Source organism: Sandarakinorhabdus sp. (genome assembly GCF_051860625.1).
GTDB lineage: Bacteria > Pseudomonadota > Alphaproteobacteria > Sphingomonadales > Sphingomonadaceae > Sandarakinorhabdus.
On record NZ_JBHYDQ010000003.1, the window covers coordinates 1 to 111,426 of the forward strand.

110 protein-coding genes and 1 tRNA gene (1 of these 111 only partly in view) are annotated in these 111,426 nt (G+C 65.3%); 52 read left to right on the forward strand and 59 right to left on the reverse strand.

The features are described from left to right. Positions 1–74 precede the first annotated feature (74 nt). From ACTIEZ_RS04025 to ACTIEZ_RS04120, 20 genes are all read right to left on the reverse strand, one after another. Complete coding sequence (locus ACTIEZ_RS04025) at positions 75–656, reverse strand: DUF1989 domain-containing protein (RefSeq protein ID WP_439545372.1); 582 nt, start codon at positions 654–656, stop codon at positions 75–77. Further along, positions 646–1,353 (reverse strand): guanitoxin biosynthesis heme-dependent pre-guanitoxin N-hydroxylase GntA, encoded by a 708-nt coding sequence (gene gntA / locus ACTIEZ_RS04030; RefSeq protein WP_439545373.1) that lies wholly within the window; start codon positions 1,351–1,353, stop codon positions 646–648. Before gntA ends, ACTIEZ_RS04025 begins: the two co-directional genes overlap by 11 nt. A 142-nt stretch (positions 1,354–1,495) precedes the next feature. Next, a complete protein-coding gene (gene ftsZ, locus ACTIEZ_RS04035) occupies positions 1,496–3,043 on the reverse strand; it encodes a cell division protein FtsZ (RefSeq protein WP_439545374.1) in 1,548 nt (515 codons plus the stop codon). 59 nt (positions 3,044–3,102) lie between these two features. Then, on the reverse strand, positions 3,103–4,392 hold the full coding sequence (gene ftsA, locus ACTIEZ_RS04040; protein ID WP_439545375.1) for a cell division protein FtsA: 1,290 nt from the start codon (positions 4,390–4,392) through the stop codon (positions 3,103–3,105). A 9-nt stretch (positions 4,393–4,401) separates the two neighbouring features. Further along, positions 4,402–5,280: a cell division protein FtsQ/DivIB gene (locus ACTIEZ_RS04045; protein ID WP_439545376.1), complete on the reverse strand. Its 879-nt coding sequence runs from the start codon at positions 5,278–5,280 to the stop codon at positions 4,402–4,404. Beyond that, on the reverse strand, positions 5,277–6,203 hold the full coding sequence (locus tag ACTIEZ_RS04050) for a D-alanine--D-alanine ligase (protein ID WP_439545377.1): 927 nt from the start codon (positions 6,201–6,203) through the stop codon (positions 5,277–5,279). Before ACTIEZ_RS04050 ends, ACTIEZ_RS04045 begins: the two co-directional genes overlap by 4 nt. Then, positions 6,200–7,153 (reverse strand): UDP-N-acetylmuramate dehydrogenase, encoded by a 954-nt coding sequence (gene murB / locus ACTIEZ_RS04055; RefSeq protein ID WP_439545378.1) that lies wholly within the window; start codon positions 7,151–7,153, stop codon positions 6,200–6,202. The genes ACTIEZ_RS04050 and murB overlap by 4 nt, the downstream gene beginning before the upstream one ends. Further along, positions 7,150–8,607, reverse strand: a complete 1,458-nt coding sequence (gene murC / locus ACTIEZ_RS04060; protein WP_439545379.1) for a UDP-N-acetylmuramate--L-alanine ligase — start codon at positions 8,605–8,607, stop codon at positions 7,150–7,152. The genes murB and murC overlap by 4 nt, the downstream gene beginning before the upstream one ends. Beyond that, entirely contained in the window at positions 8,604–9,743 is a 1,140-nt protein-coding gene (gene murG / locus ACTIEZ_RS04065; protein WP_439545380.1) for an undecaprenyldiphospho-muramoylpentapeptide beta-N-acetylglucosaminyltransferase, read from the reverse strand. Before murG ends, murC begins: the two co-directional genes overlap by 4 nt. Continuing rightward, a complete protein-coding gene (locus ACTIEZ_RS04070; protein WP_439545381.1) occupies positions 9,740–10,960 on the reverse strand; it encodes an FtsW/RodA/SpoVE family cell cycle protein in 1,221 nt (406 codons plus the stop codon). The genes murG and ACTIEZ_RS04070 overlap by 4 nt, the downstream gene beginning before the upstream one ends. Positions 10,961–10,971: 11 nt before the next feature. After that, on the reverse strand, positions 10,972–12,249 hold the full coding sequence (gene murD / locus ACTIEZ_RS04075; protein ID WP_439545382.1) for a UDP-N-acetylmuramoyl-L-alanine--D-glutamate ligase: 1,278 nt from the start codon (positions 12,247–12,249) through the stop codon (positions 10,972–10,974). Next, a complete protein-coding gene (gene mraY / locus ACTIEZ_RS04080; RefSeq protein WP_439545383.1) occupies positions 12,246–13,319 on the reverse strand; it encodes a phospho-N-acetylmuramoyl-pentapeptide-transferase in 1,074 nt (357 codons plus the stop codon). Before mraY ends, murD begins: the two co-directional genes overlap by 4 nt. Then, positions 13,316–14,698, reverse strand: coding sequence for a UDP-N-acetylmuramoyl-tripeptide--D-alanyl-D-alanine ligase (locus ACTIEZ_RS04085; RefSeq protein ID WP_439545384.1), 1,383 nt, complete (start codon positions 14,696–14,698; stop codon positions 13,316–13,318). The genes mraY and ACTIEZ_RS04085 overlap by 4 nt, the downstream gene beginning before the upstream one ends. Next, the gene (locus tag ACTIEZ_RS04090) at positions 14,695–16,128 is read right to left on the reverse strand and encodes a UDP-N-acetylmuramoyl-L-alanyl-D-glutamate--2,6-diaminopimelate ligase (protein WP_439545588.1); all 1,434 of its coding nucleotides are present in this window, start codon (positions 16,126–16,128) and stop codon (positions 14,695–14,697) included. Before ACTIEZ_RS04090 ends, ACTIEZ_RS04085 begins: the two co-directional genes overlap by 4 nt. 11 nt (positions 16,129–16,139) lie before the next feature. After that, entirely contained in the window at positions 16,140–17,894 is a 1,755-nt protein-coding gene (locus tag ACTIEZ_RS04095) for a peptidoglycan D,D-transpeptidase FtsI family protein (RefSeq protein WP_439545385.1), read from the reverse strand. Continuing rightward, positions 17,894–18,427: a hypothetical protein gene (locus ACTIEZ_RS04100; RefSeq protein WP_439545386.1), complete on the reverse strand. Its 534-nt coding sequence runs from the start codon at positions 18,425–18,427 to the stop codon at positions 17,894–17,896. Before ACTIEZ_RS04100 ends, ACTIEZ_RS04095 begins: the two co-directional genes overlap by 1 nt. Beyond that, positions 18,424–19,383: a 16S rRNA (cytosine(1402)-N(4))-methyltransferase RsmH gene (gene rsmH / locus ACTIEZ_RS04105; RefSeq protein ID WP_439545387.1), complete on the reverse strand. Its 960-nt coding sequence runs from the start codon at positions 19,381–19,383 to the stop codon at positions 18,424–18,426. Before rsmH ends, ACTIEZ_RS04100 begins: the two co-directional genes overlap by 4 nt. Beyond that, positions 19,380–19,871, reverse strand: a complete 492-nt coding sequence (locus ACTIEZ_RS04110) for a division/cell wall cluster transcriptional repressor MraZ (protein WP_439545388.1) — start codon at positions 19,869–19,871, stop codon at positions 19,380–19,382. The genes rsmH and ACTIEZ_RS04110 overlap by 4 nt, the downstream gene beginning before the upstream one ends. Positions 19,872–20,244: 373 nt before the next feature. Next, a complete protein-coding gene (locus tag ACTIEZ_RS04115) occupies positions 20,245–20,526 on the reverse strand; it encodes a hypothetical protein (RefSeq protein ID WP_439545389.1) in 282 nt (93 codons plus the stop codon). Positions 20,527–20,550: 24 nt separating this feature from the next. After that, the gene (locus tag ACTIEZ_RS04120) at positions 20,551–21,525 is read right to left on the reverse strand and encodes a cysteine synthase A (protein ID WP_439545390.1); all 975 of its coding nucleotides are present in this window, start codon (positions 21,523–21,525) and stop codon (positions 20,551–20,553) included. A gap of 62 nt (positions 21,526–21,587) precedes the next feature. Here ACTIEZ_RS04120 and ACTIEZ_RS04125 point away from each other — a divergent pair, with 62 nt between their 5' ends. Beyond that, positions 21,588–23,081, forward strand: coding sequence for an ABC transporter substrate-binding protein (locus ACTIEZ_RS04125; protein ID WP_439545391.1), 1,494 nt, complete (start codon positions 21,588–21,590; stop codon positions 23,079–23,081). Between the two features lie 33 nt (positions 23,082–23,114). On the opposite strand, the gene ACTIEZ_RS04130 is transcribed toward ACTIEZ_RS04125, so the two are convergent. Beyond that, positions 23,115–23,456 carry a hypothetical protein gene (locus ACTIEZ_RS04130; RefSeq protein ID WP_439545392.1) on the reverse strand — a complete coding sequence of 114 codons (342 nt, stop codon included), beginning with the start codon at positions 23,454–23,456 and terminating at the stop codon, positions 23,115–23,117. Between the two features lie 123 nt (positions 23,457–23,579). On the opposite strand from ACTIEZ_RS04130, the gene ACTIEZ_RS04135 reads away from it, so the two are divergent. Then, complete coding sequence (locus ACTIEZ_RS04135) at positions 23,580–24,368, forward strand: glycine zipper domain-containing protein (RefSeq protein WP_439545393.1); 789 nt, start codon at positions 23,580–23,582, stop codon at positions 24,366–24,368. Between the two features lie 3 nt (positions 24,369–24,371). Here the strand turns inward: ACTIEZ_RS04135 and recQ are convergent, their stop codons facing one another. Beyond that, the gene (gene recQ / locus ACTIEZ_RS04140) at positions 24,372–26,165 is read right to left on the reverse strand and encodes a DNA helicase RecQ (RefSeq protein WP_439545394.1); all 1,794 of its coding nucleotides are present in this window, start codon (positions 26,163–26,165) and stop codon (positions 24,372–24,374) included. Positions 26,166–26,211: 46 nt separating this feature from the next. Here recQ and ACTIEZ_RS04145 point away from each other — a divergent pair, with 46 nt between their 5' ends. Continuing rightward, complete coding sequence (locus tag ACTIEZ_RS04145; RefSeq protein ID WP_439545395.1) at positions 26,212–27,210, forward strand: esterase-like activity of phytase family protein; 999 nt, start codon at positions 26,212–26,214, stop codon at positions 27,208–27,210. A gap of 73 nt (positions 27,211–27,283) precedes the next feature. Here ACTIEZ_RS04145 and rpmB read toward each other — a convergent pair whose 3' ends face one another. Then, a complete protein-coding gene (gene rpmB, locus ACTIEZ_RS04150; RefSeq protein WP_439545396.1) occupies positions 27,284–27,580 on the reverse strand; it encodes a 50S ribosomal protein L28 in 297 nt (98 codons plus the stop codon). Positions 27,581–27,735: 155 nt separating this feature from the next. Here rpmB and ACTIEZ_RS04155 point away from each other — a divergent pair, with 155 nt between their 5' ends. Beyond that, positions 27,736–28,014 (forward strand): YciI family protein, encoded by a 279-nt coding sequence (locus ACTIEZ_RS04155; protein WP_439545397.1) that lies wholly within the window; start codon positions 27,736–27,738, stop codon positions 28,012–28,014. 232 nt (positions 28,015–28,246) lie between these two features. Here the strand turns inward: ACTIEZ_RS04155 and ptsP are convergent, their stop codons facing one another. The 3 genes from ptsP to ACTIEZ_RS04170 are packed head-to-tail and all read right to left on the reverse strand — an operon-like array spanning position 28,247 to position 32,789. Next, positions 28,247–30,508 (reverse strand): phosphoenolpyruvate--protein phosphotransferase, encoded by a 2,262-nt coding sequence (gene ptsP / locus ACTIEZ_RS04160; RefSeq protein WP_439545398.1) that lies wholly within the window; start codon positions 30,506–30,508, stop codon positions 28,247–28,249. Next, positions 30,508–31,536, reverse strand: coding sequence for an NAD(P)H-dependent flavin oxidoreductase (locus ACTIEZ_RS04165; RefSeq protein ID WP_439545399.1), 1,029 nt, complete (start codon positions 31,534–31,536; stop codon positions 30,508–30,510). The genes ptsP and ACTIEZ_RS04165 overlap by 1 nt, the downstream gene beginning before the upstream one ends. Beyond that, the gene (locus ACTIEZ_RS04170) at positions 31,533–32,789 is read right to left on the reverse strand and encodes an aspartate kinase (RefSeq protein ID WP_439545400.1); all 1,257 of its coding nucleotides are present in this window, start codon (positions 32,787–32,789) and stop codon (positions 31,533–31,535) included. The genes ACTIEZ_RS04165 and ACTIEZ_RS04170 overlap by 4 nt, the downstream gene beginning before the upstream one ends. A 101-nt stretch (positions 32,790–32,890) precedes the next feature. On the opposite strand from ACTIEZ_RS04170, the gene ubiG reads away from it, so the two are divergent. Further along, the gene (ubiG, locus tag ACTIEZ_RS04175) at positions 32,891–33,640 is read left to right on the forward strand and encodes a bifunctional 2-polyprenyl-6-hydroxyphenol methylase/3-demethylubiquinol 3-O-methyltransferase UbiG (RefSeq protein ID WP_439545401.1); all 750 of its coding nucleotides are present in this window, start codon (positions 32,891–32,893) and stop codon (positions 33,638–33,640) included. A gap of 287 nt (positions 33,641–33,927) precedes the next feature. Here the strand turns inward: ubiG and ACTIEZ_RS04180 are convergent, their stop codons facing one another. The 3 genes from ACTIEZ_RS04180 to ACTIEZ_RS04190 form a co-directional block, all read right to left on the reverse strand. After that, positions 33,928–34,419 carry a response regulator gene (locus tag ACTIEZ_RS04180; protein WP_439545402.1) on the reverse strand — a complete coding sequence of 164 codons (492 nt, stop codon included), beginning with the start codon at positions 34,417–34,419 and terminating at the stop codon, positions 33,928–33,930. 10 nt (positions 34,420–34,429) lie between these two features. Continuing rightward, positions 34,430–35,185, reverse strand: coding sequence for a PEPxxWA-CTERM sorting domain-containing protein (locus tag ACTIEZ_RS04185; protein WP_439545403.1), 756 nt, complete (start codon positions 35,183–35,185; stop codon positions 34,430–34,432). 263 nt (positions 35,186–35,448) lie between these two features. Beyond that, entirely contained in the window at positions 35,449–35,886 is a 438-nt protein-coding gene (locus tag ACTIEZ_RS04190; RefSeq protein WP_439545404.1) for a hypothetical protein, read from the reverse strand. 470 nt (positions 35,887–36,356) lie between these two features. Between ACTIEZ_RS04190 and ACTIEZ_RS04195 the strand changes: the two genes are divergently transcribed. Continuing rightward, positions 36,357–36,530, forward strand: a complete 174-nt coding sequence (locus ACTIEZ_RS04195; protein ID WP_439545405.1) for a hypothetical protein — start codon at positions 36,357–36,359, stop codon at positions 36,528–36,530. Positions 36,531–36,752: 222 nt separating this feature from the next. On the opposite strand, the gene ACTIEZ_RS04200 is transcribed toward ACTIEZ_RS04195, so the two are convergent. Then, positions 36,753–37,694 (reverse strand): LysR family transcriptional regulator, encoded by a 942-nt coding sequence (locus tag ACTIEZ_RS04200; RefSeq protein ID WP_439545406.1) that lies wholly within the window; start codon positions 37,692–37,694, stop codon positions 36,753–36,755. Positions 37,695–37,784: 90 nt separating this feature from the next. Here ACTIEZ_RS04200 and ACTIEZ_RS04205 point away from each other — a divergent pair, with 90 nt between their 5' ends. After that, positions 37,785–38,090: a hypothetical protein gene (locus tag ACTIEZ_RS04205; protein WP_439545407.1), complete on the forward strand. Its 306-nt coding sequence runs from the start codon at positions 37,785–37,787 to the stop codon at positions 38,088–38,090. Between the two features lie 160 nt (positions 38,091–38,250). On the opposite strand, the gene pnp is transcribed toward ACTIEZ_RS04205, so the two are convergent. From pnp to ACTIEZ_RS04255, 10 genes are all read right to left on the reverse strand, one after another. After that, a complete protein-coding gene (gene pnp, locus ACTIEZ_RS04210; protein WP_439545408.1) occupies positions 38,251–40,602 on the reverse strand; it encodes a polyribonucleotide nucleotidyltransferase in 2,352 nt (783 codons plus the stop codon). Between the two features lie 148 nt (positions 40,603–40,750). Continuing rightward, positions 40,751–41,020, reverse strand: a complete 270-nt coding sequence (rpsO, locus tag ACTIEZ_RS04215; protein WP_439545409.1) for a 30S ribosomal protein S15 — start codon at positions 41,018–41,020, stop codon at positions 40,751–40,753. A gap of 12 nt (positions 41,021–41,032) precedes the next feature. After that, the gene (truB, locus tag ACTIEZ_RS04220; RefSeq protein WP_439545410.1) at positions 41,033–41,923 is read right to left on the reverse strand and encodes a tRNA pseudouridine(55) synthase TruB; all 891 of its coding nucleotides are present in this window, start codon (positions 41,921–41,923) and stop codon (positions 41,033–41,035) included. Then, positions 41,923–42,345, reverse strand: a complete 423-nt coding sequence (locus ACTIEZ_RS04225; RefSeq protein WP_439545411.1) for a type II toxin-antitoxin system VapC family toxin — start codon at positions 42,343–42,345, stop codon at positions 41,923–41,925. Before ACTIEZ_RS04225 ends, truB begins: the two co-directional genes overlap by 1 nt. Further along, entirely contained in the window at positions 42,342–42,638 is a 297-nt protein-coding gene (locus ACTIEZ_RS04230; protein ID WP_439545412.1) for a hypothetical protein, read from the reverse strand. Before ACTIEZ_RS04230 ends, ACTIEZ_RS04225 begins: the two co-directional genes overlap by 4 nt. A 69-nt stretch (positions 42,639–42,707) precedes the next feature. Then, entirely contained in the window at positions 42,708–43,169 is a 462-nt protein-coding gene (rbfA, locus tag ACTIEZ_RS04235; RefSeq protein ID WP_439545589.1) for a 30S ribosome-binding factor RbfA, read from the reverse strand. Positions 43,170–43,278: 109 nt separating this feature from the next. Further along, positions 43,279–46,113, reverse strand: coding sequence for a translation initiation factor IF-2 (gene infB, locus ACTIEZ_RS04240; RefSeq protein WP_439545413.1), 2,835 nt, complete (start codon positions 46,111–46,113; stop codon positions 43,279–43,281). A 9-nt stretch (positions 46,114–46,122) separates the two neighbouring features. Beyond that, positions 46,123–46,884: a DUF448 domain-containing protein gene (locus ACTIEZ_RS04245; RefSeq protein WP_439545414.1), complete on the reverse strand. Its 762-nt coding sequence runs from the start codon at positions 46,882–46,884 to the stop codon at positions 46,123–46,125. Further along, entirely contained in the window at positions 46,850–48,442 is a 1,593-nt protein-coding gene (gene nusA / locus ACTIEZ_RS04250; protein ID WP_439545415.1) for a transcription termination factor NusA, read from the reverse strand. Before nusA ends, ACTIEZ_RS04245 begins: the two co-directional genes overlap by 35 nt. A gap of 2 nt (positions 48,443–48,444) precedes the next feature. Continuing rightward, positions 48,445–49,029, reverse strand: a complete 585-nt coding sequence (locus ACTIEZ_RS04255; protein ID WP_439545590.1) for a ribosome maturation factor — start codon at positions 49,027–49,029, stop codon at positions 48,445–48,447. Between the two features lie 248 nt (positions 49,030–49,277). Between ACTIEZ_RS04255 and ACTIEZ_RS04260 the strand changes: the two genes are divergently transcribed. Next, the gene (locus tag ACTIEZ_RS04260) at positions 49,278–50,186 is read left to right on the forward strand and encodes a PEPxxWA-CTERM sorting domain-containing protein (protein ID WP_439545416.1); all 909 of its coding nucleotides are present in this window, start codon (positions 49,278–49,280) and stop codon (positions 50,184–50,186) included. Positions 50,187–50,275: 89 nt separating this feature from the next. Continuing rightward, the gene (locus ACTIEZ_RS04265; RefSeq protein WP_439545417.1) at positions 50,276–50,866 is read left to right on the forward strand and encodes a urate hydroxylase PuuD; all 591 of its coding nucleotides are present in this window, start codon (positions 50,276–50,278) and stop codon (positions 50,864–50,866) included. A gap of 92 nt (positions 50,867–50,958) precedes the next feature. Here ACTIEZ_RS04265 and ACTIEZ_RS04270 read toward each other — a convergent pair whose 3' ends face one another. Beyond that, positions 50,959–51,351, reverse strand: a complete 393-nt coding sequence (locus tag ACTIEZ_RS04270; RefSeq protein WP_439545418.1) for a hypothetical protein — start codon at positions 51,349–51,351, stop codon at positions 50,959–50,961. Between the two features lie 151 nt (positions 51,352–51,502). Here ACTIEZ_RS04270 and rplU point away from each other — a divergent pair, with 151 nt between their 5' ends. The 14 genes from rplU to ACTIEZ_RS04340 all read left to right on the forward strand — a co-directional run bounded on the left by rplU (position 51,503) and on the right by ACTIEZ_RS04340 (position 60,651). Beyond that, entirely contained in the window at positions 51,503–51,790 is a 288-nt protein-coding gene (rplU, locus tag ACTIEZ_RS04275; RefSeq protein WP_439545419.1) for a 50S ribosomal protein L21, read from the forward strand. Positions 51,791–51,802: 12 nt separating this feature from the next. Next, positions 51,803–52,078 (forward strand): 50S ribosomal protein L27, encoded by a 276-nt coding sequence (gene rpmA, locus ACTIEZ_RS04280; RefSeq protein WP_353200525.1) that lies wholly within the window; start codon positions 51,803–51,805, stop codon positions 52,076–52,078. A gap of 76 nt (positions 52,079–52,154) precedes the next feature. Then, positions 52,155–53,192: a GTPase ObgE gene (gene obgE / locus ACTIEZ_RS04285; RefSeq protein ID WP_439545420.1), complete on the forward strand. Its 1,038-nt coding sequence runs from the start codon at positions 52,155–52,157 to the stop codon at positions 53,190–53,192. Positions 53,193–53,212: 20 nt separating this feature from the next. After that, complete coding sequence (proB, locus tag ACTIEZ_RS04290; RefSeq protein WP_439545421.1) at positions 53,213–54,322, forward strand: glutamate 5-kinase; 1,110 nt, start codon at positions 53,213–53,215, stop codon at positions 54,320–54,322. Next, positions 54,319–55,560 carry a glutamate-5-semialdehyde dehydrogenase gene (locus tag ACTIEZ_RS04295; RefSeq protein WP_439545422.1) on the forward strand — a complete coding sequence of 414 codons (1,242 nt, stop codon included), beginning with the start codon at positions 54,319–54,321 and terminating at the stop codon, positions 55,558–55,560. Before proB ends, ACTIEZ_RS04295 begins: the two co-directional genes overlap by 4 nt. A 17-nt stretch (positions 55,561–55,577) precedes the next feature. After that, a complete protein-coding gene (locus ACTIEZ_RS04300) occupies positions 55,578–55,814 on the forward strand; it encodes a hypothetical protein (protein WP_439545423.1) in 237 nt (78 codons plus the stop codon). Continuing rightward, complete coding sequence (locus ACTIEZ_RS04305) at positions 55,811–56,083, forward strand: type II toxin-antitoxin system RelE/ParE family toxin (protein WP_439545424.1); 273 nt, start codon at positions 55,811–55,813, stop codon at positions 56,081–56,083. The genes ACTIEZ_RS04300 and ACTIEZ_RS04305 overlap by 4 nt, the downstream gene beginning before the upstream one ends. Continuing rightward, complete coding sequence (locus ACTIEZ_RS04310; protein WP_439545425.1) at positions 56,083–56,676, forward strand: nicotinate-nucleotide adenylyltransferase; 594 nt, start codon at positions 56,083–56,085, stop codon at positions 56,674–56,676. Before ACTIEZ_RS04305 ends, ACTIEZ_RS04310 begins: the two co-directional genes overlap by 1 nt. Before the next feature lie 32 nt (positions 56,677–56,708). Then, positions 56,709–57,068, forward strand: coding sequence for a ribosome silencing factor (gene rsfS / locus ACTIEZ_RS04315; RefSeq protein WP_439545591.1), 360 nt, complete (start codon positions 56,709–56,711; stop codon positions 57,066–57,068). After that, the gene (locus ACTIEZ_RS04320; protein WP_439545426.1) at positions 57,069–57,482 is read left to right on the forward strand and encodes a 23S rRNA (pseudouridine(1915)-N(3))-methyltransferase RlmH; all 414 of its coding nucleotides are present in this window, start codon (positions 57,069–57,071) and stop codon (positions 57,480–57,482) included. A gap of 102 nt (positions 57,483–57,584) precedes the next feature. Further along, positions 57,585–58,949, forward strand: coding sequence for a S41 family peptidase (locus tag ACTIEZ_RS04325; RefSeq protein WP_439545427.1), 1,365 nt, complete (start codon positions 57,585–57,587; stop codon positions 58,947–58,949). Between the two features lie 100 nt (positions 58,950–59,049). Then, positions 59,050–59,631: a YqaA family protein gene (locus tag ACTIEZ_RS04330; protein WP_439545428.1), complete on the forward strand. Its 582-nt coding sequence runs from the start codon at positions 59,050–59,052 to the stop codon at positions 59,629–59,631. Then, positions 59,621–60,121, forward strand: a complete 501-nt coding sequence (locus ACTIEZ_RS04335) for a disulfide bond formation protein B (RefSeq protein ID WP_439545429.1) — start codon at positions 59,621–59,623, stop codon at positions 60,119–60,121. Before ACTIEZ_RS04330 ends, ACTIEZ_RS04335 begins: the two co-directional genes overlap by 11 nt. Further along, the gene (locus ACTIEZ_RS04340; protein WP_439545430.1) at positions 60,094–60,651 is read left to right on the forward strand and encodes a demethoxyubiquinone hydroxylase family protein; all 558 of its coding nucleotides are present in this window, start codon (positions 60,094–60,096) and stop codon (positions 60,649–60,651) included. The genes ACTIEZ_RS04335 and ACTIEZ_RS04340 overlap by 28 nt, the downstream gene beginning before the upstream one ends. On the opposite strand, the gene hspQ is transcribed toward ACTIEZ_RS04340, so the two are convergent. After that, entirely contained in the window at positions 60,648–61,010 is a 363-nt protein-coding gene (gene hspQ, locus ACTIEZ_RS04345; RefSeq protein ID WP_439545431.1) for a heat shock protein HspQ, read from the reverse strand. The two genes, ACTIEZ_RS04340 and hspQ, sit on opposite strands and share 4 nt — an antisense overlap. Positions 61,011–61,211: 201 nt before the next feature. On the opposite strand from hspQ, the gene ACTIEZ_RS04350 reads away from it, so the two are divergent. Then, positions 61,212–61,301 (forward strand) — tRNA-Ser (locus ACTIEZ_RS04350). 190 nt (positions 61,302–61,491) lie between these two features. Here the strand turns inward: ACTIEZ_RS04350 and ACTIEZ_RS04355 are convergent. After that, complete coding sequence (locus ACTIEZ_RS04355; RefSeq protein ID WP_439545432.1) at positions 61,492–62,406, reverse strand: LysR family transcriptional regulator; 915 nt, start codon at positions 62,404–62,406, stop codon at positions 61,492–61,494. 112 nt (positions 62,407–62,518) lie between these two features. Here ACTIEZ_RS04355 and ACTIEZ_RS04360 point away from each other — a divergent pair, with 112 nt between their 5' ends. From ACTIEZ_RS04360 to ACTIEZ_RS04405, 10 genes are all read left to right on the forward strand, one after another. Next, positions 62,519–64,099, forward strand: a complete 1,581-nt coding sequence (locus tag ACTIEZ_RS04360; RefSeq protein WP_439545433.1) for a proton-conducting transporter transmembrane domain-containing protein — start codon at positions 62,519–62,521, stop codon at positions 64,097–64,099. Continuing rightward, positions 64,096–66,474 carry a YbcC family protein gene (locus ACTIEZ_RS04365; protein ID WP_439545434.1) on the forward strand — a complete coding sequence of 793 codons (2,379 nt, stop codon included), beginning with the start codon at positions 64,096–64,098 and terminating at the stop codon, positions 66,472–66,474. The genes ACTIEZ_RS04360 and ACTIEZ_RS04365 overlap by 4 nt, the downstream gene beginning before the upstream one ends. A 22-nt stretch (positions 66,475–66,496) precedes the next feature. Further along, positions 66,497–66,727: a hypothetical protein gene (locus tag ACTIEZ_RS04370; RefSeq protein WP_439545435.1), complete on the forward strand. Its 231-nt coding sequence runs from the start codon at positions 66,497–66,499 to the stop codon at positions 66,725–66,727. A 249-nt stretch (positions 66,728–66,976) separates the two neighbouring features. Next, positions 66,977–67,987, forward strand: coding sequence for a S66 peptidase family protein (locus ACTIEZ_RS04375; RefSeq protein ID WP_439545436.1), 1,011 nt, complete (start codon positions 66,977–66,979; stop codon positions 67,985–67,987). 321 nt (positions 67,988–68,308) lie between these two features. Next, a complete protein-coding gene (locus tag ACTIEZ_RS04380; RefSeq protein WP_439545437.1) occupies positions 68,309–69,709 on the forward strand; it encodes a TerD family protein in 1,401 nt (466 codons plus the stop codon). A 152-nt stretch (positions 69,710–69,861) separates the two neighbouring features. Next, entirely contained in the window at positions 69,862–71,238 is a 1,377-nt protein-coding gene (locus ACTIEZ_RS04385; protein WP_439545438.1) for a hypothetical protein, read from the forward strand. Positions 71,239–71,249: 11 nt separating this feature from the next. Then, a complete protein-coding gene (locus tag ACTIEZ_RS04390; RefSeq protein ID WP_439545439.1) occupies positions 71,250–71,768 on the forward strand; it encodes a hypothetical protein in 519 nt (172 codons plus the stop codon). A 16-nt stretch (positions 71,769–71,784) separates the two neighbouring features. After that, complete coding sequence (locus ACTIEZ_RS04395) at positions 71,785–73,410, forward strand: hypothetical protein (protein ID WP_439545440.1); 1,626 nt, start codon at positions 71,785–71,787, stop codon at positions 73,408–73,410. 10 nt (positions 73,411–73,420) lie between these two features. Beyond that, positions 73,421–76,969, forward strand: coding sequence for a hypothetical protein (locus ACTIEZ_RS04400; protein ID WP_439545441.1), 3,549 nt, complete (start codon positions 73,421–73,423; stop codon positions 76,967–76,969). 5 nt (positions 76,970–76,974) lie between these two features. Continuing rightward, positions 76,975–77,829, forward strand: coding sequence for a hypothetical protein (locus tag ACTIEZ_RS04405; protein ID WP_439545442.1), 855 nt, complete (start codon positions 76,975–76,977; stop codon positions 77,827–77,829). Positions 77,830–78,072: 243 nt separating this feature from the next. Here the strand turns inward: ACTIEZ_RS04405 and ACTIEZ_RS04410 are convergent, their stop codons facing one another. Next, positions 78,073–78,672 carry an HNH endonuclease gene (locus ACTIEZ_RS04410; protein WP_439545443.1) on the reverse strand — a complete coding sequence of 200 codons (600 nt, stop codon included), beginning with the start codon at positions 78,670–78,672 and terminating at the stop codon, positions 78,073–78,075. 135 nt (positions 78,673–78,807) lie between these two features. On the opposite strand from ACTIEZ_RS04410, the gene gluQRS reads away from it, so the two are divergent. From gluQRS to ACTIEZ_RS04460, 10 genes are all read left to right on the forward strand, one after another. Next, complete coding sequence (gene gluQRS / locus ACTIEZ_RS04415; RefSeq protein WP_439545444.1) at positions 78,808–79,680, forward strand: tRNA glutamyl-Q(34) synthetase GluQRS; 873 nt, start codon at positions 78,808–78,810, stop codon at positions 79,678–79,680. Between the two features lie 103 nt (positions 79,681–79,783). Then, positions 79,784–79,984, forward strand: a complete 201-nt coding sequence (locus ACTIEZ_RS04420) for a twin transmembrane helix small protein (protein ID WP_439545445.1) — start codon at positions 79,784–79,786, stop codon at positions 79,982–79,984. An 11-nt stretch (positions 79,985–79,995) separates the two neighbouring features. Beyond that, complete coding sequence (locus tag ACTIEZ_RS04425) at positions 79,996–80,541, forward strand: cob(I)yrinic acid a,c-diamide adenosyltransferase (protein WP_439545446.1); 546 nt, start codon at positions 79,996–79,998, stop codon at positions 80,539–80,541. Positions 80,542–80,562: 21 nt separating this feature from the next. Next, positions 80,563–81,783 carry an ergothioneine biosynthesis protein EgtB gene (gene egtB, locus ACTIEZ_RS04430; RefSeq protein WP_439545447.1) on the forward strand — a complete coding sequence of 407 codons (1,221 nt, stop codon included), beginning with the start codon at positions 80,563–80,565 and terminating at the stop codon, positions 81,781–81,783. A gap of 1 nt (position 81,784) precedes the next feature. Then, the gene (egtD, locus tag ACTIEZ_RS04435) at positions 81,785–82,759 is read left to right on the forward strand and encodes an L-histidine N(alpha)-methyltransferase (RefSeq protein WP_439545448.1); all 975 of its coding nucleotides are present in this window, start codon (positions 81,785–81,787) and stop codon (positions 82,757–82,759) included. A 100-nt stretch (positions 82,760–82,859) separates the two neighbouring features. Beyond that, positions 82,860–83,609 (forward strand): electron transfer flavoprotein subunit beta/FixA family protein, encoded by a 750-nt coding sequence (locus tag ACTIEZ_RS04440; protein ID WP_439545592.1) that lies wholly within the window; start codon positions 82,860–82,862, stop codon positions 83,607–83,609. Next, positions 83,606–84,538 (forward strand): electron transfer flavoprotein subunit alpha/FixB family protein, encoded by a 933-nt coding sequence (locus ACTIEZ_RS04445; protein ID WP_439545449.1) that lies wholly within the window; start codon positions 83,606–83,608, stop codon positions 84,536–84,538. Before ACTIEZ_RS04440 ends, ACTIEZ_RS04445 begins: the two co-directional genes overlap by 4 nt. A 119-nt stretch (positions 84,539–84,657) precedes the next feature. Beyond that, positions 84,658–84,924, forward strand: coding sequence for a type II toxin-antitoxin system Phd/YefM family antitoxin (locus ACTIEZ_RS04450; RefSeq protein ID WP_439545450.1), 267 nt, complete (start codon positions 84,658–84,660; stop codon positions 84,922–84,924). A 3-nt stretch (positions 84,925–84,927) separates the two neighbouring features. Beyond that, complete coding sequence (locus ACTIEZ_RS04455) at positions 84,928–85,353, forward strand: hypothetical protein (protein ID WP_439545451.1); 426 nt, start codon at positions 84,928–84,930, stop codon at positions 85,351–85,353. Continuing rightward, positions 85,350–85,544, forward strand: a complete 195-nt coding sequence (locus ACTIEZ_RS04460) for a helix-turn-helix domain-containing protein (protein ID WP_439545452.1) — start codon at positions 85,350–85,352, stop codon at positions 85,542–85,544. Before ACTIEZ_RS04455 ends, ACTIEZ_RS04460 begins: the two co-directional genes overlap by 4 nt. 114 nt (positions 85,545–85,658) lie before the next feature. Here the strand turns inward: ACTIEZ_RS04460 and ACTIEZ_RS04465 are convergent, their stop codons facing one another. The 6 genes from ACTIEZ_RS04465 to ahcY form a co-directional block, all read right to left on the reverse strand. After that, the gene (locus ACTIEZ_RS04465; RefSeq protein ID WP_439545453.1) at positions 85,659–86,627 is read right to left on the reverse strand and encodes a Stealth CR1 domain-containing protein; all 969 of its coding nucleotides are present in this window, start codon (positions 86,625–86,627) and stop codon (positions 85,659–85,661) included. Positions 86,628–87,062: 435 nt separating this feature from the next. Then, positions 87,063–87,821 (reverse strand): nucleotidyltransferase family protein, encoded by a 759-nt coding sequence (locus tag ACTIEZ_RS04470; RefSeq protein ID WP_439545454.1) that lies wholly within the window; start codon positions 87,819–87,821, stop codon positions 87,063–87,065. Further along, on the reverse strand, positions 87,818–88,792 hold the full coding sequence (locus ACTIEZ_RS04475; RefSeq protein WP_439545593.1) for an aminoglycoside phosphotransferase family protein: 975 nt from the start codon (positions 88,790–88,792) through the stop codon (positions 87,818–87,820). Before ACTIEZ_RS04475 ends, ACTIEZ_RS04470 begins: the two co-directional genes overlap by 4 nt. After that, the gene (tsaE, locus tag ACTIEZ_RS04480; RefSeq protein ID WP_439545455.1) at positions 88,789–89,241 is read right to left on the reverse strand and encodes a tRNA (adenosine(37)-N6)-threonylcarbamoyltransferase complex ATPase subunit type 1 TsaE; all 453 of its coding nucleotides are present in this window, start codon (positions 89,239–89,241) and stop codon (positions 88,789–88,791) included. The genes ACTIEZ_RS04475 and tsaE overlap by 4 nt, the downstream gene beginning before the upstream one ends. Next, a complete protein-coding gene (locus ACTIEZ_RS04485; RefSeq protein ID WP_439545456.1) occupies positions 89,241–91,274 on the reverse strand; it encodes a TonB-dependent receptor in 2,034 nt (677 codons plus the stop codon). Before ACTIEZ_RS04485 ends, tsaE begins: the two co-directional genes overlap by 1 nt. A gap of 99 nt (positions 91,275–91,373) precedes the next feature. Further along, complete coding sequence (gene ahcY / locus ACTIEZ_RS04490) at positions 91,374–92,762, reverse strand: adenosylhomocysteinase (RefSeq protein ID WP_439545457.1); 1,389 nt, start codon at positions 92,760–92,762, stop codon at positions 91,374–91,376. 176 nt (positions 92,763–92,938) lie between these two features. On the opposite strand from ahcY, the gene ACTIEZ_RS04495 reads away from it, so the two are divergent. Then, positions 92,939–95,035, forward strand: coding sequence for a prolyl oligopeptidase family serine peptidase (locus ACTIEZ_RS04495; RefSeq protein ID WP_439545458.1), 2,097 nt, complete (start codon positions 92,939–92,941; stop codon positions 95,033–95,035). Here ACTIEZ_RS04495 and ACTIEZ_RS04500 read toward each other — a convergent pair. Genes ACTIEZ_RS04500 through ACTIEZ_RS04515 form a run of 4 tightly spaced genes read right to left on the reverse strand, consistent with a single transcriptional unit; the run spans position 95,032 to position 99,336 of the window. Continuing rightward, complete coding sequence (locus tag ACTIEZ_RS04500) at positions 95,032–95,397, reverse strand: YbaN family protein (protein WP_439545459.1); 366 nt, start codon at positions 95,395–95,397, stop codon at positions 95,032–95,034. The genes ACTIEZ_RS04495 and ACTIEZ_RS04500 overlap by 4 nt on opposite strands. Before the next feature lie 41 nt (positions 95,398–95,438). Beyond that, the gene (locus ACTIEZ_RS04505; RefSeq protein WP_439545460.1) at positions 95,439–97,547 is read right to left on the reverse strand and encodes a glycosyltransferase; all 2,109 of its coding nucleotides are present in this window, start codon (positions 97,545–97,547) and stop codon (positions 95,439–95,441) included. 12 nt (positions 97,548–97,559) lie between these two features. Beyond that, on the reverse strand, positions 97,560–98,747 hold the full coding sequence (locus ACTIEZ_RS04510) for an HlyD family efflux transporter periplasmic adaptor subunit (protein WP_439545461.1): 1,188 nt from the start codon (positions 98,745–98,747) through the stop codon (positions 97,560–97,562). Between the two features lie 46 nt (positions 98,748–98,793). Beyond that, on the reverse strand, positions 98,794–99,336 hold the full coding sequence (locus ACTIEZ_RS04515; RefSeq protein ID WP_439545462.1) for a carboxymuconolactone decarboxylase family protein: 543 nt from the start codon (positions 99,334–99,336) through the stop codon (positions 98,794–98,796). Between the two features lie 75 nt (positions 99,337–99,411). Here ACTIEZ_RS04515 and ACTIEZ_RS04520 point away from each other — a divergent pair, with 75 nt between their 5' ends. Continuing rightward, positions 99,412–99,747, forward strand: coding sequence for a winged helix-turn-helix transcriptional regulator (locus tag ACTIEZ_RS04520; protein ID WP_439545463.1), 336 nt, complete (start codon positions 99,412–99,414; stop codon positions 99,745–99,747). Here ACTIEZ_RS04520 and ACTIEZ_RS04525 read toward each other — a convergent pair. Continuing rightward, complete coding sequence (locus ACTIEZ_RS04525) at positions 99,722–100,489, reverse strand: inositol monophosphatase family protein (protein WP_439545464.1); 768 nt, start codon at positions 100,487–100,489, stop codon at positions 99,722–99,724. The two genes, ACTIEZ_RS04520 and ACTIEZ_RS04525, sit on opposite strands and share 26 nt — an antisense overlap. A gap of 2 nt (positions 100,490–100,491) precedes the next feature. Continuing rightward, a complete protein-coding gene (locus tag ACTIEZ_RS04530; RefSeq protein ID WP_439545465.1) occupies positions 100,492–101,631 on the reverse strand; it encodes a CaiB/BaiF CoA transferase family protein in 1,140 nt (379 codons plus the stop codon). An 87-nt stretch (positions 101,632–101,718) separates the two neighbouring features. Between ACTIEZ_RS04530 and ACTIEZ_RS04535 the strand changes: the two genes are divergently transcribed. The 3 genes from ACTIEZ_RS04535 to ACTIEZ_RS04545 are packed head-to-tail and all read left to right on the forward strand — an operon-like array spanning position 101,719 to position 105,412. Further along, a complete protein-coding gene (locus tag ACTIEZ_RS04535) occupies positions 101,719–103,926 on the forward strand; it encodes a transferrin receptor-like dimerization domain-containing protein (RefSeq protein WP_439545466.1) in 2,208 nt (735 codons plus the stop codon). Beyond that, positions 103,923–104,837 carry an alpha/beta hydrolase family protein gene (locus ACTIEZ_RS04540; protein ID WP_439545467.1) on the forward strand — a complete coding sequence of 305 codons (915 nt, stop codon included), beginning with the start codon at positions 103,923–103,925 and terminating at the stop codon, positions 104,835–104,837. The genes ACTIEZ_RS04535 and ACTIEZ_RS04540 overlap by 4 nt, the downstream gene beginning before the upstream one ends. Further along, positions 104,834–105,412 carry a glutathione S-transferase N-terminal domain-containing protein gene (locus ACTIEZ_RS04545; protein ID WP_439545468.1) on the forward strand — a complete coding sequence of 193 codons (579 nt, stop codon included), beginning with the start codon at positions 104,834–104,836 and terminating at the stop codon, positions 105,410–105,412. The genes ACTIEZ_RS04540 and ACTIEZ_RS04545 overlap by 4 nt, the downstream gene beginning before the upstream one ends. Here ACTIEZ_RS04545 and ACTIEZ_RS04550 read toward each other — a convergent pair. Continuing rightward, complete coding sequence (locus tag ACTIEZ_RS04550; protein WP_439545469.1) at positions 105,409–105,816, reverse strand: GFA family protein; 408 nt, start codon at positions 105,814–105,816, stop codon at positions 105,409–105,411. The two genes, ACTIEZ_RS04545 and ACTIEZ_RS04550, sit on opposite strands and share 4 nt — an antisense overlap. Next, positions 105,813–107,276, reverse strand: coding sequence for a coniferyl aldehyde dehydrogenase (locus ACTIEZ_RS04555; RefSeq protein WP_439545470.1), 1,464 nt, complete (start codon positions 107,274–107,276; stop codon positions 105,813–105,815). Before ACTIEZ_RS04555 ends, ACTIEZ_RS04550 begins: the two co-directional genes overlap by 4 nt. A 287-nt stretch (positions 107,277–107,563) precedes the next feature. On the opposite strand from ACTIEZ_RS04555, the gene ACTIEZ_RS04560 reads away from it, so the two are divergent. The 3 genes from ACTIEZ_RS04560 (at position 107,564) to ACTIEZ_RS04570 (ending at position 111,077) form a co-directional block, all read left to right on the forward strand. Further along, complete coding sequence (locus ACTIEZ_RS04560) at positions 107,564–109,291, forward strand: class I adenylate-forming enzyme family protein (RefSeq protein ID WP_439545471.1); 1,728 nt, start codon at positions 107,564–107,566, stop codon at positions 109,289–109,291. A 212-nt stretch (positions 109,292–109,503) separates the two neighbouring features. Then, a complete protein-coding gene (gene fsa, locus ACTIEZ_RS04565) occupies positions 109,504–110,157 on the forward strand; it encodes a fructose-6-phosphate aldolase (RefSeq protein WP_439545472.1) in 654 nt (217 codons plus the stop codon). Positions 110,158–110,183: 26 nt separating this feature from the next. Next, positions 110,184–111,077, forward strand: a complete 894-nt coding sequence (locus tag ACTIEZ_RS04570) for a tyrosine recombinase XerC (RefSeq protein ID WP_439545594.1) — start codon at positions 110,184–110,186, stop codon at positions 111,075–111,077. A 6-nt stretch (positions 111,078–111,083) separates the two neighbouring features. On the opposite strand, the gene ACTIEZ_RS04575 is transcribed toward ACTIEZ_RS04570, so the two are convergent. Continuing rightward, positions 111,084–111,426 carry the 3' portion of a TadE/TadG family type IV pilus assembly protein gene (locus ACTIEZ_RS04575; protein ID WP_439545473.1) on the reverse strand. Its footprint extends 65 nt past the window's final position, so 343 of the gene's 408 nt are visible here — the last part of the coding sequence; its start codon lies beyond the right edge, outside the window; the stop codon is at positions 111,084–111,086.

Below are 111,426 nucleotides of genomic sequence, written 5' to 3' on the forward strand. Positions count from 1 at the left end.
AGCTCGCCAGAAACTACCTCTCAGCCACGCACCTCGCCGCAAGCCTCACGTTCTGGTGCAATTGAGTCCGGAGCCTAATCCACCCGATAGTGAATCGGCTTGAAACGGCCATTGTTCGACTGCAACGCCGAACAGGCCGTCAATCCGATGATCAGGTCCATCTCGGCCTCCAGCACGATCCTGTCGCCGGCCTTGCTCAAGGGCGGCCGCACCGCCAGCGTGCCGCTAGTTCCATCCACCGTCACATGCATGAACAGGTTGAACGCCACCGGAATGCGATCCGGCGCGATGCCATAAGGTGCCAGCGCCGCCGCCAGATTGCCGAAGCAACCGCGGTGCGGATCGGTATCGCCATAGATGATGCGGAATGTGTCCTGCGAACAGGGCGTCAGCAGGAAATCATGGCGCCCGACCACATCCTCGACAATGCGCAGCATGATATTCGATCGGTTGGAATAGATCGGGTCCGGTACGGTCAGGAAAATCCGGCTGAGATAATCCAGCGTGCGCCCCGACGAGATCACTTCATCAGTATCGGCGCGCGCAAAGGCGAGCAGATCGGACACCTGCTCGCCGCACGGATCGATCACCGTCAGCCGCTGGCCGCGATCCAGGGTGAAGGCCGCGCCAGACCGCGGCGGGATTTCATGCAGCATCCTTGGTCTCCCCGGCTGATCGTTCGGCGCCGGCGCCGCGGCCGGCATAGGGGCAGGCCCAGTCGGCCCCGACCGCGCGACCGCTATATTGCCGGGCCTCCGATCCATCACCATGGCGCTGCAACATCGGATTTTCCGTGCCGGCCAGGGTGAGGTCGCGGTCGAGGATCGAGGCGCGCAACTTCTCGTACCGGTTCAGGTCACGCAATTGTTCGAACTGGTCATGCAGGTTGAACACCAATGTCGGCCGCACGAACCGCCGCGCCGGGCGGCTGGCGCCGGGATGCAGCCCCACCACGAAAAATGCCTCACCGCCAAAGCTCAGCGAGAAATGCGGGTCTTCCGGATCATCGCTGACCCGCGCATCGTGCGGATTTTCCAGCAGCAGCGCATCCTTGTCGGCCAGCGACTGGATACGCTCCCACATGCGCGCCTCGAATTCGGCCTCGCCGATCACTTCGGGCTGCTCGAAGATCACCACCAGCGTCTGGAACAATTCGCGGTCGGCACGATAATCCGCGGCCAATCGCGTCAGTTCGGGCAGCACCCGCAGATCATCCCAGGCCGATCCGAGATTGCCACAGACGATGGTGCGCATATTGTCCCGCGCCAGCGCCGCCTTGGCCCCGACACAGGGAAAATCGGGCGCACGCACGAAATCGCGAAATTGTTCGGCAAGCATGTGGAGCGTGGACATTGGGGCTGACATGGGGGGCTCCTGACGTGGAGCTTCAACGCGTTTCCGCGCGAACTGTTCCCCGTGGCCGGCTGTCGCGCACCCCAAACGAAAAAGGCCCGGCCCCCTTGCGGAAACCGGGCCTTCCCTCAATCAGAAACCCTCAACGATTGCCCTGGCGCTTCATGAAGCCCGGCACATCATCGTCCGTCCTGGCGGCCGGTTCCGGCGGCGGCGCCAGTGTGGCCGGCGGTTCCGGGGCGCGGCGGGTACGGGACACGCCCATCATCCGCTCGAACAGCGTCAACGGCCGCTCTTCGACAACGGGTTCGGGCACCGGCACCGGCGCCGGCGCCGGTGCGCGGGCCGGGCCAGCCGGGCCAGCGATCGGCACCTGCGGCGTGAAGCGGAAGCTGGCCGGCATGGCGGCTTCAGCGCGTTCGGCATCGGCGAGATCGATCGCGTCGTCCGCCTCCATGTCGCTCACAGCTTCGGCGTGCTGCCTGGCCAGTTCCAGCGCCTGTTGCGTTTCCGCATCGGCTTCGGCCTGCGCCACGACATGATCCGGCGGTGTCAGCGCCAGGCCCGATGCCGGTTCGGCAACCGGTTCGGACCCCGGCTTGCCGATCGGCTCCGGCGCAGCGGCCGTGCCGCCCAGCGGTGCCGGCGTGGAGAAGATACTGGGCTGCGACAGGAAGGCGCTGCCCGTCTGCTTCTTGGCCGGCGCCGTCACCGGCATCGGCTTGGCGGCGGCATCGATGCCGGTTGCCACCACCGAAACCCGCATCACGCCTTCCAGATCAGCATTGAACGCGCTGCCCACCATGATGTTGGCATCGCCATCCACCATGTCGCGAATGTAACTGGCGGCTTCGTCCACCTCCATCAGCTTCAGATCGTCGCCGCCGGTGATGTTGATGATCACGCCCTTGGCGCCGCGCATCGACACTTCATCGAGCAGCGGATTGGCAATGGCCTTCTGCGCGGCTTCGATGGCGCGGCCTTCGCCCGACGCTTCGCCGGTGCCCATCATCGCCTTGCCCATCTCCGACATAACGGTGCGGATATCGGCGAAATCCAGGTTGATCAGGCCGGGCATCATCATCAGATCGGTGATGCCGCGCACGCCCTGGTGCAGCACCTGGTCGGCCATCACGAAGGCTTCCTTGAAACCGGTGTTGGCGTTGGCGATCAGGAACAGATTCTGGTTCGGGATGATGATCAGCGTGTCGACATGTTTCTGCAGTTCGGCAATGCCGTCGTCAGCCGCCCTCATGCGGCGGCTGCCTTCAAAACTGAACGGCTTGGTCACCACGCCGACCGTCAATATGCCCTTTTCGCGCGCCGCCCGCGCCACCACCGGCGCGGCGCCGGTGCCGGTGCCGCCGCCCATGCCGGCGGCGATAAAGCACATGTGCGCGCCGTCCAGCGCGCTTTCGAGCTGATCGAGCGTTTCCTCGGCGGCCGCGCGGCCGATTTCCGGCCGCGCACCGGCGCCCAGGCCTTGCGTGATCTTCATGCCGAGCTGAATCCGGGTCGCCGCCGGGCTCAACGCCAGTTGTTGCGCATCAGTATTGGCGACGATGAACTCGACCCCGGTCAGTTCGGCAGCAATCATGTTGGCCACCGCATTGCAGCCGGCACCGCCCACACCGATCACGGCGATGCGGGGCTTCAGCTCGGCCAGTTCCACTCGGGCAAATTCCAGCATCTCGTGTCTCCTCTGGACGTAAATATACTAGATGATGTGTTAACAAGGGGGAAGTGTCATCACAGACTTCCCCACAATTTTTCGATGACGCCGGACAGGCCGCGGCGCGGTGCGGCCGGATCGCTGCTGACCGGCTGGTGCCAGACATCGGCATGCTCGCTGGCCGCAAACAACACCAGCCCGGCCAGCGTCGCAAATGCCGGACCTTCCTGCGCCTGCGGCAGGCCGATCAGCCCGCGCGGCCGACCGATGCGGACATTGCAGCCCAGATAGCTGCCGGCATAATCGGCAATGGAGCGCAGATCGGCTCCGCCGCCGGTCAACACGATCCGCCGCGCCTGCGGCCCGACAAAACCCAATGTCGCCAGCGCCTGGGCAATCTCGCCAAACAACAGATCGAGCCGGGTGCTGATTACCGCCACCAGGGCGGCGCGCGACACCTTGTTGGGCTCGGTGCCGCCATCTTCCACGGCGGGCGGGATGGTCACCGCCTCGGCCAAGTCACGGCTGGTGGCAACCGCCGCACCGTCAAAGGTCTTCAGCCGCTCCGCGCCGCTGCGGCGGGTGGCAAAGGCCGCCGCGATATCGTCGGTGATATCCACACTGCCCATCGGGATGGTCGCCACGCCCACCGCAATGCCGAACTTGTGCACGGCGATGCTGGTGATCCCGGCGCCGATCTCGATCAGCGCCACACCGATATCCCGCTCCTCGGCATCGAGCACGGCCAGGCTGGCCGCAATCGGGCTGGCAACCAGCGCCGACACCCCCAGATGCGCCTGCCCGACCGCGCGGCCATAGTTCAGGATCGCTGGCGTGTCGGCGGTCACAACATGGATATCCATGCCCAGCCGATCGGCATGCAGCCCCAGCGGGCTTTCGACGCCGATCAGGCCGTCCATGGTATAAAGCGCGGGCAGCGCATGCACCACGGTGCGGCCACGCGGATCGATGGCGGCGCGCCCGGCCTGGCGCAGCGTCACCATGTCGGTCGGCGTGATGTTGGCCCCTGCAATGTCGATCTCGGCGCTGGCCATCGTGCTGGCCATGCTGCCGGCTGCAAAGCCGCCGATTACGCTGTTGATCTGTACGCCGGCCGCGCGTTCGGCCTGGTCCATGGCGCCGCGGATCGCCATTTCCGCCTTGTCGAAATCGGTCACCGTACCGCGCTTCAGCCCGCTGCACGGTTTCTGGCCGCTGCCGATCACCCGCGGTTCGCCATCGCCGCCAACCATCGCGATCAGCGCCGAGACTTTCGACGTGCCGACATCAAGCACGGCGACGGCACGTTCCGGCTGGCTGCGGCTCAAGGGCGGCAGGGGGATGCGCGAGGGGATTTTGGGGGCCATATCGCTCCTTCAGATCTTGCTGGCTTGTGCAGCGGCGCGGCGCGCCTTTTCCGCGTCGGCCAGCGTCTTGGCCACAGCCGGCCCGGCGACCGTCATGCGGCCGGGCAGCCGCAGATCGAATCGCGTGAAGCCGCCGCCGATCAGTCGCTGCGGCCCCTGGCCATCCAGCTTGGCAAAGGCCGTCAGCGCGCCGCGCGCCACCGCCGGGCGATCGGGCAGCGCCAGCACTTCGCCGCTCTTGAAATGCAGATCCCAGCGCCGGCCGCCCACCAGGGTGGCGGCCATCACATCGCGCCCCAGCGGTGTCGCGGCCAGCAACTCCAACGCCTCATGAACCCGCGCATTGGCGTTCGGCCCGATCAGGATCGGCAGGTCGTTCCAGCGCTCCAGCCGCTCAGCAGTCAGCACCCGGCCCGACAGATCAATGGCCGCCAGATGCCGGTTCTTCTGCCACAGCGCCACTGGCCGCCGCTCGGTCACTTCGATCACCAGCGTGTCGGGCAGCCGCCGCTGCACGCTGGCATCGGCCACCCAGGGCAGCGCCCGCAACCGCGCCCGCACCGCATCCAGATCGGTGGCCAGCATCGCATTGGTCGGGCCGTTCAGCGCCGCGGCATAGATCGCCAGCCGATCCTGCTCGCGCGCGCCGGTCAGCTCGACATGGCGCACCTCCCAGCCATTGGCGGCCGTCCAGGTGACGAAACCCGCCCACAATTTCTGCGGCACCCGCACCGCGATCATCACCGCAATCGCGATGGCAAACACCACTGCCAGCGCGATCAGCACCTGCCGCTTGCCGAACACCGGCGCCATTGTCGCTGGCCGCACGGGCCGCGCCCGCGCCGATTTCGGCACCCGCGCACCGCGTTTCAGGGTGGCCGCCGTCATGCCCGGTCTCCCTCCGTTAACGCCAGATCGATCAGCGTCTGCACCAGTTGTTCGTAACTCATGCCGATGTGCCGCGCCTGTTCCGGCACCAGGCTGAGCGGCGTCATCCCCGGCTGCGTGTTGATTTCCAGCAGATACAGCCCATCCAGGCCCTGTTCCGGGTCCCAACGAAAATCGCTGCGGCTGGTTCCCTGGCAGCCCAGCAGCCGGTGCGCGCTGAGCGCATGCGCCAGGCACGCCGCCTCGATCGCCGCCGGCAATTCGGCTGGGCAGATGTGCACGGTCAGGCCATCGGTATATTTGGCATCATAATCATAGAAACCAGAAACAGGTTTCAACTCCGTCACCGCCAGCGCGCGGGTCCCGATCACCGCCACGGTCAATTCCTTGCCGGCAATGAACGGCTCGGCCAGCAGGGTGGGAAATTCTGCCCACGGCCCAGGCGTGTCGCGGCGAATGGGATTGCCGTGGTTGCTGCTGTCAGTGACGATGGCGACGCCCACCGACGATCCCTCGTTGACCGGTTTCAGCACATAGGGCCGCGGCAACGGATCGGCTTCGAACAGGCTCTCGCTGCTGACGATCACCCCCTTCGGCATCGGAATCCCGGCCGGCACCAGCACCAGCTTGGTCAATTCCTTGTCGATCGCGATGGCCGACGTGGTGACCCCCGAATGCGTATAGGGCAGCCCCAGCAGATCGAGCATCCCCTGCACCGTGCCATCCTCACCGGGCGTGCCATGCAGTGCGTTGAACACCACATCCGGCTTGGCCTGGCTCAGCACCGTCGCCACATCGCGGCCCATATCGATCTCGACCACATTATGGCCCAAATTGCGGCACGCCTCGGCAATGCCCCGCCCGGAGGTGAGCGACACTTCCCGCTCGGCCGACCAGCCGCCCATGAGCACGGCGACTTTCATGCGCCCCCCTCCCGTTGAGCTTCGCTCGCCTTCGGCTCAGGGGAGGGGCCGGGGGTGGGGAAAGACGAAGCCACCCGCCCAACCCGCTGAATCTCCCACGCCAACGCCACGCCGCTGTCCCGCAACACATGCGCCCGCACCAGTTCGCCCAGCGCCTCGATATCCGCAGCACTCGCGCGGTGGCTGTTGATCAGGAAATTGCAATGCTTGTCCGAAACCTCCGCGCCGCCCACCCGCAAGCCGCGGCACCCGGCCCGGTCCACCAATTCCCACGCCTTCTCGCCCGGCGGGTTCTTGAAGGTCGAGCCGCCCGTGCGCGTGCGCAGCGGCTGGCTGGCTTCGCGCGCGGCGGCAATCCGGTCCATCTCGGCCTGGATGGCCGCACGCTCACCGGGCGTCCCACGCAGCCGCGCCGCAATCACGATCTCGCCATCACCCAGATTGGAATGGCGATAGCTGTATTCCAGCGCCGCCCGGTCCCGCGTCTCCACCACGCCGGCCCGCGTCACCACCGTCGCGTCCACCAGCACATCGGCCACTTCACGCCCATACGCGCCGCCGTTCATCCGCACGAAGCCGCCGACTGTGCCCGGAATCCCGCGCAGGAACTCCAGGCCCGCCAGCCCGGCATCGCGCGCCGCACTGCTCACCGCGATGCCACTGGCGCCGCCGCCACACAGCAACGTGTCACCATCCGCCTCTACCCGCGCCAACGCCTTGCCCAGCCGCACCACCACGCCGGCCACGCCGCCATCGCGCACGATCAGATTGCTGCCCAGCCCCAGCGCCATCACCGGCGTGTCACCGGGCAGGGCGCGCAGGAAATCGCACAGATCGTCCACGTCCGCCGGCTCGAACAGCAGGTCCGCCGGCCCGCCGGCCTTGAACCACAGCAACGGGGCGAGCGGTGCATCGGCGGTTAGCCGGCCACGGGGCAGCACGCCGATCACCCGCCCCGCACCTTTGCCACCGCATCCGCCAACCCGGCCGCCCACTTGGTGATGTCGCCTGCGCCCAGGCAAATCACCTGATCACCCGGCTGCACCACCCCGGCCAGCACCACCGCCAATTCCTCGGCCCCGGCAACCACCGCCGCTGATGGATGCCCCGCCGCCACCAGCCCTGCCGCCAGCGCCGCTGCATCCACGCCGTCAATCGGCGCTTCCCCGGCCGCATAGACCGGCGCCACGAACACCATGTCGGCATCGTTGAACGCCGCGCAGAAATCCGCCATCAGGTCGCGCAGCCGCGTGAACCGATGCGGCTGCACCACCGCAATAACCCGGCTCCCGGCACTTTCGCGCGCTGCCGCCAGCACGGCGCGGATCTCCACCGGGTGGTGGCCATAATCATCGATGATCGCAGCGCCCGCCACTGCACCCACCTTGGTGAAGCGCCGCTTCACGCCGCCAAAGCGCGCAAGGCCCGCCCGCAAGCCATCATCATCCACGCCCAGTTCCAGCGCCACCGCAATCGCCGCCAGCGCATTCTGCACATTGTGGCGCCCCGGCATCGGCAGCAGCAGATCATCGATCCGGCGCTGGCCATCGCGGGTGCGCACCAGCACCGCAAAGCGATTGCCGCCCGGCACCGGCGTCACCTCCAGCCCGCGCACATCGGCGGTCGCGGCAAAGCCATAGGTGATGATCCGCCGGTCCGACACGCGCGGGATCAGCGCCTGCACCTCCGGATGATCGATGCACAGGATGGCCGCGCCATAGAAAGGCACGGCATGCACGAACGTTTCGAAGCCCTTGCGCACCGCCTCGAAATCACCCCAGTGATCAAGATGCTCCGGATCGATATTGGTCACGATCCCGAACGTGCCGGTCAGCCGCAGGAAGCTCCCGTCGCTTTCATCGGCCTCCACCACCATCCAGTCCGATGTGCCCAGCCGCGCATTGGATCCGATGGTGTTGATGATGCCGCCATTGATCACCGTCGGGTCCAGCCCGCCGGCATCCAGCAGCGTCGCCACCATCGACGTCGTCGTCGTCTTGCCATGTGTGCCGGCCACTGCGACGCAGCTTTTCATGCGCATCAGTTCGGCGAGCATCTCGGCACGGCGCACCACAGGGATACGCCGGGCGCGCGCCGCCACCACTTCGACATTGTCGGCCCGAATCGCGGTGGAAATCACCAGCACGGCGGCATTTTCGACATTCTCGGCGCTCTGGCCGATGAACACCTTGATGCCCTTCGTGCGCAGCCCCTCCACCACATAGGATTCGGCCGCATCGCTGCCCTGCACCGCAAAGCCCAGATTGGCCATCACCTCGGCAATGCCGGACATGCCGATGCCGCCGATGCCGACAAAATGGATCACGCCGATATCGGTGCGGAAACCGGGGCGCAGCCGGCTGGCGATGAGTTCTGGAACAAGCGGCGGCAGGGTCGGGGTCATGCGATCAATCCAGTGGCGATGACGAGGTTGGCCAGGCGTTTGGCGGCCTCCGGATGCCCGGCGGCGCGCGCGGCGGCGGCGGCGAGCCCGAGCCCCTGCCGGTCGGTGAGCCACAGCGTCAAGGCCTGCGCCAGCCGTTCTGCGGTGAATTCGCTTTGCCGGATCATCTGCGCCGCGCCGGCCGCGACCAGCGCGGCGGCATTGTCGGCCTGGTGATCGTCGGTGGCGATCGGCAGCGGCACCAAAATTGACGGCCGGCCCATCACCGCCAGCTCTGCCACCGTCGAGGCACCGCTGCGCGCAATCACGATATGGCTGCTGGCCATTTCGGCGGGCAGATCAGGGAAATAGGCCGCAATGACGGGCGCGATGCCGGCGGCGCGATAGGCGGCCAGCATTGCATCGCGATCAGACTCGCGGCCCTGGTGCGTCACATCGATTATCGCGCGCAGCTCCGCCGGCAGCAGGGCGATGGCAGCCGGTACGATGCTGTTCAGGATCGCCGCGCCCTGGCTGCCGCCCGTCACCAGCAATTTCAGCCGTGTCGTCTCTGCATCGAACGGCACCTCGCGTGCCGCCAAAACCCCCGGACGCACCGGATTGCCGACAAAATGCGCGCGGCGCTGCCAACTGCCCTCCATGCGGCGGATGCGCGGGAAGCTGGTGGCAATCGCCCGCACCCGCGGCGCCAGATAGCGGTTGGTGCGGCCCAGCACGGCATTTTGTTCATGGATCAGGCACGGCAGATACAGCGACAATCCCGCCAGCAGGCCGGGCAGGGCCGGATAGCCACCAAAGCCCACCACCGCGCGCGGCCGCATCGCCTTGAACAGCCGCCGCGCCGTATTGCGGCCCTTCCAGATACTCAGCGCGACCGATGGCAGCGATTTCCAGCCGCTCCGGCCTGTGGACGCCGCATCGACCTTGGTGATCTCGACGCCGGGAAACAGGCCCGGAAACCGCAAGCCGCGCTCGTCGGTCACCAGATGCACCTTGTGGCCGCGCGCCTGCAATTCCAGCGCCAGGCAATGCGCCGGCACCATATGCCCGCCAGTGCCGCCAGCGCACAGCACATAGGTGCCGCCGGGGCCCGGCGGCTGCTGCCGAGGTCGGCTGTCATAACGCTGTTCCGTCATGCCATGCGCAGCCCGCCGGCCACTGCCCACGGCCGGCCTTTCAGGAACGGATTGTTGCGCGTCAGCGCCAGCAGCAGCCCGGCGCCGATGCAGGTGGCAAGATACGACGATCCGCCATGGCTGATGAACGGCAGCGTCATGCCCTTCGATGGCAGCAGCGCCAGATTGACCATCATGTTGATCGCCGCCTGAAAGCCGAACTGGGTGGCAAGGCCGGCAGTGGCCAGGAACACGAACGGGTCATCCTCGTCCATCGCCACCAGCAGCGCCCGCACCACCAGGCCCATGAACAGCCCGGCCAGCATGAAACAGGCGATCAGGCCGAATTCCTCGCCGATCACGCTGAAGATATAATCGGTCTGCGCTTCGGGCAGGCGGAACTTCATGCGGCCTTCGCCCGGCCCGGTGCCCAGCCAGCCGCCGGCGCGGAAACAATCCAGCGCCTTGTCGATCTGGAACGTGTCGCCCACCCCGAAAATCCATTTGTCGATGCGGCTGGCGAAGTGATCGAGCGAGAAATAGGCCGCCACCAGACCGGCGGCGCCCAGCACCACCGCCGTGCCGACCAGCTGCAGCGACAGCCCGGCCAGCATCGCCTGCACCAGCCATACCGCCGCAATCAGCGCCGATTGGCCGACATCCGGCTGCGCGATCAGGCAGACCAGCGCCACACCCATTATGCCGGCACTGATCTGCAAGGTGGGCAGGCTGCGGTCCGACACCCGCAGCGACAGCAGCCAGGCGGTCGCAACGATGAAGCAGGGCTTGAAGAATTCCGATGGCTGGAACCGGAAGAACGGCAGTTCGATCCAGCGCGTCGCCCCATTCGATCCGCCACCGATGAACGGCACCAGCATCAGGCAGATCAGCATCACACCGGTGCCCAGCACCGCCAGCCGTTTCAGCAGACGCACATCCAGCATCGATGTCGCCACCATCAGCGGCAGGCCCAGCGCCACCCAGCCCAACTGACGATACAGGAAATGCAGATCATCCAGCCGATAATTGCCGCCCGACAATTTGCGCGCCGCAGCCGGCGATGCGGCCGCCACAGCGACGATGCCGATGGCAATCAGGGCAAAGATCAGGATCAGCAGCGTCTTGTCGATCGTCCAGAACCAGCGGCCAAAGCTGGAACGGTCGCCCCGCGAGAGGGCTGATGCGCTGCGCGGGCGGGCAGTCGCCGAAGTTGTCCGAGTCTGGGGGCGGGTGGCCATGGCTCTGCGCCTCACAACGGGTTGACCAACGCCCGGAACGCATCGCCCCGGTGCTCGAAATCGCGATATTGATCGAAACTGGCCGCCGCCGGGCTGAACAGCACGACATCGCCGGCTTGCGCAGTTTCCAGCACGGCAGCCACGGCAGCTTCCAACGTGCCGACCGTGGTGGCCGGCACGCGGCCGGCCAGTTCGGCAGCAAACAAGGGCGCCGCCTCGCCGATCAGCCAGGCATGGGCGACATTGCCCAGATTGGGCAGGATCGCCGACAGATCGGCCTTGCCGGTGCTGTCCAGCTTGGGGCGCCCGCCGGCAATCCAGTGGATGCGTGGGTACGCCCGCAGTGCCGGCGCCGAGCTGTCCGGATTGGTCGCCTTGCTGTCGTTCACCCACAGCAGGCCGCGCCGTTCGCCGACCGGCTCCATGCGATGCGCCAGCGCGTGGTAGCTGGCGAGGCCAGCAGCAATCACCGCATCGGCGATACCCAGTGCGCGTGCGGCGGCCACCGCAGCCCGGGCATTCAGCATGTTGTGCGGGCCTTGCAGGCCGGGCCAGTCACAAGGCTCGCCGGGCAGCGCCACATCCTCGATGATGATCGGCAGGGCTGCGGCGCTCATCTGCCACTGCGCCTGCGCGTCGCGGCCGACGATTGCGGTGCCACGGCCCTCCTGCATCGCAAACAACCGCGCCTTGGCCCCGGCATAGGCCGCCATCGTGCCATGGCGTTCCAGATGATCGGGCGTCAGATTGGTGCAGATCGCCACATCGCACGCCAGGCTGTGGGTGATCTCCAACTGGTAGGAGGAAAGTTCCAGCACCCACACCCCGCCCGCCGGCAACGGGTCCTGCGCCAGAATCGGCAAGCCGATATTGCCGGCCATCGCCGCCGGCAATCCGGCCGTGATGCACAGATGATGGATCAGCGCCGTCGTCGTCGATTTGCCGTTGGTGCCGGTGATGCCCACCAGCTTGCACGGCGGCATGGCGGGCAGGGCGCGGGCAAACAACTCGATATCGCCGATCACCGGCACGCCATGATGGTGCGCGGCGGCAAAGATCGGCGCGCTGTGCGGCACACCCGGCGACACGACAATGCCGGCGTAACCCGACAGATCGATGCTGTTCAGATCGGCGATGTCGGCCGCCACATCGGCGCGGGCGGCTTCCTTATCATCCCAGGCCGTCACCTGTGCGCCCGATGCGCTGAGCGCCGCCACGGTGGCCCGCCCGGAACGGGCCAGGCCCAGCACGCCCCAGCGTTTGCCGGCAAAGGCAGGCGAAACGATCACCGCAGCTTCAACGTCGAAAGGCCGATCAGCGCCAGCAGGATGGCGATGATCCAGAACCGGATGACGACGGTCGATTCCTGCCAGCCCTTTTTCTCATAATGATGGTGCAGCGGCGCCATGCGGAACACGCGGCGGCCCGTCGTCTTGAAACTGACCACCTGGATGATCACCGACAGCGTTTCCAGCACAAACAGCCCGCCGATCACCAGCAACACGATTTCATGATTGGTCACCACCGCCACCGTGCCGAGCGCGCCGCCCAGCGCCAGGCTGCCGGTATCGCCCATGAACACCATCGCCGGCGGCGCGTTGAACCACAGGAACCCCAGGCACGCCCCGATCAGCGCCGCACAGAATACCGCCAGCTCGCCCGATCCCGGCACATGATGGATGCCAAGATAATCCGAAAACCGAAAATTCCCAACCAGATAGGCGATGATGGCAAAGGCCGCCGCCGCAATCACCACCGGCATCGTCGCCAGCCCGTCCAGCCCGTCGGTCAGGTTCACGGCATTGCCGAACCCGGTGATGATGAACGCGGCAAAGGCGATGTAGAACAGGCCGAGATACAGCCCGAAATCCTTCAGGAACGGCAGATACAGCGTGAAACCGGTGCGGCTGGCGATGAACGACACCGCCAGCCCGGCAATCAGAAATTCCAGCCCCAGCCGCACCTTGCCCGATACGCCCTTGTGGCTCTGCTTGGTCACCTTGTCATAATCGTCCATGAAACCAATGGCGCCAAAGCCCAGCGTCACCAGCAGCGCCGACCAGACGAAGCCATTTTCCATGTCCATCCACAACAGGCTGGAGATGGTCAGCGCGATCAGGATCAGCAGCCCGCCCATGGTCGGCGTGCCGCGCTTGGTCAGCAGGTGCCATTCCGGCCCATCCTCGCGGATCGGCTGGCCCTTGCCCTGCTTGGCCCGCAGCATGGTGATGAAGCGCGGCCCCAGCAGCAGCGCGATCGCCAGCGACGTCACCAGCGCCGCAATGGTGCGAAACGTGATGTACCGGAACAGGTTGAAGATGCCATCATAGCCGGCGAGATCGGCGATCAGCTTGATCATGCGGGCACCTCCTCGGCCAGCGCGGTGATCACCCGGCCCAGCCCGACACTGTTCGATCCCTTGACCAACAGCACATCATCAGCCGCCAGCACGCCCTGCAGCTCGGCCAGCGCCGCATCGGCATTGGCGACATGGCGCACATCGATCTGGCGACCCAGCGCCTTGGCCAGCGGCTGCATTTCCGGCCCGACCAGCACCGCCACCGCCACGCCGGCCGCAATCAGATGCGGGGCAATGCCGGCATGAAATTCCGCCGACAATTCGCCAAGTTCCTTCATCGCACCCAGCAACGCCAGCCGGCGTCCGTTGCGTGCCGGCGCAATCGCACCCAGCACCGCCAGGCTGGCCGCCATGCTGGCCGGATTGGCGTTGTACGCCTCGTCGATGATCACCGCCTGGCCAGCACCGGCGGCAACCCGCAGCCGCCGCCCCCGCCCCGGCAAATCGCTGAATTCCGCCAGCGCCAGCCCGGCCAGCGCGAGATCGCCGCCGGCTGCCTGCACCGCCGCCAGCACCGCCAGCGCATTGTTGACCCAATGTTTTCCAGCCAGCCCAACGCGGAACGTCAACCGCTCATCGCCGATGCGCGCCGTCACGCAACTGCAATCGGGGTGCAGCTTCACCTGCTCCGCCCACACATCCGCGCCTTCGTTCAGGCCAAAGCGAATGATGCGGGCACCGGCGTCCCGCGCGGCTGCCAGAAGGATCTCGGCATGGATATTGTCGTGCGGGATGATCGCGGTGCCGCCGGCCGGCAAGCCGCTGAAAATCTCGGCCTTGGCCCGGGCGATATCGGCCTCGCTGTCGAAAAATTCCCGGTGCGCGCTGGCCACCCAGGTCACCATGGCGATGTGCGGCTGCACCAGCCCGGTCAGCGCGGTCAGCTCGCCGGCATGGTTCATGCCCATCTCGAACACGCCAAAGCGGCTCGCTGCCGGCATGCGCGCCAGCGACAGCGGCACGCCGGTATGGTTGTTGTAGCTTTTTACACTGGCATGCACCGCATCGGGCGCAAACCGGCCCAGCGCGCTTTTCAGCGCCTCCTTCACGCCGGTCTTGCCGACACTGCCGGTCACCCCGATGCGCATCGCGCTGCTGCGGGTGCGCGCTGCCACACCCAAGGCATTCAACGCCGCCATCGTGTCCGCCACCAACACATGCGGCACAGCAACCGGCTCGCTCACCACCAATCCCGCAGCGCCGCGCGCCAGCGCACCGTCGATGAAGCGATGGCCATCCGTCGCCTCGCCCCGCAACGCGATGAACAGATCGCCGGCCACCACTTCGCGGCTGTCGAACGTCACCCCGTCCACGGCAAAATCGCCATGCGCGGCCCCGCCAACTGCCGCCGCGATCTCCTGGCTGGTCCACAGGCTCATGCGGCGCACTCCCGCGCCACGGTCACATCGTCGAACGGCAGCACCCGGTCGCCCACGATCTGGCCCTGTTCATGCCCCTTGCCGGCAATCAGCACGACATCGCCGGCCGCCGCCTCGGCAATCGCCACCGCAATCGCTTCGCGCCGCCCCGGCACCTCGCGCGCGTCCGGCGCCCCCGCCAGCACTGCCGCCCGGATCGCCGCCGGGTCCTCGCTGCGCGGATTGTCGTCGGTGATGATCACCAGATCGGCTTGGTCCACAGCGGCCCCACCCATCAACGGCCGCTTGCCAATATCGCGATCGCCGCCGGCACCAACCACGATGATCAATCTGCCCGACACATGCGGGCGCAGCGCCGCGCACGCCGCCACGATGGCATCGGGCGTATGGGCATAATCGACATACACCGCGGCGCCTGCCCGCGTGATCACCGCGCGTTCCAGCCGGCCGCGCACGCCTGAAACCCGCGCCAGATGCGCCAACGTCCTGGCTTCGTCGCCGCCACAGGCAATCACCAGCCCGGCCGCGACCAGCGCATTGGCCGCCTGATAGGCGCCGATCAACGGCAAGGCGATGCGATGCGTGCCACCGGCCGCTTCCACCACCAGGTCCTGGCCCAGGGTCGTCGGCGTGCGCTGCACCAAGCGCAGCGCCGATCCGGCTTCGCCCACCGTGAACAGCCGCAAGCCGCGCGCCTGCGCCACGGCCATCATCTGCGCCGACCACTCGCCATCGTCGGCCCAGATCACCGCCGTGCCGTCACCATCCACCACGTCGCTGAACAGGCGCGCCTTGGCCGCGAAATAGGCGTCCATGGTGCCGTGATAATCCAGATGATCGCGGCTCAGGTTGGTGAACGCCGCCGCCGCCACCGGCAGCCCCTCGATGCGATGCTGATCCAGCCCATGGCTCGATGCCTCGAACGCGGCGTGGCTGATGCCCTCGCGCGCCAGCCCGGCCATGGTTGCCAAGAACGTCACCACATCCGGCGTCGTCAGCCCGCCGGTGCTGTCGCGCGGCGCGATGCGATCCTGGCCGGTGGTGACGCCCAATGTGCCGATGCTGGCGGCGCGCTGGCCGGCCAGATGCCACAATTGCCGCGTCAATTCCGCCGTGCTGGTCTTGCCGTTGGTGCCGGTGATCGCCACCGTCGTCGCTGGAAAGGGCGCGAAAAACTTCGCCGCCAGCCGGGCGAACGCCGCGCGCGGATTGGCGTCGGCCACATGCAGCGCGCCCACCACCGCCGCCTGCGGGCGCGCCACCACGGCAACGGCGCCCGCGGCAACTGCTGCGGCCACGTAATCCTCGCCATTCACCCGTGCGCCGGCAAAGGCGCCGAACACCGTGCCCGGCGCCACCTTGCGATGGTCCAGCGCAAAGCCGGTGACCGCCGCTGCGCCGCCACCGGGCACCAGATCGCCAAGGCGGATATCGGCCACCCTTACTCCTTCACCTCGGCCTTGGCCGGCAGCATCCCCGAAAGATCGAGATCGCGGCTGGCATCGGGCGCCACGCCCAGCGCCGGCGCGATGCGTTCGATGATGCGCTTCACCGCGGGTGCCGCCACCATGCCGGCCGTGCGAAACCCGAAGGTGGATTTGCTGCCGCGCGGATCATCGATCATCATCACCACGACATAGCGCGGCGCATCCATCGGGAAGGCCGCTGCGAAATTCACCACATTCTGCCCGCGCACATAGCGGCCATTCTCGATCTTCTCGGCGGTGCCGGTCTTGCCGCCCACGCGATAACCCGGCGCGTCGGCCTTGCGGCCGGTGCCATTGGTCACCACCAGCCGCAGCAGCCGGCGGATTTCGGCGCTGGTGCTTTCGGAAAACACGCGGCGGCCGGGCGGTACCGTGCCGGGGTCGCGGCGCAGCAGGGTGGGCGCGCGATAGATGCCGCCGTTCACCAGCGTGGCATAGCCAGCGGCGAGGTGCAGCGGTGTCACCGTCAGACCGTGGCCATAGCTGATGGTCATCAGCGCGCTCTGCCCCCAGTTGGACCAGGGCGGAAACTGCGGCCGGGCCTTTTCCTTCACCTCGATGTCCACCGGTTTCAGAAAGCCCAGCCTGTCCAGATATTCGCGCTGATGATCGCGGCCCATCTCAACCGCGATGCGGGCCGTGCCGATGTTGCTGGAATAGATGAAGATTTCCGGCACGGTCAGCCAACGGTTCTTGGCGTGATCGTCGCGGATGCGGAAACCGGCCACTTGCAGCGGCTGGGTGGCGTCATAGCGCGTCTGCAGATTGGTCAGCGTGCCGCTCTCCAGCGCCGACGCGATGGTGAAGGCCTTGAAGGTCGAACCCAGTTCATACCCCCCCAGCGTCACCCGGTTGAAACGTGATCCGTCGTCATTGTCGGTGGTATATCTTGTGCCATCGGCGCGCTGGCCGGGCACGTTCGGATTGAAATCCGGCAGCGACACCATCGCCAGCACTTCACCGCTGGTCACATCCAGCACCACGCCGGCCGCGCCCTTGGCATTCTGATCCGTCACCAGCGCCGCCAGTTCATTCTGCATGGCCTGCTGCACGCGCACATCCAGCGACAACATCAGCGGCGCCGCCCGCGTGGCCGGATCAGCCAGCCGCGCATCAAAGGCGCGCTCCACGCCGATCAGGCCGCGACCGGCGTCGTTGGTATAGCCCAGCACCTGCGCGGCCAGATTGTAATTGGGATAAAGCCGCTGCGCCTCGCGGTCCACTTCGATGGCCGGATCACCCAGATCGTTGATGCGTTGCGCCTGGCTGGGCAGCACGCGGTGCGCCAGATAGCGCAGCGGGCGCCGGCTGGTCAGCACGTCCAGGATATCGTCGCGGCTCTTTTCGGACAGGATCTCGGCAAGCTTGGTCGCCAGCACCTCGGGATCGGACGTCAGCCGCGCCGGCATCACGGTGATGGCATAGGCTTCGAAGGTGCGCGCCAGCTCGATGCCGTTGCGATCGACAATGTCACCGCGCGGCGGTGCCGCGCTGATCGGCGTCGCTGCGCCACTGGGCTGGCCCTGCAACACGGCCAGATCGACGAGGCGCCCCAGCACGAGCAGTGCCAGCACCGGGAACAACATGATCAGGAAGGCCAGCCGCTGCCGCGCCTGCGCGCGCGCCGTAACCCGTTCGCCGGCCACAGTCGCCGGGGCGGCCGGCGCAGGCGCAGCAAGTTTGGGATCAAGGCCGGGGATGCTGGCCATCAGAACGCATCCGCTTGCGGTTCCGGCGGCGCCGGGGCGATGAACGGGATCAGTTCGGGCGTGTCCGGCAGCGCGATGACCGGCGGGGCCGGCGCCCTTGGCGCGGGGAAACTGGCGTTGACCACGCGGGCGCCTGCGGTGGACGGCGCCCGCGGCGCGGCTGGTGCGGGCACGGCGCCGGGCACGGCATCAGGCGGCGTGACCGCATATTGCACCGACGGGCCGGCGGCTGGCGCTGCGTCCGGCCGGGCGGCAAAGCTGGCCAGTTGCAGCGGCGATTGCAGGATCTGCGCGCCCTGCGGGGCCGACAACTGGAACACGGCATCGTTCCAGCGTTGCAGTTCCGGCATGCCGGCGCGGGTGCGCAATTCGGCCTGCAGCTCGCGGATGCGCACCTGGTTTTCAACCAGCGCGATGTTCAGCTTGGTGACGGCGCGGCGTTCGGCGGCGGCCTTGGTGGTGACGATCTGGGCGCCGGCAACCACGGCGGTGGTCACCGCAATCCAGGCGATGGCGGAAAGATATTGCCTCATGCCGCTGCTCCTGCCGAAATGACCGTACCCCACGCCGGGGCGTCGCTGCGCACCGCGCTGCGCAGGGTGGCGCTGCGCGCCCGCGGGTTGCGGGCGATTTCCGCCGCCGACGCGCGCACCGCCTTGGCCGGCCGCGCAAAGCTGGGCACGGCCTGCGCCTGGGCCATCGGCTGATGCCGTGATCCGGCCGACGCGCCGCCCGACCGGTCGCGCAGGAAATTCTTCACCCGCCGGTCTTCGGCGCTGTGGAACGACACCACCGCCAGCCGCCCGCCGGGCTTCAGCAGGCGTTCGGCCGCCACCAGCCCGGCATCCAATTGGCCGAGTTCGTCGTTCACATGGATGCGCAGCGCCTGGAAACTGCGGGTGGCAGGGTCCTTGCCCGGTTCGCCCCGGCCAATGACGCGGCGGATCAGCCCGGCCAGTTCACTGGTGCGGGCAAACGGGCGATCGGCCACGATGGCCCGCGCGATGCGGCGCGATGCGCGCTCGTCACCAAGCTGGAACAGCACATCGGCGATATCGGCTTCGTCGGCGGTGTTGATGAAATCGGCCGCACTCATGCCGGCCTGGCTCATCCGCATATCCAATGGCCCGTCGGCCTGAAAGGAAAAGCCGCGCTCCGCCTGGTCGATCTGCATCGACGACACGCCGATATCAAACGCGATGGCATCCACCGCGCTGACGCCATGATCGGCAAGGCCCGCCATCAGTTCGGCGAACGGCCGCTGAATCAGGGTCACATCATCGGCGCCGGCCAGATCGGCGTTCAGCGCGATGGCATCGGGATCGCGATCGAAGCCATAGGCATGGGCCAGGCCCGCGGCGCGCGCGGCCCGCAGATAGCCGCCGGCGCCCAGCGTGGCGTCCACATAGACGTCGCCGGGCTGCAGGCTGAGGGCCTCTAGCACTTCGGCCAGCAGCACCGGAACATGCGGGGCGGGCGGCGCGTTCATGCGGCAGGCCGCTCCAGCGGCAGGCCGCGGGCTTCCAGTTCGCCTTCCACCATGAAACGCTGGCCATCGACCAGCAGCGGATGCGCCATGAACGTCCACGGGTCCCACAGTTCGAAATATTCATAGCCGCCGACGAACAGCACATGGCTGGCGATGCCGCCGGCCCGCCGCAGCCCGGCCGGCAGCACGACACGCCCGGCATCATCGATGCCCAGCGTCTGCGTGGACCCGAACAGGAAGGCGCGCTCGGCATGGGCTTCCGGGCTGATCGAGGCGCCGTGGCGGGCATCGAAATCGCTCTTCAGCTTGGCGGAATGCGTCTCGTCATAGGCGACCAGGCAGCGGCGTCCGGCATGGCCCGGCCCCAGCACGAGCTGACGGGTGGCGGTGCGCGCGGTGATGACATCACGAAAGACAGCCGGGATCGACAGGCGGTTCTTCACGTCCACCGCGTTCACAAAATAGCCCGTGTAGGACGTGTTGCTCACCCAAATCCCCTGTCGGGGAAAGGCTGCCTGCCGCCGCTGCCGCCGCCACTGTGGCGTTCATTCGGCAAATATTGGCCACAAGCCACCCAATCCCACTGTGGATAAGCGGTCTATCATGGGATTGCATGGGTCTCAATGGAATCTGATGGGCTGAAATGGTCTCAGCTGGGGATATCAATGGTCAAATCTGGTCTATTGCGCGGTTGTTCCTGTTGTGTTCCACTCCAGATCGGCCTGTGGATAAGTATGTGAACCAATTCGTCTTGGCGATTGGGCGGATTCAGCCCGTTGCAGCCCGCCATGACCTGATCACTAACCTTCGATTCGACCCGATTCGACGCCAGGACGGCGACCGGCCGAATCGCCGGATGGATCATGGTTCGGGCGGGCGCGTGGCCGGGCCAGGTGCCACGCCCAGCACGGCCAGTGGCTCGCCGGCGCCGGGCTGGTCGGCCCGCGTCGGCGGGCCCAGCCGGGCGGCGGCCAGCATCACGATCAGGAAGATTGCCGCCAGCCCGGTCAGGCCCCAGCGCAGCCGTTCGCCGCTGCGTTCCGGCCGCCGCAGCCGTGCCAGGGCGCTGGCGGCGCGACCGGCCGCGCCGCCATTGCTCGCGGTGCGGCCGGGCTCACTCAGGTCTGGAAGCTGCATTTCCATCGATACATACTGTACGCGGTCGCCTCAGACCGCCGCAAGCCCCTTGGCAGCCAGCCATTCATTATTGTAAATGGTTGATAAATAACGCAGGCCGCTGTCGCACAAGATGGTCGCGATGATATGTCCCGGCCCCAGATGCCGCGCCAGCCGCACTGCGCCGGCAACATTGATGCCTGATGAAAGGCCCAGGCAGATGCCTTCCTCGTCGTTCAGCCGCCGCACCCAGGCCAGGCCCTCATGGTCGGGAACGCGAAACTGGGCATCGACCTGCAGCCCATCCAGATTGCCGGTGATGCGTGACTGGCCGATGCCTTCCGACACGCTGGACCCTTCGGCCTTCAGCTCGCCATGCGCGAACCAGTTGTACAGCGCCGCCCCTTCGGGATCGGTCAGCGCGATGCAGATGTCGGGATTTTCGGCGCGCAGCCCCAACGCAACACCGGCCAGCGTGCCGCCGGTGCCCACCGCGCAGGTAAAGCCGTCGATGCGCCCTTGCGTCTGTTGCCAGATCTCGGTCGCCGTCGTGCGGATATGCACCAGGCGGTTGGCGACATTGTCGAACTGGTTGGCCCAGATCGCGCCCGGCGTTTCCTCGGCGATGCGCCGGGATGTGTGCACATAATGGCCGGGGTTGGCATAGGGGGCGGCCGGCACCAGCACCAGCTCGGCACCCAGCGCCCGCAGCGTGTCCATCTTCTCGCGGCTCTGGGTTTCCGGCATCACGATGATGGTGCGGTATCCGCGCGCCCGGCCCACCAATGTCAGGCCGATGCCGGTGTTGCCGGCGGTGCCTTCCACGATGATGCCGCCCGGCAGCAACGCCCCGCGCGCCACGGCATCATCGATGATGCCCAACGCGGCGCGATCTTTCACGCTGCCACCGGGATTGAGAAATTCGGCCTTGCCCAGGATGGTGCAGCCGGTGTCGCGGCTGGGTCCAGCCAGGGTAAGCAACGGCGTGTTGCCGATCAGGCGGGTGATGTCGGCGGCGATCGTCATGCGTCGCCTTTACCCCCCGGCTGCGCTTGCAGCAAGGAAGCTGTGTTGCGGTGCAGCCAAGCATGGTTACATTGTGGGTGATGCGTTACTCCGCGTTCCTTGTCTTTTCGCTGCTGCTGGCGGCGTGCAGCGCCCAACCGCCCGGTGGTGAGCTGAAGGTCGCCGTGATCGGCGATGGCCCCCTGGCGGACGAACTGGCAGCCGAAGCAACGGCTGCAACACTGCTGCAACGCGGCGCCAACGGCGAACTTGCCACCGGTCTCGCCACAAGCTGGCGGTTCCTGGACGAAGGCGATGCGCTGATCCTGCGCCTGGCGCCGCTGCGCTGGCCAGCCGCCGATGACAAGCCGGGCGCCGAGCTGGTCGCCAATGATGTCGTCGCCAGCCTGCAGCGGCCGCGCAGCGCCGATGCGCGGGCCGTGCTGGCCGATGCCGGGCTTGCGGGGCGCAACACGGCCCGCGCGCCGATTGCCCGTGTCGTGGAATTGCTGCCGCGCCCGCCGACACCATTCCTGCTCGATTGGTTGGCCGAACCCGCACTCGCCTTGCACGATCGCCGCGGCAACCCCTATCCCGGCGCCTATGCCGAAACCCGTGCGGACGGCGCCATCAGCCTGGAACGGCGCGGCAGCGCGGTGCGCAGCGATGCGCAGGCCGCCAGCATCATCATCGACCGGCCTGATGCTGCCGACGCCGTGCGCCGCTTTGCCAGCGGTGATGTGCATGTCGTGCTGGGCGAAGGGCTGGCCGGGCTGGCCACGGTGCGCGCCGGCGCATCGGGCCGGGCCTTGCTGCTGGAGCCGGTGCATGGCGTGATCGGGCTGGCCTTTGCCAGCACCGCCGTGACCCGCAGCAAGGGCGCGACGGGCACGCTGGCCGATCCGCGCCTGCGCCAGGCGCTGCTGCTCGCCGCCGATGGCCAGGCCTTGGCCAATCGCTTTGCGTTGTCGGCACTGCAACCGCAGAACCGGCTGTGGGATGGCCTGCCGGCGCCAACCGATGATCGTGGCCTGTTGCCCGCCGAGCGCTTGCTGCGCGCCGGCGCCTTGTTGGCCGAAGCCGGCTTTGGCCCCGGCCAGCCGCTGGCGTTGACCCTGCTGGTGCCGCCCGGCGCCGAGCCGGCCTTGCTTGCCAGCGAACTGGCCGATCGCTGGGCGCCGCTGGGCATCACGCTGAAAATGGTGCGCAGCGGCCAGGCCGACAGCAAGGCGGTGCCCCCCCATGATCTGGTGCTGCGCGAAATCGTGGCACGGGTGCCCGATGCGGTGGCGCATCTGGCGCGCTGGCGCTGTGGCCGTATGCAACCCTGCAGTGCCGAAGCCGATCGCCTGCTCGATGAAGCCGGCCGCGCCGGCAATGATCTGGCCACCCGCGCCGCGGCGTTGACCGCTGCCGAAGCCGCGCTGATGGCCGATCCCGCCTTCATCCCGCTGCTGCGCCCGGTGCGCTGGGCGCTGGTGGCCAGCGGGGTCAGCGGTTTCCAGGCCAATCCGCTCGGTCGCCACCCGCTGGGCCGCATGTTGCCGCCCGGCGCAAAGCAGCCTCAGCCTATCTGACAATCATGTGCAGCGCTGGCTGCGTTCAACGCCTCAGCAGCGCTTGGCGGACGCGCGACCGATCTCGCGGCCGGCCAACGCCCCGGCACCAGCGACCAGCGCCGTTTCGCCAAGATTGCCGCCCAGCAACGCAGTGCCAACGCCGGCGATGGCTGCACCGGCGATGGCGCCGCGTGCCTTGGCTTTCTTCTTGGCGCGCCGGCACTGGTCGAGCGTCTGATAGGTCTTGCCATCATATTCATACAGAACCGGGCTGTTGTTGTTGTTGTTCGATTGCGCGAACGCCGGGGTGGCCGCTGGTGCGGCCAGGCCGAACATCGTGGCAATCATCAACGGGCGGAGCATCATCTGGCTGGCCTTTGCGCGCATCGTCATTTGTCCGTCTCCTGCATGGTAACTATTGCCATCATCACGGGTTTGCCTGCTGCCGACAAGCGCAGCAGCGATGGAACTTGTGGATTAAGCCGGTGTTCAACTTGGCCAGCGCAACTTTAACCCATGATGAAGCTCACGCTCCTGCCAGCGTTGCTGGTTTCCGCCCTCATCGGTGCTGCGCCGGCACTGGCCCGCCCCGATCTCATCCCGGCAACCCGCAACGGTGTGCCGGTGCAACTGCGCGCCGAATATGTGCCAGCCAGCCAGTTCGCCGCGCAGCCACCGCAGAACCAGGCCGCGCCGCAGGCGTATGTGCCCGCTGGCAATGGCCAGACCATCGGCGCCGACAACGCGATGATGCCGGCAGATTATGCATACGTTGATGACCCGCCGCCGCATGACAGCGGCTATCAACCGGCGAATTATCCGCAAACCGGCTACCCGCCGCAGGGTTACCCGCAGGCTGGCTATGGGCAGGGCTATCCGCCGCCGGTCACCGTCGTCCACAGCCGCCAGGTCGTGCCGGTCGCCTACCCCGTGCCGGTGGCTTATGCCGTCCCGGTCGGCTGGGGTGGCAATTTCCATCGCGGTCGCGGCTGGAATCGGGGCTGGAACCGCGGCTGGAATCGCGGTTGGAATGGGGGCTGGAATCCGGGTTTCGGCGGCTGGAATGGCGGCTGGGGTGGCGGCTTCAATCGCGGCGGCTTTGGTCGCGGCTATGGTGGCGGCCATTACCGCGGCGGCGGCTGGGGCTGCCGCTCGACGGGCACCGGGGCCCTGGTCGGCAGCGTGGCCGGCGCGGCGCTTGGCTATGGCGTTGCCAATCCATGGAATCGCGGCACTGGCGTCGTCGTCGGTGGCTTGGTGGGCGCGTTGGCGGGCACCGCGGTGGAACGCTCGGGCCGCTGCTGACGCCTATCCGCGCGCGATCACGCGCAGGAAATCCGGTCCCCAACGTTCCAGCTTGCTGGCGCCCACGCCCGGCACCCGCGCCAGATCGCCCAACGTGCGCGGGCGCTGCCGGGCCATCTCGCGCAGCGTCGCGTCGTGGAACACGACATAGGGCGGCACTTCGGCCGCCGCCGCCAATTCGCGCCGGCGCTGGCGCAGCGCATCGAACAGCGCCTGATCGCCCGCCGCCACGTCGTTGCCGCCATCACGGCGGGTGCTGCTGCTGCTGGATCGGCCTTCGCGACGCTGTGGCGGCGCCTGCTTCAACTGGATGGCCACTTCGCCCTTCAGGATCGGCCGCGACGCCGGGCCCAGCGCCAGCCCACCATGCTCGGGATCACGCGTCAGCGCATCCATCGCCTCCAGTTGGCGGGTCAGGCTGCGCCATTGATCGACATGCATATCCTTCCCGATGCCGAACACGCTGGCCTGTTCGTGCCGGAATTTCAGCACCTTCTCCGTCGTCTTGCCGAGCAGCACCTCGGTCAGGTGGCCGATGCCGAAGCGCTGCCCGGTGCGATAGACCGCCGAAAGCAACTTGCGCGCGGCCTCGGTGGCATCCAGCAATTGCGGCGGGTTCAAGCAATTGTCGCAATTCCCGCAGGCTTGCGGCGGCACATCGCCGAAATAGCGCAGCAATTCCCGCCGCCGGCAGCCGCTGGTTTCCAGAAAGGCGATCAGCGCGTTCATCCGCCGTGTCTCGTCGGCCTTGCGCGCCTCGTCGCCATCGCTGCCTGCGATGAAGCCGCGCAACCGCGCCACATCCTCGCCGCCCCAGATCAGTTGTGCCACCGCCGGATCGCCATCGCGCCCGGCGCGGCCGGTTTCCTGATAATAGGCTTCGATCGATTTGGGCATGCCGGCATGCAGCACGAAGCGCACGTCCGGCTTGTCGATGCCCATGCCGAACGCGATCGTCGCCACCATCACCATCGATTCGGACTTCACGAAATCGGCCTGGTGGCGGCTGCGCGTGCCCGGCTCCAGCCCGGCATGATAGGGCCGGGCGTTGATGCCGGCCTCGGTCAGCCATTCGCAGATCTTCTCGGTGGCGGCGCGGGTGGGGGCATAGATGATGCCGGCCTGGTCGCGGTGCCGGCCCAGAAAGTCCAGTATCTGCCGCTTGAGATTGTCGCGCCCGGCCACATCGTACCGGATATTGGGCCGATCAAAGCCCGACAGCACCACCCGGTCATCGCCGATGCCCAGTTGCCGCGCGATATCCACCCGCGTCTCGCGGTCGGCCGTTGCGGTCAACGCGATGCGCGGCACGCCGGGCAGGGCATCGCAAAACGGCCGCAGCCGGCGATATTCGGGCCGGAAATCATGCCCCCATTGCGACACGCAATGCGCTTCATCGATGGCGATCAACGCGATTTCGGTCCGCTGCGCGAGCACGCCAAAGCCTTCGCTGAGCGCGCGTTCGGGTGAGACATAGAGCAGATCAAGCTCGCCATCGCGCATCGCCCGCCACACCGTCTCGCCATCGGCCGCCTGGCTGTTCAGCGTGGCGGCACGCACGCCGACGGCTTTCAGGGCGCGCACCTGATCTTCCATCAGGGCGATCAACGGCGATATCACCAGCGCGGTGCCGGGCCGGATCAGCGCGGGGACCTGATAGCATAAAGATTTGCCGGCGCCGGTCGGCATGATCGCCACCACGTCGCGCCCGGCGATGACATCGTCGATGATGGAGAGTTGCGGCCCGCGAAATTCGGAATGGCCGAATACGCGATGCAGCACGTCATGAGGGGTCATGCAGGCTGGATAGCCGGGGCATTGCTGCGTTGCTATGGGCTTGTGGATGCGCCGGCAACAAACTGCGATTTTGGAATGGCTGCTGCTGGCGGCACTGCTGCTGGCCGGCGCCTGGGTGCTGTGGATCCAGCTGCGGCCACCGCGCGGGCTGGGCCCGCAGATTGCCGCCCATGCGGTTGCGATCACCGCCACGCCGCTGCCCGGCACCGGCACCCGCATATCCGGCGCGCGGCTGGCCGGTGCACTGGCGCTTGCCAGCGATGATCCCGGCTTCGGCGGCCTGTCCGGGCTGGCGGCGCTGCCCGATGGTCGGCTGCTGGCGGTCAGCGATGCCGGGCAATGGCTGCTGATGCGCCCGGTGGTGCAAGGCGGTGCGCTGGTCGGCGTGACCGATGCCGAAATGGGCGGGCTGCCGGCCCCGCCGGGCGGCGAGAAGTACGACATGGACTCCGAAGCCGTGCAGGTTTCGCCGGACGGCCGCACGTGGGTCAGCTTTGAACAGCAGCACCGGATCCTCATCTATGATGGCGTGCCACCGCGCCGGCCGGTGGCGGCCCGCTGGCACACGCCGGCGATGCGCTGGGCGCCCAACGGCGGCGGCGAAGCGCTGGCGCTGCTGCCCGATGGCGCCCTGCTGTGGCTGCCGGAACATGCGCAAGCTGGGGTGCATCGCGGCGTGTTCACCGATGCTGCCGGGCAAACCAGCAGCATCACGGTGGCCGGGCTGCCGGGCTTTGCCATTACCGATGCCGTCGCGCTGGATGGCGCGCGCGTGCTGCTGCTGCACCGCCGCTTCACCGGCGTGGAGACGGCGGCCGCACTCAGCCTGATCGATGTGGCGGCTTTGCCGTCCGGCAGCGCAACCGCCCGGCCGCTGCTGCGCTGGGATCGCAATTCGGCCTGGCCGATCGACAATATGGAAGGCGCCGCGTTGGTTCGAGAAGCCGGCCGGCCGGTGCTCTATGTCGTGTCGGACGACAATTTTTCCCGAGCGCAGCGGACATTGCTGCTGCGGCTGGAACTGCCGGCGGGGATGAAAAACTGACAAAAAAGCGGCCGGAGGATGCCCCCGGCCGCCCTATTCATCCGGAAACCAGCGCTTACGCAGCAGCAAGCGCTTACGCGGCGACAGCCGCAGTAGCCTGCTTCTTGATTTCCTTCTTCAGCTTGGCAGCCCGCGGCGACAGCAGATCGTCGCTGGTCTTCAGCAGCCAATTGTCCAGCCCGCCGACATGCTCAACGGAACGCAGGCCGTTCATCGACACGCGCAGGCGCACGCTGCGGCCCAGCGCATCGGAGATCAGCGTCACATTCTGCAGATTGGGCAGAAAAGTGCGCTTGGTCTTGTTATTGGCGTGGGACACGTTGTTGCCGACCTGGCGGCCCTTGGCGGTCAATTCGCAAACGCGCGACATGGTGGATAGTCCTTGAGAAAAACGAATCTGCCGGGAGCAGCCCCGCCGGAATCGGCACGACCACAACAGGGGGCGGCGCATAACCCAGCCATGCCGTGCCGTCAACCACGGCAGAAGGGCTGGACGGGCTGCGCGGCCCGGTGCAGAACAGGCTTATGCCCTATTTTGCCATCCATTGTATCGACAAAGCGGACTCGGCAGAGCTGCGCGCCGCCACTCGCCCGGCGCACCTGGCGCACATCGATCAGTTCAAGGATCAGGTGCTGGTGGCCGGGCCGCTGCTGCGCCCCGATGGCCGCACGATGGGGTCGTTGCTGATCATGGAATTCGATGATCGCGATACGGCCATCGCCTTTGCCAATGCCGATCCCTATCACCAGGCCGGCCTGTTCGAGAGCCGGTCGGTAACGAACTGGCACAAAGTTCTGCCGTAAGGCGGGCGTGCAGATAGCGCAGCTATTTGCCGACTCCGCCACGGCCGGCCGGCGACCAAAAAGGGCGGCTCTCCAGCCGCACTTTTCGTGAGTCGTCCGACGGCGTGGCTCTGCCACGCTCTTCCTGTCTTCCTTCCGACAACTCACACGGACTCGGCGGCTGTGCCGCCGGCCGTGCGAAACGAGGGCCAATCCCACCCCCAACCCCTCTCGCAAGCGGGAGGCGAGCAGTCTAAAACGACAACCCCTGCCGCTTCGCCGCGCTCAGCAATTCCGCGCGGATATTCACCCCCGGCGTCGCCAGCCATGCCAGCATCGATTCGGCCAGCGGCTCCAGCGTCGCGGCGCGCACCATGGCCTTGATCGGCCCGATCCCGGCCGGCGTGATCGACAATTGCTCCACACCGATCGCCATCAGCGCCAGCGCCTCCAGCGGCCGCCCGCCCATTTCGCCGCATACCGTCACCGGCACATCATGTTCGGCCGCCGCACACACCACCCGGCGGATCACCCGCAGGATGGCCGGGGACAACCAGTCATAGCGATCCGCCAGCCGCGGATTGGCGCGGTCGGCAGCAAACAGGAATTGCGTCAGGTCGTTGGTGCCGATCGACACGAAATCCACCATTGGCAACAACACATCCAGTTGCTCGATCAGCGCCGGCACCTCGATCATCGCGCCATATTCAACCCCGGTCGGCACTGGCCGTCCTGATGCCGCCAGCCGTTCACGCTGCGCCTCCACCAGCGCGCGGGCTTCGGCGAATTCCCAGGGTTCCGACACCATCGGGAACATCACGCTCAGCGTGCGGCCGGCGGCGGCCTCCAGCAGCGCGCGCGCCTGCACCTTCATCAGCCCGGTGCGGCCCAGCGCCAGCCGCAGCGCGCGCCAGCCCATCGCCGGATTCTCATCTTCCACGTCGCCGGCCAGATAGGGCACGGCCTTGTCGCCGCCGATATCGACGGTGCGGAACACCACCGGCTTGTCCCCGGCGGCGTCGAGCACGCCCTGGTACAGCGCCTGCTGGCGTTCGCGGCGCGGCAACGTGGCCGATACCAGGAACTGGAATTCGGTGCGGAACAGCCCGATGCCATCGGCGCCGGCCAGCGGGATCGACGCCGCATCATCCAGCAGCCCGGCATTCATGTAGAGCGCGATGTGGCGGCCATCCCGGGAAATCGCCGGCAGATCGCGCACCTTGGCCCATTGTTCGGCCTGCCGCGCCTTCAGCACCCGCATCGCCTGATAGGATTTGATCGTCGCCGCCGTCGGCCGCACCAGCAGCGCACCATTGCCGGCATCGACGATCAACTCATCGCCATCATTCACCTGGGAAAACAACTGCTCGACCCGGCCGAGCACCGGCACGCCCATGGCCCGCGCCACGATGATCACGTGTGCGGTCAGGCTGCCTTCTTCCAGCACCACGCCCTTCAGGTGGCGCTTATCATATTCCAGCAGTTCCGCCGGCCCCAGATTGCGGGCGATCAATATCGCATCGGCCTGCAAGCCCAGTTGCGCCGCCGTGCCCAACTGGCCGGAAAGAATGCGCAGCAGCCGGTTGGACAGATCATCGAGATCGGTCAGCCGTTCACGCAAATAGGGATCATCGATGCTGCGCATGCGCAGCCGGTTGCGCGATTGCACCCGCTCCACCGCGGCCTCTGCGGTCAGACCGGTCTCGATCGCCTCGTTGATCCGCCGCGACCAGCCTTCGTCATAGGCGAACATCTTGTAGGTCTCGAGGATCTCATGATGATCGGTGCCGGCCAGAAATTCCGATTGGCCCATCATCGAATCGATCTGCTCGCGCATCCGCCGAAACGCATCGACCAGCCGCGTGCGCTCCAGATCGACATCATCGGACACCGTGTGTTCCACCACCACGCGCGGCTGGTGAAACACCGCCAGCCCACGTCCCAGGCCATCGACCAGCTTCAGCCCGTTCATCCGCATCGGGCCCGAATTTGCCGCACGCATCCGCATCGCCTGCGCATCATCCACCAGCGCGGCACCGTGGATGAGTTCGGACAGCACCATGGCCACCGTCTGCAGGCCCTCGATCTCGATCTCTTCATAGGCGCGCGGTTCGCGGTGCTGCACCGCCAGCACGCCGATGGCCGCCTCGCGCCGCACGATCGGCACGCCGCAGAAACTGTGGAAATCATCTTCGCCGGTTTCCGGGCGATAGACGAAATCCGGGTGCGCCTTGGCTTCGGCCAGGCTCAAGGGTTCGCGCCGGGCCGCGATATTGCCGACCAGCCCCTGGCCCATCGACAATTTCGTCACATGCACGGCGGTCTGCGCCAGCCCGAAGGTGGCATAAAGCTCCAGCACGCCGTCACGCAGCAGATAGATCGACGCCACCTCGCTGCCCAGTTCGTCGGCAACGATCTTCACCACCTGATTCAGCTTGGCCTGCGCCGCCGCCTTGCCGGCCATCACATCGTGAAGGCGACGCAGGATGATGCGGGCGGCGCTGGCGGGCGGCATCAGGCGGCAGCCTCACGTACAAAGCGGCGGCTGAGCGCAGCCTCGGCCTCAACGGTCAATTCAGCGATGATCTCGGCCACCGGCTGCACTTTCGTCACCATGCCCACCGATTGCCCGGCCATCAGGCTGCCGCCTTCCACGTCGCCTTCCACCACCGCGCGGCGCAGCGCCCCGGCCCAATAATGCTCGATCGCCAACTGCCCGGCGGCCAGGTCCATCTCGCCGCGATCCACGGCTTCGGCAACTTCGCGCTGGCGGGTGTTGAACGCCTCGCTGCCGGCATTTTTCAGGGCGCGCACCGGGATCACCGGCAGGCGCGGATCGATCTGCACGCTCGACAGCGCATCGCGGGCACTGGCCCGCACGAACGCCGCCTTGAACTTGTCGTGCGCCACGCTTTCGGTCGACGCTGCAAAGCGCGTGCCCAGTTGCACGCCCGACGCGCCCATATCCAGATAGGCCGCCATGGCATTGCCGCGCCCGATGCCGCCGGCGACAAACACCGGCACATCGGTGATCACCGGCAGGATTTCCTGCGCCAGCACGGTCAGGCTGACCGGCCCGATATGGCCGCCGGCTTCCGACCCCTCGATCACGATGGCATCCACGCCCGACCGCACCAATTTCTTCGCCAGCGCCGCCGTCGGTGCAAAGCACATCAATTTGGCGCCAAAACCCTTGATCGCCGCAATCGCCGCGCCAGACGGCAATCCGCCGGCCAGCACGACATGCGATACGCCCTGCCGCGCACAGACCTGGATCAATTCATCCAGCATCGGATGCAGCGTGATCAGGTTCACCCCGAACGGCAGTTGAGTCAGCGCGCGCGTCGCGGCAATCTCCGCCTCCAGCAGCGCCGGCGGCATCGACCCACAGGCGATCACGCCAAAACCGCCGGCATTGGAAATCGCCGACACCAGATGGCGCTCGGAAACCCAGGTCATCGCGCCGGCCATGATGGCATGGCGCGTGCCCAGAAATGCCCGGCCGCGCGCCGATGCGGCATCAAGATGCGGGGTGCTGCTCATGCGTCTGCTCCTGCGCCTGTCACATCGTCCGCCGCCGGCCCATCCAGGCCATAGGCGGTGTGCAGCACCCGCACCGCCAACTCCACATAATCCTGCGGGATCAGCACGCTCACCTTGATTTCCGATGTGGTGATGGCCTGGATGTTGATGCCGCGGCTGGCCAGCGCGCGGAACATGGTGGCGGCCACCCCGGCGTGGCTTTTCATGCCGACACCCACCACCGAAATCTTGGCGACATCATCATCCGACAGCAGCGCTTCGAACCCGATGGTATCGCGCGCCTTTTCCAGCACATCCAGCGACGCCGGCAATTGCGCACGCGGCACCGTGAAGGTCACGTCGGTGATGCCTTCGCCCTTGGCGATATTCTGCACGATCATGTCGACATTGATGTTGGCATCCGCCAGCGGGCCAAAGATGCCGGCGACCACACCCGGCACATCGGGCACGCGCACCAGCGTCACCTTGGCCTCATTGCGATCGGCGACCACGCCCACGACAATCATGCGTTCCATCTGTTCATCCTCATCCACCACCAGCGTGCCGGGTGCGTCGGAAAAGCTCGACAACACCTGCACAACGATCTTTTCCTTCATGGCCAGTTCCACCGACCGGGTCTGCAGCACCTTGGCGCCCACGCTGGCCAGCTCCAGCATCTCTTCATAGGTGATGCGATGCAGCTTGCGGGCGCGCGGCACAATGCGCGGATCGGTGGTGTAGACGCCATCGACATCGGTATAGATGTCACAGCGGTCGGCCTTCAGCGCGGCCGCCAGCGCCACCGCCGACGTGTCCGATCCGCCGCGGCCCAGGGTCGTCACCCGATCTTCGTCGGTGATGCCCTGGAATCCCGGCATCACCGCCACCGCGCCCTGCGCCATGCTGTGCAGGATCGCCTCGGTGCCGATCTCCTCGATGCGGGCCGCGCTGTGTGCTGCGGTGGTGCGCACCGGCAATTGCCAGCCCAGCCAACTGCGCGCCGGCACGCCGGCCGATTGCAGCGTGATCGCCAGCAGGCCGGCGGTGATCTGTTCGCCAGCGGCCACCACCACATCATATTCGGCCGGATCAGCCAGCGGGCTGGCCTCCCGGCAGAATCCCACCAGCCGGTCGGTCTCACCCGCCATTGCAGAGACCACCACGGCCACTTCGTTGCCGGCATCAACCTCGCGTTTCACCCGGGCGGCGACATTGCGAATCCGCTCTGTCCCCGCCATCGACGTCCCGCCAAATTTCATCACGATCCGGGCCATGGCCGGCAGCTTCCTTCATGTCCTGCGCCAATATTCGCCTTGCCTGATAGGAATGAAGGGGGGCATTGGCAAGGAAGCCCCCGCTTTCCCGAGGCAAAGAAATGTCCACAGCGCACGCCGCTGGCGCCGCCAGCATCAACCCGGACGAAGCTGCCTTTTTCGGCGCACTCGCTGGCGATTGGTGGAATCCGCGCGGCGCGTCGGCCATGCTGCACCGCATAACGCCGGTGCGCGTGGCGCATATCCGCGCAGCCGCGGTGGCGCATTTCGGCCTGGATGCCAAAAGCCGCCGGCCGCTGGCGGGCCTGGCCGCGCTCGATGTCGGCTGCGGCGCCGGCCTGATGGCTGAACCGCTGGCGCGCATGGGCGCGGCGGTGACCGGCATCGACGCCGCGCCGGAGAATATCGACGCGGCCAGGGCCCATGCCGACGCTGGCGGGCTGGCCATCGCCTATCACTGCATCGCGGTGGAGGATCTGGCCGACAGCGGCGAACAATTTGATCTGATCACCTGCCTTGAAGTCGTCGAGCATGTCGCCGGGTGCGATGCCTTCTTCGCCGCCATCGCCCGCCTGCTGAAACCCGGCGGGCTGGCGATGTTTTCCACGCCCAACCGCACAGCCGCAAGCTGGGCCGTGGTGATCGCCGGCGCCGAATATGTCATCCGCGCCATCCCGAAGGGCGCCCACGACTGGCAGCGATTCTTCACGCCGGATGAGCTTTCAGAAGCCCTGCGCCACGCCGGCCTGACCCCAGCCGAACCCGCCGGCCTGTCCTGGCGGCCGGGCAAGGGCTTCCGCGTCGGCAGCGATGTGTCGGTGAATTATTTCATGGCGGCGGCGAAGGGCTGAGCCGCGGGCTTGCAGCATTGCCTTCAAACGATCGATGAATGCGGTGCACAGGGCGCAATCCCTGGACGAAACGGCCAGACCGCCCGTCTGGCGGAACGCAAAGGTCAAACGCAAAGGTCAAACGCAAAGGTCACTGGCCCATGCGATACGGGCCAGTGACCGCCCATCCAGCGCACAGGCGCCACGGGGGGCAGCGACCCATGCGTGACATGGGTGGTGTCGGCAGGTGAGTGGTCCACCCCCCGACACGACCGCAGACCAGTGGGTGCCTGCGGTATCTCGTTAATTCACGCGCGCAGGGCGCCTGACAGATGGCGGTAAAGCGTATTGAACCCGCTATCCTTGCCGAACACTTTTACAATGCCGTTGGCTTCACACAGGTGGTTCACCCGGACACTGCGCTGCGTCATATTTGGGCTTGTCGCGATTATCCGTGCCTTCTCGTCCTGCTTTCGGATGCGCCTGACCAACTCCATGCTCGTCATGGCCGGCACTTCAAGATCGATCAGCGTCAGGTCGAACGTCACCTGCTGAGCCAGAAGCCATGCATCATGGCAATTGGACAAACTGGATACGATGTGCCCCTCTTCGACCAGTTTCGCCGACAGCGTCGTACGATACAAATAGTCTGCATCGACCAGCAGGATGCGCAGCGGCCGCCGCATGTTGCGGGCCAAATTTTCCGCAGCAATCACGCCGGCCTCAATCCTGGTTACACCCATCAGCAAAGCTCCGCTTTGAAAGGTGCGCGCCCGGTCTGACCCCAACCGGGCGCGCATTCACCACCAATCAGGACGCCACGGTAGTCGTGCGCCTGTGCCGGCGGGAAACTGCCCCGACGATGCCGAACCCGATGATGAACATCGCCCAGCTCTGCGGTTCGGGAACGACAGCCGTCAGGCCCGGAAGGCTATCACTGGAAAGAATGCCACCGGCGCGTGCCGAAAAACTGTTGATCGGCTGGTTGGCCGTGAAGCCCAAGGCGCTGGTAAGGTTGAGAAGGCTCATATTGAGATCAAATTCTGAGCCAGCTGCAAAATTCAGGAAGTCTGATGTTACAGTCGTGAAGTTCGCCCCACCACCAGGATTGGCGATTAGACTTGCTGTGTTGCCGCTGCCGGAAATACCGCCCCCGGTGAAATAATCGAATGACAGCAAGTTGGCACCTGCCGCATAAAATGTCTGCCCAACGGTGAGATCACTGAGGGTGCGGAACTTGATCTCACCCGCTTGCAGCGGCTGGACGATGGTACCAAAAAACTCCTGCGCCGGATCATTGATCGACATATCGACCAGCATCTCCGCTGCAAACGTGCCCAGAATGCTTGCAAACGTGCTGTTGCCAAATGTGAATTGGGTGGACACCCACAGCGGTGTCGTGCCGGAAGTGGCATTCGTGCTCACCATGCGACCAGTCGATGTGCTGGTTCTTGTGTAGTGGACATTGGTTCCCGGGTCTGGCGAAAAACTGGCGAGAGTAACGGCGGAAGCTGAACTTGCAGAAGCCAGCAGCAACGCTGACGTCAATAGACGAATGATGTTCATGGGGATGTCCTTTGCCCTGCTGAGACCTGAAAATTAAACCCTGCGCTTCATTAAGAAGCTTATGTTGATTACAGGGCTGCGCCTGATTCGTACGTGGCCTGCTGCTCAATTTGAGCAAGTTCTGTATCGCAACATGAAATCCTGGATTTCGGCGCCGGGAAGTGCACCGATGGCGATCCGGCAGGCCGTTGGCGGGCTTGCGTAAACAGGCCAACCATCCGGCCATGAGAGCGTCACGCAGCACGTACTTCGCCCGCTTGCGCTTACGCGGCGAAGCGCGGCAATTGCCGCAACAGCGCCAGAATGATCGGGCTGTTGAAATCGATGACCGCACCTGCGGACACACAGGAGATGGCCCCCATTGCCGCCAACTTCTCCAGCCGGCGGCGCATGGTTTGACGCGGCGTGCCCGTTGCCCGTGCCAACGAGCTTTGCGAGACCGGCACAAGGCTGACCAAGGGCAGGTCCTCGTCTTTCCGGCCGGCGGTGCGGTGCCAACGCTGCAGATTGGCAGCGCATATGGTGGCCAGTGTTACCAATTCGTCAGCGTTAAGCGATGTTTCGCGCTGCAATTCCTGCATCAGGACGGCCGTGTCGTTCGCCAACTGGTAAACCGTGGGCAGTTTTTCCCCGAGTATAAAAACCGCTGCATGAGTTGCAGGCACCGCGCCCGGTAACATTTCTCCGTTTGGCTGAACCAAACGCTCTCCCGGACTGGGTGAAGGAGCCGCCCGCTGCATTATCGTTGACTCTTGCGACCCAACCCAATGAGCAGGAAAAATAATCCTAAGCAGAAAATGATAAAAGACTTTACCGAAGCATCGACCATGCCGATATCGGCGTAATCAATGTATGAATAATCACATGATTCGAGAATAGGTAATAACCTCGTAATATTGCCCATTGAAAGAAACCCCCATGTGCTGACGAACTATCTGCAATACATCATATCGTTAATCATACGTCTCGCGGAATTCATTAGGCAAGAATACGGATGCTCATATTGAGCAGTTTGCAAAAATGTCGCATCTTTTAACCTTGCAATTAATGTGTTGATGGCGACATAAGTTAATGCTCGTTGCACGAGCATTGGCGCGCTTTCTGACCAAGCCGGGCAAAAGGCGCGCCGCCCCGCAGGGGTCGCCCGTCAGGGCGATGACGGTGATCGAGCTTGGTCGCAGAGCGCTCTGGCGCACCCGCCGGCGGCCGTTGGGATCCGCGCAACACGTCGGCAATGTTGCACCGCATCACGCCAACCAGACTCGCGCATATCCGCGAAGCCGCAGTGGCGCATTTCGGCCTGAACGCCAAAAGCCGTCGGCCGCTGGCGGCAGTGAACGGCTGATCGGTCGGCGCGCCTGTCCTACAGCGCTGGCCTGTGGCATGATTCAGGCTGTTCGACGCCAGGGGTGAGACGCGCTTTTTGCCGGGAAACTATTGGCAAAGCCTGTGCCAACAAACCTGCAAAAGGATAACTTTGATCACCTTGTAAAGTACAATTGCCGGGCCAAGTGAAGCGACTGGAAACAGAAAGGTGAATAATAACAGTTGCTTGGTCGAAAACCCCTCAATCCGTCAATTGCGGCAGCCGGCCGTTGGCCAAAGCGGATTTCACATGATCGATGAAGGCGCGCAGCTTGGGCAGCACTTGCGCATGGCCCGGATAATGCAGGAACAGGCCGGGGGAGGTCGGCGCCAGATGATCGAGCACGGTTTCCAGCCGGCCCGCGGCAATATCGGCCGCCACCAACGGCTCGCTGGTCTGCGCCAGGCCCATGTCACGCTGCACCAGCGCCAGCACGGTGGTGTAGTCATTCACGATCACCCGGCCCTTCACTGGCGCATCGATGCTGCGGTTGCCATCGGTCAGCCGCCACGGAAACAGGGTGGTGCCGCCGTTCAGCCGCTGGCGGATGCAATCATGGGCCCTCAGATCGGCTACGGTCTGCGGGCGACCATGGGCATCGAGATAGGCCGGCGTCCCCACGATGACATAGCGGAACGACGTGGACAGGCGCACGCTGATCATGTCGGCCTCCAGCAGCTCGCCGATGCGGATACCCGCATCGTGCCCGCTGGTGGCGAGATCGACCGTTGCATCCTCGGCCACCACCTCGACATCGACATCGGGATAAAGCGCACAGAAATCGGCAATGATCGGCTCGATCAGCAACGGCACCACGGCACGCGGCATGTTCAACCGCAACAGGCCCGATGGGCGCTCACCCAGGGTGCGGGCATCGTTCCAGGCCGCGATCAGGCTGGCCCAGGCCGGCGCGGCCTGCGCATGAAAACGCATCCCGGCCTCGGTCAGACCAACCGCACGGGTGGTGCGGATGAACAGCGGCACCCCGATCCGCTCCTCGAGCTGGCGGATGGTCTGGCTGATGGCGGACGGTGACACGCCCAGATCATCGGCCGCAGCGCGGAACGATCGCCGTTCGGCCACCCGCAGGAAGGCATCGAGGCCATCGAGCAGATTGCGCGGGATTATATAGCCAGGCTTCATGGGCCGCCCCGGATTGTGTGGATTATCTTGTGTCTGAGTGTGACTTAAAACCTGTTCATCGGCAACCCGATAGCAAAAGGAACCCAGACAATGAACATCTCCAGCTTCACCCTCGACCGCATCACCCTCGTTGGCCTGGCCATGGCTGGCCTGCTGCCCTTCCTGGCGCTCAGCCCAACGCCGGCGCGTGCCGCCGCCGTGGATTGCGCCGCCGAAGCCACCGCGCTGCGCAGCCAGGCGCATACCGCCGATCCCAAGGCCGCCGCCAAGGCGCTGAAACTGGTGCGGGTGGCCGAAAAGATCTGCGCCGAAGGCAATCGCTTCGAAGCCGGCAAGAAGTTCGCCCAGGCGCGCGGGCAGATCGATACCGGCGTGCAACTGGCGGATCGCCGCTGAGCCCTGCCGGGTGTCGCAGGCGGGCAGGGGCTGCCCCTCACCCCGCTCGCCTGCGGCGAGTCGCCCGCTCCCGCCCAAAGTCCTGCGGCGGGAGCGGGCAAAAGAAGGGCCGCGCTTCCGGGTGGAAGCGCGGCCCCATTTTCGGTTCAGGACAGGCGGATCAGTCGTTGCCGCCGGTCAGGAAGTTGGGCAGGCCGCTCGGCTCGCCTTCGTTGCTTTCGGCGTCGCGCGGCCGGCGTTCGGCGCGTTCGCCGCCACCATCACGGCGGGGCCCACGATCACGGTCGCCATCCCGGCGCGGGCCGCGGTCACGGTCACCGTCGCGGCGCGGGCCGCCCCGATCGCCATCCCGGCGCGGACCACGATCACCACGCGGACCGCGATCATCGCCACCTTCGCGGGGCGGGCGGGTGTCCGGCAATTCCTCGCCGGTTTCCTGATCGACCAGACGCATCGACAGCTTGACCTTGCCGCGATCGTCGATGCCGAGCACCTTCACCTTCACCTGCTGGCCTTCGGTCAGCACGTCCTTCACATTGGCGACACGCTCGTTCTTGATTTCCGAGATGTGGACCAGGCCATCCTTGGCGCCCATGAAATTCACGAACGCACCGAAATCGGCCATGTTCACCACCTTGCCGGTGTAGATTTTGCCCACTTCGGCTTCCTGGGTGATGCCTTCGATCCACTTGCGGGCGGCGGCAATCTGTTCCGGATCGCTGCTGCTGATCTTCACCGTGCCATCGTCTTCGATATCGACCTTGGCGCCGGTGGTGGCGACGATCTCGCGGATCACCTTGCCGCCGGTGCCGATGATGTCGCGGATCTTGTCCTTGGGCACCTGCATCGATTCGATGCGCGGCGCATGGGCGGACAGGCCTTCACGGGTGGAGTCGAGCGCCTTGGCCATTTCGCCCAGGATGTGGGCACGGCCATCACGCGCCTGATCGAGCGCGACGCGCATGATCTCTTCGGTGATCCCGGCGACCTTGATGTCCATCTGCAACGAGGTGACACCTTCGGACGTGCCGGCGACCTTGAAGTCCATGTCACCCAGATGATCTTCATCACCCAGGATATCGGAGAGGACGGCAAAGTCCTTGCCTTCCAGGATCAGACCCATGGCGATGCCGGCGCACGGACGCTTCAGCGGCACACCGGCGTCCATCAAGGCCAGCGAACCACCGCAGACGGTGGCCATCGACGACGAGCCATTCGACTCGGTGATGTCGGCCAGCACGCGGATCGTGTAGGGGAACTCTTCCTTGGCCGGCAGCAGCGGATGCAGCGCCCGCCACGCCAGCTTGCCGTGGCCGACTTCGCGGCGGCCCGGCGCGCCGAAGCGGCCGACTTCACCCACCGAATAGGGGGGGAAGTTGTAGTGCAGCATGAAGCGTTCATATTTCAGGCCATCAAGGCCGTCGATCATCTGCTCCGCATCGGCCGTGCCCAGCGTCGTGGTGACGATGGCTTGGGTTTCGCCGCGGGTGAACAACGCCGAGCCATGGGTGCGCGGCAGCAGGCCCACCATGGCCTCGATCGGGCGCACCGTCTTGGTGTCGCGACCGTCGATGCGGCGGCCTTCCTTCAGGATGGCACCGCGCACGATATTGGCTTCCAGCTTCTTGAACAGCTTGCCGGCCTTCATCTGCTCCTGCGGCGTGCCATCGGCAAACACGGTCTTGGCCTTGGCCTTGGCTTCGGCCAGCGCGGCCTGCCGATCAGACTTGGCGGTGATGCGATAGGCGGCATCGATATCGGCGCCGATCGCCTTCTGCAGCTTGGTCAGCATCGCCTTGTCGTCGGTAACGGCCAGATCCCAGGGATCCTTGGCGGCCTTCTCGGCAAGGCGGATGATGGCATCGATCACCGGCTGGAAGGACCGGTGCGCAAACATCACGCCCTTCAGCATCTCGTCTTCCGAAAGCTCCTTGGCTTCGGATTCGACCATCATCACCGCATCAGCAGTGCCGGCGACGACGAGATCGAGGCTGCCTTCCTTCACCTGCGCCTTGGTGGGGTTCAGGATATATTCGCCATCGATGTAACCGACACGGGCACCCGCGATGGGGCCCATGAACGGCACGCCGGACAGGGTGAGCGCAGCCGACGCCGCGATCAGAGCCAGCATATCGCCTTCGGCTTCGCCATCATAGCTCAGCACATGGGCGATCACGTTGATCTCGTTGTAGAAACCTTCCGGGAACAGTGGGCGCAGCGGGCGATCGATCAGGCGGCTGGTGAGCGTTTCATGCTCGGTAGCGCCGCGCTCGCGCTTGAAAAAGCCGCCGGGGATGCGGCCGGCTGCCGAATATTTTTCCTGATAGTGCACGGTGAGCGGGAAGAAATCCTGCCCCTCCTTCACCGATTTGGCGGCGGTGACGGCGCACAGCACCACGGTTTCGCCCAGGGTGGCGACAATGGCAGCATCCGCCTGACGGGCAATGCGACCGGTTTCCAGGGTCAGCTTGCGGCCGCCCCAGTTGAGTTCTTCTTTGTGAATGGTGAACATGATCTTCTTCTTTTCCTGGCGACGGGCCCGATTGCCGGTCGCCAACAGCGTGTGTGCCGCCCTTGTGGCAGCGCCGGCCCCGACACGCGAATTCGTGAAGAGCCGGATAAACGAACGGCCCCGAAATGGGGCCGTTCCGGTTGTGGGCTTACTTGCGCAGGCCCAGCTTGGTGATCAGCGCGGTGTAACGCGCTGCATCTTTCTTCTTGAGATAATCCAGCAGCGAACGGCGCGTGTTGACCAGAACCAGCAGGCCGCGCCGGCTGTGATTGTCCTTGCCGTGCGTCTTGAAATGCTCGGTCAGGTTGACAATGCGTTCCGTCAATATGGCCACCTGAACTTCCGGCGAACCGGTGTCGCCCGGGCTGCGGGCATTGCCACTGATGATTTCGGCTTTCTTTTCGGCGGATACCGACATCGTGTTACTCCTTCAATCGAGGTTGAACCCGCGCAGCACCCGCACCTCACCCTGATGGGCCTCGACCAGTGCAACGGGAACAGAACCGTTGCAGGCGAGATGGGTGCCGTTGCTGGCTGGGTGCCCGACAAGCCTGCGCCCCTGATGGAGTGCCGCCGCTTCGTCTGGCGTGATATGCAGAGCCGGGATGTCGTCCAGCCCTGCCATCAATGGCAAGAGTGCCTGTTCTGGGGAGGGCCCCTGCACCAATGCGGCCAGATTGTCCAGCGATATCGCCTGTGCCAGCGTGAACGGGCCGGACTTGGTGCGCCGCAACATGGTGACATGGCCAACGGTGCCGAGCGCATAGGCGATGTCGCGCGCCAGGCTGCGGATATAGGTGCCCTTCGACACATGGGTGCTGAAGGTGGCGCTGTCCGGCGTGGTGGCGGTGAGGGTGAGTTCGTGGATCGTGAGCTGGCGGGGGGCAAGCGTGACCTCGGCGCCGGCCCGGGCGAGTGCATAGGCGCGCTTGCCATCGATCTTCAACGCCGAGTAGGCCGGCGGCACCTGGTTGATCGGCCCGGTGAAGCGCGGCAGCACGGCCTGGATCGCGGCTGCGTCGGGCCGCACGTCGCTGGTGGCAATGATGTCGCCTTCGGCATCCAATGTGCTGGTCTCGCTGCCGAATTGCACCGTGAAATCATAGGCCTTGGCGGCATCGAGCATGCGGCCGGCCAATTTGGTGGCCTCCCCCAGCGCGATCGGCAACACGCCGGTGGCCAGCGGATCGAGCGTGCCGCCATGGCCGATGCGCGGGATGGGCATGCCAGTGGTGCGAAAAATCCGCTTCACCGCCGCCACACCCTGCGCACTGGTCAGGCCGAGTGGCTTGTCGAGGATGATCCAGCCGTTGAGCGACATCAGCAGGCCAGCGCCCGCACATGGCCGGCGTCGGCATAGGCAAGGATGTTGCGGTCGCTGGTCAGCAGCAGGAGATCTTCGACGCGGGCCTGGGCGACCAGCAGACGGTCGGCTGGATCACGATGGAAGGGTTCCGGCAGGCTTGCAGCAGCCAGGGCTGATTCCCACGACAGATCGAGGGCTTCGGCGCGGAAATTCTCCAGGAAGCGCTGCAGCCAGCCGCGCGTGTCACCGCGAAACAACTGGCGCGTGTTGCCGGTCCGCGTTGCCAGCGTCCCGATTTCCCAGGCCGAAACCGACGACACCAGCAAACGACCGGCCGGGCTGCGCACCGCTTCGCGACAGGCAGCCGAAACCGGCATGCCCTCGCTCAGCCGCAAGATGACATTGGTATCGAGCAACAGATCAACAGATCGATTCACTCGAAGCTCGAGGCCGACGTTTCGACAAGCGCAGCCATCTCCTTGCCAAGTTCGGTGAAGTCGGCATCCAGGGTGGCGAAATCGGTTTCGGAAAGGCCGGTGCTGCCCTTCATGCAGCCGAACGGATCGAACGAGGGGCCGGGCGCATGATTACCTTCGAAGTGCAGCGTGACATAGGCCTTGCCGCGGCGGGTAACATTGATCCGATCCAGGCGGCGCGCTGCGCCAGCGGCCATCAGGTCCAGGCATTGCGCCTTGAACTGGCTTGCAGACAGGGTGAGTTCGCGGGGCATGGGGTTGGTCCTGCCGATGAAATGGCCATTTCGATATGACCATTTCAGTGCAAAATTGCAATCGAAGGCTTAATCCTCGTCCTCGATGCTGTCCGCCAGGCTCTTCCACGGCTTCGCCGGCGCCTTGGTGACTGGCGGCAGGTCGCGGGCGATGTCCGGGCGTTGCAGGATCGCATCGATGCGGGCGCCGGCGTCAAAACTCTCATCGCGGCGGAACGTCAGGTCCGGCGTGTATTTCGTCGCCAGCCGCTTGGCCACTTCGCCGCGCAGCCAGCCGCGATGCTGGCCAAGCGCCTTCACCACCGCTTCATCGTCGCCGTTCGACGCCTTCACGAATACCAGCGCCTGGCGCAGATCGGGCGTCACCCGCACTTCCGACACCGAAATGATCGTGCGGGTGATCACATCGTCGCGCAGGTCGCCGCGCGCGATGATTTCGGCGAGCGCGTGGCGCACCTGCTCGCCGATGCGCTGCAGGCGGATCGGGCGACCTTGGGAATCGGCGTTGGTGGGCAATATGGGCTTGGGCATCGGCACGAATTCCTCCCCTCCCGCTGGCGGGAGGGGCCGGGGGTGGGCAAAATCGGGGCGGGCATTCGTTCCCACCCCCAACCCCTCCCGCAGGCGGGAGGGGAGCAGATCAGAGCGTGCGTTCCTTCATCTCGACTTCGTAGGTCTCGATGATGTCACCGGCCTTCACATCCGACGAATCGGCCAGCGTGATGCCGCATTCCAGGCCAACCTTCACTTCGGGCACATCTTCCTTGAAGCGGCGCAGCGAGGCGATCGAGCCGGTGTAGATGATGACATCGTCGCGCATGACACGCGCACGCAGCGCCTTCTTGATATAACCTTCGGTAACGCGCAAACCGGCCGCCTTGCCGACCTTGCCGGCCTGGAAAACCTCCAGCACCTGGGCACGGCCCACCACGGTTTCAAAGGCTTCGGGACCAAGCTGCCCGGCCATCGCCGCCTTCACTTCGTCGATCAGATCATAGATGACGTCATAATATTTCAACGCCACCTGATCGCGCTGGGCAATTTCGCGTGCCTTGGCATTGGCCCGCACATTGAACCCGATCACCGGCGCGCCGCTGGCCTTGGCCAGGGTGACGTCGCTTTCGGTTATGCCGCCGGTGCTGGCAATCAGCACCTTGGCGCGGATCTGGTCGCTGCCGATCTTGTTCACGGCACCGGCAATGGCTTCGGCCGAACCTTGCGTGTCGGCCTTGATGACCAGCGGATATTCCTGAACCTTCTTGGCGCGCAGCACCGAGAACATGTCTTCCAGACGCGCCGGGCCATTGGCACCGGTGCGCTTGGCGGTGGCGAGGCCAGCCCGATATTCCGCGACTTCGCGGGCACGGGCTTCGTCTTCGACCACGGTGACCAGATCGCCCGCCAGCGGCACGCCGTTCAGGCCGAGCACTTCGACGGCCGAGGATGGGCCGGCCTCCTTCACCTGCACGCCCTTGTCATCGGTCAGGGCGCGCACGCGGCCCCATTCCTGGCCCATCACGAAGATGTCACCGCGCTTGAGCGTCCCGCGGCCGACCAGCACGGTGGCAAGCGGGCCCTTGCCCTTGTCGAGCCGTGCTTCGATCACCGTGCCTTCGGCGCTGCGGGCCGGATTGGCGCGCAATTCCAGCACTTCGGCCTGCAGCAGGATTTTCTCCAGCAGGTCATCAAGGCCGATTTTCTGGGTGGCGGAAATCTCGGCGCTCATCACGTCGCCGCCCATTTCTTCCACCTGCACATCCTGTTGCAGCAGGGCGGTGCGGATGCGGCCGGCATCGGCACCGGTCTTGTCCATCTTGTTGATGGCCACGATCATCGGCACGCCGGCGGCCTTGGTGTGCTGAATGGCCTCGATGGTCTGCGGCATGATCCCGTCATCCCAGGCCACCACCAGCACGACGATATCCGTCACCCCGGCACCGCGGGCGCGCATCTGGGTGAAGGCTTCGTGGCCCGGCGTATCCAGGAAGGTGATCTTCTGCTTGTCCTTGGTGACGATCTGATAAGCGCCGATCTGCTGCGTGATGCCGCCGGCTTCGCCCTTGACCACATTCGATCCGCGCAGCGCATCGAGCAAGCTGGTCTTGCCGTGATCGACATGGCCCATGATGGTGACCACCGGCGGACGTGGGCTCATATCCTCTTCGATGTCGGCAGCGCCGACCATACCCTTTTCGACATCGCTTTCCGACACGCGGATGATGTTGTGGCCGAACTCGTTCAGCACCAGTTCGGCGGTGTCCTGATCGATTTCCTCCAGCGCCGCTGCCGGCACGCCCAGGCGGGCGAGCAGACGCACGACATTGTTGGTGCGCTCGGCCATGCGGTTGGCGAGTTCCTGCACGGTAATCATGTCCGGCACGGTCACGTCGCGCACCTGCTTGGCCTGGCTGCCCAGCCGGCCGCGTTCCTTTTCGCGGGCACGGCGCAGCGCTGCCAGGCTGCGCACACGCGTGCTGCCTTCATCATCCAGCGCGCGCGTAACGGTCAGCTTGCCGGACTTGCGGCGATCGTCGGCCCCTTTGACGAGGCGCTGCGGCTTGGGCGCTTCCGGCTTGCGGCCGGGGATGATGCGCACGCGCATGCTGTCGTCGTCGTCTTCCATCGCGCTGGGCGGGATGACCATGCCGTCGGCATCCATTTCCGGCTGCGGATCGGGACGCGTCGCAAGCTCTTCGGCGGCCAGGCGCTTTTCATCAATGCGGCGGCGCTCTTCCTCTTCGCGCGCGGCACGCTCCTGCTCTTCGCGGATGCGCACCTCTTCCATCAGGCGCAGCCGGTCTTCCTCGGCCTGGCGCGCATACATGGCCGCCATTTCGGCCGGCGTCATGCGGCCCTTTTGCGGCGCGGTGGGCTGCGGCGGCTGGCGGTTGCCGGCACGTTGGCCCGCACCACCTTGCGGCGGACGGCCCTGCTGGCCGGTCCGCTGCTGCGGGGCTGCGGGACGCGGTGCGGTCGCGGCTGGCTTTGGTTCTGCAGCAACCGGCGCCGTAGGTTGCGGCGCAACCGTTTGCGGGGCGTCCGCCTGCTTCGGTTCGGGTGCCTTGGCTTCCGGCGCAGCGGGGGCCGGCTTTGGCGGCGCCGGCACACGCTCCACCGGCCGGAACGTGACCGGCGGCGGCATCTGGGGGCGGGGCGCAGCCGGCTCGGCAGCGCGCGCCGTCACCGGCGGTTCTGCGGCAGGAGGCGCCACAGGCTCTGGCGCACGCGCCACGGGCGGGGGTGCTGGTGCTGGGGTTGGCGCTGGGGTTGGCGCGGGCGCCGGTGCCGGTGCCGGCTCCGGTGCTGCGGCTGGCGCATCGCCGGGGCGATGCAGCACACGCGTGCGTTTCACTTCCACGACGACCTGTTTGGTGCGTCCATGGCTGAATTGCTGCTTGACCTTGCCGACCTCGACCGACTTGTTCAGGCCGAGGGGGGCACGCATGCCAAGCTTGGGTTTGTTGTCGTCACTCATTGTCCGCGCCTAATGCCTCTCAAGGGTGCCTGCCGCAACCTCTGTTGCGCCGCCCGTCTGTTCAAACTTCGTCTCTGTTTCACTGTGCGCCGGGGCGAAGCCGCCCCAGCGGTCGATATCGGCCAGCACGCGCGCTGCCGCGGCCTTTTCGGTGATGGCGGCATGCACCACATTGTCCCGGCCCAATGCCGCCGACAGCGCGTCGCGCGACATCGGCAAGCGGCGCTGGGCGATGTCTTCGCCCAGCGTTTCGCCCACCGCGCGGGCCATGCCGTCCAGCCGGTCGGCGCCATCCGGACGGGCATCGCCGGCGTGCAGCACCAGCCACACCTTCCCGGCGCGCAGCGCTTCGCGCACCCGCTCTTCCCCGACAATAAGGTTGCCGGCGCGCTTTTCCAACCCGAGCCGGGCCAGCAGGCGTTGCCGCAAGCTGGCTTCGATGCGGTCGCCGATGTCATCGGGCAGCGTGAAGCTGTTGGCCTTGAAAGCGCGCGCCAACGCGCCCCGCAACCGGCCGCGCGCCGCCACATCATCAAACAGGCCACGATCCGCGCTGATCCAGGCGCCGCGACCCGGCAGCCGTTCCGACCAATCGGCAGCCACCTGACCATCCGGCCCCAGCGCCAGCCGGATAAGGCTGGCGCGCGGCGCAGTTTCCCCGGTCAGGATACAGCGGCGTTCGCTATCCTTGTTCGGGGTCTTTTCCAGGGCAGCCGGCGGTTCCGGCGTCAGGCGATCATTGGCTTCCATCCGCTGATGCGTCCTCCCCATCAGCAGATTCGGCACCGACGGACTCCTCGTCAGCAAACCAGTGCGCACGCGCCGCCATGATGATGCGGTTGCCATCATCCTCGGTCAGGCCGAAATCCTTCAGCACGCCGCCGCGGCCGACCAGTTCGTCGGTGGCGAGATCGCCCAGATCATCGAGGGTGCGGATATTTTTCTTGCCCAGCACCACCAACATGGCCTCGGTCAACCCGTCGATGGCAGCGAGATCGTCCTCCACGCCAAGACCGCGACGCTCTTCGCGGGCAACAGCTTCGCGGCGCTCCAGGGCTTCGATGGCGCGGTTCTGCAGTTCGGTGCCCAGATCCTCGTCAAAGCCTTCGATGCCGGCGATTTCGGCGAGCTCGACATAGGCGACCTCTTCCAGTTCAGAAAAGCCTTCGGCCACCAGCAGTTGCGCCAGGGTTTCATCGACATCCAGTTCGGTCTGGAACAGTTCGGACTTCTCGACGAATTCCTTCTGCCGGCGCTCGCTTTCGTCGGCTTCGGTCATGATGTCGATCTGCTTGCCGGTCAGCGCGCTGGCCAGCCGCACATTCTGGCCGCGGCGGCCGATGGCAAGGGAAAGCTGATCGTCGGGCACCACCACGTCGATGCGGTTGTCTTCCTCGTCCAGCACCACCTTGGCAACTTCGGCCGGCTGCAGCGCGTTCACCACGAAGGTTGCGGTGTCGGGCGACCAGGGGATGATGTCGATCTTTTCGCCCTGCAATTCCTGCACCACCGCCTGCACGCGGCTGCCCTTCATGCCGACGCAGGCGCCGACCGGATCGATGCTGCTGTCGCGGCTGATCACGCCGATCTTGGCGCGGCTGCCCGGATCGCGGGCCACGGCCTTGATCTCGATGATACCGTCGTAAATCTCCGGCACTTCCTGGGCGAACAATTTCTTCATGAAGTCGCCGTGCGCGCGGGACAGGAAAATCTGTGGGCCGCGCGGTTCACGGCGCACGCTGGCGATCAGGCTGCGCACCCGATCACCAGGCTTCAGCACTTCGCGCGGGATCTGCTGGTCGCGGCGGATCACGCCCTCGGCCTTGCCAAGATCAACAACCACGTGGCCGAATTCGGCGCGCTTGACGACACCGGTGATGATCTCGCCCTGGCGGTCCTTGAACTCTTCGAACTGGCGCTCCCGCTCGGCATCGCGCACCTTCTGCACGATCACCTGTTTGGCGCCTTGCGCGGCGATGCGACCGAACTCCACCGGCGGCAGCGGATCGACGACATAGCTGCCCAATTCGGCGCTGGCGTCTTTCTTGGTCGCGTCCTTCAGGCTGATCTGCTTGAAGAAATCTTCCGGTTCCTCAACCACTTCCAGCACACGCCACAGCCGGGTTTCACCCGATTTGGGATCGATCTTGGCGCGAATGTCGTTCTCGGCGCCATAACGTGCACGGGCGGCGCGCTGGATGGCGTCTTCCATCGCCTCGATCACGATGCCGCGATCGATGCTCTTCTCGCGCGCCACCGCATCGGCAATAGCGAGCAATTCGGCGCGGTTGGCCGTCAGGGATGTGGCGTGTGCAGTGGCGATAGCCATCTTCAGTCCTCCGAAAGATCGTGGTCGGGGGTTTCATTGTCATTGTCCGCAGCAGCGCCGCTTTCAATGATTTCGTCGGCGCCGGTGGTGTCCAGCGGGCGGGTGGCGGCAATCAGCCGTTCGGTCAGCACCAGCTTGGCGGCGCGGATATTGGCCATCGGCAGGCGCAGCACCTGGCCGGACTTGCCGGTGAGCAGCACATCGTCGCCATCCAGCGCGGTGATGTCGCCATGGGCGCGGGCGCGGCCGTCCACCATCGGCTCCAGCTTCATGCGGGCTTCGTGGCCCACCCAGTTCTGCCAATCGATGGCGCGGGTCAGCGGCCGGTCGATGCCGGGGGAGGAGACTTCCAGCGCATATTCGCTCGCGATCGGGTCGGCTTCTTCCAGTGGCAGATCGAGCGCGCGCGACAAGGCGGCACACTGATCGAGCGTCAACTGCCCGGTGGCCGGGTCTTCGGCCATCACCTGCAGCGTCATTGCGCCATTTTGCCCCGAAAGCTGGATGCGCACCAGGGCAAGGCCCATCGCCGCCACGACAGGCGCGATGATATCATCCAGGCGGGCATCGAGATCGGTCTGGGTCAAAGGCTTGCGTCTCCGGTCGGTGGTGTTGGGGCTGCACGGCAAGCGGTCTGGCGCCACGCAGCGGAGCCGCGCAGCCTGCAAACCATCAGCCATGCAGGAATGAAAGGGCCTATACGCCGTTCGTGAGGAGCCGGCAAGCGTGCTGAACAATGTGGCGCCGTTAACCCTTTTCCCTCTTAACGGCCGCGTGTTTATCCTGTATCCACCGTTACCGTTAACAGGAAATTAACCATTTGCGGGGTGTCTCGATGTTGCGTGCCAGCATGTTTGTCACAGTGGCGATTCTGGCTCTGGCAGGGCCGGCCACCGCCACGACCGTGTTCATCAATGATCCGGATGTGCGTATCACCGCTATCGACACGCTGGTGCTTGGTGCGAAATATCGCATGTCGAACACCAATTTCGATCTGTCGCTAGATGCAGGCGGCGGTACGCAGAATGTGCCGGGTGGGCCGAATTTCATCAGCACAAACCTTGGCAACAACGCCTCGCTCAACAATGTGACCTTTGCCTTCAGCCTGCGCCATATCGCTGGCCAAGGCATCGTCTTCAGCATGACCAACCCCAGCAATGTGGTGCGCAGCCTGGCGTGGGGCAGCTTCACCCCGGCGCTGCCAACGGCGCCAACCGTGGCTGCGGCGCAATTGCTGGCGTCGGCAGCGACCGGTGAAACCCCGGGCGATCTGCTCTCTCCCGGTCAATTGCCGATGAACACGCTGCACCTCGAAGTGACCAGCCTGCAGCGGTCAGGCCAGAATTACACCCCTGTCATCAGCCTGTCCGATGTGGCCTTTGCAGCCACCGGCGTGACTCAGCAGGGCAGCTTGATCACCTCGCAGATCGTCACACCTGAAACCAATCTGACCAATCCCAATTTCAACGAAGTCGGCCCTGGCTGGGCGTCGCAATGGCTGGTCACCAACGGCAATTTCTGGGCGTTCGATTGGGCGGTGACCGGCAATGTCAACATGGCCTACACAGGCTCGCCGGGCAGCGTTGATGAATTCGTGAAATTCGGCATTTCGGGCAAGCAGGCGGCCTTCACCGGCATCAACATCACCGGCGGTGTGCCGGAACCGTCCAGTTGGGCCATGTTGATTGCCGGATTCGGCCTGGTGGGTGCGGTAATGCGTCGCCGTCGCCCAGCGCTGGCCTGATCACGCGCTGCTACGTCGTTGCTGCCCTTAACAAGACTTATTCCGTCGCCTATACAGCGATGAAACGAGGCTTTCACGGGGCGAAACTCATGGCAAATATTCTGGGCAATCTCACGCAGGCGCTGTTTCTGGGCCTGGGGCTGCTGGTGGCGGTGATCGCGGCGTTCCACGGCGGTTATATCGGCGGCGATCTATATGCGTGGGGCAATGGCTTCCTGCGATTCGTGCACACCTGGGCCGGCGTGCTGTGGATTGGCCTGCTCTATTATTTCAATTTCGTGCAGATCCCGACGATGCCGTCGGTGCCGGCCGATCTGAAGCCCGGCGTGACCAAATATATCGCCCCCAAGGCGCTGCTGTTCTTCCGCCACGCCGCATTGTTGACCGTGGTGATCGGTCTGGCGATTGCTGGCCACAACGGCTATATCGTGCAGGCGTTCACCTTCGGCGAAGGCTTCCGGGTCATCGGCCTCGGCATGTACCTGGGCCTGATCATGGCAGCATTCGTTTGGTTCGTGATCTGGCCAAACCAGAAGATTGCGCTGGGCCTGGTCGATGGCACGGCCGATGAAAAGGCCAAGGCTGGCAAGACGGCAATGCTGTTTTCGCGCACCAATTTCGTTCTGTCGTTCCCGATGCTGTATTGCATGATCACGCAGGGCAACGGCCTGACACTCTGAAACGGCCAACGGCTAACGTCACATGAAGGGCCGGTCCGCGTGTTGCGGGCTGGCCCTTTCCTATGGCGCCTCGATGTTCCGCCGGCTCATGGTCAGACGTTGCGCGGCCGCGCCGCGGACCCGTCCGCCGGCGCACAGTCCGGAAGTTCGGCATAGCTTGCCCGTCGGCCATTGCGGCTGATCCACACCCGCAGCGACGCATATTCCGGGCAGGATTTGTAGCGCCAGCGAAATTCCCAGCCATCGGCCCATTGCTGGCCTTCACGCGCCGCAAACGCGCTGCTCGGCACGCCGGACCGCACATGATATTGTTTCGCCAACCGATCGGCGAGCGCTTCGGCCGCCGGCGCATCGATATCCGGATCATAAAGCCCCAGCGCCAGTGATCCGCCGGCCAGGGCAGCGATGATGATCAGAACGATGCGGCGGCGGGTCACCCATATCTTGTGCACCAAGCGGCCCGGTGACAAAAGGGGGAGCGTCATTGCGCGGCGATGGCGCGCAAAGCTGACGGCCCCAAGTGGCAATCGCGTTGACAAGCCCTGGGTCATCCATTACCGACCCGCCTTCGCATGAGCCGGGGTCTACCGATTCTGGCTGCGCGTTTGTTTGAACCATATTTCTAAGGTTGAAGTCATGTTCGCAGTGGTGCGCACCGGCGGCAAGCAATACCGGGTCGCCGACGGTGACAAGATCATCGTCGAGAAAATCGATGGGGATGCCGGCGCTGCCGTGAATCTCGAAACCCTGATGGTCGGCGAAGGTGCCGATCTCACGATGGGTGGGGCCGTCACGGCCGAAATCGTCGCCCAGACCAAGGGCGATAAGGTGATCATCTTCAAAAAGAAGCGTCGCCACAATTATCGCCGCAAGAACGGTCATCGCCAGCAGCTGACCGTGCTGAAAATCACGTCGGTCGCGTAAGGACACAAACCCATGGCTCACAAGAAAGCAGGCGGCTCGTCCAGGAACGGCCGTGATTCGGAAAGCAAGCGCCTGGGCGTCAAGCGCTTCGGCGGCCAGGCGGTCAACGCCGGCACCATCATCATCCGTCAGCGCGGCACCCCCACCCATGCCGGCCGCAATGTCGGCGTTGGCAAGGATCACACGCTGTATGCGCTGAGCACCGGCACCGTGGAATTCCACACCGGCAAGCTTGGCCGCAAATATGTGTCGGTCAATCCGGTGGCGGAACCGCTCGCGGCTGAATAAGCCCGGCTCTTTCCCGCTTATTTGACAAAGGGGAGCTGGGCGACCGGCTCCCCTTTTGTTTTGGAACAACCCCGCGATGCAGTTTCTCGATCAGGCCAAGATCTTCCTGTCGTCCGGTGCTGGCGGCGACGGATCGGTGTCCTTCCGCCGCGAGAAGTTCGTCGAATATGGCGGCCCCGATGGCGGCGATGGCGGCAAGGGCGGCGATGTCATCTTTGAATGTGTCGACGGCCTCAACACGCTGATCGATTTCCGTTATTCGCAGCATTTCAAAGCCAAGCGCGGCGAACATGGCATGGGTCGCAACCGCACTGGCGCCGGCGGCAATGATCTGCTGATCAAGGTGCCGGTGGGCACGCAGATCCTGGCCGACGATGAAGAACGCACGCTGATCGTCGACATGACCACCGTGGGCCAGCGCGCCATCCTGCTGAAGGGCGGCGACGGCGGCAAGGGCAATGATCATTACAAGACCAGCACCAACCGCGCGCCGCGCCAGTTCCAGCCGGGCTTTCCCGGCAAGGAATTGTGGGTGTGGCTGCGGCTGAAGCTGCTGGCCGATGTCGGCCTGGTCGGCCAGCCGAATGTGGGCAAATCCAGCCTGATCAACGCGATTTCCAACACCAAGGCCAAGGTCGGCAATTATGCCTTCACGACGCTGAAACCACAGCTCGGCGTGGTCGCCCACAAGGGCCAGGAACTGGTGATGGCCGATATTCCGGGCCTGATTGCCGGCGCTGCCGATGGCGTCGGCATCGGTGACCGCTTTCTGGGCCATATCGAACGCTGCCGCGTGCTGCTGCATCTGGTTGACGCCAGCCTGCCCGGCCCGGTCGCCCAATGGGAAACCGTGCGCGAGGAACTCGCCGCCTATGGCAATGGCCTCGATCGCAAGCCGGAGATACTGGCGCTTTCCAAGACCGATCTGGTGACGCCCCAGGCGCTGGCCGCCAAGAAGCGCGCGCTGGAACAGGCGAGCGGCGCGCCGGTATTCTGCATCAGCGCAGCGACAAAAAAGGGGGTGGAGCCTGTGCTCGATCGCCTGATGGAAATCGCTGGCCGGTCGCAGGCGACGCGCACGACCGGCGGAGATCGGCCGTGGTCGCCGCTGTAACACCCACGCCTGCCGCCGCCTTGGATCCCGCTGTCTGTCCGCGGCTGGTGGTGAAAATCGGCTCGGCGCTGCTGGTTGATCACGCTGGTACCGTGCGCACAGACTGGCTGGCCGGCGTGGTCACCGACATCGCTGAACGCCGCAGCCAGGGCCAGCAGATCGTCATCGTATCGTCCGGCGCCATTGCGCTTGGTGCACGCCGGCTGGGGTTGGAGCGCGGCGGCCGCGCCAGCCTGGAGGATGCCCAGGCCGCCGCTGCGGTGGGGCAGGTGGCCCTTGCCGGCGTATGGGAAGCGCTGCTGGCTGCCCAGGGCCTGATCGCCGCGCAGGTGCTGCTGACGCTGGGTGATCTGGAAGACCGGCGGCGTTATTTGAACGTTGCGGCCACCATCGCGCGATTGCTCGATTTGGGCGCCGTGCCAGTGCTGAACGAGAATGACACGGTCGCCACCGCCGAAATCCGTTTTGGCGACAATGATCGGCTGGCGGCGCGCGCTGGACAGGCGGCGGGGGCGATGGGCGTGATCCTGCTGTCCGATGTCGATGGCCTTTTTACCGCCAACCCCGCCAGCGATGCCAGCGCGACGCGCATTCCGGTGGTCAAGGCGCTGACACCCGATGTGATGGCGATGGCGACGGGTGAGACAAAGTCGGGCATGGGATCGGGCGGCATGGCGGCCAAATTGCTGGCCGCCCGCATGGCCGGTGCGGCGGGCATTGCGCTTGCCATCTGTGACGGGCGGGTCGACCGGCCGCTCACGCATTTTGCTGCGAGCGGCGGCGGCACGCTGTTCCTGCCGCCACGCAGCGCCAAAGGCCGCAAGGCCTGGCTGGCGGGGCGCATCACCGTGGCCGGTACGATCACGGTGGATGCCGGCGCCGCGTCGGCCCTGCGCCGCGGCGCCTCGTTGCTGGCAGCCGGCGTGCGCGCGGTGGATGGCCCGTTCCAGCGCGGCGATGTGGTGGCAATTGTCGGCCCCGACGGCGAACTGCTCGGGCGCGGTCTGGCTGGTTATGATGCCGACGATGCCGCCACGATCATGGGCCTGCGCAACGATGCCCACGCCGCCGCACTGGGCTATGCCCCGCGCGCTGCCATGGTGCATGCCGATCATCTGGTGCTGATATGAACATGATCCATGATATGGCCCGCGCTGCTAGGGCTGCTCTGCCGGCGCTGGCCGCCGCTTCGACCGCGCAAAAGGCGCAGGCCATCCGCACCGCAGCCACCGCCATCCGCGCCCGCGCAGCCGAACTGCTCGCCGCCAATGCCAACGATGTCATCGCCGCTGCGGGGCTGTCGGCTGCCCTGGTGGACCGGCTGGCGCTGGATGCTTCCCGCGTTGATGGCATCGCCGCCGGGCTGGACACGGTGGCAGGCCTGGCTGATCCCGTCGGCGAAGTGATCGCGCGTTGGGAACGGCCCAATGGCCTGCAGTTCAGCCGGGTGCGGGTGCCGCTGGGCGTGATCGGCATCATATACGAAAGCCGACCCGGCGTGACCGCCGATGCGGCAGCATTATGCCTGATGGCCGGCAATGCCTGCCTGCTGCGCGGTGGCAGCGAAGCGGCGCGGTCGAACGCGGTGCTGCTGGATTGCATGGCGATTGGCCTGCGCGACGCCGGCCTGCCGGCCGCGGCCGTGCAGATGGTCCCCGCCGGAGACCGTGCTCTGGTGGGCGACATGCTGGCCGCACACGGCCTGATCGACGTGATCATCCCGCGCGGCGGCAAGGGTCTGGTGGCACGCGTCCAGGCCGAAGCCCGTGTGCCGGTGCTGGCGCATCTGGATGGCATCAATCATGTCTATGTCGATGCAAGCGCTGATCCGGACAAGGCCGTGGCGATTGTGGTCAACAGCAAGCTGCGCCGCACGGCGGTGTGCGGGGCGATGGAAACCCTGCTGATCGATGTTGCCGCGCCCGTTGTCCTCAAACAGCAATTGGTGGCGGCGCTGCTCGATGGCGATTGCGAAGTGCGCGGCGATGCCGCCATCCAGTCGCTGGACCCGCGCGTGCAGCCCGCCGCGCCGGAAGATTGGGACACCGAATATCTGGATGCCATCGCCAGCGTCGCGCAAGTTGCCGGCGTTGACGGCGCCATTGCCCACATCGCCGCCCACGGCAGCCAGCACACCGAAAGCGTGATTGCGCAGGATGCCGGCGTTGCCGAAACCTTCCTCGCCCGCGTCGATGCCGCGATCGTGCTGCACAATGCCTCCACGCAGTTCGCCGATGGCGGCGAGTTCGGCTTCGGCGCAGAGATCGGCATTGCGACGGGCCGCCTGCACGCGCGCGGCCCGGTGGCGCTGGAGGGGCTGACCATCTTCAAGACCCTCGTGCGCGGCACTGGCCAGGTGCGGCCGTGATGGGCTATGCTGTCGCCATGGACGCTCGTCACGCACGCCCCGCCTCCCAGCCTGATCCCGGTGGCGATCGGGTGGAGGAACCCTTGAACGCCGACGATATTGCCGCCTGCGAGGAAGCCGAAGCGGCCGTTGCGCGCGGCGAATGGGTGGATGGCGAAGTGGTGCTTGCGGAATTAAGGGCCATGGCGGCGCGTCATCGGGAACGGGCACGCAAGTCCCGTGCGCTTCAGTCGCGGGATAGCACGGGCGCGTGAAGCTGCGCATTTCGGCGGACGCCCGCCGCGATCTGTCACGGATTGATCGTTGGCTTGGGTCCATCGACGGCGATCTGGGCGGGTTGGCGCAAGATGCCATCGCCGACCGCATCGAACTTGTCTTGACGAACCCGGCGATCGGTTCACCTGTGCCTGGCGGGCGACGCAAGATTATCGAACGCCGCTTCGGCTATGTGATCCTCTACAGCCATAACAACGAGTCCGTGACCATCTTGCGCATCCGTCACGCACGGGAGGATTGGCGCTGATGGCGCGTATCGGTCTGCTCGGCGGCAGCTTCAATCCGGCGCACGCCGCACACCGGCACATCAGCCTGGTGGCGCTGCAGCAGTTGCAACTGGATGCGGTTTGGTGGCTGGTCGCGCCGCAGAACCCGCTGAAATCGCCCGAATCCATGGCCGCGCTCGGCAGCCGCGTGGCGCGCGCCCAGCAGGAGGCGCGGCACCCGCGCATCCGTGTCACCGCGCTGGAAGCCGTGCTCGGCACGCGCTTTGCCGTCGATACGGTGATCGCGCTGAAACGCCGTTATCCGCAGCATCGTTTCATCTGGCTGGCTGGCGATGATATCGTGGCCGAACTGCATCGCTGGCGGCGCTGGCGACGGTTTCTCGGCGAAATTCCGCTGGCCGTTGCGCCGCGGCCTGGCGTATCGTTGATCGGCGCGCCGGCGCTCAGTTGGGCCGGCTGGTCGCCTGCCACGCCTTCGCGCTGGACGGACGCGCCGCTGCCAGCGATAATCAAACTTCATGCCGGATTCCGGCCGGAATCGGCGACCGCAGTGCGGCGCATCGATCCGGATTGGGCCAGCGAATTGACCGACAAAGCAAGGATTAGCGATTGACCAAGACTGACCGGGTGGACGAACTCCACGCCATGATCATGCAGAGCCTGGATGATGACCAGGCGGTGGACCCCGTCTCCATCCCGCTCGCCGGCAAGACCAGCATCGCGGATTTCATGGTGGTCGCCAGCGGCCGCAGCGGCCGTCAGGTGGCGTCGATGGCTACCAAGATCGCCGAAAAATTGAAAAGCGACTTCGGCCGCAGCGCCCGCGTGCAGGGCCTGCCGACTGCGGACTGGGTGTTGATCGATTGCGGGGACATCATTGTCCACATCTTCCGGCCCGATGTGCGGGTGTTCTACAATCTGGAACGCATGTGGGGCCTGGATGATGCGCCGGCACCAGCACAGGCGACGGCCAGCGCGCCGCCGGTCATTGCCACGCCCCGCTGAGTGAAGCTGCACATCATCGCACGCGGCCGCATCGGCCAGTCTCCCGAAGCCGAACTGGTGCAGCGCTACGCGGCCCGCCTGAAGGGCCGGCTGGCGGTTACCGAACTCAGCGACACCGCGCCCTGGCCTGCATTTTCCGGCGGCCGTAGCGTGGTGCTCGATGAACGTGGCCAGGATCTCGGCTCGGCCGATCTGGCGGCGCTGCTCGGCCGCTGGCGCGATGATGGCACGCGGGATGTGCGCTTTCTGATTGGCGCTGCCGACGGCCATGATGCTGCCACCCGCGCTGCGGCCGATCTGCTGCTCGGCTTTGGCCGCGCGACCTGGCCGCATATGCTGGTGCGCGCCATGCTCGCCGAACAAATTTATCGCGCGCTGTCGATCCTCGATGGCCACCCCTATCACCGCGGCTGAACCCCAATTCACCCGCGTTCACCCGCGCGCAAGGCCGCAGGGAGTAGCGCTGCGACATCCGTGTGCTATCCTGACCTTCCATTCAACTGAGTTCGCAGTCCAATGAGCCTGAGCAAAAGCTGGAAGATCGCCCTGCCGCTGGCCGCCTTGATGCTGGTGCCCGGTTACGCCGCCGTTCAGGCGGCTGCCGAAACCGACACCTACAAGGAACTCGACGCGTTGATGGACGTGTTCGAACGTGTGCGGGTGATCTATGTCGACAAGGTCGATGACAAGACGCTGATCCGCGGTGCCATCACCGGTATGCTCGCCAGCCTTGATCCACACTCCGCCTATCTCGACGGCCGCGACTATGCCAACCTCAAGCAGACCACCGATGGCGAATATACCGGTCTGGGCCTCACCGTGACCTCCGAGGATGGCGCCGTGAAGGTGGTGACGCCTACCGACGACACGCCAGCGGCGCGCGCCGGCATCAAGGCTGGCGATTACATCACCCACCTTGATGACGACCTGATCTATGGCGGATCCCTAAACGACGCGGTCGACAAGATGCGCGGCAAGGCCGGCACCACGATCAAGCTGACCGTTGTGCGTCAGGGCGAACCCAAGCCGATGGAGTTCACCCTCACCCGCGAAGTCGTGGTGATCCGCCCGGTCAAGTGGGAAACCCGTGGGCAAGTCGGCATGATCCGCATCGCCACCTTCAACAGCCGGACCGGCGAAGACACGCGTGCCGCCGTTGATGGCATCAAGGCCAAGCTGGGCGCCAATCTGGCTGGTTATGTCATCGACCTGCGTTCGAATCCGGGCGGCCTTTTGGATGAAGCCATCAAGGTATCGGACGTGTTCCTGTCGGGCGGCGAAGTCGTTTCCGAACGTCGCCGCGCCAAGAATGATGTCGATCATTATTACGCCAAACCGGGCGATGCCACCGATGGCAAGCCGCTGCTGGTGCTGGTTGACGAAGGCACTGCATCGGCTGCCGAAATCGTCGCCGGCGCGTTGCAGGATCATCGCCGCGCGCTGGTGCTGGGGCAGCGCAGCTTCGGCAAGGGCAGCGTGCAGACCGTTTATCCGCTGTCTGGTGAAACGGCGCTGCGCTTGACCACGGCGCGTTACTACACGCCGTCAGGGCGCAGCGTGCAGGAAAATGGCGTCGATCCCGACATCCAGGTGCCGCAGCTTTCCGATCCGCGCGTGTCGGACCGCAAGCCGATCCGCGAAGCCGATCTGAAAAAGCATCTGATCAACGAACTGAAGGACGCCACCGACAAGTTGGTGGAGCAGGACGGCCTGCCCGATCCGCGCTTCGTGGCCAAGGCCGATGATCTGAAGGCCAAGGGCGTGATCGATTATCAGCTCGATTATGCGCTGCGGCTCATCGGTCGCCTGGCACCGACTGCAGCACCGCCGGTACAAGTGGCCGGGCCGACGCCAGCCCTGCCGAGCACCAGCTCGCGTTGAAGGCAGGCCGGGGCTCGTGGCCGGGTGATTGCCCCGATATTGCCTGTGTCACAATCGCCGATTAAGCGCGTGACAGCCGTTTCAAACGAAAGCCTTGCCAGTGTTGCGCCGCCTGTATGATTGGACTCTGGCCAAGGCCGCCGGCCCCGGCGCCGAACGCTGGTTGATCGGCATCAGCTTTGCCGACAGCAGTTTCTTCCCGGTGCCGCCCGATGTCATGCAGATCCCGATGTCGATCGCGCGGCCGGAGCGGGCGTTGCGCTATGCTGCGGTCTCCACCGCCGCGTCCGTTGCTGGCGCGCTGCTCGGGTATGTGATCGGGTCAATGCTGTATCAGGCAGTCGGCGTGCCGCTGCTGGCGTTTTACGGCTATGAAGAACGCTTCGTGGCGTTCGCGGCCGACATCAAGGCCCACGGCTTCCTGTGGATGTTGGCCTTCGCTTTCCTGCCCATTCCTTACAAGGTGGCGACCATCGCCGCCGGTTCGGTGTCCCTTTCCATCCCGGTGCTGATCCTGGCGTCAATATTGGGCCGTGGCGGGCGGTTTTTCCTGGTGGCGCTGATCCTCAAGCGTTTCGGCCCGAAGGCGCAGGAATTGATAGACCGTTATTTCAACGCGCTGGCGCTTGCTGCCACCGCTCTGTTCGTCGGCGGCTTCGTCGTGGTCAAATATGCGTTCTGAGCCGGCCGGCCCCGCTGTGCTGCTGGCTGGCGCTGTCGCCTTGCTGGCCGGGGCCTGGGGCTTCGAATTGATTGGCGGGCTGGTGCCTTGCGAAATGTGCTGGTGGCAGCGCTGGGCCTTGCTGGCGGTGGCATTTCTGGCGTTCGATGCGCTGTTGCTCGGCCAGTTGAGCACAAGACAGCCGCTGCTTGGGCTGGTGGCGCACCTGTCCGGCTGGATGGCGCTGCTTGCGATGATCGGCAATGCCGGCATCGCGCTGTTTCACGCCGGCGTGGAGCAGAAATGGTGGCAAGGCCTCACCCGCTGCACGGCGCCGCCGCTGGCCGGTGATACACAATCGATGCTGGCCGACATCCTGGCGCAGCCGCTGGTGCGCTGCGACGCCATACCCTGGCAGATGTTCGGCATTTCCATGGCAGGGTGGAATTTCCTGATCTCTTTTGGTCTTTCCGGAGTTGCCGCATGGCTGATGCTCAGAACCCGGCGATAAAGCGCCGTCTGCCCGGCGATCGCCGCCCCGACACACGCGCGATGATCCGCGTTAACCAAGCCGGCGAGACTGGCGCGGCACGCATCTATGCCGGGCAATTGGCGGTTATGGGCGGGCGCCACGCGATGGCCGGCGAGATTCGCCACATGGCCGCCCAGGAACAGCGGCATCTGGATGGCATGAACGCCATCATGGCCCGCCGCAGCGTGCGCCCGACCATCTTCGGGCCGCTGTGGCATGTCGCCGGCTATGCGCTCGGCGCCGGCACGGCCTTGCTGGGCCCCAAGGCTGCCATGGCCTGCACCGAAGCGGTGGAAACCGTGATCGATGAACATTATGGCGAGCAGACCGAGGCGCTGGCCGATGGCAGCGATCCCGAGCTGAAGGCGATGATCGATGATTATCGCAGCGACGAGATCGAGCACCGCGAAGCAGCTGCCGTGCACACCGGCGGCGGCGCATTCCCGATCATGGAGGCAGTTATCCGCGCCGGCTGCCGCGCGGCCATCGCCGTGGCCAAACGCGTCTAATTGCGGATCTGATCGCGCATTTGGTAACGGCCGCCAACCCGGCCGGAGAACATCTGCGTCACCCCCGGATGATGCACGGCGTCGCCATCCGGATCCGGCAGCAAATTCTGTTGGCTGACATAGGCGACGTAGGTCGATTCCTCGTTCTCGGCAAACAGATGGTAGAACGGCTGGTTCTTGTGCGGCCTTATGGCTTCGGGGATGGATTGCCACCAATCCTCGGTGTTGTTGAAGATCGGATCGACGTCGAAAATCACGCCGCGGAACGGGAAAATCCGGTGCCGCACCACATCACCGATGGTGAAGGCGGCCGTGGTCGGGGCTTCGGCAGGAACATCAGGGTCGGACATCGGCGGCATGAAATTCCATTGGATCAGGGTGAAGGCAGCATGGCAACCTCAGGAGGCCTTCCTGCACAAGACCCCAATATAGGGCGCCAGCCCGCCGGTTGAAGGGGTTTCAATGTCACGCACAGCCCCCGCCTGCCGAACAGGCTTGGCATCCCCGCCCCCCTCCGCTATAGCCGCCCGCCTGACCAGCCTGCGGGCAGGGCACATCGCGGAGAGGTGCCGGAGTGGTCGATCGGGACGGTCTCGAAAACCGTTGTGGGTGCAAGCTCACCGTGGGTTCGAATCCCACCCTCTCCGCCATTTTCCCCCTAAGCATCTGAATTGATGAAACCCGTTGCAAAATCGAGCCTTTTGAATGGCATTTGTTTCAAACACCGCTGCAATACGCCGGATGGAACTGGGCTGGGGCAGCACATAAGTCACCGTCGTCTTTTCTTTCGCCGAGGCTATCCTGGACGCACCTCATTCCGTTCAGGATGGCGCGAACCCGTTACAAGTCCACTTTTGGGATGTTCGAGGTTTGGAGGCCTTCGCGGGCTTTGCTGATGAGTGCATGAACGGCGGGATTGGGGAAGCGCCGATCGACCGTGACGGCATGGAAGCTTTCGGTGATGCCCGGAAGTTCCTCGGCCTCGATCAACTCGCCATTGGAAATCTCGTCGCGCACGGCGATTGGCGGCAGCACGGCCAGCGCTGTGCCTTCGCGCACCAGCAGGCGCATCATGGCAATGTCGTCGACTTCGGCCGCGATTTGCGGGTTGATGCCCAGTTGCACGGCAAATGCGTCGAAACCGGTGCGCACGCTGCTTCCCAGTGTCGGCAGGATCAGCGGGTGCTGCGCCAGCAGGGCGGATATACTGCGCGTTGTGCCAATCAGCGCCGGTGTGCCGATCAGTTCGACATGCTGTTCCGAAAGCTTGTGCACGATGAACGGCCTCAAGGCGTCGATCTCTGGCGCCTGGTTGGTGAGGACGACATCGAGTTTGTGCATCTGCAGGGCGAGCAGCAGTTCCGATGCACTGCCTGACCGCAGGATGATCTCGATGTCGTCGCGGCCGAGCAGGGGGCGGACAAAGCCGATCTGGAAGTTGCGCGACAGGGTGGCGAGCGCGCCGACGCGCACCGCCTGGCGCGTTCGGCCGGTTTGCTGAAGCGTGCCGATCAGGTCGCGGCCCGTCGCAAAGATGGCATCGGCATGATCGACCGTGATGCGGCCGGCCTCGGTAAGCTGCAATTGCCGGCCACGCCGTTCGAACAGGGCGTGGCCCAGCCGGTCTTCCAGTTTGCGGATCTGCACCGATAGCGCCGATTGCGAGACATTCAGCCGTGCCGCGGTGCGCGTGAGGTTGCCATCCTGCGCCACGGCCCAGAAATAATGCAGGTGATTATAATTTAGTTCGCTCATCATCGATGCATAAAACAGAACGAAAAGCACGAAACAATGAATTTTTCGCGCGAATGATGCAGCGATAGAAACACCCCTGAGGCCATCAATGGCCGGAAACGGGGTGCACGCGATGCTGGATTTCCTTTTGCTGGCCGCGCCGGGCGCGGTTCTGGTGGCAGCCATGATCGGTTTGGCACGGCCGGGGCGCTTGTCCCGCGGCGGCGTGCGGTTGATCGAAGCGCTGGCGGTGGCCAGTCTGGTGTTTGCCGTTGTTGCTGCTGTTCGGCTGGTTGCTGTCGGCCCGATGTCGAGTCCGGTTCTGGGCATGGCGGGCATTGGCGTGTCGGTGCGGCTCGATGCGGTGAGCAGCGTGATGTTGCTGCTGGTCAGCTTTGTCGGCTGGGTCGTCGTGCGGTTCGCTGCGACCTATCTGGATGGCGAAGCCGGGCAGGGGCGGTTCATGGCCTGGCTCTGCCTGACACTGGCCAGCGTCATGCTGCTGGTGGTGGCCGGCAATCTGTTCCTGCTGGTCGCAGCCTGGATTGCGATCGGCATCGGCCTGACCCGGTTGCTGCTGTTCTACGCTGATCGACCGGCAGCGCAGCGTGCGGCCCGCAAGCAGTTGGTATTTGCCCGGCTTGGTGATGTGGCGCTTGTTGGTGCCGCCCTGCTGCTGTGGCTTGCCTATGGCACGGCCGATATCGGCGCCATCGTGGCAGCCGCGCGCGCCGGCGCCGGCGGTGATCCGGCGGTTGCGGCCGCGATCGTGCTGGCGTTGGCGGCGCTGCTGAAATCGGCACAGTTTCCCACGCATTGCTGGCTGACGGAGGTGATGGAAGCGCCGACGCCGGTATCGGCGTTGCTGCATGCCGGTGTCATCAATGCCGGTGGTTTCCTGCTGATCCGCTTTGCCGATGTCATGTTGCTTTCGCCGGCCGCATTGGCCGGGCTGGTGATGATCGGCGGCTTCACGGCGCTGTTTGCCGGCCTCGTCATGTTGACCCAGCCCGCCGTCAAGACGTCGCTGGCCTGGTCGACGATTGCGCAGATGGGTTTCATGATCATGCAATGCGGGCTGGCGCTGTTCTCGCTGGCCCTGCTGCACATTGTTGCCCACTCGCTGTACAAGGCGCACGCCTTTCTGTCGTCGGGCGGCGCCGTTGATCAGATTGCGGTCTTCCGTCGGCCCGGCACTGTCGCCATCGCCGGCCCCGGCGCCGTTGGCCGTGCCTTTGTCGTGGCCTTGCTGATCTATGGCGTCATTGGCGGCGCGGTCGGGTTCCTGGGCCAGTCGCCGCAGGCGCTGGCGCTGGGAGCGATTCTGATCTTCGGCATTGCCTATCTGCTGGCGCAGGGGCTGGCCGAAGCCGCCCCGGCCGCGCTGACCAGGAAACTGGCCGTGCTCGCGACCTATGCATCGATCGGCTATTTCGCGCTGCACGTCGCGGCGACCTGGTTGATTGAAGGCAGTGTCCCGCCGGCGCCGGCACCCGGTCCGCTCGAATGGGTGCTGATCGTGCTTGCGGTCGTCAGCTTTGGCCTGGTTGCGGTGGCGCAGGCCATGTTCCCGCTGTGGGCCTATCATCCGGCCGCTGCCGGCCTGCGCACCCATCTTTCAAACGGCCTGTACATCAACGCCCTGACCGACCGCATGCTCGGCGGCTGGGCCTTGCGTGACACGACGCCTGCCAACCGGAGGATTTCGGCATGACCAACGATGTTCATGCTGCAGCCATGGCGGCTGCGGCGGCCATCCCGCCAGCCTGGCCACTGGCATCAAGCGTGGCGGTCAATCCCTGGCTGGGTCAGACCGATGAAGGCCTCGCCATGGCTTCGGCACGCATGGCACGCGCGGCCGGCATCGCGATGACACTGGATCGGTCTTGGTACTTGGACCGCATCGCATCCGGCGCGATCAACGATGCCGATCTGGCAGCGGCACTGGCCGCTGCGCAAGGCTGGCATCCGGCAAGTGTAGCCGCCCTGAAGGCAGCGGCGGCCGAGCCTGCACCGGCCCCCGTTGCCACCGCGACCGTTGCCGATCTGGCTGCAGAGGCGTCCGGCATCGATTGGCCAGCCATCATCGCGGATCGCTTTGGCCGCTGGGCAGCGGACTGGTTTGATCAGGGCCAGGCGCTGTGGGCGGCGCCGCGCGGGCGTTGCGCCTATGCGGCCTGGCGGGCCATGGCGCTGCACGACCTGACGCCGGAAATCCTCGGGCTGCGCGGCTTTGCGGCCATGGTCGCAGCGGCACCGGAAAATGCGCCTGACGCGCTGGTGCAGGCCTCGGCGCGGCTGGGCATCACGGCAGACGCCATGCACAGTTGTTTCCACCGGGCGCTGTCGACGCTGGGCGGCTGGGGCCACGCGGCGCGATACCTGCAATGGCAGGCCAATCTGGCCGGCGGCGATGATTCCACGATCACCGATTTCCTGGCCATCCGGCTGCTGTGGGAAAGCGCGCTGCTGGACCAGTATCAGCCGCTGATCGGCCCGCAATGGCAGGCGGCGCTGGCGGCCCATGCCGCGCCGATCACGCCCACCGCCGCGCAAAGCGTGGATGCCATATTGCAGGATGCCGCGGAACGGGCGGCGCAGCGCGAAATCGCGGCCTGTCTTGCCGGCGATGCCGCCGGGCGCCCTGCCGAAACGCCGCTTGTCCAGATGGCGTTCTGCATCGATGTCCGGTCTGAAGTGTTTCGCCGGGCGCTCGAATCGGTCAATCCGGCGATCCAGACGCTTGGCTTTGCCGGCTTCTTCGGCCTTGGTACGTCGCATCAGCGCCTGGGGTCCGACGTGGCCGAACATCGGCTGCCGGTGCTGCTCAATGCCGGCCTGACCACGCGGGCCGGCGGCGCGGCGGATCAAGCTGCTGATACGGCGCGGCGGTTGGATGTGCGGGTTACGCGGGCCTGGGCGCGGTTCAAGCTGGCGGCCGTTTCATCCTTTGCCTTTGTCGAGGCCGCCGGGCCGTCCTATCTGCTGAAGCTTGTGCGCGATGCGGTGGGGATGGCAGCCAGCCCGGCCGGTGATGATCCGGCGCCACGGCCGGAACCGGCGCTCACACTGGCCACACGCGCCGGCATGGCGGAATCGGTCCTGCGTGCCATGTCGCTGGCGTCCGGCTTTGCGCCGTTGGTGGTGCTGGCCGGCCATGGTGCGAATGTGGTGAACAATCCCCATGCCAGCGGGCTGCATTGCGGCGCCTGTGGCGGCTATTCCGGCGAGGTCAACGCCCGGTTGCTGGCCAGCCTGCTCAACAGTCCGGATGTCCGCATCGCACTGCGTGAGCGCGGCATCGTCATTCCGCACGCGACCAGGTTCATCGGGGCGCTGCATGACACGACGACCGATGACATCCGCCTGTTCGATGCCGATCTGGAAACGGCCGTTGACGTTTCGCAGCTGCGCCAGTGGCTGGCGGCGGCGACCGTGCTGGCCCGGACCGAGCGGGCACTGCGCCTGCCGCGTGCGCACGGCCCGGCATCCATCGTTCGCCGCAGCCGGGATTGGGCGGAAACCCGGCCCGAATGGGGCCTGGCCGGCTGCAAGGCGTTCATTGCCGCGCCGCGTTTCCGCACCCGCGGCCGGGCCCTGGCGGGCCGCGCCTTCCTGCATGATTATGAATGGGAGAAGGATACGGACTTCGGCGTGCTGGAGTTGATCATGACGGCCCCGGTCGTGGTCGCAAGCTGGATCAGCCTGCAATATTATGGATCGAGCGTGGCGCCTGCGTTGTTCGGCGGCGGCAACAAACTGCTGCATAATGTGGTCGGCGGCTTTGGCGTGGTCGAAGGCAACGGCGGCACCATCCGGACCGGACTGCCCTGGCAATCGGTGCACGACGGAACGTCACTGATGCACGAACCGCTGCGGCTGACCGTGTGCATCGAAGCCCCCCGCGAAGCGATGACGGCGATCCTGGCGCGGCATCCCGGCGTGGCAGCGCTGTTCGACAACCGCTGGTTGCACCTGTTCGCACTTGATGAAGCTGGCCGGATGGCCTGGCGATACTACGGCCATTCACAGTGGGAACCTGCCGAAGCCCAAGCGCAGCCAGCCGCGTGCCCGGACCTGGCCGCCTGACGACAGCAAATGACCTGGATGGATGGACGACATGCAGCATGAACCCGAAACGGTCACGGCGATTACCAAAGCACGGATCAATCAACTGCTCGACAGCCCGAACGTCAGCGACTGGCTGAAGACGGCGTTGCGGGCCGCCGACGGGCACGATCCGATCACCTTGCAGAACGAGATCGAGATCCTTCGCCATGTCATTGCAGCCCTGGCACGCACGGATCACGATGTCGCGATGCGGCCGATCTCGATCAAATAGCGTCGCTCCACAAGCGCCGTGCAAGCTGCATCGGCAATCAGGCCGGCAGATCGTCGGATCGGAAAACATCAACGGCGGGCAGCCGTGCTTCGGTTGGACGGCTCGTGATCACGGCTTGCACCCGTTGCGCGACCCAGCATTATACCGGGTGCCAAAACGGAGGCCGCATGACGATACTGTCGACTGTTCCCGCCCGCGCCGAGCGCGGTTTTGAAAGGGTCGATGATGCAGCTTTCACGGCGTGACGTCATGGCAACGCTTGCAATGGCGGCTGCGGCGCCGTTGCAAGCCGCCGCGCCGGCAAATGGTTTCGTGAAGCCACGCCGCCTGCGTCCCGGCGACACAATCGGCCTGATTGAACCGGCATCTGCCAGCGACGAGGCGATGCAACTCACCATTGTCGAGGAGGTGGTGACCGCCATGGGGTTGACGCCAAAGCGCGCGCCCAACCTGGCGAGCCGCCACGGCTATCTGGGCGGCACCGACGAAAGCCGCGCCGCCGATGTCAACGCCATGTTTCGCGACCCGCAGGTCAAGGCGTTGTTCGCCGTGCGCGGCGGGTGGGGCAGCGCCCGGATGCTCCCGCTTCTCGATTGGCCGATGATCCGGGCCAACCCAAAGCTGGTGCTGGGGTTCAGCGACATCACCGCGCTGCACATGGCGATCGCCGCCAAGGCCGGCTTTGTGACATTGCACGGCCCCAATGCCGGCAGCGCGTGGGGCAATGCATCGGTTGAACATTTCCGGGCAATTGCCTTTGATGGTGCGGCGCCGTTGCTGGTCAATCCGCAAGGCACCGAAAACCGGCTGGTGCAGCGGATGTGGCGCACCCAGACGATTGGCGGCGGGCGCGCGCGCGGGCGGCTGCTGGGCGGCAACCTCACCGTGCTGACGGCGCTTGCCGGCACCGAATATCTACCGGATTTTTCGGGCGCGATCCTGTTCCTGGAGGATGTGGACGAGGCCGAGTACCGGATCGACCGGATGCTGACCCAATTGGGACAGGCCGGCGTGCTCGGCAAGGTGGCGGGGGTCGTCTTCGGCCAGTGCACCAATTGCACGGGATCAAGCCGCGGGCGCTATGGCGGCTTCACCGTGACCGATCTTCTGATCCACCATCTCGGGCGGCTCGGCGTGCCGGCCTTTCAGGGCGCCTGGTTCGGCCACATTGCCGACCAGTTTACCCTGCCCGTCGGCGCAATGGCTGAAATCGACGCGGACGCCGGCACAATTCGGCTGCTGGAACCGGCGGTGGCATGACGCAAGGCAGAGATCTCGCGCGCCATCGTGAGCGCTCGACCAGACGCCACTTCGCCAGCATCGCCGCATCTCTCTTTCCGGCCGGATACACAACTGGGACAGGATCAAGCCGCTGCTCTTTCAGTATTGGCACGTAACGTTTCGACGCTGCTGCCATTGCTCAAATCCGACAGCTTGCAGATCCTTGTCCTTCATCCACCAACGCTTCGTTCCGGCCAACCCTTGGCAATGGCGCTATCGCGTGAACAAAAACTAGTGCGTAGCGACCGGAACGATTAGAGCGTTTCATGATTAATTTGGGTCATCGGCACGGAATCGTATTTGGTTCAGCGCAAGGAGCGGGGAGGGCGCGATGCTGGAGGCATCGTAACCGACGAGCGACGCAGCGCTGGACCAGAGGCGATCCGCCCCAAAGGCGGCGCCCGAAGGGCGATGACGGTAATCCAAATTGGTCGCAAAGCGCTCTGGACGGCTTGCACGATGGTTGATCTCATTCGTGGCGCAAATGCGCCGCTATCCCAGATGCGCTTTGATACGGTGCTGCGCTGGCCCACGGCCGCCGGTGCCCTCGATGCCAGCGTGTTTCTGGTCGGGACATCAGGCCATGTGCGCGGTGATGCCGACATGATTTTCTACAACCAGCCCAATGCGCAAAATCAATGCATACGCCTGCTGGATAACAGCAACGGCCTGGCGCGCTTCTCAGTTTCGCTGCCAGATATCCCAGACGATGTGGCAAAGGTCATTTTCTGCCTGACGGTGGACGGTCCGGGCCGATCAATGGCCGATTTCAACGGGATGGAACTCGTGGCCGAGACCAGCGGCAGCGTGATGCATCAGTTCAGGCCCAGCCTTGGTGGCGCCGACGAAGTCGCCATGATGGTGGCCGAACTCTATCGCCGCGACGCAGGCTGGAAGATCCGGGCTGTCGCTCAGGGTTTTCGCGGCGGCCTCGCCGCGCTGGCAACGAGCATGGGCGTCGATGTCGAAAGCGAGGATGAAACCGCGTCCGCGGCAAACCAAACTCCGCCAGCGCCTGAAGCACCGCGCACGATGTCGAACCCGGCAATACCCCAGGCCGAGCCGCCCTGGCCTCCGGCCGGCCCCGAGCCTTCCGAACCCGTGCCGCCAAAGCCGCAAGCCCGCACGGCTGGCGCCCGCTTGCTGTTACCGGCCGACCGCGTGGCTATCGAAGCAGGATCAGGCCGATTGACCGTCGGTCTCGATTGGCGCTGGCGGATCGGTGGCGATGGGCGCGTGCGGCCCATCGGCCTTTCGCTTGGCGCGGCATATGTTGGCGCAAGCGGCGCCAGGGGAGCCGTCCAGATTCCCGATTATCGGGGCCAACTGGACGCTTCGCCCTGGTTGATGGTGGTGCCAGGCTCTCCGCGCGCGCCGGACAGCGGGCAAGAACGCCTGGTGATCAATCTTGACCAACGCGCCGCGTTTGAATGGATCGATATCTTCGTCTTCATCTCCAAGGGGTCTTCCACATGGATCGGCTGTGAAGCCTGGGTCAATATTTCCGGTCCGCTGCCACAGCCGCTGGAGTATCGGATCGATTCTCCTGGGGACGGGCAGGCCGCCATTGCCCTGCTGCGCCTGATTGACACGCCGGATGGCCGCACGATTCAGCGGCTGGACCAACCCGGCGCCCATCAAGCCGAGCTGGATTCCAAGTTGAACTGGGGTCTGGACTGGCGATTTCCGTCGGTGCGCTGACATGGGGGTTCGCTGTCAAGCTCAAGTTGCTGCTATTCAATAGAGTGCGTGGTTGGGAAACCACTGGACAAAGCAATCGCCTTCAGAACTATTATGGTCTCATTGGGAGGGCGTTAATGTCAGTTCGGAGGAGTTTGAGTGTTGCGGCACTGATGCTGGTTGCTGCCTGCGGTTCCAAAACGCCCGCCCCCGTCAGCGATGGCGCGACCTGTTATCCGCCGGCGGCTGCCGCGTATATAAAGGATTCCGATAAGAATGCGGCTGCACCGCGTGACACGGGCGGGCCCTATTCGCTGTATCTGGATGGATCAGCCAGCATGGTGGGCTATATCCGAGGCGGCAGCGCCACCGATCGTTTGCTGCCGGATCTTGTCGGCATGTTGCCCGAACTGCAACAGATTGACCGCGGACAGCTGAAGAGCTGGCGTTTCGACCGCAAGTTCACCGAACTTGATTCCGCCGCACGGCAGCGCATGCAGACCGAAGGCGGCTATCTCTGCCCCGCAGGCGAACCGAACTGCGACGCGCAGGAAAGTCATATCGATGCCGTGTTCGAACGTGTTGCCGGCGAGCCGGCCGACGCGCTTTCGGTGATCGTCAGCGATTTGTGGCTGGTGAATGACGAGGTGCTGACCAGTAGCGGGGTGGCGTTTGCCAAACCGTTCGGGAAGATCTTTGCCAGCGGTCGCAGCATCGCCATCTATGGCTTTGAGAGCCCCTATGCCGGGCGGGTGAGCGACCTGCCGAGCGGCCGCCGCGACGTGACTGCTGCCGGCCGGCATCTGTTCGTTGTCGTCGCTGGGCCCGCCGCGCGAATGCAGGCCTTTCATCGCGCCATGCAGCAGGCGCCTTCCTCGCGGATCGCCAATGCCCTGACCAATGGCACCGCCCATCATGCGCTGTTCACACTGGAACCGATGCTGGGCGGGGCTGGCGGGCAAGGGCTGACGGCGGCTGGCGGATCTGCGTTGAAGAAATTCCAGTTCCTGACACCGCGGCAGGGTGTCATCGTCTCGCAATTCTCGCTCGATCGCGCCGCTGCGCTGCGCAGCGCCAAGGCCGATCCCGGCGCCACCTGGCCCGGTGTTTCAGCGGACGCCATCAGGCCTGGCGCGGTCTGGCGTGGGCCGTTGCGCGGTGAAACCCGGATCTGGCGCCAGGTGGGTGATGCCTGCGCGCCCAAGGGCGCCGATTGGCAGGCAGAAGGCAAGCTGTCTGGCGGCTGGAGCGCGGATGGAACCGGCAGCTATCGCCTGGATCCGGCCACGCTTGCAGCACTTGGTTCCGGCACATTCATGCTGGTGGGCGAGGCGACGCGCGTCTCTTTGACCATTCCCAACCCGGACACAGCCTGGCTGCGCGACTGGAGCTTCAATGCCTCGCAGGAGAGCGAAGCTGTCACCCGCAAGGTGGTGCCGACGCTGAACCTGTCTGAAACCGCGCGCTTGCTGGAGCTTGCGTTGCTGGATGCGGCCGAACGCCAGCCTGTGCGTCTGGGCGGGTTTGCCACCGTCGTGAAGATCGATTGAAGGGGGAAGCAATGAGCAGCAATCTACCGGTTCGGCTGGCGCTGACGCTGGGTGCAAATATCGGCGCCTTTGCGATCTATTTCGGGATCGCCAAATATGGGGTGGCCGATCAATCCAGCCTGGCCCAATCCGTGCTGGAGCGGCTGCAGGATGATCCGGCGGGCCTGCTGATTCGGGTCGAGGATCTGAGCGGGCAATTGCTGACCGTGGGCGCCGCTGCCATCGGCATTGCCTTTGTGCTGTCGGTGATCTGGCTGATCCTGGTGGAAACCAACCCGCCCGTTGGCGATGCCTCCGCGCGCGCCAAGCGCCAACCCTGGGCCGGGCTTCTGGTTGTCACGGTGCTGGCGTCGGCCGGTGCCGGGTGGGCCTTGCTGATCAACGCGCCGATTGCCGAACAATTGGCCAGTGGCGTTACCATCACCGGCACGGCAGCGGCCGTTGCTCTGGCGGTGGTGGGCTATTGGCTTGGCACCGGCCTTGGCGCACCGCGCAGTTGCAAGGTCGCAGTGCCCGGTTTCGGCGGTTGATTGAAGGCAGGGCGGCATGACCACGAACATCCTGATCGGTATCGGCGGCACCGGCGCCAAGATCGTTGAATCCGCCCTTTACCTGCTGGCTGCCGGGATCGGGCCTGACGATGCGGTTCACATCGGCCTGATCGATCAGGACAACAGCAACGGCAATGTGCAGCGCACCGAAACCTTGCTCAACCTGATCTGTCGCATCCAGGATCAGTTGGCGACGGGGAACAACCAGCTCGATTGGGCAGACGAGAACGAGGACGCCCGCACATCGCTGCTGTCGATCCCGCTGCGCAAGCTCTTTGCCGACAGGGATGAATCGCACTGGCGCCCCGCGCCCGAAAAGCTCACCAACCTGCTCCAAATTCTCCAGCACGACCGGATGACGCCGGCGCAAAAGGATCTGTTTGATCTGCTGTTCCGGCCGGCCGGCGCCGATGACGCCGAAAAGGAACAGGATCTGGGCCTGGCCGAAGGCTATCGCGGCCGTGCCCATGTCGGTTCGGCAGCGCTGCTGTCGGCGCTGCACCATGATTCGCCCGAGCTGCTGACGACGATGAAGGAGCTGATGAAGAATGGCAGCAACACTGGCGGCCAGGTGCGCATCATGCTGGTGGGATCGTTGTTCGGCGGCACCGGCGCGGCCGGCTTCCCGACGATCGCGCGGTCCCTGCACAGGATGCGCCGGCCCGAAAACGAAGACCGGATCAAATCCGATGCCGTGCATATCGGCGGCGTCTTGATGCTGCCCTATTTCGGGTTCCGTGACCCGGACGACAGCGGCGCCAATGTGATCACTACGTCGCAACTGCTGCCGCAGGCGAAGGTCGCCGTGAATTATTATGACCGGCTGATCGAGCAGGAAGGCGTTTTCGATCATCTCTACATCTGCGGCTGGGACGAGATGATCACCCTGAATTATCACGAACCAGGCCGCGGCGAGCAGCGCAATCCGGCCTTGCTGCCCGAACTGGTGGCAGCCCTTGGCGTGGTGGATTTCTTCACGGCCGACAAGATCGAGCCGCGGGCGCAGCCGATGATGGCGGCCCGGCGCAGCGCGGCTGCCGTGGGTTGGGCCGATCTGCCTGTCAACGACAGGTTGCGCCGAACGGTGTTCGAACGGCTTGCGCAGGCGCTGCGCTTTGCCGTCGTGTGGCGCAACCTGGCCGAACCCGGCATGGACGACCGCCCGAAAGGCGGGTTCCTGTCGCGAACGCAGGAAATTCGTTCGCCGTGGATCCGCAAGCTGACCGAAGGCACAGACTGGCAAGGCGCCACAGCCACGCTGCGCGATGATCTGAAACTGCTGACCGGTGATCTGGTGAAATGGGCGGGAAATCTGCGACTGTTTGCAAATCAACGCGTCGAATTGTGGAACCCGGAACCCCTGCTGGCGCGCAACGACAAATTGCAACCGCAGAACCCGATCGATCTGCACCTCACCCGCAGTGAAGCGCAAACCAATTCGGACGTTACCCAGATCGTGCTGCCTGCCGATCCCAAGCAATTGCCGGTGGACAGCTCCCGGATCTTTGCCGATCTGAATGAGGATTCTGCACATGGCAAAAGCCGCGGCCTTGGCCGCCTGATCGCCGCCGTGCACCGTGCCGCCCGCCCGTTCCGACCGGAAGGTCAAGCCAATGGCTAATGATTTGAACGTGTTGATGCTCACCCCCTTGAAGAAGGAGGGGCATAATTTCAAGGTGGCGACCCAGCCCGGCAGCTGGGTGGCCGCCAGCAGCAGCCTGAGCGAACTGGCCAAGGCGCTGGATGTCAACAAGGACGCGCAGGTCGATCTGGTGCGCTCCACGCCGGACCCATGGGCGCAGGCGCGCGGCTTTGCCGACATGCTGCTCGACCCGACGTGCGATGATCGCCGTGTGATCGGGCAATGGCGCGCCCTGATCACCATCCTGGCGTTGGCCGCGCAGAAAGAAGACGCCTATCGCATCAAGTTCGAAGCGGTGCCGTTGTTCGAGCGCGATTCGCGCTTTGCCGATGTGATGATGCGGCTGCTGCCCAAGGCCAGCCTGCCCTTTCCAGCGCCGCGGGACGGAACCTCCTGCGGATGGGACCGACCGGTGATCATGCGGGTGGTGCCACTGGATCGGAACGGCGCCGAAGTGCCCGGCATCAAGCCGCTCGCGATGCTCAATCCCGCCAGCCTGGTTGCGCCCGGGCGTGATGCCGACAAATGGACCTTCCCTGCCGGCTGGATGCGCGAAGGCCTGATCGATCCGTTGACGGCCAAGCCCACCAACCGGCTGGCGCCGGCCGATCTTCAACTGCTTTGCCAGTATCTTGACACGCTGGGCAGCGAACTGGCGCGTTTGTGTCAAGGCGAGGGAAATGCTGCCGGGCAGGCGACACTCAGCAATTTCCAGGGGCGGATCAGTGCCTTTGCCGATGACGTGCGGCGCCAGCCCGGCATGGGCGGCGAGGATGCGGATACGTTCGAATTCGAAGCCGGCGACCCGCTCGATGCCCGGCTGCCGGCGCCATATCGGCTGCTCGCGACGCCGCTGAAGGCCAAGGCCGCTGCGCCGGGCACATCGCAGTGCATCATCCCGCTGCGGGATGATGTGGGCGAACAGCCGTTCCGCGGCCTGGTGCTGCTGGATCGCAACTTGGCCAGCGACGATCGCCCGGCCACGGCCATCACGTTCTGGGGGTACCGGACGCTGCAGCAAGCGCTCGATATGCGCGCATCGGAACGCAAGGCGCTTGCCACCGAGATCGCGAAATCGGGTTTCCTGCTGGTGACGCCCGACGATTTCTTCACCGAGATCATGGTGCGCCTGAACGAGGAGGAGCGCCCGGGCCGCATTGCCTTGCACCCGGACCGGTTTGCCGATCATTTGCTGCCCTTGTCGCCGCTGGCGCTGCTGGTGTTGTCGCCGGCCGAGATGGTGCAGCGGCTGGACATGTCGCGCAGTGGCCGGGTTTCCCTGCGGATCAAGCTGGACGGCCGCAGCCACAATCTGGCGCGCACCTATGTCGATTATCCGCAGGCTGGTGAAGGCCGCCTGGTGAACGAGATCGACTGGGGGTTGGGTGATTTTGCGCTGTGGCCAGATTTTCGCAGCCCGAAATGGCAGCATTATGCAGCGCGGTTCGATTATGGCCGTTCAGTGCTGCGTCGCCTGCGCGGGCGGTTTGCGGTGTCTGGCGCCATGATCGCGCAACTGCTGCTGGGCACACAGCAGGCCGAACACCGCGCCGAAGCCGCCAGTTTGTGGGCATCGGGCAAACCGCTCGACCCGCGCAATTATTCGGGCCAGCTTGATCCGGTGCCGGGCTTTGGCGAGCGCCACCATATGCAGCCCGAGCTGTTGCGCCTGCGGGCGCGGGACTCGCTGAGCAGCGTGTCAGAAATTCAGTTCAGCAAGCGGCCGTTTGAAGCCGCGTTCTTCACGGTCGGGCTTGGGCCGGACGAACCGCCGTTCCCGGCCGGCATGGCGCTGTTGAAGATACGCGACATCGGAACCACCAGCGATCGCCAGGGCGACGTGGCGATCGATTTCGGCACCACCAACACGGTCGCTTGCATCAACGATGAGGCACCGGCAAGGCTGCAGGCGCGGCTGGTGCATCCGGTTGTACCGGCAATGGACCGGAGCATCGGCGGCGGCGAGCTGGGCCAGAGCCTGCGCGAATTCCTGCCGCCGGACAGCCGGCAATTGCCCAGCCCCACAGTGGTGATCAACCGCGATCTGGACGACGCCGCCAGCGCCCGGCTGGAGACGAACAGCGATCTGGACGACGCTTTGCTTCTGAAACAATTGATCTATTTTCAACCGGACTTTGCCTCCGACGGCACGATATCGTCCGTGGGGATCGGCGACTGGACCAGCCTGTTGCGGCGTCTGCGCTTCAATCTGAAATGGTCACGGCAGACGGATATGCGGGACGCGGCGCGGCGTTACATCCGCCAGTTGGTCCTGATGCTGGCAGCAGAATGGGCGGCAGATGGCAATGATCCGGCGAAGCTGCGCTGGCATTTCTCGCGCCCGCGCAACATGGGCGATGATCAGGACTTTGGATCGATCCTGCGCCGGGCGATTGCCGATGTCATTCCAAACCACCGGCCTGATGCCTTATACGGGTTGACCTTCGAAGGTGACGCCGCCGCGGCCTATATCCTGAATGACGATACGAAGCGCAGCACCACAAAGGGCCGGATCAACATCATCCTCGATATCGGAGGCGGCACCACCGATATTGCGATCTGGACGGGCGGCACGAAACCCAGGCAGTTGTTTTCCGGTTCGGTCAGATTGGCTGGCGGCGACTTCTTCACTGGGCATATCACTGAAAATCCCGACATTCTGGAGGAGTTCGGCCTGAAACCCTGGGCCCAGATCGTCTCCCAGTTGAACCAGCAAAGCGATGCCGATGTGCGGGACAATGTACGCTATGTCGGCGAACTGTTGTTCAGCGGAAAGACTCTGGAAGAGGCCATCGATCGCAACTGGAGCCGCGTCAGCGGGACGGATCGTATTCGGCACTTGAAAGAAACCGCTTTCTCGTTCTTGGGCGGCATCGCGTGGCAGATCGGCTGGCAGCTCAGGCAGTTGATCATGGCGGACGAGCTGGCCGAAGAAGATCTGAAGGATATTGCGGTTGCGCTGTGCGGGCGCGGTTCCGGGCTGTTTGCGCGTCTGCATGGCAAGGATCCGCAGGCACAGACGGATGTCAGCCGCATCCTGCGGTTGATTGCGGTGGGTGCACGCGACACCAGGCCCGGCTGGCCGCAGGTGCAGGTGTCGCCGTTCCCGAAGATCGAAGTGGCCGCAGGCATGATCATCAAGGGCCGTCAAACCCGCGATCAGGCGCCCCGTGCGGCAACGCCGGCCGGCGGGGACGACGATGAGTTTGGCGAGGTGTTTGCCAATGAGAACGACAATGATCGGGCGCGGCAGGGCGCTGATGCCGGCAAGGCCAGCTACACCGCTGCGGCGCCATCGATAGGCGAGGAAGCCCTGGAGCCGTTTCTGCGAGCCTTTGCTATTGCCAGCCGTTGCGCGATCGAGCTTTCGGATTTTCAGCGCAAGAAGCTGAAAAACCGTGCCGCAGAGCTGCGCGGCGCCGATGAAGATGCCGGCCGGGAAGAGCAGTCGGAGTTTGCCGACCTGTTGAAAGCGCTGGTCGAAATGATGCGAAGCCCTCCGGGAAGCCCCGTGAAACCGCAAACACTGTGGAAATGACGGCCATGGATCCCATCGTGCTCGCGTTTGCCAGCCTTGGGCTTGCGGTCATCGCTGCTTTGTGTGCGGTGGCCGCGTTGCTGCGGAGCGGCAGTGCCGCCAAGGCCGTTGCGGGTCTCGCAACTGCACCGCCGCGTGAAAATGTTGACGGGCTACGCCGTGATCTGCTGGCGCGCATTGGCGAGATCGATGAACAGTTCAACGCGATGGCTCGCCAGCTTGATGCGCTGCAGATATCCGTGAGCGAACTCGATCTGGCGCAGCGCGACGCCATATCGGCTGCGGCGGCGTCTGCGTCTGCTGCTGCGTCTGGGGTTGTGCCATCGCCGCCGTTTGAACCGGCGCCGGCGCTCGAACCTGTTGCGGAACTCGCCGAGACCGATCTGGCGCCGGTGGCAGCGCTGGACCCCATTTCGGAACAAGTGGCCGCGGCGCCACCCGAAGTGGCAACGGAAGCTTACCCCCACAGCCGGGTGGATGAGCTGGTGGCCGGCTATCGCGCCAAGATTGCCGAGCGCAGCAGGGCGCCGATCCGGGAATGGCTATCGCAGAACAACAGCTTCACCCTGGACGCCACCGAGGATGGCCGCTTGATACCCAGCGAATCGGGCGTGATCGCTGCAATCCCGATTGGCGGCAGTATTGCGATGCTGGTGCCGACGGCGAGCTTTGTCGTTGATTTTGCCACACGCTTTGCCGGCAGCCAGATCAGCTTGCGGCAGGTGATGCGCAACACGTTCGAAGCGGTTGCCGATAACAGCGGCGACATGAAATTGCAGGCACCTGCGCTTGCCCGCCGCGAAGGGGATCATTGGGTTGTCGAGATGCCTGGGCGGCTCGGTGGCTTCACCGACAACTGAACGACCGTTTCCTGGCTGTAGATCGGCGTCGACCGGGACCCCGCGTGCCTTGCGATTCCACAACAATTGGGATGCTCGGCGCGGACATCATGGTGTCGTAATCTCTGTCAGGGCCGATCTGGAAACTGTCTGGTGCGCGTTTCGTGCGCCAGCAGGCGTTTGGGAAAATGTGGACAACTTGAAAAATTCACTGATTCGTCCCGGTGAATTGGACGAACCCCTCTCCGCCGATTGCCTGCCCGATCAGGCCAGCAGCTCGACGTCCCAGTAGAGATAATCGCGCCAGCTTGAATGGCAGTAATGCGGCGGGAACGCGCGGCCGTTGGCTTGCAGTTCGTGGGTGGAGGGCTGCTGCGGGCGGGTGAGCAATTGCATATGGGCTTCGCCCGGCGTGCGGCCGCCCTTTTTCAGATTGCAGGGTGCGCAGGCCGTCGTCACATTTTCCCATGTCGTGCGGCCGCCATAGGCGCGCGGGATCACGTGATCGAAGGTCAATTCGCCGCCGGGCTGCGTGCAATATTGGCAGGTGAAACGATCGCGCAGGAACAGGTTGAAGCGCGTGAACGCCGGCGTGGAAGCGGGGCGCACATATTGCCGCAGCGCGATCACGCTCGGCAATTTCATGCGCAAGGACGGCGAACGGATCTCCCGATCATATTCGGCGATGATGTCGACCCGCTCCAGGAACGCCGCCTTGATCGCCGTCTGCCACGGCCACAACGACAGCGGGTAATAGGATAGCGGCGTGTAATCGGCGTTGAGCACCAGCGCCGGACAGGCTTCCGGTGACACAAGATGCGGAATGGAAGCGAATTTTTCCTCGATGAGGTCGCTCGTCAACATGCATCGTCCTCCCACGCATGGGAGCGGCAACAGTGTACACGGGCCCAGTCGCACCGGGGCGGGAACCCCCAGGGCCGCGCACGCAGCGGCCGCGCCGTGATGGCGATGCTTTACAATGAATAGTGTGTCAGGCCAATGACAGTACCGGATTTCGTTGTGGATAATGTGGACAAGTCGCCCGTCATCACCCGCTTCATCACCCGCTTCGCGCCCTCGCCCACCGGGTTGTTGCACCGCGGCCACGCCTTTTCGGCGCTGCTGGCGTGGCGGCTGGCGCGGGGCAGTGGTGGCCGCTTTCTGCTGCGTATCGAGGATATCGACACCACGCGCTGCCGCCCGGCATTCGAGACGGCAATCAAGGCCGATCTCGCCTGGTTGGGGCTGGACTGGGATGGCCCGGTCTGGCGTCAGAGCCAACGCAGCGCAATCTATGCCGCCGCGCTGGCAAGGCTGGTCGAGATGGGCGTCGCCTATCCCTGCTTCTGCACGCGCGCCGATATCGCGGCGGCGGCGGGCGCGCCGCACGGCCCGGACGGGCCGGTCTATCCCGGCACCTGCCGCGGCCTGGATGCCGCCGCACGCGTTGCCCGCCTGGCAACGCAGCAGCCAGCCTGGCGGCTGGATGTGGCCGCCGCGCTGGCCCGCACCGGGCCGCTGCGCTGGCACGATCATGATGCCGGGTGGCAGCCGGCCGATCCGCAGATGCTGGGTGATATCGTCATCGCCCGCCGCGATGTCGGCACCGCCTATGCATTGGCCGTCGTGGTGGATGATGCCGCCCAGGGCGTAACCGATGTGGTGCGCGGGCGTGATCTGTTCGAGGCGACCCACAGCCAGCGGCTGCTGCAGGCGCTGCTCGGGTTGCCGACCCCGCGCTACCATCATCACCCTCTTATATTGGACAGCGACGGTCGCCGGCTCGCCAAGCGTTCTGCGGCTGAAACCCTTGCGGCGTGGCGCGAGGCGGGGCGCAGCCCTGCCGAAGTGATTGCCAGCCTGCCGCTGTAGGGCCATGGTAACCCGACTCAGCCGCCCGTTTCACAACTGCCATGCACAGGGCCAACCGACGCACCCCCCTGTGCAGCCTGGCAAAGGATGTTAGAGCCGCGCCATGCAGACCACCCTCGTCATTTTCATGGTCCTGGCCGCGGTCGCCACCTTGGCGGTGCTGGCCCGCGGCATCATCATCATGGCGCGCGGCAAGGATATCACCGGCGAAAAGTCCAATCGCATGATGAGTTTGCGCGTGGCCTTGCAGGCGCTGGCCATCCTGTTCATCGTGATCCTGTTCCTGATCAACCGTCCAGGTTGAGGCTTCACCCGATGGTCAAGCTGAACCGCATCTACACCCGCACCGGTGACGATGGCTCGACGGGCCTGGTTGATGGCAGCCGGGTTTCCAAGGCCAGCCATCGCCCGGTGGTGATGGGCAGCGTCGATGAAGCCAATGCCGCGATTGGCCTTTCGCGTCTTTCGGCTACCCCGGCCACCGATGCGATTCTGTCGCGCATCCAGAATGATCTGTTCGATCTCGGCGCCGATGTCGCCACGCCGGGTGACGTGCCTGGCGCCTTGCGGATCCTGCCTGACCAGGTGGCCTGGCTCGAAGCGCAGATCGATGCCGCCAATGAACGCCTCGCGCCGTTGACCAGCTTCATCCTGCCGGCCGGCACCCCGGCTGCGACGCATCTGCATCTGGCGCGGACCATCGTGCGCCGCGCCGAGCGTGATGCAGTGGCGGCCAGCGACGAAATTTCGGCCGTTGCGCGCCAGTATCTGAACCGTTTGTCGGATTTGCTGTTTGTATTGGCCCGGGTGGAAAATGCCACTGCGGGTGATGTCTTGTGGGTGCCCGGCGCCAATCGTTGAGTTTTCCGGGAGATACGCTCCATGGCCAGCAAAGTAAAATCGGGCCTGCACGCAGCTCTCCAGCGTACCCGCGCGCTGTCGGTGGCGCTGGCGGCGCCCTTGTCCGATGCGGATGCCAGCGCGCAATCCATGCCCGATGCCTCGCCGGCGAAATGGCACCTGGCGCACACCAGCTGGTTTTTCGAAAGCTTCGTGCTGGCCGAGGTGCCCGGCTATCGCGTGTTCGATCCGCGCTTCGGCTATTTGTTCAACAGCTATTATGAAGCGGTTGGTCCGCGCCATCCGCGGGCGTTTCGGGGATTGTTGACCCGGCCGTCCCTGGCGCAGGTGCTGGATTGGCGTTGCCATGTCGATACCGCGCTGGCTGCCGCGCTGCCGGACCTGGATGCGGCGGCCCTGGCGCTGGTGGAACTGGGCATCAACCACGAACAACAGCATCAGGAATTGCTGCTCACCGATATTCTCGATCTGTTTGCCGCCAATCCGCTGGCGCCGGCCTATCTGCCCGCGCCGCCGGTCGCACCGCCGGCGCGCGTGCGCCAATGGAAAAGCCATGATGGCGGCATCGTGCAGGTCGGCCATGGTGGGGCCGGCTTTGCCTTCGATTGCGAAGGCCCGCCGCATGATGTGTTGTTGCGGCCTTTCCAACTGGCCAGCACGCTGGTGACCAATGCCGAATGGCAGGCGTTCATGGCTGACGGCGGCTATGCCGATCCGCGGCTGTGGCTGTCGGACGGCTGGGCTTGGGTGCAACGTGAAATCATCACCGCGCCGCTGCGCTGGCAGGCCGATGGCGACTGCATGACGCTGGCCGGCCGCCAGCCGCTGGCGCCGCACGCGCCGGTCACGCACATCAGTTTCTACGAAGCCGATGCCTTCGCCACCTGGGCCGGTGCGCGGCTGCCGACCGAGGCCGAATGGGAATATGCGGCGCGCGACGACGATGCCAGCGCCGGCACGCAACTGGACATGGCCGCACCGGTGCAGCCGACCGGCACCAGCCCCGGCCTGTTCGGCGATTGCTGGCAATGGACGGCGTCCAGCTTCCTGCCCTATCCCGGTTTCCGGCCCGCTCCCGGTGCGGTCGGCGAATATAATGGCAAGTTCATGAACGGGCAGATGGTGCTCAAGGGCGCCAGTTGCGCCACCCCGCGCGGCAGTTCGCGCACCAGCGTGCGCAATTTCTTCTACCCACCACAGCGTTGGCAATTCACTGGCCTGCGCCTCGCGAGGGATGCGTAACATGTACGAACCTGCCGGCCCGGCCGAAACCCGGGACTTCGCGCGTGCTGTGCGCAGCGGGCTTGTCCAGCCACAGAAGGTGATCCCGGCCCGCTATTTCTACGACGAAGCTGGATCAAGATTGTTCGAGGCGATCACCGAATTGCCCGAATATTACCCCACCCGCACCGAAACCGCGCTGCTGGCCCAGCACGCCGGCACCATCGCTGCAACCGTCGGCCCCGGCCGGGCGGTGATCGAATATGGCTCGGGATCATCGACCAAGACGCCTTTGCTGCTGACGCCGCTGCACGCCGCCGCCTATGTGCCAGTCGATATCTCGGGCGACTTTCTTGCCCAGTCGGCCGCAGCGCTGGCAGCACATTTCCCCGGCCTGCCGATCCATCCGGTGGTTGCCGATTTCACCCAGAATTTCCGCCTGCCCGCCGGCATTGCCGCCTTGCCGCGAATGGGCTTCTTCCCTGGCTCCACGCTCGGCAATCTGGCGCCGATGGCGGCGATCGATCTGCTTCGCGGCTTTGCGGCATTGCTGGGGCCGGGCAGTTGGCTGGTCATCGGCCTCGATCTCGCACCGGGGCCGGGCAAATCCGTGGCCACGCTGGAGGCCGCCTATGATGATGCCGCCGGCGTCACCGCTGCCTTCAACCTGAATCTGCTGCACCGCATCAACCGTGAACTGGCCGCTACCGTGTGCATCGATGATTTCGCCCACCGCGCGACCTGGAACGCCACACTCGGCCGCATCGAAATGCATCTGGTGGCGCGGCGCGACACGCAGTTCACCGCCGCCGGCCAGCAGGTCAGCATGAAAGCCGGCGAGACCATCCACACCGAAAACAGCTACAAATGGACCCTGCCCGAAAGCCGGTTGATGGCGCGCGCCAGCGGCTGGGTGCCGGTGGCGGACTGGACCGACCCGGAGCAGCGGTTCGCGGTGCATCTGTGGCAGCACAATGACGGCGCCATGCAGCCGTGATGCGGCGTTTGGCGCCGGCCCAACCATCCCGGCAGGTTGACTGCTGCGCCCGTGCGTTGCAAGCACATCGGTACCAGTGCAATCGTGGGAAGTGATGCATATGAAGCTGCTCGTGCCCGTCAAACGGGTGGTAGATTATAATGTCAAAGTGCGGGTGAAATCGGACCAGACCGGCGTTGAGTTGGCCAACGTCAAGATGAGCATGAACCCGTTTGACGAAATCGCCGTCGAAGAAGCCATCCGCCTGAAGGAAAAGGGCATCGCCACCGAAGTGGTGGTGGTGTCGATCGGCGTGCAGCAATGCACCGAAACGCTGCGCACCGCGCTCGCGATGGGCGCCGATCGCGGCATCCTCGTCCTCACCGATGTGACCACCGAATCGCTCGCCGTCGCCAAGATCCTCGCCGGCATCGCCGCCGAAGAACAGCCCGGCATGATCATCCTTGGCAAGCAGGCCATTGATGACGACGCCAACCAGACCGGGCAGATGCTGGCCGGCCTGCTCGGCTGGGCGCAGGGCACTTTTGCCTCCAAGCTCGATCCGCAGGGCGAGATGGTGCACGTGACCCGCGAAATCGATGGCGGCCTGGAAACCGTGGCGCTGAAGCTGCCAGCGGTCGTCACCACCGATCTGCGCCTGAACGAACCGCGCTATGCCTCGCTGCCCAACATCATGAAGGCCAAATCCAAGCCGGTCGCCACCAAGACCCCGGCCGATTACGGCGTGGACATGACCCCGCGGCTGACCATCACCAAGGTCACCGAACCGGCCAAGCGCCAGGCCGGCATCAAGGTGAAATCGGTCGATGAACTGGTCGCGAAGCTGAAAGAAATGGGAGCCGTGGCATGAGCGTTTTGGTTTTGGCCGAACATGACAACACCGAACTGAAGGACGCCACGCTGGCGGCCGTCACCGCCGCAACGCAATTGGGCGGTGATGTGCACCTGCTGGTCGCCGGCCATGGCTGCGCGGCGGTCGCCGATGCTGCCGCCCAGGTGGCTGGCGTGCACAAGGTGCTGCTGGCCGATGATGCGACGCTGGCTGCGGCGCTGCCCGAAAATGTCGCGCCGCTGGTGGCTGGCCTGATGGCCGGTTACGATGCGTTCGTGGCACCGGCGACCAGCCGCGGCAAGAATATCGCGCCGCGTGTCGCCGCCGCGCTGGATGTCGCGCAGATTTCCGAGATTCTCAGCGTCGAAGGCCCGGACACCTTCACCCGCCCGATCTACGCGGGCAATGCCATCGCCACCGTCACCAGCAGCGACGCGAAAAAGGTGATCACCGTGCGCGGCACCGCCTTTGCCAAGGCCGCTTGCCAAGGCGGCAGCGCCAGCATCGAAGCGGTCGGCGGCAGCGCCGATGCCGGTTCCTCCAGCTTCGTCGGCGCCGAACTCACCAAGTCGGCCCGCCCGGAACTGACCGCCGCCAAGATCATCGTGTCGGGCGGCCGCGCGCTGGGATCGTCGGACAAGTTCCACGAGTTCATCGATCCGCTTGCTGACAAGCTGGGTGCCGCCGTCGGTGCCAGCCGCGCTGCGGTGGATGCCGGCTATGCGCCCAACGATTATCAGGTCGGCCAGACCGGCAAGATCGTCGCCCCGGAACTCTATGTGGCCGTCGGCATCTCGGGCGCCATCCAGCACCTGGCCGGCATGAAGGACAGCAAGATCATCGTCGCCATCAACAAGGACGAAGAAGCCCCGATCTTCCAGGTGGCCGACGTCGGCCTGGTCGGCGACCTGTTCACGCTGGTCCCGGAAATGACCGCCAAGCTGTAAGCGCGCGCACGCTGTGCTGCCAAAAGGCCGCTGCTTTCGGGGAGGAAGCGGCGGCTTTTTCTGTTGGCGCGCTACGCCAAATTGGCTATTATACGCAGATTAGCCAAAAGGATATCGCCATGGCGGACAAGCTTACCGTCGCCTCCACCGAATTCCAGACCCGCGCCGGCCTTTATATGGAGCACGCCGCCAAGGCGCCCGTGTTCATCACCAAACATCGCCGCCCCGTGCGCGTGTTGATTGATATCGACGAATATGAACGCCTCAAGGCCCGCGACACACGGCAGGCCTATCACGCGCATGAACTGCCAGACGATGCGGTTCGGGCGCTGGAAGCATCGGATTACAGCCATATCGACCCAGCCCTTGACGCGCTGATGGATTGACCCGTGCATAAGCCGGCCCCTGCGCTCGGCCTTGTCGTGCGCTTCGATTATCTGTGGATCGAGGAGGCCGAGCGTGGCCGGGTCGAAGGCGCGAAGCAGCGCCCGTGCGCGATTGTTGTGGCCCAAACCGGCCAAGGCCCTGGCGCGCGGGTCTGGCTGGCCCCAATCACCCATAGCCCGCCGCGCCAGGCCAGTGATGCCATCGAAATCCCGCCCCGCGTGAAGGCCGCACTTGGACTGGACAATGCGCCATCATGGATCGTGACGACCGAACTCAACAGTGTGGCTTGGGATGATGCCGGCATCGTGCCAGCCGCCCCGGATCGTTGGGCCTATGGCTTTCTGCCAAGGGCACTGATCAAGGCTGTTGTGGAGCTGACCCTGGCCCACCAACGCATCCGCCGGACCATCGTGAAGCGCGAAGCATGACCGCGCATGACAGCATCCGCCAGGGCCTGGCCGAAGCCCTCGACTTTGCCGCCGGCAACACGGCAGGCGCGCAGGTGCATCAGGTGAACGTCACCCAGGTCGACGTCGCCGCCATCCGGGCCAGCACCGGCCTCTCCCAAAGCCAGTTCGCGAGGCTCATCGGCGTCGCCAAAGCCACGCTGCTCACTTAAGAACAAGGCCGCCGCCGCCCCACCGGCCCGGCGCAAGTGCTGCTGGCGATGATCGCACGCCGGCCGTCGCTGGTGGGTGAGTTGCTGCGGTAAGGAACAACGAGGCGCCTCCCCTCACGCCGCAATCGCGCGTTCGATCCAGGCGCGGGTGTCGGGGATGGCGGCTTCGACCTGGGGCAGATCGTTGACGCAGAGGAATTTGAACTGCGGTTGGCACGCGCTGGCCAGATAGGCGCGCACTTGCGGCAGCGGGTAATCCAGCACGGCGCCGGTGCGCAGGTGGAGATGATCTGCGCCGGTGTGCAGCACCGCCACGCCGGCGGCGATGCAGGCGTGGTTGTGCAGGCCTTGTGGCAAGAATTGCGACACGCAGCGGAAGCGGTGGCCGAGATTGGCGACGAACGCGGCGTGGTGCTGAGCGAAGAGGCGCGCCAGCACGGAACGGCGCAGCGGGTGGACAACATGGGCGGCGCGGAACAGCCGGTCCGCCGTGAACCCCGCCAGCACCGCCGCGTTGATCTGGGTCAGCGCGTTGAGCAGCGCGGGATCATCGCGGCTGGCCGGATCGGCGGCGATGGCGCTGTGATCCACCCACGCGCCGCGCAGTACCGGCGCTGCGCCCTGGAACACATCGCCGGGCGCCAGCGGCCCGGTGAGGAACACGTCATCATTGAAATAGACGAAGCGCTCGGCCAGCCCCGGGATGCGCCACAACAAGGTCTCGATGGCCAGCGAGTTGAACGTGGGCAGCGCAGCCTCGAAGCCGGCAAACAGCGTGAGATGATCGACAATGCTGATGCGCGCCAGCAGATCGGTCGGCAGGCCCGACAGATCGGGCACTTGCGCATCGGTGATGATCCAGATGCGCCCGATCCACGACGCATGATTGGCGATCGAGCGCAGGCAATAGCCCAGTTCGGCATTGCAGGCCCAGCGGTGCGGGTTGGTGGCGTTGGCGTTGTGCACGGTGCCGGGTTGGTAGCGTTGGCGTTTGCGCCAATGCACCGGATCATCGCCGTTCACCCACGTAATGACCGCATCGATCTGCGCGCCGATCGGCACGTTTGCGGGTAGATCTGACATCTTGCGGTTCCGGGCGAGCGTTACGCCCGCCACGATAGAACAGACGCCGTGGCTCATGCTGCCCGCACCGGGGCAAGTCAATATGACATTTCAGTTACAGCCCGCCGCGCTCAGCCCGCTTTGCGCAGCGTCATTCGCCAGGAGCCGTCGTTTCCGTAAGGCGGTGAATCGAAACGGCTGTCGGCTGCCCGCTGGAATGCGCAATCGAACCCGCAATATGGCCATGCATTATCTGCATGACACATCAATTTTGCCGGCAAATCGCGTTGATCGGGCGGGCGGCGGTCGCAAGATCTCGCTGTCCTACAGGTGGCCCATGCCATTACCATGTTGATGTCACACCGCTTCAGGATATTGGCACAAAGATATATCTTGAAATGCCAAAACACGCGCAAAAGGGTAACTTTGATCAACTTTGCATAGCTCGCGGCGGAATCAGGCCTCGGTCAGCAGCGCCTCGGTCTCCCTGATGCTGGCCGGCGTGCCGACATGGAACCACAGGCCGGGGTGGGACAGGCCGAACATGCGACCGCTGGCCAGCGCCTTGTGCCAGGCGCGCCACATGGTGAAGGGTTCGGTGGGCTCGCCATCGAACAGGTGGCGGCTGATGATCTGCAGGCCGGAATAGACAAAGGGCGCAACCTTCAGCCCGCCACGACGGTTAAGGCGGCCGAGACCGTCCATGTGGAAATCGCCGCGGCCGTCATAGCCATGGGCACGCGCAAGGGGCACGAGCAGCAGCAGGGCATCCATCTCGGCCGGGTTCCACCGGGCAGCGATCAGGCGGAGCGTGTCCACTGGCCCATCGATCCACATATTGTCGGCATTGATCGTGAAGAAACTGTCGCCGCGGATCAGCGGCAGGGCCTTGGTAATGCCGCCGCCGGTTTCGAGCAGGCGGGCGCGTTCGTCGGAAATGTCGATCTGGCCGGGGCGAGCGCGGGATTTGACGGCCGCTTCGATCTGGTCGGCGAAATAATGCGCGTTGACGACGGCATGGCCGATGCCGGCAGCCGCAACACCATCGAGGGCGCGATCGAGCAGGCTGCGCCCGGCCACTTCGATCAGCGGCTTGGGGCGGGTGGCGGTGAGGGGGCGCATGCGTTTGCCCAGGCCCGCCGCCATCACCATCGCGGTTTCGGGCAAGGTGCAGGCGATGGTGGGACGCAGGGACAGCGGCGGGCGGGTGGTCATGCAGATACTTTCACGCCGATGCGGGCGCTGGCGGGCACATGGGCATCGAACCAGGCCTTGACGGGGGCGAGCGCCGGATGCTCGAGATTGGCGTTCACCATTTCCCAAAGGCGGGGATGGTAGCGGGGATAGGCCGGCTTGCCATCGCGAACATAAAGCCGGGTGAACACGCCCAGGATCTTGATGTTCCGCTGTGCAGCCAGGATGGCATAGGCGGTGCGGAAGGCAGCTTCATCAAGGTCGGGACGCGCGGCGATATAGCGGGCGATCATGGCCGCTTCGAGCTTGGGCGACACGATGCGGCGGATATCCTGCAGCAGGCTGGCCAGATCATAGGCGGGGTGGCCGGCCAGCGCATCCTGGAAATCCAGCAGGCCAAGGCGCTGATGGCCCGGCCGATCGAGCAGCATCAGATTGTCGGCATGATAATCGCGCAGCACGAGCACGGGGGGATGGGTAAACAAGGCCGGCCACAGCTGCGCCCAGGCTGCATCATGGCCCGGTGCCTCGGTCAGGCCGACGGCGGGCAGATACCAGTCGGGGAACAGCCGGGCCTCGCGCAGATATTCGGCATCGGTATAGGGGGCGACGTCGCCGGGCGGATGCTGGTGGAGAGCCGCAAGGATATCCACGGCGGCGGCGTAGATGGCATGTTCATCGCTTGCGTCCTGCGCCAGTACCGGGGTCACCCGGCCATCGCCATAATCCTCCAGCAGGATCAGACCAGAATCGAGATCGGTAGCCAACGCTTGCGGCGCGGAAAAACCAAGGTTGTGGAGATATTTGCCGATCGCCAGGAACGGCCCGCTGTCTTCCTTGTCGGGCGGGGCGTCCATCAGCACCGCGCTGCGCCCGCCCAGCGTGACTCGGAAATAGCGGCGGAAACTGGCATCGCCGGCCAGCGGTCGTACCGCCGCGCCGCCCCAGCCATGGGCATTGAGGAAGGCGCCAGTGCCCGGCGGCGGAATCATCTGGGGAAGGGTGGTGGCCACCGGCCCTCCCAAGCCGGGGGCGCGTCCCAAGTCAAGCGGCGGGGTGCATCGCCACTGCCTTCGATGTGCAGGTGCAGCGCATCGGCGGGCATTCGGGCACCCAGCCGTTCCGGCCATTCGATCAGCAGCGCGGCATCGGTCTCGAACAATCCAAGCGCATCGGCTTCGGCCGGCGATTCAAGGCGATAGAGATCGACATGCCACACCGGCACAGCGACATCGGGCGGTTCATAGCCTTGCACCAGCGTGAAGGTAGGGGAGGGCACTTCGCCGCCCCAGCCAAGCGCACGAATGAGGGCCCGCGCCAATGTTGATTTGCCGGCCCCCAGATTGCCGTGCAGGGCAATCACATCGCCGGGGCGCAGCCCGCCCGCCAACCAGCCCCCGATGGCCAGCGTGTCCGCTTCGCTGGCCAAGGTACGGGCCATCAGAAATCCACGGTAAGATAGGCTTGCGTCACGCGGCCGGGCAGCACGGTATAGGCGCCGGCACCGCGCAGTTCATAGCCCTGCTGGCTGAACAAATTGCTGGCTTGCACCCGCAGTACGGCTTCGTTGCCTGCCAGCTTGAAACGATAGCGCCCGCCCAGATCGACGATGGTGCGCACCGGAACGGAAACCAGATTGTTGACCGTGGCGATTTCCGGCGAGCGATGGGAAACACGCATGTCCAGCGACAGACCGTCGGCAAAGCCGGGGCGCCAGTCACCGGCCAGTTCGAACCGCTGCCCGATCGCGCCGACCGGCTGCCGGCCCACCAGTCCGCGCGCCACGGCATCGCCGGTTACCCGCGGCCACAACAGGCTGGCCCCGGCCACCAGCGACAATTCCGGCGTGATCGGTCCGGCGATGGAGGCTTCGACGCCGCGGTTTATGACATCGCCGAGCACATCGAAGCGGTTGTTGGCATCAAGATTGAAATAGGGCTTGGTCACCTGGAAGACGCCGGCCACCATCCGCATGTCGCCGAACAGCGGCATGCGCACCCCGGCATCGAATTGGCGCGTCTGGATGGCTGGCAGGGCTTCGTTGCGGTTGGCGGCCGCCGTGGGGGCAACCCCCGATTCCTCCAGCCCGGTCACAGCGCCGCCATAGACGGTGATGCCGCCGCCCAGTTGCACCGCCGCCGTCAGATTATACAGCCAGGGCGTCGCATCGGTGGCGGTCAACGCACCGGGAAAGCCGATGCGCTTCTGATAATCCGATTTTTGTACCCCCACCGACAATTCGCCGATCTCGTCCCACCGCCCTTCATAAGCGATGCCGCCGGTCCATTGCGACACATCATCATCCTGCTGCGGGCCCAGATCCAGCACCGGCGGCGGCACGTCGGTCGCAACGGTCAACACATTCACCTGGCCAAGATCGAGCACATCCGATCCGCCAAACCGGCGATAGGCCTTGCGGCCGCGCACGGCGACATGGATCTGATGGGTGCGCGGGCCATCGGCGAAGCGGCGGGTCAGCCGGGCCTCGCCGCTGGTGGAAGCAAAGAACAGCGGCGGATCGGCGGTGGCCCGTTGCTGCCCGGTGCCATCCGGCGACGATATGCGGATGACATTGGCGAACTGCCCGGTCACGGCGCGCTGGGACCGGAACAGGCCAACGCGCAACAGCCAGCCTTCGGCGATCGTCCAATCCGCCAGCACGCCGCCGATCGCTTCGGTATCGCCGCCGCGCACCCACCAGGGGCCGAAAAACTGCCGGCGCGGCAGGCGCGGCGGCAGGAAATCCCCGGTGGGCACCATCAGCGGGCCGTGATCGTCGATCAACGTCTCGCGGACATTCAGGAACGGCAGGATGGTGAACGCGGCCGAGGGCTGCCACTGGGCCGAAAATGCGCCTTCGAAACTGTGATCGCGGGTGGCATTGAAGCCGTTTTCCAGCACCATGCCGGCGCCCACACCCAGGCTGAGGGTGGACGAAACCGGCAGGCTGGCATCGATTTCGGCGCTGGGCGTGTGCCAACTGTTGTAACCGATCAGCACGCTGGCCGCTGCTTCACGGCCCGGCCGGCGAAAGCCCAGATCGACGACGCCGGTAGGCGCCGGGAACGGGCTGCCCAGCGCTGATGGGCCAACCCGAATGGTGGTGGCACGCACCAGCCGGCTGGATGGAGTCACGACCGGATCGAAATACAGGCCATCGATGCGAACATTGCCAGCCACCACCGGCGAAAAACCACGCACGCGATCACGGTTGTACAGCCCGGAGACTTCGCGGCCGATCGACGTGCCAAAGGCATCGCCGGCCTGACGCACCGCATTTTCGGCAGAACGGCTGCCAGTGGCAGCTACAATGGCTTCGGGCGACGACAGATCAGGTTCGTCAACAGGCGCCCGTTCTGCCGGCGGCGGCAGGCTGTCATCGGCGGGCGCAGGCTGCACGTCGGCCGGCGGCGCGGTTTGCACCGTCGCCACCATCAGCAGAGCGATCTTAAGTGTGAAAATACCCCCGGTCATGGAGGCTACATGGCCAGCGGCAGCCGCCAAGTCCAGCGTAAAACACCCCATAGTGTTCGCTGCGCGCCTGGTTGGGCGCACAGCGAACAGGGTGAGCAATTAGTAGCGATAGTGATCAGGCTTGAAGGGTCCGGTGTCGCCCACGCCGATATAGGCGGCCTGCTTGGGGTTGAGCGTCGTCAGCTTCACGCCCAACTTCTCAAGGTGCAGGCGGGCGACCTTCTCGTCGAGATGCTTGGGCAGCACATAAACCTTGTTCTCATAAGCTTCGCCGCGGGTCCACAGTTCGATCTGCGCCAGCACCTGGTTGGTGAAGCTGGCCGACATCACGAAGCTGGGGTGGCCGGTGGCGCAGCCCAGGTTCACCAGCCGGCCCTTGGCCAGCACGATGATCTGGTTGCCATCGGGGAACTCGACGATGTCGGTGCCCGGCTTCACTTCTGTCCACTTGTAGTTGGACAGGGCGGAAATCTGGATTTCGCTATCGAAGTGGCCGATGTTGCAGACGATGCTGTTGGGGCGCATGCCCATCATGTGTTCGGCGGTGATCACGTCCATGTTGCCGGTGGCGGTCACGAAGATGTCGGCGCGCTTCACGGCGTCTTCCATCGTCACCACTTCGAACCCTTCCATCGCGGCCTGCAGCGCGCAAATGGGGTCGATTTCGGTCACCATCACGCGGGCGCCGCCGTTGCGCAGGGAGTGGGCGCTGCCCTTGCCGACATCGCCAAAGCCGGCAACGCAGGCGACCTTGCCGGCCAGCATCACATCGGTGGCGCGGCGGATGGCGTCGACCAGCGATTCCTTGCAGCCATAAAGATTGTCGAACTTGGACTTGGTGACGCTGTCGTTGACGTTGATCGCCGGGAACGGCAGCCGGCCCTGCTTGGCCAGATCGTAAAGGCGGTGCACGCCCGTGGTGGTTTCTTCCGAAACGCCCTTCAGATTCTTCACGGTTTCCGTCAGATAGCCTGGACGCGCTTTCACATAGGCCTTCAGCGCGCGCTGGAATTCGACCTCTTCCTCATTTTCCGGTTCGCCCATGGTTTCGCCGGCTTCGAGGCGAGCGCCCCACAGCGCGAACATGGTGGCATCGCCGCCATCGTCCAAGATGATGTTGGCCGTGTCGGTGCCCCAATCGAAGATGCGGCCGACATAATCCCAGTAATCAGCCAGGCTCTCGCCCTTGATGGCATAGGTCGGGATGCCGGCGGCCGCCATGGCCGCAGCGGCATGATCCTGCGTGGAGAAGATGTTGCACGTTGCCCAACGCAGTTCCGCGCCCAGCGCCACCAGCGTTTCCATCAGCACCGCCGTCTGGATGGTCATGTGCAGCGAACCGGTGATGCGCGCGCCGGTCAGCGGCTTGGCGGTGCCGAATTCGCTGCGCAGCGCCATCAGGCCGGGCATTTCGGTTTCGGCGATGTTGATCTCACGGCGGCCGAAATCGGCGAGCGAAAGATCGGCAATGGCGTAATCATGGGCCATGTTGTGGTTCCTGCGTGATAATGTTGTGACCATGTTCCCCTAGGCCGCAGCGGCCTGCGGAGCAAGCATAAAGATAGCTTTATATGGATATCGAATGGCCGCGTGGCGTCGGGCTTGGCGCAGGCCGGGCTGGCCGCTATGCCGGGACGGGATGAGGTTCGGGAGGAAAAATTGACATGCAAAGCCTGTTTGCCGTGGCGGCCCTGATGAGCGCCGCTGCCGTTTCGGCTGCGCCGATCACCTATCCGGTCACCGAAACAGGCCCGGAGGTGGAGGCGCGGCACGGCATCAATGTGCCCGATCCCTATCGCTGGCTGGAAGCCGATGTGCGCAGCGATGCCAGGGTGGCTGGCTGGGTGGACGCGCAGAACAAGGTGACAGGCGCCTATCTGAAGACGCTGCCGGGGCGTGACGCCATCAACAAGCGGTTGACCGAGCTCTACAATTACGAACGCTTCGGCATTCCGCGGGTGCGGGGCGGTGTGCAGTTCTTCGCGCGCAATTCGGGCTTGCAGAACCAGTCCGTGCTGTATGTGCAAAGCCCTGGCAGCGAAGCGCGGGTGCTGATCGATCCCAACCCCTGGGCCCAGGATGGCGCGACCGCGCTGGCCGAATGGACGCCGTCCAGGGATGGCCAGTATCTGGCCTATGCCGTGCAGGATGGCGGTACCGATTGGCGCACGATCAAGGTGCGGAATGTCGCGACCAGCACCGACCTCGCCGACAGTCTTGAAGGCGCCAAATATAGCGGCGAAGTGGCGTGGCTGCCCGACGGCAGCGGATTTTACTATTCGCGCTTCCCGGCGCCGCCGGCGGGGCAGAAATACCAGTCCGAAACGCTGAACGAAGCGATCTGGTTGCACAAGATCGGCACGCCGCAGAGCGCCGACACGATGGTGTTCGCCACGCCCGATCGGCCCAATCTGCGCCATCATGCAACGCTGAGCGAGGATAACCGCTGGATGGTAGTGTCGAGCTATGAAAGCTCGGGCGGCAATGCGGTCTTCATCGCCGACATGGCCAAGGGCGAAACGCCGCGTCCGTTGGTTGCGACCCTCGACAAGGAGTGGAGCTTCGCCGGCAGCCAGGGCGACACATTGTGGTTTGTCACCAATCAGGATGCGCCGCGCTACCGGTTGCTGGCCGTCGATGGTGCAACCGGTGCCAACAAAGTGGCGATCGCTGAGGGTCAGGCAACGATGACCAGTGCTGCCGTGGTCGGGAAACGGCTGGTGATCGAAACGCTGGAAGACGCCAAATCTGTCGTCCGCCTCTATGAGACCGACGGAACACCGGTGGGCGTGGTGCCACTGCCCGGCATAGGCACGGCGAGCGGTTTTGAAGCATCGGACGATGGCACCACCTATTTTGCCTTCTCCAGCTTTGCGACGCCGGGTTCGATCTGGCGGTACGATGCGGCGAACAACACGGCGCAGGTCATGCGTGAGGCAAAAGTTGCCTTCAACCCCGCCGATTACACGGTGAGCCAGCTCTTTTACCCGTCGAAGGACGGGACGAAGGTGCCGATGTTCGTCGCGCACCGCAAGGATCTCGACCTGAGCAAGCCGCACCCGGCCCTGCTTTATGCCTATGGCGGCTTCAACATCAGCAGCACACCCGGGTTCAGCGTTTCGCGGCTGGTGTGGATGGAAATGGGCGGCGTGTTCGCCATGGCCAACATCCGCGGCGGCGGTGAATATGGCGCCGCCTGGCACGATGGCGGACGCCTGCTGAACAAGCAGAATGTGTTCGACGATTTCATCGCCGCCGGTGAGGCACTGGTGGCCAAGGGCCTGACCACGCCGCAGCAGCTTGCCATCCAGGGCGGGTCCAACGGCGGCCTGCTGGTGGGTGCGGTCACCAACCAGCGCCCCGATCTGTTCGCCGCCGCGCTGCCGGCGGTGGGCGTGATGGACATGCTGCGTTACGCCAACTGGACCGCCGGGCGTTACTGGGTGGATGATTATGGCGACATGACCAAGCCGGAATATTTTCGCTATAATCTGGCGTTCAGCCCGTATCACAATATCCGCGGCGGGAAGGATTATCCGGCGGTTCTGGTCACCACCGCCGACACCGATGATCGCGTGGTGCCGGCGCACAGCTTCAAATATGCCGCCGCCCTGCAAGCCGCCAAGGTGGGCGACAAGCCCCACCTGATCCGCATCGAAACCCGGGCCGGGCATGGCAGCGGCAAGCCAACCGACAAGATCATCGCCGAAGCGGCTGATCTGTGGGCCTTTGCCGGATACTGGACGGGCTTGACCCGCTAGGCGCGCGGTCCGCTGGGGCGGGTGAGGATGAACAGGGCGGTGGCCGGCAGGATTACCGCCTGAATGATCAGCACCCGGTCCGACGCGCCAAACGCCCAGGCACCGGCAAATACCGCCACCATCGAGACGACGGCCAGCAACTTGGCGCGGGGCGCTATGGCACGATGGGCGTTCCAGTTGCGGATCAGCGGCCCGAACATGCGGTGCGCCAGCAGCCAATCGTGCAGGCGGGGCGACGAACGCGCGAAGCAATAGGCTGCCAGCAGCACGAACGGCGTTGTCGGCAGCAGCGGCAGCACCACGCCGACGATGCCGAGCGCCAGCGAGGTCAGCCCGATCAGGAGCCATAGGGTACGGAACATGGCCCTTTTGTATCAGCGAACTGGCCTGTTGCCAGCCATACTCAACTGGCGCGGGCGAGCGCCTTCGTCGCGGTGGCCGGCGGCAGCACCAGGCTGATCTTGTCCAGCCGGGTTTCGGCGAGCGGCGGGCGCGCGGCGGCACTGCCCATCGGTTCGGCCGGCAGCCGCATGTCGGCGGTGAAGATGCGCAGCAGCATGGTACGGGTCGCCTGCCACATCGAAATCGAATGGCTGCTGGTGTTGCGCCCCAGGGTGAACAGCCGCACGATCAGCCGGTCGCGGGCCGGGGTGTCGGCGCCATCGAAGGCGATGCCGATACGTCCGGCGTGGCAGCGCGCCACCCGGCCATCGATGCTGCCGACGCCGCGCAGCCGCACCCGCACCGGCTCGCCAGGCGCCAACCCGTCGCCGGCCCCCTCCATTTCTGCAAGCGCGATGCCCGACACCGAGATATCGATGCCGCGCGCCAGTGTGGCGTGGCGGGCATCGCGGCGCCATACCGCCACCTGCTCATCGAGCGCAAACCGCTCCTCGGCACGCAGCGCCGGGCGGCCGAGGCACAGCATGGCGGCCAGGAACAGCACGACAATGTTGATCAGGCCCCAGAAGGCCACCATCGGCACCAGCGCGCCTTGGGCGACGATGCGGGTGTCGGGGATGGCGTTGATCACCAGACCCACCAGCGTTGCGAGCATCAGCGCGGTGCAGGCCAGGAAAATGCCGCGCTGATAGCCGCCGCTGCCTGCATCCGATCCCTTCGGCGTCACCTTGAAGGCATGACCGTGCGGCTTGAACAACGTCTTGATGATGACCGGCAGCAGCCGGAAACTCTGGAACGTGCCAAGCACTTGCGCGGCAATCGGGAAATAGCGGCCGCCGCCGAGCAGTACGATGCCGCCAACCTGCGCCACGACCATCGGCACCAGAAAGAAGATCGCACTCTGCGCCGTCACGCCAACCAACGGCGGCACATCGAAGAACAGGAACACCAACGGCGCGATGATCGACGTGATCATCATCAGCGCCTGGCTGAGCCACGCCGTCGGCAGGAAGAACAACCGGTGCCGCAGTGCATGGCCCGGCCCCAGCGGCCCGGATTTCAGAAACAAGATCTGCATCGCCCCCTGCGCCCAGCGCGCCCGTTGCACGAAGAAGGCATCAAGGCTTTCCGGTGCCAGGCCATAGGCCAGTGGTTCATTCAGGTAACGGGTGACGTAGCCCTTCTGCAGCAGCGCAAGGCTCAGCAGCATATCCTCGGTAATCGATCCCGCCGGCAAGCCGCCGCCGATGGCATCAAGCGCGGCGCGGCGGGTGATGCTGTTGGACCCGCAACAAAAGGCCGCATCCCAGCCATCGCGGCCGGGCATGATCGCTTCGAAGAAGAAGCGCTGATCATCGGGCAAGGCGTCGCGCAGTGCCAGATTCTGCTGCAGCGGATCATGGTTGTAGAAACTGTGCGGGATCTGGACGATGCCGATGGCGGGATCGTCGAAGAAGCCCATGGTGCGTTTGAGGAATCCGCGCTGCGGTACGAAATCGGCATCGAACACCGCAACGAATGGCGCGCGCGTCACGGCCAGCGCATGGTTGATGTTGCCGGCCTTGGCCTGAAGATTGTCAGGCCGGGTGATGTAGCCGGCGCCCTTGGCCTGGCAATAATCGCGCAGCCAGGCACGCCGGCCATCATCGGCGACCCAGATTTTGAGGTTGGGCCAATCCAGCGCCAGCGCGCCCAGTATCGTCTTCTCCAACACCTCGATCGGTTCGTTGTAAGTGGCGATGATCAGATCGACGGCTGGCCAGTCGTGACGGTTGGCAAGACGGGCCTCGCCAGCATCAGCTTCGCGGCTGCGATTGGTGCGACGGGTGAGGCCGGCAAACAGGATGGCGGCGTCGAACAGGCCAAAGAGTTCGACGCCCAGACAGAGCAAGGCGAAGCCAAGGCCGAACCAACCGGCACCCCATGGGATCGTACTGGTCAGCCGCCAGTACAGATAAGCGCCCACCACCAGCGCCACTGCCGCTGCAATGCCGACGCGGGTCGCCGGCCGGTTGAGCCCGAACAGCGGCGCCAGCAGCAGGCCAGACATGGTGAGCAGCAAGGGCGCCGCCACCAGCAGCGCCGGCGCGGTATCGAGCGGTGGCAGCATCACACCCCCAAGTCACCAACGCGGGAAGCGCACTTCGGCGAGCCGGCCGACATCGCACCGCCGGGCCAGGGATTTGGGCGGCGGCAGCGACACCAGCACACTCAGCGCGCGGGCTTCCTTGTCCGGATTGGCCGCCAGCATGGCGCCCTCGCGGCGGGCAGCGGCGCCGACGGTGGAGGCGACCTGGCCCTCCAGCCAGGCATCGCTGCCGATCAGTCGCACCGCCACGGGCGTGCCTGGCAGGATGGCCTCCATGCGCCGTTCCGGCAGCGCCACCTCGACATAACGGCGGTTGCAATCGGCCAGCTCGATGAGGCTGGCGCCGGGCGCCACGGTGGTGCCTTTGGGCGCCGGCTGCGACCAGACCACGGTGCCGGCCGGCAGTCTTGCGTCGAAGGCGCTGGCGCGGGCCAGCCGCTCTTCCTCGGCGGCAATCTGGATGCCCAGTTCGGCCAGCCGGGATTCCGCGTCAATGGCGACGCTTTCCAGCTCTTGCCGGCGCAGCAACAACCGGTCGCGCTGCTGGTCGCCATAGGGCGCATCCATGGCAGCGCCGGCCAGATAAAGCCCGCGCCCGGCTGCCCGGGTTTCGATGGCCAGCGCGTCGGCCTGGTCGCTCAGCGCTGCGCAGCGGCGCCCGGTAGCGGTGGCGATTGCACGCACCCGATCGCGCTGGGTGAAAGTGGCAAAACGCTGTTCGGCGAGCACTTCAATCCGCTCGCGTTGCAATGCGGCTTCGGCCGCCTCGGCTTCACAGGCGCCAAGGGCCTCCCGGGCGGCGTCAGTGGTGGCGGCCAGCCGCGCGCTGGCCGCACGGCCGAACTGCGCCGACCGGCTGGCGAGCCGCCCGTCGGCCCTGGCAATTTCAGCAATCTGGCGGCGGGCGAGATCGCGCGCCGAGATCAAGGCTGCCTGCTGGCCCTTCAACGCCGACAGCGGCCCGGTGTCGAGCAGGCGCGCCGTCACCAACCGGGCGGTGCGGGCCGCGGCAATCGCGGTGCCCGGCGGCGGCAGATCGGTGGCAACGATGCCGGCGATCGGCGAGGCCATGCGGATCAGCGGCGCATTCACATACGCCTCCCCGCCCACTTCGTTGGTGACATAGGGCGCAAAGGCCCACAGCCCGAGTGCCGCCATGCCGGTGGCCAACGCCAGGCGCAGGCGGTTGGAACGGATCAATGTCTCGATGCGGCCGACCATGCTGCGCCTCCTTGCCCATCGAGCAACGGGCGCGGCGCCGCGCGTTTTAGGCCGGGCGCACGGAAAATGGCTCGTGCGGCAGTTGGGCAAGGTTGGCGACGAAGCTGATGGTTTGATAGGCGCCGGCCAGCGCACAGATTTCAAGCTGCTGTGCGCAGGTCCAGTCGGCTTCGAACCGGGCCTGGGTGGCGGAGTCGAGGCGGCCGCTGCTGCACAACTGGTCGATAACGGACAGCAAACCGGCTTCGGATGGCGACCAAAGCGCGACGTCAATCGCCGGCGCTCGGGTCGCGGCAAGCTGCTGCGAATCCAGCTTGGCAGCCCGTGCAAAGATCGCGGCGTGGATGCCCCATTCATAATCGCAACCGCGCAAGGCGGTGACGCGCAGGATCACCAGCTCGCGCACCCGCAGCGGCAACGGGCTGTCACGATCGAGCAGATTGGGCACGCCCTTGCGCAGGAAACGCGGGCTGTTGGCGAAGGTGCGGAACAGGGTCAGGATATAACCATCCTGCTGCGGGTAGGTCGCCAGCAGGGCCGCGGTCTCACTGTCGTAAGGCGGTTCAAGCGGCCGCAAATGGTTGGACATGACCATATCCCTTGCTATGTTTCCGATAGCAACACTATGCTATGAAAAACATAGCGTCAAGGGAGGCGTCACCCGATGCCAGCAGTGCGGGGTTCCACGACAGGCCGGCCGATCATGCGGCTGCTCGATCTGCTTGGGCAACGCTGGGTGCTGCGCATCTTGTGGGAACTGGATGGCGGGGCGAGGACATTCCGGGCGCTCCAGTCGGCCTGCGAATCCATCTCGCCCGCCGTATTGAACACGCGTCTGAAACTGCTGCGCGCGCATGATCTGGTGGCGTTGCAGGCCGACGGCTATGGCCTGACGGATCGCGCCCGCACCCTCAATCCCATTCTGATGCAGTTGCACAAACTGGCGGAAAATTGGTCCGCCAACGGCGATTGGCCTAACCCGTCAGCAGACCCGCAATAGTTGCCGCCAGTTCGGCGTCCCCCGCCGCGATCACCCGGCCGCCGTCGTCATGGCCCTGGCTGAGCGGCTGCCCGTGCCAGTCCATGATCACGCCGCCGGCGCCGGTGATGATCGGCGCCAGCGCCGCCCAGTCGTGCAGCTTCAGCCCAGACTCGACCACCGCATCCAGATGCCCGGCGGCAACCAGGCCATAATTGTGGCAATCGCCGCCATAGAGCGTGTCGGCCGCTGCACGACGCACATGTTCGAACTGCACGAAATCGTCTGCGCCAAACGCCTGCGGGCTGGTGGTGCCGATCCGCGCATCGGCCAGATCAGGGCAGCGCCGCGCGTGCACGCGCTGGCCGTTCAGCGTCGTCGGGTGATCGGGCCCGGCCAGCCAGCGATCGCCGATGATGCATTGATCGATCACGCCGAGCACCGGCTGACCGCCCTCCATCAGCGCGATCAGCGTGCCGAACAAGGGCCGCCCGGCGACGAACGCCCGCGTGCCGTCGATGGGATCGAGCACCCACACCCGCTCCGCATCGGCGCGATCATCGCCATATTCCTCCCCGATTACGCCATCCTCGGGGCGATATTCATCCAGCAGGCGGCGAATGGCTGCTTCTGCGTCGCGGTCCGCCGCGGTAACGGGGGAGAAATCCTCCTTCATTTCAACAAGGAAGGGCCGGCGAAACCAGGGCCTTATGGCAGCGCCGGCAGCATCGGCGAGGCGCTGGGCGAGGGTGAGATCGTCCATGGTCACAGGCCAAGCTCCTTCAGGATTGCAGTGCGGTCGGCATCCAATGATGGCGCTGCTGTGCGCGTGGTGGGATCGACATGGGCGGACAATTTCACGGGATTGCCGGCGACAATCAGCGGCGTGCCGTCGGGCATTTGCGAGTGCACGACCATGTTGCGCGCCTGAACCTGCCGGTTGGCCAGGGCCTCGCTGATGTTGTTCAATGGCCCGCAGGGCACGCCGGCGCTCTCCAGCATCGGCAGCCAGTGCGCCACGGGACGGGTCTGCAACACGGCTTCCAGCACATTGGCCAGCACATCGGCGTTGCGGGTGCGCGCATCATTGCCGACAAAGCGCGGATCATCGCCGGGCAGGTCGAGCGCCCGGCACAGCGCGGCAAATAATTGATCATTGCCGGCCGCAATCACGATCGGCGCATCGGCGCATTGATAGGCGGCAAAGGGCGTGATGCTGGGGTGGCGGGCGCCCAGCGGCCCTGGCGATTCGCCTGTCGCGGCAAAACGCGCGATGGCATTTTCCAGGATGGCGATCTGGCCATCCAGCATCGCCACATCAACGAACTGACCTTCACCGGTGGCGGCCCGATCATGCACCGCAGCCAGGATGCCGATCACGGTGAACAGCCCGGCGGTGATGTCACCGATGCTGGTGCCCACCCGCACCGGCGGCCCGCCCGGCCAGCCGGTGACGCTCATGATGCCGCCCATTGCCTGCACCACCATGTCGTATGCGGCCTTCTGCGAATCCGGCCCGGTCTGGCCAAAGCCACTGGCGGCGGCGTGGATCAAGCGCGGATAGCGGGCGTGCAGCGCATCCCAGCCATAGCCCAGCCGCGCCATCACGCCGGGGCGATAATTGTCCACCAGTACGTCGGCCTTTTCCAGCAGGGCCTCGAACACCGCGCGATCCGCCGGCGCCTTCAGATCGAGTGCGATCGATTGCTTGCCCCGGTTGATGCTGGCGAAATAGGCGCTGTGGCCATTGATGAACGGGCCATAGGCGCGGGCATCATCGCCGCCATCGGGGCGCTCCACCTTGATCACCCGCGCGCCGAGATCGGCCAGCACCATCGTGGCATAGGGCCCGGCGAGCACGCGCGACAGATCGATGATGAGCAGATCGGAGAGGGGGCCAGACATGCCATTCTTCCTACCCATGTTTTTCCTACTCGTCACCGCCATGCCACTGCGGCTAGACAGGATGGAACAAACAAGGGGAATTTTTCGATGCGCATGATCCTGGCTGCTCTGTTGTTGAGCACCGCCGCAACCGCACAAACCGCCGCTGACCGCGAAGCCGCGATGGACGCAAACATCAGCAGCGCCGATCAGATGGCCTGGCTGAAAACCATGTCGGCCGGCCCCAACCATCTTGGCAGCCCGCACAATCAGGCCAATGGTGATCTGATCGCGAAGATGTTCCGCGAATGGGGCTGGCAGGTGAAGCGCACCGATTATCAGGTGCTCTATCCGACGCCGATCTCGACCGCCCTGGAACTGGTCGGGCCGGTGTCGAAGAAGCTCGGCGGCCAGGAGCCTGGCATTCCGCAGGATGAAACCTCCAACAATCTTGCCGGCGCACTGCCGCCCTATGTCGCCTATCAGGGCGACGGTGATGTCACCGCGCCCGTGGTTTATGTGAATTATGGCCTGCCGGCCGATTATGAAGCGCTGGCGCGGCGCGGCATTTCGGTGAAGGGCAAGATCGTGATTGCCCGTTACGGCGGCGGCTGGCGCGGCCTGAAGCCCAAGCTGGCGCAGGAGGCCGGCGCCATCGGCTGCCTGATCTATTCCGATCCGCAACAGGATGGTTATGGTTCTGCCGACACCTATCCCAACGGTGGCGGCCGTCCGCCAGCGGGCGTGCAGCGCGGCAGCGTGATGGACATGACCACCTACCCCGGCGATCCGCTTACCCCCGGTGTGGCGGCGACCAGGGATGCCAGGCGGCTGACCCGCGAAACCAGCACGACCGTGCTGAAGATCCCGACGCTGCCGATTTCCTATGCCGATGCGACGGAAATCCTGACCCGGCTGAAGGGCGCACCGGTGCCGAGCGACTGGCGCGGCGGCCTGCCGTTTCATTACCGCTTTGGCGGCAACGACGATGTGAAGGTGCGGCTGAAGGTTGAATCCGAATGGTCGCTGAAGAATATTTCCAACGTGATCGCCACGCTGCCGGGTTCGTCGAAGAAGGACGAATGGGTGGTGCGCGGCAACCATTATGACGGCTGGGTGTTCGGCGCGTCCGATCCGCTGTCCGGCGAAGTCGCGATGATGAGCGAAGCCAAGGCGCTGGGTGCGCTGTGGAAATCCGGCTGGCGGCCCAAGCGCAGCATCGTTTACGCAAGCTGGGACGGCGAGGAGCCGGGCCTGCTCGGCTCGACCGAATGGGTGGAAGAAAATATCGCCGAGCTGCGCCAGAAAGCAGTGATCTACATCAACAGCGACAGCAACGGCCGCGGGTTTCTGGGCGCCGATGGCAGCGCGCAATTCACGTCGCTGATCGGCAAGATTGCCGCCGATGTGAAGGACCCCCAAACCGGCGCCAGCGTGGCGGAACGCTGGCGGGCCGCGGTGCGCGCCAAGGCGTTCGATGGCCTGCGCGGCAATCCCGCAGCGCTGGCGGCAGCCGAACTCGGCGGTGACCAGCCAATGGATGCGCTGGGATCGGGCAGCGATTACACCGCCTTCATCCACCATGCCGGGGTATCGTCGATCAACATCGGCTTTGGCGGCGAAGGCGAGAGCGCGGGATCGTACCACTCGATCTACGACAGCTATGATCATTTCGTGCGCTGGGATGACCCCGGCCTGGCCTATGGCGCGGCGCTGTCCAAGGTCGCCGGAAGGCTGGTGATGCGGCTGGCCGATGCCGAGGCGCTGCCGGTGCGCTTTGGCCCGGTGGCGGGCGCGGCGCGGGCCTATTACAATGAAATCAAGACGCTGATCGACAATCGCCGCAAGGAGGATGCGCGGCGCACCGCATTGACGGCCGACATGTACCGGCTGGGCAGCGATCCGCGTGACCCGATCGGCCCGCCGCTGGCCAAGGCCGCGACGCCGGCGCTGGATCTGGCGGTGCTCGATACCGCAATCACCAAACTCGATGCGGCTGCCAAGGCCTTCGACAGCGCCATCGCCGCCAAGAGCGACAGCCTGACCGCGGCGCAGACGACGGCCCTGAATGCGCGGCTGCGCGATATCGAACAGACATTGCTCAGCCCGTCCGGCCTGCCGTTCCGGCCGTGGTTCCGCAACATCCTCTACGCACCGGGTCGCTTCACCGGCTATGGCTCCAAGACCTTGCCGGGGGTGCGCGAAGCGGTGGAGGAACGGCGGTTCGACGACGCCACCCGCGAAGCCGGCATCGCCGCCAAGGCATTGAGCGACTATGCCGACCGGCTGGACGCGGCCACGGCGGTGCTGAAGTGAGGCACGCGCTGCTGCTGGCGCTCCTGCTGGCGGCAGCGCCAGCAGCGGCCCAGCGCATGCGGCCGGCCGATGTCGACAAATTGCCGTCATCGCCGCCCACCCTCACCGAAGCCTATGGCAGCGCGCCGGCACAGGTCGGCGATCTGCGGCTGCCGGCTGGGGCTGGCCCGCATCCGGTGGTGATCATCATCCATGGCGGCTGCTGGTGGAAAGGCTATGCCGAGCGGAAGAACACGGCCGCGCTGGCCAGCCGCTTGACGGAACGCGGCTTTGCCACCTGGAACATCGAATATCGCCAATTGGGCGAGGATGGGCCAGATGGCAAGAACGGGGGCGATGCCGGCGCCGGCTGGCCGGGTACCTTCCAGGATTGGGCGGCGGCCACCGACCATCTGCGGGCGCTCGCCAAGCGCTACCCGCTTGATCTCTCTCGCGTTGCAGCGACCGGCCACAGTGCCGGCGCTCATGCCGCGCTGTGGGTGGCGAGCCGGCACAAATTGCCGAAGGACAGCGAAATTGCCTCGCCTGACCCGCTGAAGATCGGCGCGGCGGTGGCGATCGATGGCCCGCCGGAGCCTGGCCTCGAGCGCGAAGCCTTCGAAAAGGGCTGCGGCGTGCCGGCCGTTACCCGCCTGTTCGGCGGCACACCGGCGCAGCAGCCGCGGCGTTATGCCGAGGGCAGCCCGCAGGCACTGCTGCCGCTGGGGGTCAAATCCGGGGTGATTTCGGCCAGCCTGTTCCTGTCGCCCGGCGCGGCCACCAAATGGGTAACCGAAGCCCGCGCCGGCAAGGACATTGCCAGCGCGCTGATCGTGGACGGCACCGGCCACCACGACACCATCGCGCCGGGCAGCCCGGTGTGGCCGCAGATCGAGGCGTTCTTGGTCGAACAATTGAAAGTCTCTCCATGAAACTTCTGGCCTCGCTGACCTCACCCTACGCCCGCAAATTGCGCGTCCTGGCGCAGGAACTAGGCATCGAATTGGCGCTGGTGGAAACTGCGCCGATGACCGACCCGACCGCGCTGCTCGCCGCCAATCCGCTCGGCAAGGTGCCGGCGCTGGTGCTGGATGATGGCAGCGCGATCATCGATTCGCCGGTGATTGCCGCCTATCTGCTCGCCGCGATGCCGGGCCAAACGCTTTTGCCCACCGAAGGTTCTGAACACTGGCAAGCCCGCAGCACCGAGGCGCTGGCCGATGGCGTGCTCGACGCGGCGATCATCCTCCGGTTCAACATGGCCCAGGGCATCACGTCGGGGCCGTGGGTGGACCGCCAGTATCGCGCCATCGAACGGGCGCTGGCCGTGATGAACGGGCGGGTTGGTGGCAGCGCGTTCGGCGATATTTGCATCGCGGTGGCCTGCGATTATCTGACGTTCCGCTTCACCGATCTCGATTGGCGCACCCACAATCCGGCGTTGGTGGAACTGACCGACCGGCTGCTGGCCACGCCGGCCTTCGTGGCGACGCAGCCACCGGCTTAGCCATCCCGACCCCGCGGCAACCGCACCGCGCCATCGGGCACCACCACCCAGGGATGGCGCCGTTCCTCGAACACGCTGCGCTGGGGTGGCGGGGTGGCGGGATCGGCGAACAGGCCGGCGGGGATGGCGATCAGGCCGGGGTTGATGCTGGCCGTGAAGCAGATGGTGCTGCCGCACTTGGGGCAGAAGCGGTTGGTAAGGTCACGGCCCTTGTCGCTGCGATGCGCGAATTCGCGGGTTTCACCCACGATGGCCACATCGGCAGCCATCAACCACAGCGCCATGCCGAACGGCGATCCGCTGCGGCGCTGGCAATCGGCGCAATGGCACATGTTCACCGCCGCTGGCTGCGCGGTGAGATGCACCCGCACCGCGCCGCACAGGCAGTAGCCGTCTGGCGTCACCGCTTCAGTTCCCGGGCCAGCGCCTTGGTGGTCTTTTCGCCATAGGGCGGCTTGAAGCCGGCGAGGCCGGCCAGATCGAGCTTGGGCTGGCTGTAGATGGCTTTGGGATGGCTGAACGCCTTGAAACCATCCTGCCCGTGATAATTGCCCATGCCGGCCGGGCCGATGCCGCCGAACGGCAGGTCTTCGGCCGAAACGTGGAAGATCACGTCGTTCACCGTCACGCCGCCCGAAATCGTGCGATCGAGCACGCGGCGCTGTTCGGTGTCGTCCTCGCCGAACCAGTAGAGGCCGAGCGGCCGGTCGCGGCGGTTGATTTCATCGATGGCGCCATCCATCGCCTTGTAGGTGCGCACCGGCAACAATGGCCCGAAGATTTCCTCCTGCATCACCGTCATGTCGTCGGTGGGATTGCGGATGATGTGCAGCGGCATCTTGTTGGTGTTCTGTTTGCTGAAATCCTCATTGCCGGGGTTCACCACATCGATGGTAGCGCCCTTGGCGCGGGCATCTTCGACATGCGCTTCCAGCCGTTCGCGGTGGCGGGCGCCCAATACGCTGGTGTAATCCGGGTTGGCCAGCATGGTCGGATAGAGGCGCGCCGTGGCGGCTTTCAGGCCTTGGACGATCTCGCCTTCCTGTTCTTCGGGCACCAGCAGATAATCCGGCGCCAGGCAAATCTGGCCGGCGTTCATCAATTTGCCCATCGCCACGCGTTCGGTGGCGCGCGCCACATCGGCACTGCGGCTGATGATGGTCGGCGATTTGCCGCCGAGTTCCAGCGTCAACGGCACCAGATTTTTCGCCGCCGCGGCCATCACATGCCGCGCCACGCTGGTGGCACCGGTGAACACCAGATGATCGAACGGCAGATCGGTGAAGGCACGGCCGACCTCCGGCCCGCCGGTGATCACGGCGATTTCGGCCGGATCAAAGGCGGCCTCCAGAATGTCCCTCATCAGTTGCGACGTGACCGGCGTGTATTCGGATGGCTTGATCATCGCGCGGTTGCCGGCGGCGAGCACGCCGGCCAGCGGCGCGAAGGTGAGGTTCACCGGGAAATTCCACGGGCTGATGATGCCGATCACGCCCTTGGGCTGCCATTCTACCCGCGCTTTCGCCCCCAGCAGCGCCAGCGGGAAATCCAGTTTGCGCTTTTCGGGGCGCATCCAGGCATCCAGATGCTTCAATGCATGCTTGATCGGCTTCACACTGGCCATGATGTCGGTGACCAGGCTGAGTTCGGTGGAACGATGGCCGAAATCCTCGCTCATCGCGGCGGCCAGCCGATCCTTGTTGTTCAGCACCACGTCCAACGCCCGGTTCAACCGATCCTTGCGGGTGGCGGCCGTCACCGGCAGTTCGGCGGTGAAGGCGGCGCGCTGGGCCTCCAGCAGGCTGCGCATCGCAGCGGCATCGCGGGCATCCCATTCGGCGGTCTTGGCAGTGGTGGCCATCATCTCTCTCCTGAACTTTGGACACCAGCCTAGGCCCGATGCAGGCCGCCGCCAAGTCGGGCATGAGTGTGATTTACAAGGTTATCAAAGTTATCCATTTGCAGATTTACTGGCACGCTTTCTGCCATTTTTTTGGCGGCGAATTGGGCCATTGGCGATCCGGAGCATGACACACGGGCCGCATGTAGGACAGTCATGCCCTGCGCCCTTTCGTCAGGCTGGCATGCGGCCGCCGTTTGCGGCATCGTGCCGCAAAATAATAATATTCGCATCATCCTGGGGACGAACTCATGACCAATTGGCCAGCCATGTCCATTGCCGAGGCGCATGACCTGCTCACCGCGCCCGGCGCGCCGTTCGAGATGGAAACGGTGCCCATCAACGGCCGCGCGACGCGGGCATGGAAGAATGCGCCGCCAAGCCTTGCGCATTGTTTCGCGGCGGGGCGCGCGCATGGCGACAAGATCTTCCTGGTGCTGGAGGAAGAACGGGTGAGTTATGAGGCGTTCGCCCGCGCCACGCTGGCCCTGGCCGAACGCTTGCGCGCCGACGGCCTGGCCAAGGGCGATCGGGTGGCGGTGGTGATGCGCAACCTGCCGGAATGGCCGGTGGCATTCTATGCCGCCAGCCTGTGCGGGGCGATCGTCACGCCGCTCAATGCGTGGTGGACTGGCGGCGAACTGGAATATGGGCTGACCGACAGCGGCACGAAGATCCTGCTGATCGATGCCGAACGCTACAACCGCATTGCCGAACATCTGCCGAATTGTCCGGTGCTGGAACGGATTTACGTCACCCGTGCCAGCGAACAGGAACTGGGCGATCCCCGCGCCGTGCGCCTGGAAAGCGTGATTGGCCGGCCGATGTCATGGGCGGCGCTGCCCGACCGCGCCATTCCGGACGACGCGCTGAGCCTGCAGCCCGAAGATGACGCGACGATTTTCTACACCAGCGGCACCACCGGCAAGCCGAAGGGCGCGCTGGGCACGCACCGCAACATCTGTTCGAACATCATGGCATCGGGTTGCAGCCAGGCACGCAGCATCCTGCGCCGCGGCGAGGCCTTGCCGGCGCCCGATCCACAGGCGCCGCAGAAGGCGACGCTGTTGAGTGTGCCGTTCTTCCACGCCACCGGCTGCCATGCCGTGCTGAACCCGTCGCTGGTTGCCGGGGCCAAGCTGGTGCTGATGCGCAAATGGGATGTCGCCCGTGCCATGCAGTTGATCGAGGAGGAGCGGATCAGCAGCGCCGGCGGCGTGCCGACCATCGCCTGGCAGATTCTGGAGCACCCGGATCGCCACAAATATGACCTGTCCAGCCTGGAGACGGTCAGCTACGGCGGCGCGCCTTCGGCACCCGAACTGGTTCGCCAGATCGCCGGCCAGTTCAAGGCGAAGCCCGGCAATGGTTGGGGCATGACCGAAACCAGCGCCACCTTCACCCACCATATGGCGGAGGATTATGAACACCGCCCGGACAGTTGCGGCCCGCCGGTGCCGGTGTGCGACCTGGAGGTGCGCGACGCCGATGGCAAGGTGCTGCCGCCGGGCACGGTCGGCGAGCTGTACGGCTATGGCCCCAATGTCGTGAAGCTTTATTGGAACAAGCCCGAAGCCACGGCCGCGACCTTCATCGACGGCTGGGTGCGCACCGGCGATCTGGCGCGCATCGATGAAGAAGGCTTCTGCTACATCATCGACCGCGCCAAGGACATGCTGATCCGCGGCGGCGAGAATATCTATTGCGTGGAGGTGGAGAACGCCCTGTACGAACACCCGGCCGTGATGGACGCCGCGCTGGTCGGCCGCCCGCACAAGACGCTGGGTGAGGAACCGGTGGCGTTCGTGACGCTGGCCGCCGGCGCCAGCGCTAGCGAAGACGAACTGCGTGCCTTTGTTGCGGCGCGGCAGGCGGCGTTCAAGGTGCCGGTGGCGGTGCATTTCATGGACGAGCCGCTACCCCGCAATGCCAATGGCAAGATCCTGAAGACGGAGTTGAAGAAGCTGGTTGCGGGGTAGGGCACGCGCCTCCGCACGCGCCACCCCTCCGTCTCGCTTCGCTCGCCACCTCCCCTTGCAGGGGAGGAGCAACTTGATCCTCCCCTCTCAGGGGAGGTGGCGCCCGCAGGGCGACGGAGGGGTGGCGCGTGATGAAACACGCAACCCGGTAGGCCAGACTACCGCCTTGCGCTAAGGGAGCGGCAGACTCAGCCAAAGCAGGACGCCCACCCATGAAATTCTTTGCCGATACCGCCGATGTGGCCGAAATCGCCGATCTGGCCGCCACCGGTCTGCTGGATGGCGTCACCACCAATCCCAGCCTGATCGCCAAATCCGGGCGCAATTTTCTGGAGGTGGTGAAGGAAATCTGTGGCCTGGTCGACGGCCCGGTTTCGGCCGAAGTCGTCGCCCCCGATCATGCCACGATGATGCGGGAGGCCGCGGTGCTGCGCGCGCTGGCGCCCAACATCTGCATCAAGCTGCCCTTGACGCTCGATGGTCTGAAGACCTGCAAGGCGCTGACCGCCGAGGGCGTGAAGACCAATGTGACGCTGTGTTTTTCGGCCAACCAGGCGCTGCTGGCGGCCAAGGCGGGCGCGACGTATGTGTCGCCGTTCGTCGGGCGTCTGGATGATATCGGCCACGACGGGATGGAGCTGATCCAGGATATCCGCATCATCTATGACAATTATGATTTCGATACCGAAATCCTGGTCGCCAGCGTGCGCAGTCCGGTCCACGTGCTGGCCGCCGCGCGCATCGGCGCCGATGTCGCCACCATGCCGCCGGCGGTGATCAAGCAATTGGCCGCCCATGCCTTGACCGACAAGGGCCTGGCGGCGTTCGAGGCAGATTGGGCCAAGACCGGGCAATCGATTCTGTGACGCCCGCTGGCGAGCCGCTCGCCAGCCTGATCGCGCGGTTTCTGGCCGTGTGCGGAGATCAGCGCCGATTGTCCCCGCACACGCTGCGCGCCTATGGCCTGACGCTGGAACGGTTCGAGGATTTTCTGATCCAGCATACAGGTGGCGGCGTTGTCGGCGGGCAGCTGGCGGCACTGGAACCAGCCGATCTGCGCGCCTTTCTGGCGCGGCGGCGCAGTGAGGGCCTGGCACCGGCATCGCTGGCGCGCGATGTGTCAGCGCTGCGCGGTTTTCTGGGCTGGCTGCGGCGCAGCGAAGGCCTGGCCTGCGATGCGGTGGCCGCGCTGAAATCCCCGAAACAGCCGCGCCGGCTGCCGCGTGCGGTGGCGGTGCAGGATGTGCGCGACATGGTGGAAGTGGTCGGCGATGCCGCGCTGCTGCCGTGGGTGGCGGCGCGCGATACCGCGGTGCTGCTGCTGCTTTATGGCGCCGGCCTGCGCATCGGCGAGGCGCTGGCGCTGACCGGTGACGCGCTGCCGCTGGGTGACACGCTGATGGTCACCGGCAAGCGCAACAAGACCCGTGTCGTGCCGATATTGCCCCAGGTGCGTGACGCGATATCGGCCTATGTTGCGGCTTGCCCGTTTGCCGTTGCGGTGGGCCAGCCGCTGTTTCGGGGCTTGCGTGGCGGTGCGCTGGATGCCGGCACAGTGCGGCGCGCGGTGCAGGGCGCGCGCAGCGTGCTCGGCTTGCCGGCCAGCGCCTCCCCGCATGCGCTGCGCCACAGTTTCGCGACGCATCTGCTGGCCCGCGGCGCAGACCTGCGGCAATTGCAGGAACTGCTCGGCCACGCCAGCCTTTCGTCAACGCAAATCTATACCAGGGTGGACGCCGCGCAGTTGCTCGATGCCTGGTCGGCGGCGCACCCGCGCGCCAGTTAAGCGAGGCTAGGCCGGGCGGAAGGCGCGGCGCGTGTAGGTTAGGGTAATCGGCGCGATCGTCACGCCGATCAGGAAGAATTGCGGATCATAGGTGACCTCGAGATCCACGAAATTCTGGCCGCCTGCCGTGCCGGGTGTGACCGTGACCACGGGGGCTTCGGTGGCGGTCAGGCCGAAGACGCGATCATTGAAGGCGGCGCGGATCGCCGCTTCGTCGCGGACCGGAAACAGCGTGGCGGTGCGCGCGGCTTCGCCCAGGCCGTTCAGCAGACCGGCGCGCGCCCAGTAAAACCGGCCGACGTTGAACACGCCGAACACCAGGATCAGCCAGATCGGCAGGGTGAGCGCG

What these genes read in the sequence shown, in the direction of transcription:
- ACTIEZ_RS04370 (WP_439545435.1), top strand. Translation starts at nt 66,497, where the DNA reads ATGGACGACATGCAGCATGAACCCGAAACGGTCACGGCGATTACCAAA.
- rsmH (WP_439545387.1), bottom strand. Translation starts at nt 19,383, where the DNA reads ATGAACGCGCCGCCCGCCCCGCATGTTCCGGTGCTGCTGGCCGAAGTG.
- ACTIEZ_RS04265 (WP_439545417.1), top strand. Translation starts at nt 50,276, where the DNA reads ATGGCAAATATTCTGGGCAATCTCACGCAGGCGCTGTTTCTGGGCCTG.
- ftsA (WP_439545375.1), bottom strand. Translation starts at nt 4,392, where the DNA reads ATGGCCCCCAAAATCCCCTCGCGCATCCCCCTGCCGCCCTTGAGCCGC.
- infB (WP_439545413.1), bottom strand. Translation starts at nt 46,113, where the DNA reads ATGAGTGACGACAACAAACCCAAGCTTGGCATGCGTGCCCCCCTCGGC.
- ACTIEZ_RS04135 (WP_439545393.1), top strand. Translation starts at nt 23,580, where the DNA reads ATGATGAAGCTCACGCTCCTGCCAGCGTTGCTGGTTTCCGCCCTCATC.
- egtD (WP_439545448.1), top strand. Translation starts at nt 81,785, where the DNA reads ATGTACGAACCTGCCGGCCCGGCCGAAACCCGGGACTTCGCGCGTGCT.
- ACTIEZ_RS04360 (WP_439545433.1), top strand. Translation starts at nt 62,519, where the DNA reads ATGCTGGATTTCCTTTTGCTGGCCGCGCCGGGCGCGGTTCTGGTGGCA.
- ACTIEZ_RS04095 (WP_439545385.1), bottom strand. Translation starts at nt 17,894, where the DNA reads ATGGCCAGCATCCCCGGCCTTGATCCCAAACTTGCTGCGCCTGCGCCG.
- ACTIEZ_RS04165 (WP_439545399.1), bottom strand. Translation starts at nt 31,536, where the DNA reads ATGAGCAGCACCCCGCATCTTGATGCCGCATCGGCGCGCGGCCGGGCA.
- ACTIEZ_RS04470 (WP_439545454.1), bottom strand. Translation starts at nt 87,821, where the DNA reads ATGACCACCCGCCCGCCGCTGTCCCTGCGTCCCACCATCGCCTGCACC.
- ACTIEZ_RS04440 (WP_439545592.1), top strand. Translation starts at nt 82,860, where the DNA reads ATGAAGCTGCTCGTGCCCGTCAAACGGGTGGTAGATTATAATGTCAAA.
- ACTIEZ_RS04460 (WP_439545452.1), top strand. Translation starts at nt 85,350, where the DNA reads ATGACCGCGCATGACAGCATCCGCCAGGGCCTGGCCGAAGCCCTCGAC.
- ACTIEZ_RS04505 (WP_439545460.1), bottom strand. Translation starts at nt 97,547, where the DNA reads ATGCTGCCACCGCTCGATACCGCGCCGGCGCTGCTGGTGGCGGCGCCC.
- ACTIEZ_RS04300 (WP_439545423.1), top strand. Translation starts at nt 55,578, where the DNA reads ATGGACGCTCGTCACGCACGCCCCGCCTCCCAGCCTGATCCCGGTGGC.
- ACTIEZ_RS04335 (WP_439545429.1), top strand. Translation starts at nt 59,621, where the DNA reads ATGCGTTCTGAGCCGGCCGGCCCCGCTGTGCTGCTGGCTGGCGCTGTC.
- obgE (WP_439545420.1), top strand. Translation starts at nt 52,155, where the DNA reads ATGCAGTTTCTCGATCAGGCCAAGATCTTCCTGTCGTCCGGTGCTGGC.
- ACTIEZ_RS04545 (WP_439545468.1), top strand. Translation starts at nt 104,834, where the DNA reads ATGAAACTTCTGGCCTCGCTGACCTCACCCTACGCCCGCAAATTGCGC.
- ACTIEZ_RS04245 (WP_439545414.1), bottom strand. Translation starts at nt 46,884, where the DNA reads ATGGGGAGGACGCATCAGCGGATGGAAGCCAATGATCGCCTGACGCCG.
- ACTIEZ_RS04100 (WP_439545386.1), bottom strand. Translation starts at nt 18,427, where the DNA reads ATGAGGCAATATCTTTCCGCCATCGCCTGGATTGCGGTGACCACCGCC.
- ACTIEZ_RS04450 (WP_439545450.1), top strand. Translation starts at nt 84,658, where the DNA reads ATGGCGGACAAGCTTACCGTCGCCTCCACCGAATTCCAGACCCGCGCC.
- rbfA (WP_439545589.1), bottom strand. Translation starts at nt 43,169, where the DNA reads ATGCCCAAGCCCATATTGCCCACCAACGCCGATTCCCAAGGTCGCCCG.
- rpsO (WP_439545409.1), bottom strand. Translation starts at nt 41,020, where the DNA reads ATGTCGGTATCCGCCGAAAAGAAAGCCGAAATCATCAGTGGCAATGCC.
- truB (WP_439545410.1), bottom strand. Translation starts at nt 41,923, where the DNA reads ATGTCGCTCAACGGCTGGATCATCCTCGACAAGCCACTCGGCCTGACC.
- ACTIEZ_RS04375 (WP_439545436.1), top strand. Translation starts at nt 66,977, where the DNA reads ATGGCAACGCTTGCAATGGCGGCTGCGGCGCCGTTGCAAGCCGCCGCG.
- ACTIEZ_RS04325 (WP_439545427.1), top strand. Translation starts at nt 57,585, where the DNA reads ATGAGCCTGAGCAAAAGCTGGAAGATCGCCCTGCCGCTGGCCGCCTTG.
- rpmB (WP_439545396.1), bottom strand. Translation starts at nt 27,580, where the DNA reads ATGTCGCGCGTTTGCGAATTGACCGCCAAGGGCCGCCAGGTCGGCAAC.
- ACTIEZ_RS04145 (WP_439545395.1), top strand. Translation starts at nt 26,212, where the DNA reads ATGCGCCGGCAACAAACTGCGATTTTGGAATGGCTGCTGCTGGCGGCA.
- pnp (WP_439545408.1), bottom strand. Translation starts at nt 40,602, where the DNA reads ATGTTCACCATTCACAAAGAAGAACTCAACTGGGGCGGCCGCAAGCTG.
- ptsP (WP_439545398.1), bottom strand. Translation starts at nt 30,508, where the DNA reads ATGCCGCCCGCCAGCGCCGCCCGCATCATCCTGCGTCGCCTTCACGAT.
- ACTIEZ_RS04425 (WP_439545446.1), top strand. Translation starts at nt 79,996, where the DNA reads ATGGTCAAGCTGAACCGCATCTACACCCGCACCGGTGACGATGGCTCG.
- ACTIEZ_RS04125 (WP_439545391.1), top strand. Translation starts at nt 21,588, where the DNA reads ATGGTTACATTGTGGGTGATGCGTTACTCCGCGTTCCTTGTCTTTTCG.
- ACTIEZ_RS04230 (WP_439545412.1), bottom strand. Translation starts at nt 42,638, where the DNA reads ATGCCCCGCGAACTCACCCTGTCTGCAAGCCAGTTCAAGGCGCAATGC.
- ACTIEZ_RS04130 (WP_439545392.1), bottom strand. Translation starts at nt 23,456, where the DNA reads ATGACGATGCGCGCAAAGGCCAGCCAGATGATGCTCCGCCCGTTGATG.
- rplU (WP_439545419.1), top strand. Translation starts at nt 51,503, where the DNA reads ATGTTCGCAGTGGTGCGCACCGGCGGCAAGCAATACCGGGTCGCCGAC.
- ACTIEZ_RS04310 (WP_439545425.1), top strand. Translation starts at nt 56,083, where the DNA reads ATGGCGCGTATCGGTCTGCTCGGCGGCAGCTTCAATCCGGCGCACGCC.
- gluQRS (WP_439545444.1), top strand. Translation starts at nt 78,808, where the DNA reads ATGACAGTACCGGATTTCGTTGTGGATAATGTGGACAAGTCGCCCGTC.
- ACTIEZ_RS04180 (WP_439545402.1), bottom strand. Translation starts at nt 34,419, where the DNA reads ATGCGCGCCCGGTTGGGGTCAGACCGGGCGCGCACCTTTCAAAGCGGA.
- ACTIEZ_RS04390 (WP_439545439.1), top strand. Translation starts at nt 71,250, where the DNA reads ATGAGCAGCAATCTACCGGTTCGGCTGGCGCTGACGCTGGGTGCAAAT.
- ACTIEZ_RS04260 (WP_439545416.1), top strand. Translation starts at nt 49,278, where the DNA reads ATGTTGCGTGCCAGCATGTTTGTCACAGTGGCGATTCTGGCTCTGGCA.
- ACTIEZ_RS04295 (WP_439545422.1), top strand. Translation starts at nt 54,319, where the DNA reads ATGAACATGATCCATGATATGGCCCGCGCTGCTAGGGCTGCTCTGCCG.
- rsfS (WP_439545591.1), top strand. Translation starts at nt 56,709, where the DNA reads ATGATCATGCAGAGCCTGGATGATGACCAGGCGGTGGACCCCGTCTCC.
- mraY (WP_439545383.1), bottom strand. Translation starts at nt 13,319, where the DNA reads ATGATCAAGCTGATCGCCGATCTCGCCGGCTATGATGGCATCTTCAAC.
- recQ (WP_439545394.1), bottom strand. Translation starts at nt 26,165, where the DNA reads ATGACCCCTCATGACGTGCTGCATCGCGTATTCGGCCATTCCGAATTT.
- ACTIEZ_RS04445 (WP_439545449.1), top strand. Translation starts at nt 83,606, where the DNA reads ATGAGCGTTTTGGTTTTGGCCGAACATGACAACACCGAACTGAAGGAC.
- ACTIEZ_RS04385 (WP_439545438.1), top strand. Translation starts at nt 69,862, where the DNA reads ATGCTGGTTGCTGCCTGCGGTTCCAAAACGCCCGCCCCCGTCAGCGAT.
- gntA (WP_439545373.1), bottom strand. Translation starts at nt 1,353, where the DNA reads ATGTCCACGCTCCACATGCTTGCCGAACAATTTCGCGATTTCGTGCGT.
- nusA (WP_439545415.1), bottom strand. Translation starts at nt 48,442, where the DNA reads ATGGCTATCGCCACTGCACACGCCACATCCCTGACGGCCAACCGCGCC.
- ACTIEZ_RS04200 (WP_439545406.1), bottom strand. Translation starts at nt 37,694, where the DNA reads ATGAAGCCTGGCTATATAATCCCGCGCAATCTGCTCGATGGCCTCGAT.
- ACTIEZ_RS04155 (WP_439545397.1), top strand. Translation starts at nt 27,736, where the DNA reads ATGCCCTATTTTGCCATCCATTGTATCGACAAAGCGGACTCGGCAGAG.
- ACTIEZ_RS04495 (WP_439545458.1), top strand. Translation starts at nt 92,939, where the DNA reads ATGCAAAGCCTGTTTGCCGTGGCGGCCCTGATGAGCGCCGCTGCCGTT.
- ACTIEZ_RS04205 (WP_439545407.1), top strand. Translation starts at nt 37,785, where the DNA reads ATGAACATCTCCAGCTTCACCCTCGACCGCATCACCCTCGTTGGCCTG.
- tsaE (WP_439545455.1), bottom strand. Translation starts at nt 89,241, where the DNA reads ATGGCCCGTACCTTGGCCAGCGAAGCGGACACGCTGGCCATCGGGGGC.
- ACTIEZ_RS04025 (WP_439545372.1), bottom strand. Translation starts at nt 656, where the DNA reads ATGCTGCATGAAATCCCGCCGCGGTCTGGCGCGGCCTTCACCCTGGAT.
- ACTIEZ_RS04520 (WP_439545463.1), top strand. Translation starts at nt 99,412, where the DNA reads ATGCCAGCAGTGCGGGGTTCCACGACAGGCCGGCCGATCATGCGGCTG.
- fsa (WP_439545472.1), top strand. Translation starts at nt 109,504, where the DNA reads ATGAAATTCTTTGCCGATACCGCCGATGTGGCCGAAATCGCCGATCTG.
- ACTIEZ_RS04045 (WP_439545376.1), bottom strand. Translation starts at nt 5,280, where the DNA reads ATGACGGCGGCCACCCTGAAACGCGGTGCGCGGGTGCCGAAATCGGCG.
- ubiG (WP_439545401.1), top strand. Translation starts at nt 32,891, where the DNA reads ATGTCCACAGCGCACGCCGCTGGCGCCGCCAGCATCAACCCGGACGAA.
- ACTIEZ_RS04465 (WP_439545453.1), bottom strand. Translation starts at nt 86,627, where the DNA reads ATGTCAGATCTACCCGCAAACGTGCCGATCGGCGCGCAGATCGATGCG.
- ACTIEZ_RS04535 (WP_439545466.1), top strand. Translation starts at nt 101,719, where the DNA reads ATGCGCATGATCCTGGCTGCTCTGTTGTTGAGCACCGCCGCAACCGCA.
- ACTIEZ_RS04185 (WP_439545403.1), bottom strand. Translation starts at nt 35,185, where the DNA reads ATGAACATCATTCGTCTATTGACGTCAGCGTTGCTGCTGGCTTCTGCA.
- ACTIEZ_RS04355 (WP_439545432.1), bottom strand. Translation starts at nt 62,406, where the DNA reads ATGAGCGAACTAAATTATAATCACCTGCATTATTTCTGGGCCGTGGCG.
- ACTIEZ_RS04270 (WP_439545418.1), bottom strand. Translation starts at nt 51,351, where the DNA reads ATGACGCTCCCCCTTTTGTCACCGGGCCGCTTGGTGCACAAGATATGG.
- murC (WP_439545379.1), bottom strand. Translation starts at nt 8,607, where the DNA reads ATGACCCCGACCCTGCCGCCGCTTGTTCCAGAACTCATCGCCAGCCGG.
- ACTIEZ_RS04530 (WP_439545465.1), bottom strand. Translation starts at nt 101,631, where the DNA reads ATGTCTGGCCCCCTCTCCGATCTGCTCATCATCGATCTGTCGCGCGTG.
- ACTIEZ_RS04555 (WP_439545470.1), bottom strand. Translation starts at nt 107,276, where the DNA reads ATGATGGCCACCACTGCCAAGACCGCCGAATGGGATGCCCGCGATGCC.
- ACTIEZ_RS04515 (WP_439545462.1), bottom strand. Translation starts at nt 99,336, where the DNA reads ATGTCCAACCATTTGCGGCCGCTTGAACCGCCTTACGACAGTGAGACC.
- ACTIEZ_RS04405 (WP_439545442.1), top strand. Translation starts at nt 76,975, where the DNA reads ATGGATCCCATCGTGCTCGCGTTTGCCAGCCTTGGGCTTGCGGTCATC.
- ACTIEZ_RS04115 (WP_439545389.1), bottom strand. Translation starts at nt 20,526, where the DNA reads ATGGAAATGCAGCTTCCAGACCTGAGTGAGCCCGGCCGCACCGCGAGC.
- ACTIEZ_RS04340 (WP_439545430.1), top strand. Translation starts at nt 60,094, where the DNA reads ATGGCTGATGCTCAGAACCCGGCGATAAAGCGCCGTCTGCCCGGCGAT.
- ACTIEZ_RS04510 (WP_439545461.1), bottom strand. Translation starts at nt 98,747, where the DNA reads ATGGTCGGCCGCATCGAGACATTGATCCGTTCCAACCGCCTGCGCCTG.
- ACTIEZ_RS04410 (WP_439545443.1), bottom strand. Translation starts at nt 78,672, where the DNA reads ATGTTGACGAGCGACCTCATCGAGGAAAAATTCGCTTCCATTCCGCAT.
- hspQ (WP_439545431.1), bottom strand. Translation starts at nt 61,010, where the DNA reads ATGCCGCCGATGTCCGACCCTGATGTTCCTGCCGAAGCCCCGACCACG.
- ahcY (WP_439545457.1), bottom strand. Translation starts at nt 92,762, where the DNA reads ATGGCCCATGATTACGCCATTGCCGATCTTTCGCTCGCCGATTTCGGC.
- ACTIEZ_RS04420 (WP_439545445.1), top strand. Translation starts at nt 79,784, where the DNA reads ATGCAGACCACCCTCGTCATTTTCATGGTCCTGGCCGCGGTCGCCACC.
- ACTIEZ_RS04475 (WP_439545593.1), bottom strand. Translation starts at nt 88,792, where the DNA reads ATGATTCCGCCGCCGGGCACTGGCGCCTTCCTCAATGCCCATGGCTGG.
- egtB (WP_439545447.1), top strand. Translation starts at nt 80,563, where the DNA reads ATGGCCAGCAAAGTAAAATCGGGCCTGCACGCAGCTCTCCAGCGTACC.
- ftsZ (WP_439545374.1), bottom strand. Translation starts at nt 3,043, where the DNA reads ATGCTGGAATTTGCCCGAGTGGAACTGGCCGAGCTGAAGCCCCGCATC.
- rpmA (WP_353200525.1), top strand. Translation starts at nt 51,803, where the DNA reads ATGGCTCACAAGAAAGCAGGCGGCTCGTCCAGGAACGGCCGTGATTCG.
- ACTIEZ_RS04485 (WP_439545456.1), bottom strand. Translation starts at nt 91,274, where the DNA reads ATGACCGGGGGTATTTTCACACTTAAGATCGCTCTGCTGATGGTGGCG.
- ACTIEZ_RS04050 (WP_439545377.1), bottom strand. Translation starts at nt 6,203, where the DNA reads ATGAAAGTCGCCGTGCTCATGGGCGGCTGGTCGGCCGAGCGGGAAGTG.
- ACTIEZ_RS04500 (WP_439545459.1), bottom strand. Translation starts at nt 95,397, where the DNA reads ATGTTCCGTACCCTATGGCTCCTGATCGGGCTGACCTCGCTGGCGCTC.
- ACTIEZ_RS04560 (WP_439545471.1), top strand. Translation starts at nt 107,564, where the DNA reads ATGACCAATTGGCCAGCCATGTCCATTGCCGAGGCGCATGACCTGCTC.
- ACTIEZ_RS04085 (WP_439545384.1), bottom strand. Translation starts at nt 14,698, where the DNA reads ATGAGCCTGTGGACCAGCCAGGAGATCGCGGCGGCAGTTGGCGGGGCC.
- ACTIEZ_RS04070 (WP_439545381.1), bottom strand. Translation starts at nt 10,960, where the DNA reads ATGGCCACCCGCCCCCAGACTCGGACAACTTCGGCGACTGCCCGCCCG.
- ACTIEZ_RS04365 (WP_439545434.1), top strand. Translation starts at nt 64,096, where the DNA reads ATGACCAACGATGTTCATGCTGCAGCCATGGCGGCTGCGGCGGCCATC.
- ACTIEZ_RS04120 (WP_439545390.1), bottom strand. Translation starts at nt 21,525, where the DNA reads ATGACGATCGCCGCCGACATCACCCGCCTGATCGGCAACACGCCGTTG.
- ACTIEZ_RS04525 (WP_439545464.1), bottom strand. Translation starts at nt 100,489, where the DNA reads ATGGACGATCTCACCCTCGCCCAGCGCCTCGCCGATGCTGCCGGCGCT.
- ACTIEZ_RS04170 (WP_439545400.1), bottom strand. Translation starts at nt 32,789, where the DNA reads ATGGCCCGGATCGTGATGAAATTTGGCGGGACGTCGATGGCGGGGACA.
- murG (WP_439545380.1), bottom strand. Translation starts at nt 9,743, where the DNA reads ATGACGGAACAGCGTTATGACAGCCGACCTCGGCAGCAGCCGCCGGGC.
- ACTIEZ_RS04395 (WP_439545440.1), top strand. Translation starts at nt 71,785, where the DNA reads ATGACCACGAACATCCTGATCGGTATCGGCGGCACCGGCGCCAAGATC.